General features: G+C 62.3%; 76 protein-coding genes and 1 tRNA gene. 56 read left to right on the top strand and 21 right to left on the bottom strand.

Features of this window, described 5'->3' with window-relative positions; genetic code table 11:
- The first annotated feature begins 167 nt into the window (after nucleotides 1-167).
- A tRNA-Asp gene (locus tag PG879_RS11820) sits at nucleotides 168-244 on the top strand.
- A 1,311-nt stretch (nucleotides 245-1,555) separates the two neighbouring features.
- On the opposite strand, the gene PG879_RS11815 is transcribed toward PG879_RS11820, so the two are convergent.
- The 5 genes from PG879_RS11815 to PG879_RS11795 all read right to left on the bottom strand — a co-directional run bounded on the left by PG879_RS11815 (nucleotide 1,556) and on the right by PG879_RS11795 (nucleotide 6,640).
- Nucleotides 1,556-2,542, bottom strand: a complete 987-nt coding sequence (locus PG879_RS11815; protein ID WP_029313511.1) for a helix-turn-helix transcriptional regulator — start codon at nucleotides 2,540-2,542, stop codon at nucleotides 1,556-1,558.
- A 286-nt stretch (nucleotides 2,543-2,828) separates the two neighbouring features.
- Nucleotides 2,829-3,215, bottom strand: a complete 387-nt coding sequence (locus PG879_RS11810) for a SirB2 family protein (RefSeq protein WP_039040394.1) — start codon at nucleotides 3,213-3,215, stop codon at nucleotides 2,829-2,831.
- On the bottom strand, nucleotides 3,212-5,068 hold the full coding sequence (locus PG879_RS11805) for a monovalent cation:proton antiporter-2 (CPA2) family protein (RefSeq protein WP_010672573.1): 1,857 nt from the start codon (nucleotides 5,066-5,068) through the stop codon (nucleotides 3,212-3,214). Before PG879_RS11805 ends, PG879_RS11810 begins: the two co-directional genes overlap by 4 nt.
- Before the next feature lie 70 nt (nucleotides 5,069-5,138).
- Nucleotides 5,139-5,738, bottom strand: a complete 600-nt coding sequence (locus PG879_RS11800; protein ID WP_010672574.1) for an NAD(P)H-dependent oxidoreductase — start codon at nucleotides 5,736-5,738, stop codon at nucleotides 5,139-5,141.
- A gap of 59 nt (nucleotides 5,739-5,797) precedes the next feature.
- Nucleotides 5,798-6,640 carry a LysR family transcriptional regulator gene (locus PG879_RS11795; RefSeq protein ID WP_041212185.1) on the bottom strand — a complete coding sequence of 281 codons (843 nt, stop codon included), beginning with the start codon at nucleotides 6,638-6,640 and terminating at the stop codon, nucleotides 5,798-5,800.
- Nucleotides 6,641-6,780: 140 nt separating this feature from the next.
- Between PG879_RS11795 and PG879_RS11790 the strand changes: the two genes are divergently transcribed.
- The 6 genes from PG879_RS11790 (at nucleotide 6,781) to PG879_RS11765 (ending at nucleotide 15,005) form a co-directional block, all read left to right on the top strand.
- Nucleotides 6,781-7,503: an SDR family oxidoreductase gene (locus PG879_RS11790; protein ID WP_042881944.1), complete on the top strand. Its 723-nt coding sequence runs from the start codon at nucleotides 6,781-6,783 to the stop codon at nucleotides 7,501-7,503.
- A 76-nt stretch (nucleotides 7,504-7,579) separates the two neighbouring features.
- Entirely contained in the window at nucleotides 7,580-7,903 is a 324-nt protein-coding gene (locus PG879_RS11785) for a hypothetical protein (RefSeq protein WP_041214286.1), read from the top strand.
- Between the two features lie 45 nt (nucleotides 7,904-7,948).
- Complete coding sequence (locus tag PG879_RS11780) at nucleotides 7,949-8,380, top strand: DUF411 domain-containing protein (RefSeq protein WP_010672577.1); 432 nt, start codon at nucleotides 7,949-7,951, stop codon at nucleotides 8,378-8,380.
- Between the two features lie 288 nt (nucleotides 8,381-8,668).
- Nucleotides 8,669-10,834: a S9 family peptidase gene (locus tag PG879_RS11775; RefSeq protein WP_270830230.1), complete on the top strand. Its 2,166-nt coding sequence runs from the start codon at nucleotides 8,669-8,671 to the stop codon at nucleotides 10,832-10,834.
- Between the two features lie 547 nt (nucleotides 10,835-11,381).
- Nucleotides 11,382-12,353 (top strand): TAXI family TRAP transporter solute-binding subunit, encoded by a 972-nt coding sequence (locus PG879_RS11770; protein ID WP_029313514.1) that lies wholly within the window; start codon nucleotides 11,382-11,384, stop codon nucleotides 12,351-12,353.
- 87 nt (nucleotides 12,354-12,440) lie between these two features.
- Nucleotides 12,441-15,005: a TRAP transporter permease gene (locus PG879_RS11765; RefSeq protein WP_270830229.1), complete on the top strand. Its 2,565-nt coding sequence runs from the start codon at nucleotides 12,441-12,443 to the stop codon at nucleotides 15,003-15,005.
- 88 nt (nucleotides 15,006-15,093) lie between these two features.
- On the opposite strand, the gene PG879_RS11760 is transcribed toward PG879_RS11765, so the two are convergent.
- Nucleotides 15,094-15,252, bottom strand: coding sequence for a hypothetical protein (locus PG879_RS11760; RefSeq protein WP_005332188.1), 159 nt, complete (start codon nucleotides 15,250-15,252; stop codon nucleotides 15,094-15,096).
- Between the two features lie 172 nt (nucleotides 15,253-15,424).
- Between PG879_RS11760 and PG879_RS11755 the strand changes: the two genes are divergently transcribed.
- Nucleotides 15,425-16,051, top strand: a complete 627-nt coding sequence (locus PG879_RS11755) for a lysoplasmalogenase (RefSeq protein WP_039040401.1) — start codon at nucleotides 15,425-15,427, stop codon at nucleotides 16,049-16,051.
- 60 nt (nucleotides 16,052-16,111) lie between these two features.
- Here the strand turns inward: PG879_RS11755 and PG879_RS11750 are convergent, their stop codons facing one another.
- Nucleotides 16,112-17,665, bottom strand: coding sequence for a DHA2 family efflux MFS transporter permease subunit (locus PG879_RS11750; protein WP_042881900.1), 1,554 nt, complete (start codon nucleotides 17,663-17,665; stop codon nucleotides 16,112-16,114).
- Nucleotides 17,665-18,717 carry an HlyD family secretion protein gene (locus PG879_RS11745; RefSeq protein WP_270830227.1) on the bottom strand — a complete coding sequence of 351 codons (1,053 nt, stop codon included), beginning with the start codon at nucleotides 18,715-18,717 and terminating at the stop codon, nucleotides 17,665-17,667. Before PG879_RS11745 ends, PG879_RS11750 begins: the two co-directional genes overlap by 1 nt.
- Nucleotides 18,718-18,814: 97 nt before the next feature.
- Between PG879_RS11745 and PG879_RS11740 the strand changes: the two genes are divergently transcribed.
- Both PG879_RS11740 and PG879_RS11735 read left to right on the top strand, forming a co-directional pair.
- Nucleotides 18,815-19,717, top strand: coding sequence for a LysR family transcriptional regulator (locus PG879_RS11740; protein ID WP_010672586.1), 903 nt, complete (start codon nucleotides 18,815-18,817; stop codon nucleotides 19,715-19,717).
- A gap of 161 nt (nucleotides 19,718-19,878) precedes the next feature.
- On the top strand, nucleotides 19,879-20,193 hold the full coding sequence (locus tag PG879_RS11735; protein WP_010672587.1) for a putative signal transducing protein: 315 nt from the start codon (nucleotides 19,879-19,881) through the stop codon (nucleotides 20,191-20,193).
- Nucleotides 20,194-20,208: 15 nt separating this feature from the next.
- On the opposite strand, the gene PG879_RS11730 is transcribed toward PG879_RS11735, so the two are convergent.
- Nucleotides 20,209-21,492, bottom strand: a complete 1,284-nt coding sequence (locus PG879_RS11730; protein ID WP_041214291.1) for a dicarboxylate/amino acid:cation symporter — start codon at nucleotides 21,490-21,492, stop codon at nucleotides 20,209-20,211.
- Between the two features lie 208 nt (nucleotides 21,493-21,700).
- Between PG879_RS11730 and PG879_RS11725 the strand changes: the two genes are divergently transcribed.
- Nucleotides 21,701-21,946: a YecH family metal-binding protein gene (locus tag PG879_RS11725; protein WP_039040405.1), complete on the top strand. Its 246-nt coding sequence runs from the start codon at nucleotides 21,701-21,703 to the stop codon at nucleotides 21,944-21,946.
- 101 nt (nucleotides 21,947-22,047) lie between these two features.
- Nucleotides 22,048-22,647: a YhgN family NAAT transporter gene (locus PG879_RS11720; RefSeq protein WP_010672590.1), complete on the top strand. Its 600-nt coding sequence runs from the start codon at nucleotides 22,048-22,050 to the stop codon at nucleotides 22,645-22,647.
- 60 nt (nucleotides 22,648-22,707) lie between these two features.
- Here the strand turns inward: PG879_RS11720 and PG879_RS11715 are convergent, their stop codons facing one another.
- Entirely contained in the window at nucleotides 22,708-23,685 is a 978-nt protein-coding gene (locus PG879_RS11715) for a LysR substrate-binding domain-containing protein (RefSeq protein ID WP_010672591.1), read from the bottom strand.
- A 292-nt stretch (nucleotides 23,686-23,977) separates the two neighbouring features.
- Between PG879_RS11715 and tatA the strand changes: the two genes are divergently transcribed.
- The 3 genes from tatA (at nucleotide 23,978) to PG879_RS11700 (ending at nucleotide 26,093) form a co-directional block, all read left to right on the top strand.
- Nucleotides 23,978-24,142: a twin-arginine translocase TatA/TatE family subunit gene (gene tatA / locus PG879_RS11710; protein ID WP_010672592.1), complete on the top strand. Its 165-nt coding sequence runs from the start codon at nucleotides 23,978-23,980 to the stop codon at nucleotides 24,140-24,142.
- A gap of 10 nt (nucleotides 24,143-24,152) precedes the next feature.
- Nucleotides 24,153-24,455, top strand: coding sequence for a YfcZ/YiiS family protein (locus PG879_RS11705; protein WP_010672593.1), 303 nt, complete (start codon nucleotides 24,153-24,155; stop codon nucleotides 24,453-24,455).
- 216 nt (nucleotides 24,456-24,671) lie between these two features.
- Nucleotides 24,672-26,093, top strand: a complete 1,422-nt coding sequence (locus PG879_RS11700) for a lytic transglycosylase F (protein ID WP_010672594.1) — start codon at nucleotides 24,672-24,674, stop codon at nucleotides 26,091-26,093.
- A gap of 5 nt (nucleotides 26,094-26,098) precedes the next feature.
- On the opposite strand, the gene PG879_RS11695 is transcribed toward PG879_RS11700, so the two are convergent.
- Nucleotides 26,099-26,260 (bottom strand): hypothetical protein, encoded by a 162-nt coding sequence (locus PG879_RS11695; protein ID WP_270830226.1) that lies wholly within the window; start codon nucleotides 26,258-26,260, stop codon nucleotides 26,099-26,101.
- 75 nt (nucleotides 26,261-26,335) lie between these two features.
- Between PG879_RS11695 and PG879_RS11690 the strand changes: the two genes are divergently transcribed.
- Nucleotides 26,336-27,589 (top strand): phospholipase D-like domain-containing protein, encoded by a 1,254-nt coding sequence (locus PG879_RS11690; protein ID WP_182935675.1) that lies wholly within the window; start codon nucleotides 26,336-26,338, stop codon nucleotides 27,587-27,589.
- A 469-nt stretch (nucleotides 27,590-28,058) separates the two neighbouring features.
- Here the strand turns inward: PG879_RS11690 and PG879_RS11685 are convergent, their stop codons facing one another.
- Nucleotides 28,059-29,177 (bottom strand): fatty acid desaturase, encoded by a 1,119-nt coding sequence (locus PG879_RS11685; protein ID WP_039040410.1) that lies wholly within the window; start codon nucleotides 29,175-29,177, stop codon nucleotides 28,059-28,061.
- Between the two features lie 149 nt (nucleotides 29,178-29,326).
- Between PG879_RS11685 and fabR the strand changes: the two genes are divergently transcribed.
- Nucleotides 29,327-29,947 carry an HTH-type transcriptional repressor FabR gene (gene fabR / locus PG879_RS11680; protein ID WP_010672598.1) on the top strand — a complete coding sequence of 207 codons (621 nt, stop codon included), beginning with the start codon at nucleotides 29,327-29,329 and terminating at the stop codon, nucleotides 29,945-29,947.
- A gap of 19 nt (nucleotides 29,948-29,966) precedes the next feature.
- A complete protein-coding gene (locus tag PG879_RS11675) occupies nucleotides 29,967-30,332 on the top strand; it encodes a YijD family membrane protein (RefSeq protein WP_010672599.1) in 366 nt (121 codons plus the stop codon).
- Nucleotides 30,333-30,365: 33 nt separating this feature from the next.
- Here PG879_RS11675 and PG879_RS11670 read toward each other — a convergent pair whose 3' ends face one another.
- Entirely contained in the window at nucleotides 30,366-30,680 is a 315-nt protein-coding gene (locus PG879_RS11670; RefSeq protein ID WP_010672600.1) for a DUF1145 domain-containing protein, read from the bottom strand.
- Nucleotides 30,664-31,293 (bottom strand): 16S rRNA (guanine(966)-N(2))-methyltransferase RsmD, encoded by a 630-nt coding sequence (gene rsmD, locus PG879_RS11665; protein ID WP_039040411.1) that lies wholly within the window; start codon nucleotides 31,291-31,293, stop codon nucleotides 30,664-30,666. The genes PG879_RS11670 and rsmD overlap by 17 nt, the downstream gene beginning before the upstream one ends.
- Before the next feature lie 110 nt (nucleotides 31,294-31,403).
- Between rsmD and ftsY the strand changes: the two genes are divergently transcribed.
- The 10 genes from ftsY to hutH all read left to right on the top strand — a co-directional run bounded on the left by ftsY (nucleotide 31,404) and on the right by hutH (nucleotide 43,477).
- A complete protein-coding gene (gene ftsY, locus PG879_RS11660; RefSeq protein ID WP_270830224.1) occupies nucleotides 31,404-33,218 on the top strand; it encodes a signal recognition particle-docking protein FtsY in 1,815 nt (604 codons plus the stop codon).
- Nucleotides 33,219-33,440: 222 nt separating this feature from the next.
- Nucleotides 33,441-34,109: a cell division ATP-binding protein FtsE gene (gene ftsE / locus PG879_RS11655; protein WP_010672603.1), complete on the top strand. Its 669-nt coding sequence runs from the start codon at nucleotides 33,441-33,443 to the stop codon at nucleotides 34,107-34,109.
- A complete protein-coding gene (ftsX, locus tag PG879_RS11650; RefSeq protein ID WP_029313524.1) occupies nucleotides 34,109-35,062 on the top strand; it encodes a permease-like cell division protein FtsX in 954 nt (317 codons plus the stop codon). Before ftsE ends, ftsX begins: the two co-directional genes overlap by 1 nt.
- 452 nt (nucleotides 35,063-35,514) lie before the next feature.
- Nucleotides 35,515-36,369, top strand: coding sequence for an RNA polymerase sigma factor RpoH (gene rpoH / locus PG879_RS11645; RefSeq protein ID WP_029313526.1), 855 nt, complete (start codon nucleotides 35,515-35,517; stop codon nucleotides 36,367-36,369).
- A gap of 127 nt (nucleotides 36,370-36,496) precedes the next feature.
- A complete protein-coding gene (gene can / locus PG879_RS11640; protein WP_010672606.1) occupies nucleotides 36,497-37,156 on the top strand; it encodes a carbonate dehydratase in 660 nt (219 codons plus the stop codon).
- Between the two features lie 10 nt (nucleotides 37,157-37,166).
- Nucleotides 37,167-37,871 (top strand): histidine utilization repressor, encoded by a 705-nt coding sequence (gene hutC, locus PG879_RS11635; protein ID WP_041212197.1) that lies wholly within the window; start codon nucleotides 37,167-37,169, stop codon nucleotides 37,869-37,871.
- A gap of 156 nt (nucleotides 37,872-38,027) precedes the next feature.
- Nucleotides 38,028-39,263: an imidazolonepropionase gene (gene hutI, locus PG879_RS11630; RefSeq protein ID WP_270830223.1), complete on the top strand. Its 1,236-nt coding sequence runs from the start codon at nucleotides 38,028-38,030 to the stop codon at nucleotides 39,261-39,263.
- Complete coding sequence (hutG, locus tag PG879_RS11625; RefSeq protein WP_270830222.1) at nucleotides 39,256-40,194, top strand: formimidoylglutamase; 939 nt, start codon at nucleotides 39,256-39,258, stop codon at nucleotides 40,192-40,194. The genes hutI and hutG overlap by 8 nt, the downstream gene beginning before the upstream one ends.
- A gap of 45 nt (nucleotides 40,195-40,239) precedes the next feature.
- Nucleotides 40,240-41,943 carry a urocanate hydratase gene (hutU, locus tag PG879_RS11620; protein ID WP_270830221.1) on the top strand — a complete coding sequence of 568 codons (1,704 nt, stop codon included), beginning with the start codon at nucleotides 40,240-40,242 and terminating at the stop codon, nucleotides 41,941-41,943.
- A gap of 1 nt (nucleotide 41,944) precedes the next feature.
- The gene (hutH, locus tag PG879_RS11615) at nucleotides 41,945-43,477 is read left to right on the top strand and encodes a histidine ammonia-lyase (protein ID WP_270830220.1); all 1,533 of its coding nucleotides are present in this window, start codon (nucleotides 41,945-41,947) and stop codon (nucleotides 43,475-43,477) included.
- A 193-nt stretch (nucleotides 43,478-43,670) separates the two neighbouring features.
- Here hutH and PG879_RS11610 read toward each other — a convergent pair whose 3' ends face one another.
- Nucleotides 43,671-44,768, bottom strand: a complete 1,098-nt coding sequence (locus PG879_RS11610; protein WP_010672612.1) for a calcium:proton antiporter — start codon at nucleotides 44,766-44,768, stop codon at nucleotides 43,671-43,673.
- A gap of 151 nt (nucleotides 44,769-44,919) precedes the next feature.
- Nucleotides 44,920-46,455 (bottom strand): EAL domain-containing protein, encoded by a 1,536-nt coding sequence (locus PG879_RS11605; RefSeq protein ID WP_103858939.1) that lies wholly within the window; start codon nucleotides 46,453-46,455, stop codon nucleotides 44,920-44,922.
- Between the two features lie 517 nt (nucleotides 46,456-46,972).
- Between PG879_RS11605 and PG879_RS11600 the strand changes: the two genes are divergently transcribed.
- Nucleotides 46,973-48,892 carry an EAL domain-containing protein gene (locus PG879_RS11600; protein ID WP_010672614.1) on the top strand — a complete coding sequence of 640 codons (1,920 nt, stop codon included), beginning with the start codon at nucleotides 46,973-46,975 and terminating at the stop codon, nucleotides 48,890-48,892.
- Here PG879_RS11600 and PG879_RS11595 read toward each other — a convergent pair.
- Nucleotides 48,889-49,803, bottom strand: coding sequence for a 1-aminocyclopropane-1-carboxylate deaminase/D-cysteine desulfhydrase (locus tag PG879_RS11595; protein ID WP_181023119.1), 915 nt, complete (start codon nucleotides 49,801-49,803; stop codon nucleotides 48,889-48,891). The two genes, PG879_RS11600 and PG879_RS11595, sit on opposite strands and share 4 nt — an antisense overlap.
- A gap of 120 nt (nucleotides 49,804-49,923) precedes the next feature.
- Here PG879_RS11595 and PG879_RS11590 point away from each other — a divergent pair, with 120 nt between their 5' ends.
- The 26 genes from PG879_RS11590 (at nucleotide 49,924) to tldD (ending at nucleotide 78,796) form a co-directional block, all read left to right on the top strand.
- Nucleotides 49,924-50,787, top strand: coding sequence for a hypothetical protein (locus PG879_RS11590; RefSeq protein ID WP_041214302.1), 864 nt, complete (start codon nucleotides 49,924-49,926; stop codon nucleotides 50,785-50,787).
- Nucleotides 50,787-51,380, top strand: coding sequence for a PilN domain-containing protein (locus PG879_RS11585; RefSeq protein WP_103858941.1), 594 nt, complete (start codon nucleotides 50,787-50,789; stop codon nucleotides 51,378-51,380). The genes PG879_RS11590 and PG879_RS11585 overlap by 1 nt, the downstream gene beginning before the upstream one ends.
- Nucleotides 51,380-52,027: an MSHA biogenesis protein MshJ gene (locus PG879_RS11580; protein WP_103858942.1), complete on the top strand. Its 648-nt coding sequence runs from the start codon at nucleotides 51,380-51,382 to the stop codon at nucleotides 52,025-52,027. The genes PG879_RS11585 and PG879_RS11580 overlap by 1 nt, the downstream gene beginning before the upstream one ends.
- A 28-nt stretch (nucleotides 52,028-52,055) precedes the next feature.
- Complete coding sequence (locus PG879_RS11575; protein WP_048209253.1) at nucleotides 52,056-52,385, top strand: SctD/MshK family protein; 330 nt, start codon at nucleotides 52,056-52,058, stop codon at nucleotides 52,383-52,385.
- A 70-nt stretch (nucleotides 52,386-52,455) separates the two neighbouring features.
- The gene (mshL, locus tag PG879_RS11570) at nucleotides 52,456-54,132 is read left to right on the top strand and encodes a pilus (MSHA type) biogenesis protein MshL (RefSeq protein ID WP_103858943.1); all 1,677 of its coding nucleotides are present in this window, start codon (nucleotides 52,456-52,458) and stop codon (nucleotides 54,130-54,132) included.
- Nucleotides 54,111-54,293, top strand: a complete 183-nt coding sequence (locus PG879_RS11565) for a hypothetical protein (RefSeq protein WP_270830218.1) — start codon at nucleotides 54,111-54,113, stop codon at nucleotides 54,291-54,293. Before mshL ends, PG879_RS11565 begins: the two co-directional genes overlap by 22 nt.
- Nucleotides 54,284-55,174, top strand: coding sequence for an ExeA family protein (locus PG879_RS11560; protein ID WP_103858944.1), 891 nt, complete (start codon nucleotides 54,284-54,286; stop codon nucleotides 55,172-55,174). Before PG879_RS11565 ends, PG879_RS11560 begins: the two co-directional genes overlap by 10 nt.
- Nucleotides 55,171-56,307 (top strand): tetratricopeptide repeat protein, encoded by a 1,137-nt coding sequence (locus PG879_RS11555; RefSeq protein ID WP_103858945.1) that lies wholly within the window; start codon nucleotides 55,171-55,173, stop codon nucleotides 56,305-56,307. Before PG879_RS11560 ends, PG879_RS11555 begins: the two co-directional genes overlap by 4 nt.
- A 74-nt stretch (nucleotides 56,308-56,381) precedes the next feature.
- Entirely contained in the window at nucleotides 56,382-58,094 is a 1,713-nt protein-coding gene (mshE, locus tag PG879_RS11550) for an MSHA fimbrial ATPase MshE (protein ID WP_043154387.1), read from the top strand.
- Nucleotides 58,095-58,141: 47 nt separating this feature from the next.
- A complete protein-coding gene (locus tag PG879_RS11545) occupies nucleotides 58,142-59,362 on the top strand; it encodes a type II secretion system F family protein (RefSeq protein WP_103858947.1) in 1,221 nt (406 codons plus the stop codon).
- A 254-nt stretch (nucleotides 59,363-59,616) separates the two neighbouring features.
- Nucleotides 59,617-60,075, top strand: a complete 459-nt coding sequence (locus tag PG879_RS11540; RefSeq protein WP_103858948.1) for a hypothetical protein — start codon at nucleotides 59,617-59,619, stop codon at nucleotides 60,073-60,075.
- A gap of 76 nt (nucleotides 60,076-60,151) precedes the next feature.
- Nucleotides 60,152-60,811: a type II secretion system protein gene (locus tag PG879_RS11535; RefSeq protein ID WP_041212210.1), complete on the top strand. Its 660-nt coding sequence runs from the start codon at nucleotides 60,152-60,154 to the stop codon at nucleotides 60,809-60,811.
- A 19-nt stretch (nucleotides 60,812-60,830) separates the two neighbouring features.
- Nucleotides 60,831-61,310, top strand: coding sequence for a prepilin-type N-terminal cleavage/methylation domain-containing protein (locus PG879_RS11530; protein WP_103858949.1), 480 nt, complete (start codon nucleotides 60,831-60,833; stop codon nucleotides 61,308-61,310).
- Nucleotides 61,311-61,370: 60 nt separating this feature from the next.
- A complete protein-coding gene (locus PG879_RS11525; protein WP_103858950.1) occupies nucleotides 61,371-61,850 on the top strand; it encodes a prepilin-type N-terminal cleavage/methylation domain-containing protein in 480 nt (159 codons plus the stop codon).
- Nucleotides 61,837-62,403, top strand: a complete 567-nt coding sequence (locus PG879_RS11520) for a prepilin-type N-terminal cleavage/methylation domain-containing protein (RefSeq protein WP_103858951.1) — start codon at nucleotides 61,837-61,839, stop codon at nucleotides 62,401-62,403. Before PG879_RS11525 ends, PG879_RS11520 begins: the two co-directional genes overlap by 14 nt.
- Nucleotides 62,403-63,332, top strand: coding sequence for a PilW family protein (locus PG879_RS11515; RefSeq protein WP_180907136.1), 930 nt, complete (start codon nucleotides 62,403-62,405; stop codon nucleotides 63,330-63,332). Before PG879_RS11520 ends, PG879_RS11515 begins: the two co-directional genes overlap by 1 nt.
- A gap of 37 nt (nucleotides 63,333-63,369) precedes the next feature.
- Nucleotides 63,370-63,795, top strand: coding sequence for an MSHA biogenesis protein MshP (locus tag PG879_RS11510; protein ID WP_373870504.1), 426 nt, complete (start codon nucleotides 63,370-63,372; stop codon nucleotides 63,793-63,795).
- The gene (locus PG879_RS11505) at nucleotides 63,795-67,466 is read left to right on the top strand and encodes a DUF6701 domain-containing protein (protein WP_270830217.1); all 3,672 of its coding nucleotides are present in this window, start codon (nucleotides 63,795-63,797) and stop codon (nucleotides 67,464-67,466) included. The genes PG879_RS11510 and PG879_RS11505 overlap by 1 nt, the downstream gene beginning before the upstream one ends.
- Nucleotides 67,467-67,670: 204 nt before the next feature.
- The gene (locus PG879_RS11500) at nucleotides 67,671-68,711 is read left to right on the top strand and encodes a rod shape-determining protein (protein ID WP_005308111.1); all 1,041 of its coding nucleotides are present in this window, start codon (nucleotides 67,671-67,673) and stop codon (nucleotides 68,709-68,711) included.
- Nucleotides 68,712-68,752: 41 nt separating this feature from the next.
- Nucleotides 68,753-69,661: a rod shape-determining protein MreC gene (mreC, locus tag PG879_RS11495; RefSeq protein WP_029313545.1), complete on the top strand. Its 909-nt coding sequence runs from the start codon at nucleotides 68,753-68,755 to the stop codon at nucleotides 69,659-69,661.
- Nucleotides 69,661-70,146, top strand: coding sequence for a rod shape-determining protein MreD (gene mreD, locus PG879_RS11490; protein ID WP_010672635.1), 486 nt, complete (start codon nucleotides 69,661-69,663; stop codon nucleotides 70,144-70,146). The genes mreC and mreD overlap by 1 nt, the downstream gene beginning before the upstream one ends.
- 52 nt (nucleotides 70,147-70,198) lie before the next feature.
- Nucleotides 70,199-70,786, top strand: coding sequence for a Maf family protein (locus PG879_RS11485; RefSeq protein ID WP_103858562.1), 588 nt, complete (start codon nucleotides 70,199-70,201; stop codon nucleotides 70,784-70,786).
- Between the two features lie 79 nt (nucleotides 70,787-70,865).
- Nucleotides 70,866-72,335, top strand: coding sequence for a ribonuclease G (gene rng, locus PG879_RS11480; protein WP_010672637.1), 1,470 nt, complete (start codon nucleotides 70,866-70,868; stop codon nucleotides 72,333-72,335).
- Complete coding sequence (locus tag PG879_RS11475; protein ID WP_270830216.1) at nucleotides 72,336-76,238, top strand: YhdP family protein; 3,903 nt, start codon at nucleotides 72,336-72,338, stop codon at nucleotides 76,236-76,238.
- A 245-nt stretch (nucleotides 76,239-76,483) separates the two neighbouring features.
- Nucleotides 76,484-77,290: a carbon-nitrogen hydrolase family protein gene (locus PG879_RS11470; protein ID WP_052815368.1), complete on the top strand. Its 807-nt coding sequence runs from the start codon at nucleotides 76,484-76,486 to the stop codon at nucleotides 77,288-77,290.
- 57 nt (nucleotides 77,291-77,347) lie between these two features.
- Nucleotides 77,348-78,796 carry a metalloprotease TldD gene (gene tldD / locus PG879_RS11465; RefSeq protein WP_052815347.1) on the top strand — a complete coding sequence of 483 codons (1,449 nt, stop codon included), beginning with the start codon at nucleotides 77,348-77,350 and terminating at the stop codon, nucleotides 78,794-78,796.
- A gap of 103 nt (nucleotides 78,797-78,899) precedes the next feature.
- Here tldD and PG879_RS11460 read toward each other — a convergent pair whose 3' ends face one another.
- The 3 genes from PG879_RS11460 to PG879_RS11450 all read right to left on the bottom strand — a co-directional run bounded on the left by PG879_RS11460 (nucleotide 78,900) and on the right by PG879_RS11450 (nucleotide 81,422).
- On the bottom strand, nucleotides 78,900-79,103 hold the full coding sequence (locus PG879_RS11460) for a hypothetical protein (protein ID WP_041212219.1): 204 nt from the start codon (nucleotides 79,101-79,103) through the stop codon (nucleotides 78,900-78,902).
- Nucleotides 79,104-79,262: 159 nt separating this feature from the next.
- Complete coding sequence (locus tag PG879_RS11455) at nucleotides 79,263-79,985, bottom strand: MarC family NAAT transporter (protein ID WP_052815346.1); 723 nt, start codon at nucleotides 79,983-79,985, stop codon at nucleotides 79,263-79,265.
- 120 nt (nucleotides 79,986-80,105) lie between these two features.
- Nucleotides 80,106-81,422, bottom strand: a complete 1,317-nt coding sequence (locus PG879_RS11450) for an MFS transporter (RefSeq protein ID WP_039040437.1) — start codon at nucleotides 81,420-81,422, stop codon at nucleotides 80,106-80,108.
- A 154-nt stretch (nucleotides 81,423-81,576) separates the two neighbouring features.
- Here PG879_RS11450 and PG879_RS11445 point away from each other — a divergent pair, with 154 nt between their 5' ends.
- Nucleotides 81,577-82,254: an ATP-binding protein gene (locus tag PG879_RS11445; RefSeq protein WP_052815345.1), complete on the top strand. Its 678-nt coding sequence runs from the start codon at nucleotides 81,577-81,579 to the stop codon at nucleotides 82,252-82,254.
- A 73-nt stretch (nucleotides 82,255-82,327) separates the two neighbouring features.
- On the opposite strand, the gene ypfJ is transcribed toward PG879_RS11445, so the two are convergent.
- Entirely contained in the window at nucleotides 82,328-83,182 is an 855-nt protein-coding gene (gene ypfJ, locus PG879_RS11440) for a KPN_02809 family neutral zinc metallopeptidase (RefSeq protein ID WP_109111810.1), read from the bottom strand.
- Between the last annotated feature and the right edge of the window lie 81 nt (nucleotides 83,183-83,263).

The following is an 83,263-nucleotide window of genomic DNA, read 5'->3' as shown; positions in this document are numbered from 1 at the left end:
CAGAAGTGAAACGCTGTAGCGCCGATGGTAGTGTGGCATTCGCCATGCGAGAGTAGGACACTGCCAGGCACCCAATTAAACGGTGATGTGAAGAATCACATGACTGGCTGCGAGGATGACACCTCATAAAGAAGCGGCAAATGATTTAGCGAAAGCTAACCGAATGCGGAGCGGTAGTTCAGTCGGTTAGAATACCGGCCTGTCACGCCGGGGGTCGCGGGTTCGAGTCCCGTCCGCTCCGCCACTAAATTGAAAGGCCTTCCCTATCGGGAAGGCCTTTTTGCTATCTGACATTTACCCAGTCTCTCATCCTCAGTAGCAGGCCGCTTGGTTGGGTTATCACCCCTCCTACGACAATCTCCGCCCTATAGAATGGCATTCATGCTTCATTCGTGGTCACACATATAGACAGTTCAGGGATGACTCAACAATCTGCCTGGCTGAGCAGAAGTCAGTGGCCATCGTTACCTGGAGTTAGTCGCCAGGAAATATCCTGGCTGGTTGGTTGCGGCTGATCTGCTGCGTTCTGAGGGCCTAGTGGATGTCGCTGAGCATAGACGAGGGAGGGCGCAGGAAAGGTAAGGTGCGCTACTGTGGCTGAGTCTGATGGGGTTATCCAGGATGCAGGTGATATCTGGTAAAAGCGTGATGTTGTAGGACCGCTCAGGCTGATTCCATTTTCTGTTGTGTCGTGGGCATGGGGTGCACAAAAGAAAAGGGGACAGCATCTGCTGTCCCCTCAAGTCATTTCGTCCATTCCCTGAACTGCCATGCTCCCTGCAATCCTTGACGCTATCCTTTCCTTTGGAAATTCCCCTTCCCAATCCGTTGGGGTGTCCTGTGGCCTTCCTAGCCTGGCAATCTGTCCTGATTGCTTCACCCTCTCCTTCCTGGAGGTGTCCATTACCACATCCCGTGGTGTTCCTGCGTCATCCTGACTGATAACCATCCTGGTTATCACGCTTCATCTTGAAGCTGTTCCTGACCGCGTCTTGCGGTGTCCTTTCATCCTTGATGAGCGACAATCCGTACCACTCAACCTCATCCCGAGGTATCCAACTACCGCATCCTGCGGTTGTCCTGTCGATCCTTGTGATAACCATCCTGGCTATCAACCCCATCCCGAGGTGTTCCTTGCCCACATCCTGCAGGCTATTCCTTGTTTATGCGCTGTTTCTGCATCCTGCCGAATCAGGCCGTCCTTGTGAGACCCATACTAAGGCAATTACGGGCTCGAACAAGGTGTGCATTCGGCTTGGGTTCCGTGACATGCGGTGCAGAAATGGGCTTGTGTGGAATATTATCTACGTTTATCAGTTGCTTAGATAGTTTCCATGGAAAGCATACCCAGTGCGGGATGGCTTCACGTACGGTTCAACACTGAGGGGTCTTACAGGGGGAATGGCAGATCTCTTACAAGCAGAAATCGGTAGGAAAACGATGGTACAGCCGCTTCAATCAGGGGTGTAAGAGTTCAAAATTAATTGAATACTTATGCTTTAAAAGTAGACAAAAGCCGAGATAAATCTCGGCTTTGTATTGTCTGCTGGTTTCTTTAGCTGACCCTTGTCCCAGGAGTCGGGTAGGCCTTGCGCAGTGATTCGGGTGCAAGTACCTCCAGGTTGCCGCTCATGTTGTTCAGCCAGGAGCGGAACTCGGGCGTATCTTGCACTTCGGTCTCCACCACCACGCTGCGCTTGTCGTAACGGGTCATACGCGGGTTATGTCCCGGGATTTGTCCATCGATCAGTGTCGGGCAGTTGGCATCGATGCGCCCGACGAAGCGGATCGGACCGCTGACGTCCTGATAACCCTGGTCGCGGATTAGCTTCTGGATATTGAAGTCCTTCGGCTGGGTCGCGCTGAAGTTGGTCAACTCCACGTTCTTGATGTGATCGAACGGAATGCCGTAGACCTTGGGATCCAGCTCGGACAGGGTACAGAGCAGGATGGGGCCATCGGGCTGGTTCAGGATGCCGAGGGGATTGATGCGGTCATAGCAGAGCCAGACAGTACGCTCCTTGATGACACGCTGGATCTCGGCGCTGAACTTGCGGCCACGCCAGAGGGCGTCGCGGATCAGGGTGCTGCGGCGGATCTCCGGATTGCCGGCGAAGGGGCGAGGTGACTGGTGCACGCTCTCCAGCCAGCGCTCGGCCAGTTCGCTCTGGCTGTCGCGGATCACCTGACCAGCCTTGTCGATCAGCGGGTTCAATTCGGTCAGCACGCTTGCCGGCAACAGTTGGCTCGCCTGGTCGCTCCAGGTTTTCAGGGCCACTGCCAGCGAGAGCGGCATGATGTTGGCAAAGTCATTGAGACCATGGCGCTCGAAGCACCAGCCATGAGGCTTGCTGCGCTCATCGGAGGTGAGGTCGAACAGTCCCATGCCGGACATCTCTTCCAGGTCCCGTTGCACGGTACGGAGACTGACGTGAATGCCTTCCTCTTCCAGTTTTACCTGGAGTTGGCTGGCGGTCAGCTTGTAAGGGCGGTGCGGGATGCAACGCGCCAAGGTCAGTTGTCGTAACAGCTTCTTACTCATGGTGCATGCCTTCACTGGTTTAGCGTTGAGTGTATCCTAGCCATGGCCTGCGACAGTCTATGTCGCAAGTTTTGCTGCGACAACTGTCGCCATTTTCATACATGAAGAACCAAGGTGTTGATAAATAAGATAAAATAACAAGTTAAAGGGGTTGTTTGAGCCCTTTTTTTATTGAAAACAAGCCTTGCGAGAATGCTCGCGACCTGGGTGACTGGAAGGAAATGGAAGCAATATGGAGGGGGAGGTGGGAAGGAGGTGAGGGACGGGCCCCCACCTCGACACGTCGTTACGCCAGCCAGGACCAGGCTGATTTGGTGATGGCTGCGCCCACCATGTAGCCGAATACTGCGAGAGCGGCCACTCCGGCCACCAGCTTCTGGCCGCGGGCAGGACGCTTGAGCGCCATGACGCCCAGGCCGATGTAGATCACCAGGGCAATCAGCTTGGCCATCAACCAGGGCTGCTGGCCAGGGCTCATCTGCAGGGTCACCGCCAGCAGCACACCAAACAGCAGCAGGAAGGTGTCGTTGATGTGGGGTAGCACCTTCAGCCATTTCTGTTGCAGCCGCCCGCTGCCCGCCAGCGCCAGGCTCCAGCGGTAGAGGAAGAGCAGCAGGCTGACCAGGGCCAGGGTCATGTGAAGGTGTTTGAGCATGGGGTAATAGGCAATCATGTTGCTTCCTTGTCGTTGTCGGGCAGACCGCTGTTCCATTGATGGGCGTGGGTACGCTCCTGTCCTTCCTGATCGTCTTGCAGCAGGTCGGAGAGGATGTCGCGGTATTGCAGGCTCTTGTTGATATAGGTGTGCTCGTCGTCCAGGTAGTTGACCTGTTCCCGCAGCAGCCGGTTGTCATACTGCTTGAACATCTGCCCCGCACGCCAGGCCTGATTGGCCCTGAATCCCAAGAGGGTGAGTGCTTCTACCCCAAGATCCACGGCCGACCCCAGGGTTTCGCGGTGCACGCTGTCTATCCCGTGGCGCAGGATCTCGTGGGCATGGGGTCTGTCCTGGGCACGGGCCAGTATTCTGAGGTGCGGGAAGTGCTTTTTCACCATCTCGATCACTTCGAGGGAGGTGGCCGGGTCATTGAGGGAGAGCACCAGCAGTTTGGCCTTGTGGGCGCCGGCCGCGTGCAGCAGGTCGAGTCGGCTGGCATCCCCATAAAACACCTGGTAGCCGTACTTTCTCAGCATCTCTATCTGGCTGGCATCCTGCTCCAGGATGGTGGTGCCAATACCATGGCCGTGGAGCAGACGCCCCACTATCTGACCGAAGCGACCGAAGCCGGCGATGATGACCGGGTGTTCCACCAGCTCGGGCTGTTCGTGTTCGGGGGTGTCGCTCTGGTTGCGGTAGTCGAACCAGGGCTGGATCACCCGATCGTTGAGGATAAGCAGCAGCGGTGTCAGCGCCATGGAGAGGGCGACGACCAGAGTCAGCAGTGAGATGGTGCTGCCCGGCAGTACCTTGTTCTGGGCGGCGAACGAGAACAGCACGAAGGCGAACTCCCCGCCCTGGGCCAGGGCCAGGGCGAAGGTCCAGCGCTGGTTCGGGGAGAGGCGAATGACAAAGCCGAGCCCCATCAGCACCAGCCACTTGAGCACCATCAGACCGATCACCAGTGCCGGGATCAACAGGGGATGGGCGGCAAAGAGGCTGAAGTCGATGCCGGCACCCACCGACATGAAGAAGAGGCCGAGCAGCAACCCCTTGAACGGCTCAATGTCCGCTTCCAGCTCGTGGCGGTACTCGCTGTCCGCCAGCACCACGCCGGCGAGGAAGGAGCCGAGGGCGGGGGAGAGGCCGACGGATTCCATCAGCACGGCGATGGCGATCACCAGCAGCAGGGCGGCAGCAACGAAGATCTCCCGCATGTGGGACTGGGCGATGGCGCGAAACACCGGCCGCATCAGGTAATGACCACCCAGCACGATGCCGGCGATGGCGGCCACCACCAGCAGGCCGTGCTGCCAGCCTGCCAGCTCTGAGCTGCCGCTGCTGGCGACCGGCGCGATGGCCAGCAGCGGCAGGATCGCCAGGATGGGGATGACGGCGATGTCCTGGAACAGCAACACCGCAAACGCGGAGCGGCCGCTCTCGCTCTGCATCAGTTTGCGCTCCTGCAGGCTCTGCAGCACGATGGCGGTGGAGGAGAGCGCAAGAATGAGACCGATGGCGAGCCCCTGCTGCCAGGGCAGACCCAAAAGATAACCCACCCCGGTCAGGGCGACACTGGTGAGCAGCACCTGCAGACCACCGGTGCCGAGGATGGGCCCTTTCAGTTGCCACAACAGGGCCGGGCGCAGCTCCAGACCGACCAGAAACAGCATCAGCACCACCCCGAACTCGGCGAAGTGCATCACGTCTTTCTGCTCGCCCACCAGACCAAGCAGGAAGGGACCTATGATGATCCCCGCCAGCAGGTAGCCAAGGACGGAGCCCAGCCCCCACCGCTTGGCTAGCGGGACGGCGATCACCGCCGCCGAGAGGTAGATCAGGGCATCAAACAGCAATCCATGTCCCATCAGCGGCTCCTCCTTAACATGATGAATGCCGGTGAGGGCTGGCCGGGCCTGCGCCCGGATCGAGTGTGTGTCATGGGAGTACCCCCAGCAGATCGCGCAGATAGGGGCTCTCGGCCAGCTGGGCCGGGGTCAGCTGCTCGTCACGCAGGGCGCACAGCAGTTGGCGATAGTCCTGGCCGCAGCGGCGCAGCGCCTCGGGATCCTCGAGTTTGTGGAAGGAGTGCAGCACGAAAGGGGGCAGCCAGCGCATGCCGCACAGCTGTGCGGTCTGCTGGAAGGGGAGCAGGAAGTCGAGCAGCGGGCGCTGGTTGTAGCCGGCGCGGCAGTAGGATTCGGGGCCGCCCCCCGTGGTGATGGCGCTGAGCCACTGCTTGCCGCTGAGGGCGTGGGCCTCGGGGCCGTAGGCATAGCCGTACTCCAGCACCAGGTCCATCCACTCTTTCATGATGGCCGGGCAGGAGTACCAGTAGAAGGGGTGCTGGAAGACGATGATGTCGTGCTCCGCCAGCAGGGCCTGTTCCCGTTTCACGTTGATGAACATATCCGGATAGCGCTGGCAGAGATCGTGCAGGGTGATCCCCTCCAGCCCCTCGATGGCGTGCAGCAGTTGCTTGTTGGCCCGGGAACTCTGCAGCGCCGGGTGTGAAAAGATGACCAGAATGCGTTTCATGGGATTCCTGAAGAGGGTCTGCTGCCGGCACATGCGACAGACTGTGAGCTGAAACGTTATCAAGAAGCTCCCTGGCCCGCCAGTTCCGGGATCAGTGCGCGCAGCGCCGGATTCAGGGTCTGGTGGGCGGGGTAGCAGAGGCCGATGCGGCGGAACATCCGGGGGCCGCTCACGGGCAGGGTGCACAGGCCCGCTTCGTCCTCCACCAGCCCGTCGGGCAGGAAGCTGATGCCCACTCCGGCCAGCACCAGCGCCATCACCAGCCCCTTGCTCTCGGCCTTGGCCACCAGATTGAGGGTGAGCCGGTCACAGGCCAGCAGGCCTATGGTTTGCTGATGGGCTTCGCAGGGGGGACACTCAATGAAATCATGGTGTTGCAACTCAGCCAGCTCGATACGCGCCCTGCCCGCAAGAGGGTGTCCCCTAGGAACGCACAGCACGTACTCCTCTTCCCAGAGCGGCAGGAAGATCTCGTCCTCCCGGCGCAGGGCATCCAGGGTCAGCCGGCAGTCGGCCGGGGTGCCGTAATCGGAGAGGGTGAGATCCAGCTCGGGCAGCACCCCCTGCACCCGCCGAAGCAATCCCGCCAACCGACGGCGGCTGAGGTCGGGCATGATGGCCATGTTGAGTCTCGCACGCGTCGCCTTCTGGCGAAACAGGGTCGGCAGGCGACGCGCCTCTTCCACCAGCTTGACGGCGTGGGGATAGAGATAGTGGGCCGGATCCTTCGCTTCCACCCCCTTCTTGCCCCGGATGAAGAGGCTGTCCCCCAGGCTCTCTTCGAGCTGGCGAAGGCCGGCGGAGAGGGAGGGTTGGCTCACGTGGCAGCGGGCTGCCGCTGCCGTGATGTTCTTCTCTTCATAGATGGCGATGAAGAAGCGCAGCAATCTCAGGTCCAGCATGGGGATACCATAGTTAATTCAGATGATAACCAGCGGAAAACTATATTTATCGCCGATGGATGTAGCGACTATAGTGACTGGGTCCCGTGCTGGCCAGCCCTTGTTTGACGCCCATTTCAACGCATCAGAAGGAAAACTCCATGTCCAAGTCCCTCGTGGTGATCACCGGCGCGTCCGCCGGGATCGGTGCCGCCATTGCCCGCGCCTTCTCCGCCGCCGGCCATCCGCTGCTGTTGCTGGCCCGCCGGGTCGAGCCCATGCAGGCGCTGAACCTGCCCGATACCCTCTGCATCGGGGTCGATGTCACCGACACCGCCGCCATGAAGGCCGCCGTGGCGCAGGCGGAGGCGCAATTCGGCCCGGTGGGATGTCTGGTCAACAATGCCGGCGTCATGCTGCTGGGACAGGCCGACGTGCAGGATCCCGCCGAGTGGCAGCAGATGCTCAATATCAACGTGATGGGGGTTCTGAATGGCGTGCATGCGGTACTGGCCGGCATGAAGGCCCGCCGCAGCGGCACCATCATCAACATCAGCTCCATCGCCGGTCGCAAGACCTTCCCGAACCATGCCGCTTACTGCGCCACCAAGTTCGCCGTCCACGCCCTGACCGAGAATATCCGGGAAGAGGTGGCCGATGTCGGCGTGCGGATGGTGACCATCGCTCCGGGCGCGGTGGAAACCGAGCTGCTCAGCCACACCACGGACGAGAGCATCAAGGCGGGCTATCACGACTGGAAGGATCAGATGGGAGGCGTCATTGCCCCCGAGGTGATCGCCGACGCCGTGCTCTACGCCTGGCACCAGCCGGCCAACGTCTGCGTGCGGGAGATCGTGCTGGCAGCCACCCGTCAGCAACCCTGATGCAAACGGGGGAGGGGTTGACCCTCCCCCTGGGCCAAGGGTTACCATAGGCCCTCTTTCGTCATTGAGTCGTCTCATGGTCCTGACCCGTCGCCAACTCGCTCGCGCCCGCCGCTGGCTCCCCCTGTGGAGTCTGGTGCTGGTGCTGATGTCGTTTGGCAGCCGTGCGGCCACCGATCTCTGTACCCTGACGCCCCATTGCAGCCAGAGCGAGCGTACCCTGGAAAAAGCCATGCCCTGCGGCAGCTTCACCTCGGCGCTCGCCATGACGGTGCTCACCAGCGACAGCCTGACGGTTGCCCGGCTTGAGCCCGACAGGCCGACATACCTCTCTCCCTCTCTGTTCATGCCGGAGGCGCCCCTGGAGCGTCTCGAGCGTCCGCCCCGTCACCACGGCTGAGTCGAGTTTCCCTTTCCGGGCATTTCTTCTTAACCGAGGTGAGATATGTACAAGTCCCTGTTACTGGCCGTGCTGGCCGGTACCGTCAGTTTTTCTGCTCTGGCAACCGGGCAGATGACCGTCTACAAGTCCCAGTATTGCGGTTGCTGCAAGACCTGGATCAAGCACATGGAAGAGAACGGCTTTGAGGTCAAGGTCGTGGAAACCGAGCAGCTTGACCCGATCAAGCAGCAGCATGGCATCACCCCGCAGCTGGCCTCCTGCCACACCGGGGTGGTGAATGGCTATGTGGTGGAGGGGCATGTGCCCGCTGCCGACGTGCAGAAGCTGCTCAAGGAAAAACCGGCGATCCGCGGTCTGACCATTCCGGGGATGCCCCAGAGTGCGCCGGGCATGGATATTCCGGGTCAGCCCTATCAGGTGCTGAGCATCAGTGACGAGGGCGCGACCAAAGTCTGGTCGAGCTACCCCGGCTGATGGATGCTGACCGTGAGCAGACACACTTTCATCATGTGAGGCACACCTGAGCGAACCCGTGTCGCCCACGGTCAGGGAGGAGGGCCGCCATCGCGAGATGGCGGCCCTTTTTCGTCGATTTGGGGGGGAATGTCCGGGGAGCCCTTGCAACCCCGGGCGACAAGGGGCAGATTGATCGCCAATTTTTATTTTCTCAGGGACGCTTTTCCCACTGCCTGCCGGTGTGCCGTCTGGATGCGTGCAGCACCAGCGGGAGGGGCGGCCCTGTGACAGCGCAAAGGATGCGACATGTTCACCTTTTCCCGGGGGTTGCTGCTGGCTTGCCTGCTTGCTGCGCCCTGTTCCCATGCCAACGAAGAGTCCGCCATGCCTACAAGCGATACTTCCACCCAGCCTGTCATTGTCCCCCCGGTGGCCGCCAAGCACCCCCATACCCTGAAAAAACACGGGGACACGCGCGTCGACAACTACTACTGGCTGCGTGACGACGAGCGGCAGAAGCCCGAGGTGCTGGACTATCTCAAGGCAGAGAATGCCTACACCGAGGCCATGCTCGCACCGATCAAGCCGCTACGCGAGCAGCTCTACAAGGAGATGGTGGCCCGTATTCCCCAGCAGGACGAGTCTGTCCCCTATGTGAAGAACGGCTACCGCTATCAGACCCGTTACGAGCCGGGCAAGGAGTACGCCATCTACTCCCGCAGCAAGGTGGAAGGGGACGGGGCGCCCACCCTGCTGCTGGATGGCAACCAGCGCGCCGAAGGCCACGAGTTCTATGCCCTGGGGGCGCTCGAGGTGAGCCGCAACAACCGTTGGTTGGCGGTGGCGGAAGATTATCTCTCCCGCCGTCAATACAGGATCCAGTTCCTCGATCTGGAGAGCGGCGCCTGGGCCGCCGACACCCTCGAGAACACCTCCGGCAACCTGGTGTGGGCCAACGACAGCAAGACGGTCTTCTACGTGCGCAAGCACCCCAAGACCCTGCTGCCCTACCAGGTCTATCGCCACGAGCTGGGCACGGACCCCGCGAAGGATATCCTGGTCTACGAGGAGAAGGACGACTCCTTCTATGTGAGCCTCTACGCCACCACCTCGGAAGATTTCATCGTCATCTCCCTCTCCAGCACCACCACCAGCGAGGCGCGCCTCATTGATGCCAATGTGCCGGGCCAGACGCCACGCCTGTTCCTGCCCCGTCAGGTGGATCACGAATACAGCCTGGATCACTACCGTGGTCGCTTCTATGTGCGCTCCAACAAGGACGGCAAGAACTTCGGCCTCTATGAGACCAAGGAGAGCCCGGTGGATCGCTGGAAGGCGGTGATCGCCCCCAATCCGGACGTGCTGCTGGAGAGCTATGCCCTGTTCAGGGACTGGCTGGTGCTGGAGGAGCGCAGCCAGGGGTTGACCCGGTTGCGTCAGGTCAACTGGCAGAGCGGCGAACAGAAGGAGATCGCCTTCGACGATCCCGCCTATGTCACCTGGCTTGCCTACAACCCGGAGCCGGACACCAGCGCCCTGCGCTATGGCTACTCCTCCATGACCACGCCGTCCTCCACCTACGAGCTGGACATGGACAGCGGCAAGCGGACTCTGCTCAAGCAGCAGCCGGTGGCGGGCTTCGTGCCTGCGCAATATGCCAGCGAGCGGCTCTGGATCACCGCCCGTGACGGCGTGGCTGTGCCGGTGTCGCTGGTCTATCGCAAGGACAAGTTCAAGAAGGCAGGGGGTGGTGCAGGCACCAATCCCCTGCTGGTCTACGGCTATGGCTCCTACGGCGCCAGCATGGACCCGGACTTCAGCAGCTCACGCCTGAGCCTGCTGGACCGGGGTTTCGTCTACGCCATCGCCCATATCCGGGGTGGCGAGGAGCTGGGCCGCACTTGGTATGAAGAGGGCAAGCTGCTCAAGAAGCAGAACACCTTCAACGACTTCATCGACGTGACCGAGGCGTTGGTGGCGCAAGGCTACGGCGCCAGGGATCAGGTCTATGCCATGGGAGGCAGCGCCGGCGGCCTGCTGATGGGGGCCGTCATCAACCAGGCGCCTCAGCTCTATCGCGGCGTGGTGGCCCAGGTGCCCTTCGTCGATGTGGTCACCACCATGCTGGACGAGTCCATTCCCCTCACCACAGGGGAGTATGACGAGTGGGGCAACCCGAACCAGAAGCGCTACTACGACTACATGAAGGCCTACAGCCCCTACGATCAGGTCAAGGCCCAGGCCTACCCGAATCTGCTGGTGACCACGGGGCTGCACGACTCCCAGGTGCAGTACTGGGAGCCAGCCAAGTGGGTGGCCAAGCTGCGTGAGTTGAAGACGGATGACAACCAGTTGCTGCTCAGTACCGACATGGAGGCCGGTCACGGCGGCAAGTCGGGCCGTTTCAAGGCCTATGAGGACATCGCCCTGGAGTTCGCCTTCATTCTGGAGCTGGCTGGCAGCAAGGCGTGATGGCCGAGCCCAAATGAAATCAGCTTGTTACCAAACCCCGTTCCGGCAGCCCCGGATCGGGGTTTTTGCATCTTGGCGACAAAAGCGTCATTAACGTCGTGTTTATGCTGTTCAGTATGCATTTCGCAATATAACGGACCAGGTTTCTAATCCTTGCCAGTCAAGGGTTGCGAAAGAATCTGGGCGTTCTTTTTATTGCTTCCCTTTGATAGTTCATGTAATTAATCTGCCCTTGAGAAATTAATGATCCGCTTCAAACTTCTCGCTATTTAAATCCGCCATTTTGCTGTTTTGTTTGATTTATGTTGGTGTTATGTGCTTAATCGGGGCGTTAATGCTTTTGAACTGACCCGTTTCTGGTCAGATCACCTCCGATCGGCATGACGCTGATTATCTCACCGCAGGATGATGGTGGCTTCTGGAAGGGCGCGTGCTGCTCGACCATTTCCTCGTACGAGGTCGTATAGGCGAACCCAGTCTTGATGCGGGTCTGTCTCATATTCTCCCGGGAAACGGGTGAAATAAATCAATGAAAAGGATGAAGAACATGAAAGGATTATCCTTGGCGTGCGCCTTGTCGGCGGCTCTGGTCGGTGTGTCGTTTGGTGGTCCGGTGCAAGCGCAGGAGCGCTTCGTGACCATAGGCACCGGCGGTCAGACCGGCGTCTACTACGTGGCGGGCCAGTCCATCTGCCGCTTCCTCAACCGCGGCGCCGCCGATCACCAGATCAAGTGCAACGCCCCGGCCAGTGGCGGTGGTGTTGCCAACGTCAACGGCATCCGCTCCGGCGAATTCAACTTCGGCATCATGCAGTCCGACCACCAGTACAAGGCGATGAAGGGCGTCGAGCCGTTCAAGGCCGAAGGTCCGATGGATGACATCCGCGCCGTCTTCTCCCTGCAGAGCGAAGTGTTCACCATCCTGGCCCGCAAGGACGCCAAGGTAGCCAGCTTCGACGACCTGAAGGGCAAGCGCGTCAACATCGGCAACCCGGGTTCCGGTCAGCGTGACACCTTTGAAGAGATCATGACCGTGAAGGGCTGGGACAAATCCGCCTTCAGCCTGGTCTCCGAACTGAAACCCGCCGAGCAGGCCTCTGCCCTGGGTGACAACAACATCGACGCCATGAGCTACTTCGTCGGCCACCCGAACGGCGCCATCCAGGAAGCCTCCACCACCACGGACACCGTGCTGGTACCGGTCACCGGCCCCGAGATCGACAAGCTGCTGGCCGAGAAGAGCTACTACAGCAAGGCCGAGATCCCGGGTGGTCTCTACAAGGGCAGCCCGAACCCGACCCCGTCCATCGGTGGCAAGGCGGTGCTCTCCACCAGCGCCAAGGCTGACCCGGAAGTGGTCTACCAGTTGGTCAAGTCCGTGTTCGACAACCTGGACCGCTTCAAGCGCCTGCACCCGGCCTTCGCGGATCTGAAGGAAGCCGACATGATCAAGGTGGGTCTCTCCGCTCCGCTGCATGAAGGCGCTGTGCGCTACTACAAGGAACGTGGCTGGATGTAATCCGGCTGCGTCTTCGGATGTGCCCCGGACTCGCTCCTCCTTCGGGGGAGCGAGTCTCATTTATTGCAGTACCTACAGAGTCACACTATGCAGCAAACACAACAACAAGAGGCGTTCTCGGCCGAGGAGCTGATCGCCCAGGACGTCGGCGCCAGGCTGCCCGTCGGCCCCATGAGCTGGATCATCGCGGGTCTTGCGCTGATCTGGTCCCTGTTCCAGCTCTGGATAGCCTCGCCGCTGCCCTTCTCTCTCGGCATCGGCGTCCTCAACGACACTGAAACACGCTCGATTCACCTGGCCTTCGCCATCCTGCTCGCCTACCTGGTGTTCCCGGCCATGCGCAGCTCACCGCGAGACAGGGTTCCCCTTGCCGACATCGCCCTCGGCCTCGTCGGTGCCGCCGTCGCCAGCTATCTGTTCGTGATGTACCAGGAGCTTGCCCAGCGTCCCGGCAACCTGACCACCATGGACTTCGCGGTGGCCTGCGTCGGCATTCCGCTCCTGCTGGAAGCGGCCCGCCGCGCCCTGGGCCCGGCCCTGGCGGTCATCGCCATCGTCTTCCTGGCCTACAGCCTGGCCGGTCCCTGGATGCCTTCCCTGCTGGCCCACCGCGGGGTGAGCCTGCATGCGCTGGCCAACCACCAGTGGATCACCACCGAAGGGGTGTTCGGCATCGCCCTTGGGGTCTCCACCAGCTTCGTCTTCCTGTTCGTGCTGTTTGGCGCCCTGCTCGAGCGTGCCGGTGCGGGCCACTACTTCATCCAGCTCGCCTTCAGCCTGCTGGGTCACCTGCGCGGCGGCCCGGCCAAGGCGGCCGTGGTCGCCTCGGCACTGACCGGCGTCATCTCCGGCTCCTCCATCGCCAACGTGGTGACCACGGGCACCTTCACCATCCCCATGATGAAACGGGTCGGTTTCTCCAAGGAGAAGGCCGGCGCGGTGGAAGTGGCCTCTTCGGTCAACGGCCAGATCATGCCGCCGGTCATGGGGGCTGCTGCCTTCCTGATGGTGGAGTACGTGGGCATCCCCTATGTGGAGATCATCAAGCACGCCTTCCTGCCGGCGGCCATCTCCTACATCGCCCTGCTCTACATCGTGCACCTCGAGGCGCTCAAGCTCGGGATGCAGCCCATCGGCAACCGTCAGCCGCGCCCCTGGCTGCGTCGCCTGACCGGCTTCGCCTTCGGTGCCGCCCTCATCAGCGGCCTCTCCATAGCGGTCTACTACGGTCTGGGCTGGCTCAAGCCGGTGCTGGGTGACTATGCCCTGCCGGGGATCAGCGTGCTGCTGGCCGTCGCCTACCTGGGACTGCTGAAGATCGCCGCGAGTAACGCACCGCTGCCGGCGGAAGACCCGGACAAGCCACTGGACGAGCTGCCCGAGACCCGCGCCGTGCTGCTCTCCGGCCTGCACTTCCTGCTGCCCGTGGTGGTGCTGGTGTGGTGTCTGATGGTGGAGCGCCTCTCCCCCGGGCTGTCGGCCTTCTGGGGGTCGGTGATGCTCATCATCATCCTGCTGACCCAGCGACCGCTGCTGAACTGGCTGCGCACCGACGGCAAGCATGACTACGGCTCCTTCACCGATGGCGTGGTGGACCTGCGCGAGGGGCTGATTGCCGGTGCCCGCAACATGATCGGCATCGGCATTGCCACCGCCACTGCCGGCATCATCGTCGGGGCCGTCTCCCAGACCGGCGTCGGCCTGGTACTGGCGGATCTGGTGGAGTTCCTCTCCATGGGCAACCTGCTGCTCATGCTGATCCTCACCGCCCTGCTGAGCCTCATCCTCGGCATGGGGCTGCCGACCACTGCCAACTACATCGTGGTATCGAGCCTGCTGGCGCCGGTGATCGTCACCCTGGGTCAGCAGAACGGCCTCATCGTGCCGCTCATCGCGGTTCACCTGTTCGTCTTCTACTTCGGCATCATGGCGGACGTGACCCCGCCGGTGGGGCTGGCCTCGTTCGCCGCGGCCGCCGTCTCCAAGGGCGACCCCATCAAGACAGGGATCACGGCGTTCTACTACAGCCTGCGTACCGCGGCGCTGCCGTTCCTGTTCATCTTCAACACCGATCTGCTGCTCATCAACGTGGACTTCGCCCACGGCGTACTGATCTTCTTCGTGGCCACCATCGCCATGCTGATCTTCGCTGCCGCCACCCAGGGCTTCTTCCTGGTGAAGAGCCGCTGGTACGAGAGCGTGCTGCTGCTGCTGGTGGCCTTCACCCTGTTCCGTCCTGGCTTCTGGATGGATCTGCTGCACGACCCGTATCGCGACACCGCCCCGGCCGAGCTGGTCCAGACCATGGGGCAGGTGGAGGCCGAGAGCACCCTGCGCCTGCGGATGGAAGGGGAAGATGCGGTGGGCAAGTTGCGCCGCTTCACTGTGTTGCTGCCGGTGCCGGATGGTGCGAGCGGTGAGGATCGTCTGACCAAGCTGGGGATCCAGACCTATGAGCAGGACGGCAAGATCCTGATCGACACCGTCACCTTCGGTAGCCAGGCGGCCGATCTGGGGCTGGAGATGGATCAGCAGATCCTGAGCGTCAAGGCGCCCACCGAGCGCTGGCCCAAGGAGCTGATGTGGCTGCCGGGCTTCCTGCTGTTCGGGGCCGTGGTCTGGCTGCAACGCCGCCAGGTCGCTCGACCCTGATCATCACCCAATAAAAAACGGCGCCTTCGGGCGCCGTTTTTTATGCTGGACTGTGATGCCGGCCGCTTCGGGCCATCAGTCCAGGGCATCAGTTGGACTGGGTCTGCTTCTGTTTTTGCAGTTGGTCGAGGGTCTGCTGCTCCTGCGGGCTGAGGCCAAGCTGCTCGCAGGCCTGTTCAAAGCTGATGCCAAGATGGCACATCATGATGTCGATAGCGGGCAGGTAGTTGGTCATAGCGTCTTCCATGGTGATCCTCCAGAGCTGTCTCTTATGCCCGAGGGCGGGGATGGGGGCAATTAGACTTTAGGTGTAGGGAGCCATCTGCTTCAGCCTCTGCCACTGGCCGGGGGAATTTGCTACTCTTGCGGGCACTAAAGAGGTTGCCGCCCCAGGGCGAGCAGCCGGTGAGGAGCAGGGCATGTTATTGAGTTTCTTGATCATCGCATCGGGCTGGTGGCACATCCGCGCGGCTTACGGCTCAGACTCCCGTCAGTTCTACATCAGCAAACCCCTGACCATGCTGTTCATCATCGCCCTGGCGTTTGGCTACCAGGGCGACGATCACAACGGCTCCCACGCCTGGATCCTGCTCGGTCTCTGCCTGTCGCTGGCGGGGGACGTGCTGCTGATGCTGCCACGGGATCGTTTCATCCAGGGGCTGGCGGCATTTTTTGTCGCTCACCTCTGCTACATCGTCGGTTTCGCCCAGGGGCCCCTGGTGCTCAAGCTGGTGGACGGCCTGCTGCTTCTGTTGGTGGCCGGCATGGTGTTCGGGCTCCTGTGGGGCCAGCTCGGCGAGATGAGGATCCCCGTCTTCTGCTACATGCTGGTGATCATCGCCATGGCCTGGGTGGCTGCCGGTGCCTGGCATGCCTCTCTCACTGCCGGCAGCGCCGCCGCCCTGGTGGGGGCGCTGATGTTCCTCTTCTCCGACAGCATGCTGGCGCTGGACAGATTCCGCCGCCCCTTCCCCCATGCCACGGCCTGGATCATGAGCAGCTACTTCGCGGCCCAATTCCTGATCGCCGCCTCCCTGGCGGGCTGACCAGCGGGCAGCCATGAAAAACGGGCCTTCTGGCCCGTTTTGCTATGTGATCCCCACCTTTCACGCCTCGACCGGTTCTGCGTCAGGGGCCCTCGGGGCCGGCTGCTTGAGCAGCAGCATCAGGGCGCTGGCGACGAGCAGGAAGATACCCATCACGTAGAACACCTGGTTGTAGGCCATGATGGCCGCCTCGCGGCTGATGGTGTTCGACAGCATGGCCCGGGCCTGCAACTGGGCCTGCTCCGGCCCGGCTCCCTGGGCCATCATGTTCTGGGCCAGCTGCATCAGATAGGCCTGCCCCTCGATGCTGGTGGCGGCCAGGGTGCTGCCGATCTGGCTGACATGAGTCCGGGTGTCGTTGTCGATCAGGGTGGCGATGATGGCGATGCCGAAGGCGCCCCCCAGGTTGCGCAGCACGTTGAGCAGGGTCGAGGAGGAGGGGATCTCGTCCGGCGTCAGGCTGGCGGTCGCCACCAGGGAGAGGGGCACCATGATGAAGGGCTGCCCCAGGGCCCGCACGATGAGGGACTGGATCAGCTGGGGCCCGGCGTAGTCGGCATTCATGTTCACGTTCATGAAGCAGCTGATGGCGAAGACCAGAAAGCCGAAGCTCACCAGATAGCGCGGATCTATCTTGTGGGTCAGCTTGGGCACCAGGGGGAGCACCAGCAACTGGGGTAACCCCATCCACATCAGCACCTCACCGATTTCCAGGGCGTTGTAGTTGTGGATCTGGGTCATGTAGAGGGGCAGCACATAGATGGAGCCCATCAACCCCATGCCGAGCACCAGGTAGGCGAAGCAGGCCAGGGCGAAGCGCGGGTTGTGCAGCAGCCGCAGGTTGACCAGGGGGTGGCGGCGCAGCAACTGGCTGATGACGAAGAACACCAGGGCCACCACCGAGATGACGGTGAGCCGCACGATGAAGCTCGAGCCGAACCAGTCTTCCCGGTTGCCCTCTTCCAGTACCACCTCCAGGAGGCCGAGACCCACCGCCATGGTGAGGATACCGATGAGATCCACCCGCTTGATCACCTCCCAGTCCACCGGCTTCCTGTCCAGCCCGTGGGCCAGCATGGCCATCACCAGCAGGCCGGGCGGCACGTTCAGATAGAAGATGTAGTGCCAGGACATCTGCTCCGTCAGCCAGCCCCCCAGGGTCGGGCCGATGGCGGGGGCGAAGGTGGCGCACAGGCCGAACAGCGCCATGCCGGTGGCTCGCTTGTGCAGCGGCAGCAGGCTGACGATGAGGGAGAAGGCCATGGGGATCAGGGCCCCGCCGGTAAAGCCCTGCAGCGCCCGAAAGACGATCATGCTGGTGAGGTTCCAGCTGAACGAGCAGAGCACGGAGGCGACGATGAAGGCGCCCGTGGTCCACAGCAGGTAGCGCCGCACGCTCAGTCCCCGGCTCAGCCAGCCGCTCAGCGGTATGGCGATCATCTCCGCCACCAGATAGGAGGTGGAGATCCAGGAGCTCTCGCTCAGGGTGGCCGAGAGTGCCCCCTGAATGTCTTTCAGGGAGGCGTTGGTGATCTGGATGTCGAGGATGGCCATGAAGGCGCCGATGAGGCCCCCCATGACCGCGATCCAGTTGCGGCGTGGTATGGCGTCCATCAGTGGGCGGCCACCACGGGATCAGGGGTGCGGGTGTCGACGATCACCTCGGTGGAGAGGCCGGGCAGCAGCTTGCCCGCCAGGGCGCCCGGATCCGGGATGCGGATCTTGACCGGTACCCGCTGCACGATTTTGGTGAAGTTGCCGGTGGCGTTCTCCGGCGGCAGCAGGGCGAACTTGGCGCCGGTGGCCGGAGAGAGGCTGTCGATGATCCCCTCGACCGGTTGATCCGGATAGGCATCCAGGGTCACCTCCACCTTCTGGCCCGGCTGCATGTGCTGCAACTGGGTCTCTTTGAAGTTGGCCTCGACCCACACCTGGCTCAGGGGCACCAGGCTGGCCACCTGCATACCGGACTGGACGTAGAGCCCTTCCCGCAGGCTGCGCTTGCCGATGATGCCGTCAGCCGGGGCTCGCAGCTCGGTGTAGCCGAGTTCCAGCCTGGCTTGTTCAAGCTGGGCCTCGCTCAAAGCCAGCCTGGCCTGGTTCTGCTTGGCTTCGGCATCCAGCACCAGCAGCCGCTCGCGGGCGGCCTGCAAGGCTGCCTTGGCCTCCAGTGCCTGGGCCTGGTTGACCTGCAAGCCGGCACGCACCTCGTCCAGGCTGTCCTGGGAGCTGTAGTGACGCTCATTGAGCTGGCTGACCCGGCGCACCTGCTGCTGGGCCCGGACCTGCTCGGCATTGGCCGAGCTGACTTTTGCCTCGGCCTGGCGGATGAGGCTCAACTGCTGGATACGGGTGGCGGCGAGGTTATCCGCCGTCGCCTGGTTGAGGTGCAGATCGGCCTCGGCCTCCGCCACCTTGGTCCTGTATTCGCGGTCGTCGAGCCGGGCGATGAGCTGGCCGGCCTTCACCGCCTGGTTGTCGGTCACCAGCACTTCGCTGATGTAGCCGGAGAGCTTGGAACCGATGCCGGTCACCTCGCTTTGCAGGTAGGCGTTGTCGGTGCTCTCGAAGTAGCGGCCATGCAGATACCAGTAACCGGCAAACAGCAGGCCGAGCAGGGCCAGCACCAGGGCGGCCAGCAGGGGGATCTTCTTGTGTTGACTCATGATATGGGTTTTCCTGAACTGTGGCGGGCAGGCTAACATCGTGCAACTGTTTCGATTAGTATCCATTCATGAGATATACAGTTTCACTGGTGAAACAATGGACCTGAATGCTGCCTTAATCCTCGTTCGTATTGTCGACAAGGGCTCCTTTACCGCCGCTGCCCAGGAGCTGGGCATGACCAAGGCGACGGTGAGCCGCCGCATCGCCGAGCTGGAGCAGCGTCTCGGCGCGCGGCTGCTCTATCGCTCCACCCGGCAGCTCACCCTGACGGAAGCCGGTGAACAATATTATCTACGCTGCAGCAAGGCAGTGGAGGAGCTGGCCCAGGCCGAGCTGATGCTCAGTGCCAGCCAGCAGGAGGTGACAGGGACCCTCAAGCTGGCGGTGCCCATCGAGACGGGACAGCTGGTGGTGGGCAGGCTGGTGGCGAACTTCCTGCAAGCCTATCCGGGCATGAAGGTGGAGCTGGAGCTGACCAACCGCATCGTGGATCCCATCAGCGAGGGGCTGGATGCCATCGTGCGGGTCGGCGACATGAGCGACTCCAACCTGGCGGCGCGGCGTCTCTGGAGCACCGAGCGGCTGCTGTGTGCCAGCCCGGACTATCTGGCGCGCCACCCGGTGATCCAGAGGCCCGCCGATCTGGTGCATCACGAGCGGATCGCGGTCAGCACGGGGTTCCTCGCCTCGCACTGGTGTTTCGAGCTGGATGATCGTGAAGTGCTGGTGGATCCCCCGTCCCGCTTCCAGGTCAACAACATCACCTGTGCCAGGGAGGCGGCGAAGGCGGGGCTGGGGCTGGCTTCCCTGCCCGCCATGCTGTGCCATGATGAGCTGGCGAACGGGACGCTGGTCTCCTTGCTGCCGGAGTGGCAGCAACCCAGGGTGCCCATCTACCTGCTGTTTCCCGAGCGGCGCCTGATGCCGCGCAAGCTGAGGGCATTCATCGATTTTCTGGTGGCCAACGGCCCGGCTTACGGTATCGACAAGCTGCTGTGAAGAGCCCGATGCGGCGATGATTGAACTGGCAAGGGTTTCGAGGACAACGTATGGCGCGGTGGATGAATCTGTATCGGGCATCTCGCTCCCGGAAGATGCTCGCCCTGGAATGATGGTAGTGCTGGTGATGACGGCACTGGCAAGGGTTTCGAGGACAACGTATGGATCAGTGGATTAACTTGTATCGCGCCTCTCACTCCCTGGAGGCGCATGCCCTGAAAGGGGCCTTGGAGGTAGAGGGAGTCAGGGTGCGCCTCAGCGGCGAAGGACTCTCCGGCGCGCTCGGGGAGCTGCCGGTGGATCTGCTGCAAGTGACCCTGATGGTGAACGAGCGGGATCGTCAGCGGGCGGGCCGGATCATCGAGCGCTACCAGCAGCGCCAGGGCAACGGCTGGCTGTGCGGCCAGTGCGGGGAGGAGAACGGTGCCAACTTCGATATCTGCTGGCGCTGCCATCACGATCCCCAGGATCATTGAACGCCCCTCGCGCCCTCAGCGCAGGGTGAAGTCGATGTCATCCCCCGCATGGGCATCGTGGTAGGTAGCGAGATCCAGCTCCTTCTCGCTGCGGGCGATGAGCACGGAGACCAGGATGTCGCCGGAGACGTTGACCGTGGTGCGCGCCATGTCGAGGATCCGGTCTATGCCGGCGATGAGCGCCACCCCTTCCAGCGGCAGTCCCACGGCAGTGAGGGTCAGGGTCAGCAGCATCAGCCCGGTACCGGGTGTGCCCGCCGTGCCTATGCTGGCCAGCGTGACGATGCTGATGATGGTCAGGTAGTCCACCAGATGCAGATCCACCCCGAAGGCCTGGGCCACGAACAGGGCGGTGACTCCCTGATAGAGGGCGGTGCCATCCATGTTGATGGTGGCGCCGATGGGCAGCACCTTGGCGGTGATGGCGGGGGAGACCCCGAGCCTGCGTTCGGCGCAGGCCAGGCTGATGGGCAGGGTGCTGCTGCTTGAACTGCTGGTGAAGGCCACCGCCTGGGCATCGACGATGCTCTTGAAGTAGTGCAACGGGTTGAGGCGCGCCATCAGGAGCAGCAGGCTGCTGTAGACGCCAAGCACGTGGAGCAGGCAGCCGAGGTAGACGGCGCCGATCACCTTGAGCAGCGGCAACAGCAGGCTGACGCCGTACTTGCCGGTCATCCAGGCCATCAGGGCGCAGACGCCATAGGGGGCCAGGGCCATCACCATCTGGGTCAGCTTGAACATTCCCTCTGCCAGGGAGGTAAAGAACAGGATGGCGGGGCGGCCGCGTCGTCCGGTGGCGTTGAGGGCGAGAGCGAGGGCCACGGCGAACACGATTACCTGCAATATCTTGCCATCGCCCATGGCCTGCACCGGGTTGCGCGGCACCAGGTGGCTCAGCACGCTGGCTAGGGTGGGTTGCTGCGCCATGGCGCCCCGTTCATAAGGACCCATATTGGCGCCCATGCCCGGCTCCAGCAGCCAGCCCATCATCAGGCCGATGCAGATGGCGACGGCGGTGGAGCAGAGATAGAAGCCGATAGCCTTGCCGGCGATGCGGTCGAGCCGCTTGCCCTTGAGCAGGGCGGTGAGGCCTGCCAGGACGGAACAGAAGATGAGGGGCACCATCAGCATCTGGATGGTGTTGACGAACAGGACGCCGATGGGCTTGAGCAGCAGGGCCTGCTCGCTGAAGCAGAGCCCCAGACCTATCCCGGTCAGCATGCCGAGCAGGGTCTTCAACCAGAGCGGGCGACGGGTCCAGATCCGCCAGGGTTTGAAGACCAATCCATGGAACAGCATGACGCCAATGTCCTTATTTTCTGTCTGCGGTGGCAAAAAGGGGCGACAGTGTAGCCATCCCCCCGTCAGGTTGCCACATTATCGACAAAGCGGCGCTCACGACCAGCCTGCTGGCGTTAAAAAAGGCGTTTTGTTGGCCTATATCAAGAACCCTCTCCGGGCTTCGGGCTTTAATTGTCATCTGACATGATTATTAAAGAGGTTCGAGATGTCCCAATCGATACACGGTCACGAAGTGATGGAGATGATGCTGGAGCAGGAGAGTCCGTTTACCCGGGCCAGCCTCAGGGCGGCGATCGCCTCGCGCTTCGGTGCCGAGGCCCGGTTCCACACCTGCAGCGCCAGCGAGATGGACGCTGACGCCCTGATCGACTTCCTGGCCAGGCGCGGCAAGTTCATCGACTCGGAGTCAGGGTTCCAGACCCGCGCTGACAAGATCTGCAACCACGGATGATCGCCAGTGGCGAGCGCGGTGGGGCGCTCGCCGAATCCCGCCACCTTTGTTATATTTCGCCCTCCTTCCCCTCTTGTTGAAAGGTTCTGCCCGGGCGCTCTATGGACACATTCTCCGCTGCCGTCATGCTGTTTCTGATCATGGATCCGCTGGGCAACCTGCCGGTCTTCCTCTCCATCCTGCGCCATGTCGACCCCAAGCGTCGACGCAAGGTAATGCTGCGGGAGCTGTTGTTTTCACTGGTGATCATGATGGGCTTCCTGTTCGCCGGTCAGCAGATCCTGAGCTTCCTCAACCTGCGTCAGGAGGCGGTCAGCATCGCGGGGGGCATCATCCTCTTCCTCATCGCCATCAAGATGATCTTCCCGAGCCCCGGTGGCGTGACCGGGCTGGCGGCGGGGGAGGAGCCCTTCCTGGTGCCCATGGCCATCCCCATGATTGCAGGCCCCTCCATCCTGGCTTCCCTGCTGCTTCTGGCCAACCAGGAGCCGACCCGGATGGTGGACTGGTCATTGGCCCTGCTGATGGCCTGGGGGGCCAGCGCCGTGATCCTGATGTTCTACGAGCTGTTCAACAAGCTGCTGGGTGAGCGAGGACTCACCGCGGTGGAGCGGCTGATGGGCATGCTGCTGGTGATGATCTCGGTGCAGATGCTGCTGGACGGGGTACACCACTATCTGGCGGTGACGGGTCAGAACTGACGGGGCGAATGCTGATGTCAACGTGAAACGGGGCTTCTTGAGCCCCGTTTTTTTTGCGCGTCAGGCGGCAGCGGCCGGGCCGTCCGCCGAGGTTTCCAGCTTGCCCATGATGAGAGCGAGCAGGGTCTCCCGCAGCCAGCGATGGCCCGGATCCTCCTCGTGGCGCTGATGCCAGATGAGCAGGTGAGAGATGCTGTCCAGGGCGATGGGCAGCGGCAGCGGCACCAGGGGATAGACCTGGGTCGCGTGGCGGGCATAGAGCCGGGAGAGGGTCACTATCATGTCCGAGTGCATGCCCATGCGCAGGGCCGCCTCGAAGGAGGGCACGGTCGCCTCGATCCGGCGATAGAGATCCTGCTCCGCCAGCTTGTGATCCAGCATCCAGCGATCCCGCCCCTCGCAGTAGGTCTGCACGTGGGGGTAGGCGAGGTAACGGGCGAGATCCCACTCGGGCTCCTGCAAGGCAGGGTGATCCCGCTGCACCAGGCAGGTGAGATCGTCGATGGTGAGCAACCGCTGGCAGATGGCGTTGGGCAGGGTGTCGAGGCGAAAATCCGAATTGATGCAGTTCTCCCGCACCGTGAAGGCGATATCCACCTGGCCCTGGCTCATCTCGGTCAGGCTGTGCTCGGTCCACTCCTCGTAGCGCAGGCGGATGCCAGGAGCCTGACGCTTCAGTTCGCTCAGGTAGAGGGGGGCAAACAGGGTGAAGGCGCTGTCCATGCTGGCAATGACGAACTCCCGCTCCGTGCTGGCGGGATCGAAGTCCGGCGGCTGGATCAGGTTGTCCAGGGAGAGCAGTATGGGTTGTAGCTGCTGCTGGAGATCCAGGGCGCGGGGAGTGGGATCCATCCCGTAGGCCGAGCGCACGAATAGGGGATCGTCAAAGGTCTCCCGCAACCGTCCGAGGGCCTTGCTGACGGCGGACTGGCTCAGGTGCAAACGGCGTGCAGCCCGGCTGCCGTTGCGCTCTTCCAGCAAGACTTGCAGGATTATCAACAAATTAAGGTCTATGCGTGCAAGCTGTTCCAGCAACATGATATGAATCCTCTTCAATTCCTAGATGAATATATACCATTTGTTTTCATATCTTGGCGATCCTATGCTCGACGGGTCTCTCGCCCTGGTGGCGGCTGGTACAGGATGTAGCGGTTGAGGGGACAAGTAGCACCGACTCATACGGCGGCCCATGGTCGCCGTATTTTTTTGCGCCTCGTCGCCGTTTTTGCGCGATTTTTTCACCAACTTGCACCTGCCTTGATTTTGCCCAACAATCGATACGCTTTCTTTTGATACAACCTCCAGGTATCTAACAGTCAGGAGTCTCCCTATGGGACTGGGTGGCATTCATATCTGGCATCTGCTGATCCTGCTCGTGGTCGTCGTCGTGGTGTTTGGCAGCAAACGCTTGGCTGGCGCCGGTGAGGATCTGGGCACTGCCATCAGGGATTTTCGCAACGCCTTGCGCGACGATGACAATATCCGGAATAAGTAGGAGTGAACGTATGTCTGTAGACGAGAAAGTGGAACTGAACGAGACCTGTGACAGTTGCGGCTGTTTCGCCGAAATTGGCACCATCATCGGTGAAGGTGACGACGTCATGGAGCTGGTGATCGAGGCCGCTGCAGAAGCCGACGCCCGCGAGAAATTTGCAGCTTACGAGGCGCTGGCCAAGCAGGTCACTGCCGAAGCCAAAAGCAGCAGCGAGCTGAGCCGGGGCCCGGATGGCGTGATCCTGAAGGCCCGCCTGCAATTCACCTGCACCGCCGAGAAGCTGATCTTCGAGATGCGCGCCCGCTCCCTCTGAGATCGTGATGACACGGCAGGCTTGCCTGCCGTCTTGCTCTGCCCCTCGCTTTTTCCCTCCCTTTGCGTTGTATAGTGAGTTATCCCACGGACGATCCGTTTTCCGTCCGGCATGCGCCGATCGGCAGAAGATCCCGCGACGCCCCATGACTTGGCGCAGGCGCCTTCTGCGACAGACCCGACGGTGCGCACCGGCCCACAGCGAGGTGGTTAAATCATGATGCGGCGATGGATCTGGGCCCTGCTGGCTCTCTGCTCTCTCCCTCTGCTGGCGGCGGATCTCAAGCCGCAGTTGCTGCCCCAGGCCGGTGATCTCGAACACATCCTGCAAAAAAAAGAGCTCAGGGCCCTGGTGGTCTATGAGCGGGGGTTTTTCTTTTTCGACAAGGGAGCCCAGTACGGCATCCTGGTCAATCAGCTTCAGGGATTCGAGCGCTGGTTGAACCAGACCTACCTGGCCAAGGAGAAGCTCAAGCTCAAGATCATTTATATCCCGGTGCGCCAGGACAAGCTGCTGGACTATCTGGCCGAGGGGCGCGGGGATCTGGTGGCCGCCAACCTGACGGTCACCCCCACCCGGCGCGAGCAGGTGACCTTCTCCCAGCCGCTGATCGCCCCCATCGAGGAGTGGGTGGTGAGCCAGCGGGAGCTCCCTGCCTTCAATCGCATCACCCAGCTGTCCGGCCGGCGGATCTGGGTGCGAGCCAGCTCCAGTTATTTCGAGAGCCTGCACCAGCTCAACTGGCTGTTTCGGGAGCTGGGGTTGCCCCCGGTCTACATCGAGACGGTTCCCGAATACCTGCAGGACGGGGACCTGCTGGAGATGGTGTCAGCCGGGATCATTCCGCTGACGGTCACCGACAGCTTCAAGGGGCGGATCTGGCTCGACATGATTGGCGGTCTCAAGGCCCACAGGCTGATACCGCTGCGGGACAAGGGGCGCAGCGCCTGGGCCCTGCGCAACAACAGCCCGGAGCTGCTCAAGGCGGTGAACGCCTACATCTCGGAGTCGAGCAAGCGGACCCTCTACAGTGACATGACATTGCGCCGCCTGCTGGCGCAAAGCGACCGCATGAGCAACATACTGGCGCCGGACCCGCTGGGGCGCCTGTCGACCATTCGCAAGGTACTGGAGGCCCAGGCGGACAAGTATCAGCTGGACTGGCTGATGCTGGCCGCGCTGGCTTACAAGGAGTCGGGGCTCAATCCCAATGTCGGCTCTCACCGGGGGGCCGTCGGCATCATGCAACTGCTGCCGAGTACCGGCAAGGAGGTGGGGATCCGCGGTGCCAGACTCACCAGTCTGGAGGGCAATGTGGAGGCGGCCTGTCGCTACATGCGACTCATCCTGGACACCTACTTCAACGATCCCGGGATGGACAGACTCAATCGCCATCTGTTCGCCCTGGCCGCCTACAATGCGGGTCCGAACCGGGTCCAGGCATTGCAGGCCAAGGCGGCCGACAAGGGGCTGGATCCGAACGTCTGGTTCGGCAACGTGGAGCAGCTGGTGGCCAACGACGTGGGCCAGGGGCCCATCAACTACGTTGGCACCATCTACAAATACTACGTGGCCTACCGTTTCAGCCTGCCCCAGCTGGAGGGCAAGTCAGAGGCCATCGAGGCGGTGCAGCCCTGAGCCTGTCAATGCTGGCCGGGGAGGAGAGCCTCGTGATGCTGTGCAAGGGGCTCCCAGCCCAGATCCCGGTGCTGCTGGTACCAGGGCATCAACAGCCTGGCCGGGGTGGGATCCGGTTGGCTGGCATGGGGTCTCTGACTGAGGGAGGGGTGGTCGCGCAGTTCCATCATCGGCTCCTTGACACTGGGCTATCGGGGCGGTTGTCTGGGTTATGCCACCACCAGATGACAGGGAGATGACCCTTGATCCCCGCCGAGTTTGCCTTGCTCGCCGATCCCGGCGCCGCCCTCAAGGCCCGATGCCAGTTGATCCGCCAGGCCCGCCACCGGATCCTCGCCCAGTATTACAGCTGGGAAGAGGACGGCAGCGGCAAGCTGCTGCTGGCGGAGCTGGTGCGGGCGGCCCGGCGCGGAGTGGTAGTGCAACTGCTCATCGACGATCTCTACGGCGGGGAGAACCGCTTTCTGGAGGCGGTGGCGGCGGAACCGGGCATCGAGGTGCGCCTGTTCAACCCCTTCTGGCTGCGGGGCTGGCGTCCCCTTACCTTGCTGCTGGAAGGGGTGCTGAGCTTTCGCCGCATCAACCACCGGATGCACAACAAGCTGCTGCTGGTGGATGGCAGCCAGGCGGTGATCGGCGGGCGCAACATCGGTGATCGTTACTTCGGGCTGGGGATGCCGCCTCACTTCATCGACCTGGATCTGGTCTGCCGCGGCCCCCTCTGTCAGCAGGCCGAGCAAGGGTTCGCGCTGTTCTGGCACAGTCGCTGGAGTCACCCGGTCCGTCGCCTGTTGAGACGCCCCTTGCTGCCAGCCGAAACCCGGGCCCTGAACGACTTCCTGCTGACCCTGACCGACCCCGCCATGGCGGCCGCCTATGATCTGCCGGCCACTCTGTTTGATGAGTGCCCCGTTCCCCTTTGCTGGCATCCCGGGCGAGGGCAGTGCTGGTTCGATCGCCCCGGCAAGGGGCTGGTCGCCCGGCCGACCACGGCGCCCCTGCTGGGACGCATGCTGGCGAGCAATCAGGGGGCCCTGAGGTTGGTGAGCCCTTACCTGATCCTGACTCGGGGGCTGCGTCGCCGGCTCAAGGGGCAGCGACGGCAGGGGGTCGACATCGAGATCCTGACCAACTCCCTGGCCAGCACGGACGTGCCCCTGGTCTATGGCGCCTATCGACGTCACCGTCCCTGGCTCGAGCGTCAGGGGATCACCCTGTTCGAGCTGACGACGGAGGCGTTCAGTCTGCATGCCAAGCTGATCCTGATGGGGAAGGAGGAGGCGCTGCTCGGCAGTTTCAACCTGGATCCCCGCTCCCTGATGCTCAACACCGAGCTGATGCTGCACCTCCATAGCCCGACGCTGTGCGACGAGTTGCAGCAACTCATCGATGGCTGGTTGCAGCAGGCCGTGCACCCGGTGGTGGCGTCCCCCTCTGCATGGCGGCGCCTGCTGGCGCAATTGAGCGATTGGTTACCTTTGCATCGTTGGTTGTGAGTGGGATCCGCCTTGTGCGAGATCTCGCAAAGCCTTGTGCGCCTTCGAGGATAACGTTTGCCATCCAAAGACGGGACTGGATTGTATAGTATTGTTTTTAATCGATTTATATTAAGAGTGCAGTAACAATCCAGGGGCCTCGACTGCATAGAGGTGCGTGTAGAACGGTTTTTTATTTTATTTAACTGCGTAGTATCTCGAGTGCAAGGACAAACACGGCGGCTGGTCTGCCGTGTGGGTGACGGCAACAGGGGAAATGGGCCAACCGGATTGCTCCGGCAGGCGAGGCGGATCGGGAGCGGAAACCCGTGATGCCAGACAGACCCCCGTGGTTGCGGGAGCCCAATATGGAACATGCTATTTGCGAGGGGGTGACATGCGAATGTTGCCCCATTTTTTTATGCCCGCCGTCCACTTGTTCAATAAAAAAGACCGCCTGCTGTCGGTCTTTTGCGTGATGTCTCGGCGATCAGGCGAGGCCCGCCAGCAGACGACTCCAGTTGCGCTTGGCAACGAGGAAACCGTCTCGCAACGTGCGGTACTCCAGTTGCAGCCTGAGCCTGTCGTAGCGTGCGAGGGCTGTGCGCTTGCGCTGCTCCAGCAGTGACTTGCGGCTGGCATAGTAGTGCTGGATCTGCAGGCTCAGCTTGTCGTACTCCTCCTGCAGCAGTGCCTGCCAGCGTTCCCTGTCATCCTGCTTGTGCACTCTGGCCTGGGCGCGCTTGAGCTGCATCTCCAGCCTGGCCTGTTCGATGCGTTCCTCCGGGCAGGATCTCAGGTCTTTGGCGAGCCCGCACCAGGCGGCTGTGCGGATCAGCCACTTGGTGGGATCGAACTGCCACCACTGAATACCGTTGCGGTAGTCGTTCTCGAACAGGTGATGGAAGTTGTGATAGCCCTCGCCAAAGGTGAAGAAGGCCAGGATGCCGTTGTCCCGGGCGCTGTTGCGATCCGTGAACGGCTGGCTGCCCCAGATGTGGGCCAGGGAGTTGATGAAGAAGGTGGTGTGATGGGTCATCACCATGCGCAGCACCCCGGCCAGCAGCATCATGCCGAGCAGATCCCCGTGCAGGAGGCCGAGCAGCAGCGGAATGCCGATGTTGGTGACCAGAGCCAGGGCCAGATAGTGCCTGTGCTGGAAGGCGACTACGGGGTTGTTTTGCAGGTCGCGCACATTGCTGTAGTCGTGGTAGGTATCGCGCTGGTATTCCCGCAGCATCCAGCCGATGTGGGAGTACCAGAAGCCGCGACCCGCACTGTAGGGATCCTTCTGGTTGTCATCCACGTGGCGGTGGTGGCGGCGATGATCCGAGGACCAGTGCAGCGCCGAGTTCTGCAGGGCGAGCGCGCCTCCGATGGCGAAGATCCATTGCAAGGCCGGGTGCGCCTTGTAGGCCTTGTGGGACCAGAGCCTGTGGTAGCCGGCGGTGATGGAGATGCCGCAATAGCAGAACAGCAGCAGGAAGCAGAGCCACTGCCAGAGGTCGTAGCCCTGGCTCAGTCCATACCAGGGGACCGCTATCAGTGCCGTCAGCCCGGAGAGGGCGAACAGCAGGGTGTTGGTCATGATGATCGGGGGGCGGTCCATTTCACTCGGCTCCTTTCAGCGAACAGCTGTTCACTATTCTCCATTGAGCCGGAATGCGGGTCAATGGTAAAAAAGTCGGAGACAAACCTGATCCCGGCCCCGCCTTCGGGTTATCATCTGGCCTCGCTAATCTCAAGGTGACTGTTTTCGTGGGTATTCGCGCGCAACAAAAAGAAAAAACCCGGCGTACGCTGATCGAGGCGGCGTTCAGTCAACTCTGCGCCAACCGCAGTTTCTCCAACCTCAGCCTGCGGGAAGTGGCCAGAGAGGCGGGCATAGCGCCGACCTCCTTCTATCGCCACTTTCGGGACATGGAAGAGCTGGGGCTGACGCTGGTGGACGAGGGAGGGCTGACCCTGCGCCAACTGATGCGCCAGGCGCGCCAGCGCATTGCCGGTGGTGGCAGCGTCATCAGCACCTCGGTGCAGACCTTCATGGAATTCGTCGAAAACAACCCGAACATCTTCCGGCTGCTGCTGCGCGAGCGCTCCGGCACCTCGGCTGCATTCCGTCAGGCGGTGGCCCGGGAGATCCAGCACTTCATCGCCGAGCTGACCGATTATCTGGAAGCCACCACGCAGGCGCCACGGGAAGAGGCCTATATCCAGGCCGAGGCCATGGTGACCATCGTCTTCAGCGCCGGTGCAGACGCCCTCGACATGACTCCGGAAGAGTGCAAGGCACTGTCGGAGCGCACCATCAGCCAGTTGCGGATGATCGCCATGGGCGCCGAGGTGCAGAACCGCAAGCGCCACGAATCTCTCACATAACGCAAGGATGGACAGCCTCATGCATGAACCGAACGCGATTCCGAAGAAGCCCCTGGTGCTGGCCCTGCTGATCGGTATCTGTGGCGATGCCTTCCTGTCGGCCTTGACGGAGTCGGTCGTCCCCTTCTCCTTCTACCCCCTCATCGCCCTGTTGCTGGCGGCCAGCCAGCTCTATCAGCACTATCGCCATGAGCCCATGGTGGGCAACACACCCAGCTGCATCCTGCTCTGCTTCTTTATCGGCGTGTTCGGCCATTCTGCCCTGGTCAAGGTGCAGTACCCCGAGCTTGGCAGCAACTTCTTCTCCCTCATTGCCATGCTGCTGCTGCTCGCCGCTCTCTCCATCAAGCTGGGAATCAGCCTCGGAAAAACGCAAAAGGAGTGACGAATCACTCCTTCTGGTCGGGCCGGGGGTGGCCTAGTCGGCCCTGGGGGGAGTCTCTCCCTTCTTCCTGGCGTCTATGATGGCCTGCAGCTTGGTGCGGATATCCATCATGCCGAACACCCCGAAGATCAGCACCTGGGTGAATTCGAGACGAGTGACCGCGAAGTAGGGTTTGCAGGCCGCCTTGATCATGCTGGCCTGTACCCAGTGCATCAATATCACGATGACGCCGCACACCGGCAGAAAGCCGTTCAGTTTGCCCGGCAGGGTGCCCAGCAGGGCGAGTGCCACACCGAACCAGAAGAACAGCAGCACCCCCATCGCCAACAGATTAAACACCCGCTTCATCGTTTACCTCCCGTACATAGAGTTGATAGCAGACCTGACCAGCCTGCTTGTCCTTGAGTAGTGTCCAGCTGGCGGGCAACGTCAGATCGGCCATCTCTTTTTCCCGCTCCAGATAGATGAGGGCATCGGATGCCAGCCAGCCGCGCTGCTCGAGCAGCTCGCACACCTGGGGCAGCAGCTCGCGACGAAACGGTGGGTCCAGAAAGACCAGGTCGAAGGGCGTGGCCGGGCCTTGCAGCCAGCTCACGGCATCGGCCTGGATCACCTGCCCCTGGCTGCTGCCCAGGGTCGTCAGGTTCTTCTTGAGCTGGTCGGCGGCGCCTCTGTCCATCTCGATCAGGGTGACCTGTTCGGCATAGCGGGACAAGGCTTCCAGCCCCAGCCCGCCGCTGCCGGCGAACAGATCCAGGCAGCGGGTACCGCGCACGTGGGGAGCCAGCCAGTTGAAGATGGTCTCCTTGACGCGATCCGTGGTGGGTCTGAGCCCTTCTACATCCCTGACGGGGAGTTTGCGCCCCTTCCATTGGCCGCTGATGATTCGTACCACGCCCGCTCGCCCCTGGGGGGCCGGGCTCTTGCTCGGGCTGTTACGGCTGGATTTCACTCTGGGCATCGCGTTTCGTCGTCAGAAAATAAAGTGATAGTATAAGGCGGTTCATTTTTATGCCGACCCGCCGAGGGACGGCTATCTTAGCAGTCAGCCTTTGATGTGAGTATTTTTAGATGGCAAAAGGTTTGTTTTCCTGGCTGGGTTTCGGCCGCAAGAAAGAAGAGGCTGAGGCCGTTCCATCGCAGGCGCCCGACGCTACCCTGGCGGTAGTCGAGTCGGAGGCCGCCGCTGTTCCCGCGCCTGTCGCCGATGTTGCCCCGGCTGATGCCCCCGCCGCCAAGCCCGAAGCGCCGCTGAGCGGCCCTGACGAAGGCCCCCTGGTTGTGGAAGAGCCGGAGGGCGAGCTTGAGCCCGTCATCGTCAATGAGGCCTTGATCGCCACCGAAGCTCAGGTCGCAGACGAAGCCATTGTTGCCGCCGAAGCTCGCGCTGCGGAAGAGGCTCGTGTTGCCGCCGAAGCTCGCGCTGCGGAAGAGGCTCGTGTTGCCGCCGAAGCCCGCGCCGCAGAAGAGGCCCGTATTGCCGCCGAGGCTCGCGCTGCAGAAGAGGCCCGTGTTGCCGCCGAAGCTCGCGCTGCGGAAGAGGCTCGTGTTGCCGCCGAAGCCCGAGCCGCAGAAGAGGTCCGTGTTGCCGCCGAAGCTCGCGCTGCGGAAGAGGCTCGTGTTGCCGCCGAGGCTCGCGCTGCAGAAGAAGCCCGTATTGCCGCCGAGGCTCGCGCTGCAGAAGAGGCTCGCATCGCTGCCGAAGCCCGCGCTGCGGAAGAGGCTCGCATCGCTGCCGAAGCCCGTGCCGCGGAAGAAGCCCGTATTGCCGCCGAGGCCCGTGCTGCGGAAGAGGCTCGTGTTGCCGCCGAAGCTCAGGCTGCCGAGGAAGCCCGTGTCGCCAAAGAGGCCCAACGAGCGGAAGATTTGCGTCTGGTCGCCGCGATGGAGGCTGAGGCCGCTGCCCTGGCCGCTCTGCCACTGGCCGCCAAGGTGGACGACGACACTCAGGAGAAGCCGCAGCGGGAGGGCTTCTTTGCCCGCCTCAAACGCAGCCTGGTGCGTACCAGGGAGAATATCGGCTCCGGTTTCTTCGGCCTGTTCAGCGGCAAGAAGATCGATGACGATCTGTTCGAAGAGCTGGAGACCCAGCTGCTGACCGCCGATCTTGGCGTCGACACCACCACCCGCATCATCGAGGGGCTGGTACAGCACGCGGACCGCAAGCAGCTCAAGGATGCCGAGGCGCTCTACGGTCTGCTCAAACAGGATATGGGCGAGATGCTGGCCAAGGTCGAGCAGCCCCTGGTGATCGACACCAGCAAGAAGCCTTACGTCATCCTGATGGTCGGTGTGAACGGCGTCGGCAAGACCACCACCATCGGCAAGCTGGCCAAACAGTTCCAGGCCGAGGGCAAGAGCGTGATGCTGGCCGCTGGCGATACCTTCCGTGCCGCTGCGGTCGAGCAGCTGCAGGTGTGGGGTCAGCGCAACAACATTCCGGTGATTGCCCAGCACACCGGTGCCGACTCCGCCTCCGTCATCTATGACGCCATCGAGGCTGCCCGCTCCCGCGGGGCTGACGTGCTGATCGCCGATACCGCCGGCCGCCTGCAGAACAAGAGCAACCTGATGGAGGAGCTCAAGAAGGTGGTGCGGGTGATGAAAAAGCTGGACGATGCGGCGCCCCACGAGATCATGCTGACTCTGGACGCAGGCACCGGCCAGAACGCATTGAGCCAGGCCAAGCTGTTCAGCGAGGCGGTGGGCCTGACCGGCATCACCCTCACCAAGCTGGACGGCACTGCCAAGGGGGGGGTCATCTTCGCGGTGGCCGACAAGTTCCAGATCCCGATCCGCTACATCGGGGTGGGCGAGGGGATCGACGATCTGCGCCCGTTCGTCGCCAACGACTTCATCGAGGCGCTCTTCAGCCGCGAAGAATAAATCCGGCCGACATGAGTCGGCCCGGCCGTGACAAGCACGTGTTCCATACCCCGACTCCGGTCGGGGTATGTCACTATGAGAGCGCAGGTATGGCTCATCCGGGCAAGGATGACATGCGGCATGGTTGCGACCGGTGTTGTCATCCAGGTGTTGTGTCGGTACGGGGGAGTGAGCGCCCCATGCTTTATCCCGGTCGGGGTTTGTCAATCTCAGGGAACCGTTATGATTCGTTTTGACAAGGTCAGCAAGGTCTACAGTGGCGGTCATCAAGCGCTGCAAAAGGTCAGTTTTCACCTGCGCAAGGGGGAGATGGCCTTCCTGACCGGCCATTCGGGGGCGGGCAAGAGTACCCTCCTCAAGCTCATCAGCGTGATGGAACGGCCGACCGACGGCCGCGTCTTCTTCCACGGCGATGACGTCAGCCACATCCAGCGCAGTCAGATCCCCTACGTGCGCCGCCAGATCGGCATGATCTTCCAGGATCACCGCCTGTTGATGGATCGTACCGTGTTCGACAACGTCGCCCTGCCCCTGGTGATCGATGGCTACAGCCATGGGGACATCAACAAGCGGGTGGCGGCGGCGCTCGACAAGGTCGGGCTGCTCGGCAAGGAGCGCTACCAGCCGCGCATGCTCTCCGGCGGTGAGCAGCAGCGGGTCGGCATCGCCCGCGCCATCGTCAACAAGCCGCCCCTGCTGCTGGCGGACGAGCCGACCGGCAACCTGGATCCCCAGCTTTCCATGGACATCATGCGCCTGTTCGAGGAGTTCAACCGCTTCGGCGTCTCCGTGCTGATTGCCACTCACGATCTGGGGCTGATCGCCCGGATGCGCTACCGCACCCTGACCCTCAAGGCGGGTCGCATGTATTCGTCCGGGGAGGATCGCTGATGGCTATTGTTCGTCATAAACAGCCGCCGTTGCGTCGTTTGATGATGTATGGGGTGGATCACGTGCGCCAGGCCTTTGCCAGCCTGGGTGAGCTGTGGCGCAACCCGCTCGCCTCCCTGATGACCCTGGCGGTGCTTGGCGTGAGTCTGGCGCTGCCTTCCTGTTTCCACGTATTGCTGAAGAATGCCGAAGTGGTAGAGGGGAGCTGGCAGACCAGCTCCCAGATCTCCCTCTATCTGCGCAAGGATCTGCCGGAGCAGAGCATCCTCGACATGAAGCAGCGGATCCTGCTCTATCCGGAAGTGGAGTCCGTCACTTATATGAACCGTGACGAGGCGCTCAGGGAATTTCGGGAGATCTCCGGTTTCGGTGATGCCCTGGATTATCTGGACAGCAACCCGCTGCCGCCGGTGCTGAGCGTGATCCCGGATCCGCGCTGGCAGAATCCCGAAGGGGCCGCCGAGCTGCTCGCCAAGCTGGAGAACGAGCCCGGTATCGAGCAGGGCAAGCTGGATCTGCAGTGGTTGACCCGGTTGCAGGGGATCATGAACCTGCTGCGCCACACCATTACAGGTATCGCGGTGTTGCTGCTCTCCGCTGTGTTGCTGATCGTGGGCAACACCCTGCGCCTGAATATCCTGAACCAGCGTTCCGAGATTGAAGTGCTCAAGCTGGTGGGAGCGACCGATGCCTTCATCCACCGTCCCTTCCTCTATACGGGCATCTGGTTCGGGGTCATTGGCGGCATGCTGGCCTGGTGGCTGACCGAGGTGATGGTGATCTGGAGCGAGGGGGTGGTGAAGGAGCTGGCGGGGCTCTACAACAGCAACTTCCGTCTGGTGGGGATGGGGGCGTTCGACGGCTTCAATCTCATACTGCTGGGCGCCCTGCTGGGGTTGATCGCCTCCTGGTTCTCGGTGCACAGGCACATTCGCGACATAGAACCGTCCTGATTAATTTGTCAGCATTTTAAAGCGCTGGATTTTGCGAACTGGATCAAGTAAAAGAGTGGCCCGTTTCTGGCACGGGCCACTTTCTCAGAGTAATCTGAATGGTGTCTGCGCCGAGGATCATATGTGGATCCTCTGAACCTTTTGATTTATCAATGGTCTATTGACTGCAGCAGAATGAATACGGGTATGGCCCCTATGCCTTGCTCGTCTGACTTGGCAAGCATGTGAAGGTTGCGAGCTCCGCAACAATGGACTTAGCATGCTACTTTTCAGGGGTCCTTTACTGTGACCCCTTTTTTTTGACTGTTCATTTATGATTCATGCCGTCAGCCTAAGATAGGCCGGGTTCATGCTGGGGTGATGTATGATGCAGCACGCAGAATGATACCTGGTCGGTAGACACGTCTTCTCAGGGTGTTAGACTGATTCGATTGAAAAGTAAGAGGTAGAACATGGGAACTTCATTGCAACGCACTATGGCTCTGATTCCGCAAGGTAGTCTGGAAGGCTATATCCAGGCCGTCAACTCGATCCCTGTGCTGAGCGCAGAGGAAGAGCGCGAACTGGCGATGCGTCTGCAGCAGGATGGCGATCTCGAAGCTGCACGCCAGCTCGTTATGTCGCACCTGCGTTTTGTCGTTCACGTGGCCAAGAGCTACTCCGGCTATGGCCTGCCTCAGGCCGATCTGGTGCAGGAAGGCAACATCGGCCTGATGAAAGCCGTCAAACGCTTCGACCCGAGCGTGGGCGTGCGTCTGGTCTCCTTCGCCGTGCACTGGATCAAGGCCGAAATCCACGAATATGTGTTGCGCAACTGGCGCATGGTCAAGGTGGCGACCACCAAGGCCCAGCGCAAGCTGTTCTTCAACCTGCGCAAGTCCAAGAAGCGTCTGGGCTGGCTGAACCACGAAGAGGTGCAGGCCGTGGCTGCCGACCTCGGAGTATCCGCTGCCGACGTCACCGAGATGGAAGCGCGCATGAGCAATTACGATCAGGCCTTCGATCTGGTCGGTGACGATGAAGACGAGGGTGGCTTCGCGCCGGTGCACTATCTGGAAGACAAATCTTCCGATCTCGCGGCGAACATCGAGAACGACAACTGGGACAGCCATGCCACCCGTCGCCTGAGTGCGGCCATGGCGACCCTGGACGAGCGCAGCCAGCACATCATCCGTGCCCGCTGGCTCGATGACGAGAGCAAGACCACCCTGCAGGAGCTGGCCGATACTTACGGCGTCTCGGCCGAGCGGGTGCGCCAGCTTGAGAAAAACGCGCTCAAGAAGCTGAAAGATGCCATGGATGCCTGACGGCCTCCTCCGGTAAGAAGCAGGGCCTGATGGCCCTGTTTTTGTTTTGCGGGGATCTGGTCGGCCTTGCCTTGGTTACCCTTGTGTATGGTATGTTGCCGCCACTGCCACAGTAGGGAGAGCAGAAGTGAAACTGTTGAACGACTTGTTTACCAACAACCGCGAGTGGGCGGAACGGATCAAGGCCGAGGATCCCAATTTCTTCGCTACCCTGTCCGCCCAGCAGGCCCCCGAGTACCTCTGGATCGGCTGTTCCGACAGCCGGGTTCCCGCCAACCAGCTGATGGGGCTCTTGCCGGGGGACGTCTTTGTCCACCGCAACGTCGCCAACCTGGTGGTGCACACCGACTTCAACTGCCTCTCGGTGCTGCAATACGCGGTGGAGGTGCTCAAGGTGAAGCACATCATCGTCTGCGGCCACTATGGCTGCGGTGGGGTCAAGGCTGCGATGCAGAACCAGGAGCTGGGTCTCATCGACAACTGGCTGCGCAACATCAAGGACGTCTACTTCAAATACGGCGAACAGCTCGAAGCCATCGAGGATGAGCACGAGCGCTTCGACTACCTGTGCGAGCTGAACGTGGCCGAGCAGGTCGCCAACGTCTGTCACACCACCATCATCCAGAATGCCTGGCGCAAGGGGCAGGAGCTGGCGGTGCACGGCTGGATCTACGGCATCAAGGATGGCCTGCTGCACGATCTCGATCTCTGCATCAGCGGCCCTGACCAGATCCCTGACGTCTATCGCGCCTGGCCGGACATGCGTCCACCCCACCGTCGTCGCTGAGGACCAGCCGGTGGCTCCTGCGCTCTACCTTCAGATAAAGCAGCACATCCTGGACGGGATCCGCGAACGCCACTATCAGGCGGGCGACCGGATCCCGACCGAGGCCGCCCTGTGCGAGCAGTTTGCCGTGAGTCGCATGACGGTGAACAAGGCGCTGCGTGAACTGGTGGCCGAAGGCTGGCTGGTGCGCACCGCCGGATCCGGCAGTTTCGTGGCCGACAGGCGCACCGAGTCGCCGCTCCTGGCGATTCGCAATATTGCAGACGAGATCGCCGAGCGGGGCAGCGAGTACAGCGCGCGGGTGATCCGGCTGCAACGTCAGGCCGCCGACGAGAAAGTGGCGGTGCGTCTGGGCCTGCGGGTCGGGGCGCCCACCTTTCACAGCCTTATCGTCCATCAGGCCGATGGGGAGCCGCTGCAACTGGAGGAGCGCTTCGTCGATGCCGAGCGACTGCCCGGCTATGGCGAGCAGGATTTCACCCAGCAGACGCCAAACAGCTATCTGATGGAGATCTGCCCCCTCTCCGAGATGGAGCACGTGGTAGAAGCCGTGTTGCCGAGTGCTGGTGAAGCCGGACTGCTGCAAGTGAGGGTCGACACCCCCTGCCTGCTGCTGCACCGGCGCACCTGGTCAGACGGCTGTCTGGTCTCCTATGCCAGATTGTTGTCGCCGGGTTCCCGCTACAAGCTGAGCTCCAAGACGCGCCTCGCATAATTGTATATACAGATTAAGCATTTAAAAGCCCACCTCTCGGTGGGCTTTTTTGTGCTTACACTCTAATAAAGCCGCTGTTATCAAGATGTGAACTTGATCCTTTCTTTCTTTTCAGAGATCGGCTATAAATTATTGTATATACATTTAGAGGTCGGTATGAACAAGGAACTGTTGAACTGCGAGCGGGTCTGGCTCAACGTGACACCCGCCACCCTGCGCCCCGATCTGGCGGACTACGGCCTGCTGGAGCCCCATGCCCTTGGCGTGCGGGATGGCAAGATCCACGCTCTGGTCCCCATGCAGGATCTCAAGGGCCCCTATGCCGCCTCCTGGCAGGACATGAAGGGGAAGCTGGTCACCCCCGGTCTTATCGATTGCCACACCCACCTCATCTTCGCCGGCAGCCGCGCCGAAGAGTTCGAACTTCGCCAGAAGGGAGTCCCCTATGCGGAGATTGCCCGCAAGGGGGGCGGCATCATCAGCACGGTGCGCGCCACCCGGGCAGCCAGCGAGGAGCGGCTCTATGAGCTGGCGTTGCCGCGGATCAAGTCCCTGATCCGGGAAGGGGTCACCACAGTCGAAATCAAGTCCGGCTACGGCCTCACCCTGGAAGACGAGCTCAAGATGTTGCGGGTGGCCCGTCGTCTGGGAGAGACGCAGCCCATCCGGGTCAAGACCACGCTGCTGGCGGCCCATGCGGTGCCGCCGGAGTATCGCGACGATCCCGACTCCTGGGTCGAGACCATCTGCCAGGAGATCATCCCGGCGGCGGCCGAGGCAGGTCTCGCGGATGCGGTGGATGTCTTCTGCGAACACATCGGCTTCTCCCTTGCCCAGACCGAGCAAGTCTATCTGGCGGCGGATCAGTACAACCTCGCGGTGAAAGGGCACATGGATCAGCTCTCCAACCTGGGGGGCAGCACGCTCGCCGCCCACTTCGGCGCCCTCTCGGTGGATCATCTGGAATATCTGGATCAGGATGGGATCCAGGCGTTGGCTCACCGTGGCGTGGTCGCCACCCTGCTGCCCACCGCTTTCTATTTCCTCAAGGAGACCAAGCTGCCCCCGATCGCCGCCTTGCGCAAGGCGGGGGTACCCATGGCTGTCTCCTCCGACATCAACCCGGGCACGGCTCCCATCGTCTCCCTGCGCATGGCCATGAACATGGCCTGCACCCTGTTTGGCCTGACCCCGGTGGAGGCCATGGCCGGGGTGACCCGCCACGCCGCCAGGGCGCTTGGCGAGCAGGAAGGGCTGGGGCAGCTCAAGGTCGGCATGCTGGCGGATTTCCTTGTCTGGAACTGCGGCCATCCGGCCGAGCTCAGCTACCTCATCGGTGTCGATCAGCTGGTGAGCCGTGTGGTCAACGGGGAGGAGACCCTTCATGGATAAGTTCAACGGGATCGACATGTCGGTCTGGCAGGGGCGTCAGGATCCCGAAGACGGCGAGCTGGCCCTGCGCTGGCACGATAGGGTGCAACCCTGGCAGGGGAATCGCGAACCCGGCGTGGTGCTGCTCGGCTTTGCCTGTGACGAAGGGGTGCGCCGCAACAAGGGGCGGGTCGGCGCGGCCGGTGCACCGCTGGCGGTGCGCAAGCTGCTGGCCAACACGGCCTGGCATCTGGGCGGCCCCGTCTATGACGGCGGGGATCTGGCCTGTGAGGACGGCGATCTTGACGCCGCCCACGGGCGCTTGGCCGAGCGGGTGGCGAGTGCACTGGATCAGGGACACTTCCCCCTGGTGCTGGGAGGCGGCCACGAGGTGGCGTTCGGTAGCTGGAGCGGCCTGAACCGTCATCTTGGCGGTGAAGGACGGGTCGGGATCATCAATTTCGACGCCCACTTCGATCTGCGCATGAAACAGGAGCAGGCGAGCTCGGGCACCCCCTTCTTCCAGATTGCCGAGCAGTGCGCCGCCCAGGGCACCCCCTTTCACTATGCCTGTCTCGGGGTGGCCGAAACCGCCAATACCGCGGCGCTCTTTGCCCGCGCCGAGGCGCTGGGAGTCTGGCACGTGCTGGACGAGGCGATGACGCCGACCGAGCTGCCAGCCTTGCTAGGCGGGCTGGATGCCTTCATCGCCCGTTGCGACCACCTCTATCTCACCATCGATCTCGACGTGCTGCCGGCGGCGGTGATGCCGGGAGTGAGCGCTCCCGCCGCTCGCGGCGTGGAGCTGGCGGTCATCGAACCGCTCATCGCCCATATCCGGGCCAGCGGCAAGCTCAGGCTCGCCGATCTGGCCGAGTACAACCCGAACCAGGATCAGGACAACCGCAGTGCCCGCGTGGCCGCGCGCCTGGTTCACCAGTTGACCAAGTAGTGGCGCACCGCGCCGCCTGACTGCATCGCTAAACAAGGAGTGTCTATGTCTGTACAACACCAGGATCCCCGCCACGATCCGAGCCGCGTGATCCGTGCTCCCCACGGCACCCAGCTGACCGCCAAGAGCTGGCTCACCGAAGCGCCACTGCGGATGCTGATGAACAATCTGGATCCGGATGTTGCCGAGCATCCCCAGTCCCTGGTGGTGTACGGCGGCATCGGCCGCGCCGCCCGCAACTGGGCCTGCTATGACAAGATCGTCGAGGTACTGACCCGGCTCGAGGACGATCAGACCCTGCTGGTGCAATCCGGCAAGCCGGTCGGGGTGTTCCAGACCCACAAGGATGCGCCGCGGGTGCTCATCGCCAACTCCAACCTGGTGCCCCACTGGGCCAACTGGGAGCACTTCAACGAGCTCGATAAAAAGGGTTTGATGATGTACGGCCAGATGACTGCTGGCTCCTGGATCTACATCGGCACCCAGGGCATCGTGCAGGGCACCTACGAGACCTTCTTCGCGGTGGCGAACCAGCACTTCAATGGCGAGCCCAAAGGCCGCTGGATCCTGACCGGGGGCCTGGGTGGCATGGGCGGTGCCCAGCCCCTTGCTGCCACCATGGCCGGTTTCTCCATGATCGCCGTGGAGTGCGACGAGACCCGTATCGATTTCCGTCTGCGTACCCGCTATGTCGACAAGAAGGCCCACAGCCTGGATGAGGCGCTGGCCATGATCGAGGAGGCCAAACGCAGCGGCACCGCCGTCTCCGTCGGCCTGCTCGGCAACGCCGCCGACGTCTTCGCCGAGCTGGTGGCTCGCGGCATCACGCCGGACGTGGTGACCGACCAGACCTCCGCCCATGACCCGGTACACGGCTACCTGCCCCAGGGCTGGAGTGTGGCCCAATGGCGCGATCTGCAAAAGAGCGCACCGGACGAGGTCAACGTGGCGGCTCGCCGCTCCATGGCCCGTCAGGTCGAAGCCATGCTGACCCTGCAATCCCGCGGCGCCGCCACGCTCGATTACGGCAACAACATCCGCCAGATGGCGCTGGAAGAGGGGGTCAAGAATGCCTTCGACTTCCCGGGCTTCGTGCCGGCCTACATCCGCCCGCTGTTCTGCGAGGGCATTGGCCCGTTCCGCTGGGTGGCGCTCTCCGGCGAGCCGGAAGACATCTACAAGACCGACCAGAAGGTAAAAGAGCTGATCCCGGACGATCCCCACCTGCACAACTGGCTCGACATGGCCCGCGAGCGCATCGCCTTCCAGGGCCTGCCGGCGCGGATCTGCTGGGTTGGCGTCAAGGATCGGGTGCGCCTGGGCCTGGCCTTCAATGAGATGGTGAAGAATGGCGAGCTGAAGGCTCCGGTCGTCATCGGCCGTGACCACCTTGACTCCGGCTCGGTGGCGAGCCCGAACCGCGAGACCGAATCCATGATGGATGGTTCCGACGCCGTTTCCGACTGGCCGCTGCTCAACGCCCTGCTCAACACCGCCGGCGGCGCGACCTGGGTTTCCCTGCACCACGGTGGCGGTGTGGGCATGGGCTTCTCCCAGCACTCCGGCGTGGTGATCGTCTGTGACGGCACCGACGATGCCGCCAAGCGGGTCGGCCGCGTGCTGCGCAACGACCCGGCCACCGGGGTGATGCGTCACGCCGACGCCGGCTACGAGATTGCCATCAACTGTGCCGTTGAGGCGAAACTGGATCTGCCGATGATAGACGCCACCGGCAAAGGGGTGAAATAAGATGTTCGAACTCAATCTGCAACCGGGCAAACTCTGCCTCGCCACCCTGCGTCGTGTCAGTCGCGAGTCGGTACACGTCAGCCTGGATCCGGCTGCTCTGGCGGGGATCCACGCCTCCGCCGCCGTGGTCACCAAGGTGATCGAGCAAAACCGGGTGGTCTACGGCATCAACACCGGCTTTGGCCTGCTGGCCAACACCCGCATTCCGGTGGAGCAGCTGGACGAGCTGCAGCGTTCCATCGTGCTCTCCCATGCGGCAGGGATTGGCGAGTACATGGAGGACGCCACCGTACGGTTGATGATGGTGCTCAAGGTCAACTCGCTCGCTCGTGGCTTCTCCGGCATCCGGCTGACGGTGCTCGAGGCCCTGATGACCCTTATCAACGCCGAGGTCTACCCCGTGGTGCCGAAGAAGGGCTCCGTCGGCGCTTCCGGCGATCTGGCGCCCCTGGCCCACATGAGCTGCCTGCTGATCGGTGAAGGCAAGGCCCGTCACAAGGGCGAGCTGATCGACGCCGCCACGGCCCTGAAGATTGCCGGGCTGGAGCCCATCGCCCTGGCGCCGAAAGAGGGGCTGGCCCTGCTCAACGGCACCCAGGCGAGCACCGCCTTCGCGCTGGAAGGGCTGTTCCATGCCGAGGATCTCTACGCTGGCGCCATCACCATAGGGGCCATGAGCGTTGAAGCGGCGCTGGGCAGCCGCCGGCCGTTCGATGCCCGCATCCACGAGGTGCGCGGTCAGCGCGGCCAGATCGATGCGGCCGCCTGCTACCGCCACTTGCTGGTGGACGGCAGCGAGATCGGCATGTCCCACCACAACTGCGAGAAGGTGCAGGATCCTTACTCCCTGCGCTGTCAGCCCCAGGTGATGGGTGCCTGCCTGACCCAGATCCGTCAGGCCGCCGAGGTGCTGGTGTGCGAGGCGAATGCGGTCTCCGACAATCCCCTGGTGTTTGCCGAGGATGAGGAGATCATCTCCGGCGGCAACTTCCACGCAGAACCCGTGGCCTTTGCCGCCGACAACCTGGCCCTGGCCATCGCCGAGATCGGGTCGCTGTCGGAGCGGCGCATGGCGCTGCTCATCGACTCGCGCATGTCCGGCCTGCCGGCCTTCCTGGTGAACAACGGCGGGGTGAACTCCGGCTTCATGATCGCCCAGGTCACCTCGGCGGCCCTGGCCTCCGAGAACAAGACCCTGGCCCACCCGGCCTCGGTGGACAGCCTGCCCACCTCGGCCAACCAGGAGGACCACGTCTCCATGGCCACCTTCGCCGGTCGCCGGCTGGCGGACATGGCCGAGAACACCCGTGGCATCCTGGCGGTGGAACTGCTGGCAGCGGCCCAGGGGCTCGACTTCCGCGCTCCCCTGCGCTCCACCGAGCTCATCGAGCTGGCCAAGGGCCGTCTGCGGGAAGAGGTCAGCTTCTATGACAAGGACAGGTACTTTGCACCGGACATCGAGGCGGCGGCCGCCCTGCTGGGCCGTGCCAGCTACAACGACCTGATCCCGGCCGGGACTCTGCCCAGCCTCTGAATTGGAGCCTGAGTAACCATAAATAAGACCGCCCATGGGGCGGTCTTTTCATTTCCGTCTCCCGCGCCTCGCGTCGGGGCCATCGGAAGCGCGCTGCGCAGAGTGGCAGCAGGCAGGTGGTGGCGGCCTTATCCGTGTTCAAACATCCGGAACAGACAAACCACGAACAGCACCGGGGTGAGTGCTGGCAGCCTTATCCGTGTTCAAACATCAGGAACAGGTAAACGACAAACAGCACAAGATGGGTGGCGCCGTGCAGGGCGTGGGTGCGGCCGCTGCTGAAGGTCACTTTACAGACCATGAGGGTGGTGATGAGCAGCACCATGTCGGCAGGGGAGAGGCCCAGGCGCACTTCCTGCCCCATCAGGGAGCCGATGAAGAGCACGGAGGGTACCGTGAGGGCGATGGTGGCCAGCACGGAGCCGAAGTAGAGATTCATGGCCCGCTGCAACTGGTTGTTGAAGGCCGCCTTGATGGCGCCGACCGCTTCGGGAGCCAGCACGATACAGGCGACGATGAAACCACCCAGCGCCATCGGGGCTTCCATCACGTGCACCCCGTAGTTGATGGGGATGGCCAGGGTCTTGGCCAGCAGGATCACTACCACCAGGTAGGCGAGCAGCAAGAGGGTGTGATAGACGTTGCTCTGCAGCGGGCCGTGGTGATCCTCGAGATCCTCGTGATCACTGTCGACGAAGAAGTGGCTGTGGCTGCGGGTCTGGATCAGCAGGAAGACACCATAGAGCAGGATGGAGATGATGATCAGCATCCATGACATGGCCTTGGAGAGGCTGCCCAGGGTGCCGCCCTGGGTGAAGTTCGGCAGGACCAGACAGAGCAGTGCCAGGGGAATGATGGCCACCAGATAGGATTTGACCCCGTCCAGATTGAAGTTCTGGGTGTGATAGCGCCAGCCGCCAAACAGCAGGGTGAAGCCCACCAGACCGTTGGTGACCAGCATCACCACCGCGAACATGGTGTCACGGGCCATGGTGGGATTGGGATCGCCGGTCAGCATGACGGAGGAGATCATCACCACTTCCAGGGAGATGACCGAGAGGGTCAGGATCAGGGTACCGAAGGGTTCCCCGAGCTTGATGGCGAGGGCGTCAGAGTGACGCACGACGGAGAAGATGGCCCAGGTCACGATGGCAAGCAGGGCCAGCGACACCGGCAGGTAGACCGCAAGGGGGGTTGTCTCTGCCAGCAGGTCGCTCCCCAGGGTTTTGAAGAAGAGCAGGGTCAGCAGACCGGCAGGCAGAGCAATCTCTTGTCGGATAAAAGACTTCATAGGCAGTGGTTCTCATCTCGGGGCGGCCTCGGCCGACGGGGTATGGAGCGACTTGGTGCACCCAAGGTGCACAGACCCATGATAAGGGGAGATGCTCCTCATGCGGAGCATCATTTTGTTGCAAAGGGTGAGAGACGGGGCAGATACCGCCTCAGTGCGGGTCGGAGGGGTTGGTTGTCTCGCCCTCTTGCCATGCCATCAGCCAGATCTTCAGTTTGCTCAGGGGCATGGGCTTGGCATAGACGTAGCCTTGGATCAGGTGGACTCCGTGGCGATGCAGGTATTCCACCTGCTCCTGGGTTTCGACCCCTTCGGCGATCATCTCCATGCCCGATTTGAGGCCGAAGGCGATGGTGGCATCCAGCACGCTGCGCTTGAGGTCGTCCGTGCCTATGGTATCCACGAACATCTTGTCGATCTTGATCTGGCGAATGCCGAGCCGTTGCAGGTAGGCAAAGCCGCCATAACCGGTGCCGAAGTCATCCAGCTTGAAGTGATAGCCCCTCTCCTGCAGAGCGGCGATCTCCGCCATGGCCCCCTGGATGTGCTTGATGGGATCCCGCTCGGTGAGTTCGAAGGTGAGGCGGGCCGGGGAGGGCCAGCCATGGCGCTGCAACTGGGTGCGCAGACGAGGTTGCTCGATATGGCCCGCCACCAGATTGACGCTGACCCACTGGTGCGGGGCCAGGACGGGGAGATCCGCCAGGATGCGCTCCAGCAGTTGATCCGTCATCGGCAGGATCAGCCCCTGCTCCTCCGCATAGGCGATGAAGGTGCCTGGCGACACCAAATCCCGTCCTCGCTGCCAGCGCAGCAATGCCTCGAATCCCACCACCCTTCGGTTTCTGCTGTCCACTATGGGCTGATAGAAGGGGATGAACTCCCGCCGAGCCAGCCCTCTTTGCAGCAACCCCTTGAGGGAGCGCCGGTAGTTTCTAAGGCTCCAGTAGAGGGCCGCCAGCAGCGCCCCCAGTGCCCCGGCCGACCAGAGGCCATCGCGGTGTATCTGTGAGCGGGCGTAGCGTTTCAGTGCCTCGCCAGCCCAGAGGGTCTGTTCCACCTGATGCTGGGGGTCGAAACTGAGCAGCCGCATCGGGTTTGCCTCTTCTCGAATGTGCTTGTTGCCACGGGGGAAAAAGAGCCCGGACTGGGTCGGGTGCTTGTGGTTGAACTCCAGGTAGAAACAGTCGTTGCAGGGGGTGCGCAGCAGCTCATGGCTCCAGCTGCTGTCGAGCACCCAATAGGCCAGATTGCCGTTGCGTCTCGCATAGACCAGGGTTTCGCGTTCGGTATCGAACATGGGGGCCGTGCTGGAAATATGAAAGTCGGGGGAGACCGGTATGCCGGCGTCGGCAAGCTGGGGCAGGGCGGGGCCCAGGGTGGAGCAGCCGCTCCCGTTGGCAAGCTGCAGGCCGGCCAGGCGAATATGGCGGTTGTAATACTGGGGTGAGCGCAGCAGCGCCATGTCTTTGGGGCCGCAATCGAAGGCAAAGTGGGCGAGTTGAGCGGGGACATCGTGATCCAGGAGCTGGTTGCGCTCCTGCTGGTAGTCGAGCAGAGCCCTTTCCTTTGTCTGCAACAGGTGGTGAGCCAGCTTGTCGCTCAACAGGGGGGTGAGCAACAGCATCAGCAGCGGGGGCAAACAGAAGAGGCCCAGAGGAATCCATAACGGAGATCGTGCAGACATGGTGGGCCCCCTTCTTCCCTGAAATGAAACAACCCGATTGAGACTCAAGCATCATAGCATTAGCTGCATCGATTTGAGCCAAGTTGGTCACACTTGGAACAAAAACGATAATTAATTGATAAATAAAGGATATGGCTACACACCTGAACAAGATTCAATCGCTGACCTGTCATAAATGACAATTGTCCAGCTTATCTGAAGTGGCTAAAGTAGCGGTGCGGTTTGACTCACCGTGTGTTCAATACTCCTGTATCTATTTTTGTCAGTAGCACAGAGTGTTAGTTTTGATATGAGTGTTTCTTTTGGTCCCCGTTGTGGGACCATTTTTCTGTCCGCTCCTCAGCCTGTGTCCCCTCGTTTGCTCCCTTGATGCCTCTCTCTTTTGCGACCTGCACTACGGCGCTGCATGACGCATCCGCCCGCTTATTTGCAGAAGCGGGATCTTCATCCATAGGCGGCGTTTGGTCTGGGCTGATACCATGATGCCCTATGGATGCTGTCGGCTACGGAAAGGCACATGAAACTGACAACTCAACTCGTCTCTTTTATTACGCTGTGCGTGATCTCGGCCATGGCCATGGTGATGCTCGGCGGGGTCTTCAGTTTCCGCCAGATGGGAATGGAGCTGCAGCAGAACCGGGTCGACTCCCTGGTAGAGATCATCGACAAGCAGCTCGGGGTGACCGATGACCAGCAAGCCCTTGCCCGCTGGCTGCCCTCCCTGTTGCGGGCCTCCCATGTGGTGGAGCTGGAGATCCGTCAGGACAAGCAGCGGGTCTACTGGTTTCGCGACGTGCAGCAGCAGACGGATGAGAGCCTGCTGATCGCCTACAGCGAGGCGATCCCCAATCAGGCCGGGATGCGGGCCGACTTCAAGCTGGACAGGCCGTTCAAGGAGTTCGAGTACTCCATGAAGGCGATGTTCGGCATCTCTCTGGGTATCTTCATCGTGGTGTTCGGGCTCTGGTACTCCATCCGCTGGCTCCGTCAGCAGTTGCGCGGTGCCGAGCTGCTGGCGGAGCGTGCCCAGCTGATCCTGGATGGCAAGCTGACCAAGCTGGCCCATGACCCTGCCGAGGAGTGGCCCGTTTCGGCCAGTCAGGCCCTCACCCATCTGCTGACCGAGCTGGCCGACGCCCGCAAGGAGCGCAGCCGCTTCGACAACTTCATCCGCAGCAACGCCTTCGTCGACAAGACGACGGGCATCGGCAACCGCCTCTTCTTCGACAACCGGCTGGAGAGCGCCATCATGGAAGCAAGTGTGATCAGCGGCGGCGTGCTGCTGATCGAGCTGGCCGGTCTGGAGGAGCTGGATCCCGAGCTGAGCGGGCGCCCGAGCCAGGAACTCCTGATGGAGGCTAGCGCCACCATCGCCGCCTTCGTGCGAAAGCACAGCGGAGCCCTGCAGGCGCGCTATGCCGGTCAGGTCTTTGCCGTGCTGCTGCCGAACATGTCAGAGAGCGAGATGGTGGACGGTGCCAGCCAGTTGCTCAAGAGTCTGCAGCGGCTGCACTGGCCCGAAGCGGTCAATGCCGACACCGCCGTCTATCTCGGTGCGGTCTGCTATCAAGCACAGGATTCCCTGCTCAAGGTGCAGGAAGAGGCGGAGCTGGCGCTCAAGAGCGCGCGCCTGCAAGGACACAGCGGCTGGTTCCTGTTCGAGAAATCCCTCAACGAGGAGGCGAGCAGCAAGGGAACGGTGCGCTGGCGCACCCTGATCAGCCGTCGCATCGAGGAGCAGGGCATCGACTTCTACGTCCAGCCTGTGCAGCAGGAGCGGGATCAGGTGGTGTTGCAGCAGGAGCTGCTCATCCGCCTTCACGACGAGCAGGGCCGGGAGCTGCAGGCGGGGGTCTTCATGCCCATGGCGGAGAAGGCCGGTCTGCTGCTGCCGCTGGACAGGCTGGTGGTGGCCCGAGCCTTGCGACTGCTGCGCCAGCGACCGGCATCGAGCTGCCCCATCAGCCTCTCTCTGTGCGCCCAGAACCTGCTCACCCGCGAGTTCCAGCGCGAGCTCTTCTTCGAGCTGTTCCAGTTGCCGCGCAGTACCAACGAGGGGTTGATCCTGCAGTTGTCGGAGTCCCAGGTGACCCGCCACTACGAGGCCCTCAAGCGGCCGCTTCGGGCGATGCGCATGCTGGGGTGCAGGCTGGCCATCGATCATGCGGGCCAGGACGTGGTGAGCACCCAGTACATCAAGGAGTTCGAGATCCACTTCCTCAAGCTGCACCCCAGCCTGGTGCGGGAGATCCACCTGCGCCAGGTCAACCAGATGGCGGTACGCAGTCTGGTGGGGGGCTGTGCCAATACCCAGGCCCGGGTCATCGCGGTGGGGGTAGAGAGTGGCGACGAGTGGAAGATGCTGCGACACCTGGGCGTGCATGCCGGTCAAGGTCCCTGGTTTGCCGACCCCGAGCCCCTCAACCTGCCTGACTAGCGTTCCGGCCGGGGTGACAGGCGGCCCTGCTCCTGCAGGCCCGCCAGCCCCTGCAAGCCACCTGTGTGGATGAAGATGATCTTGCTGCCGCGCGCAATGCGGCCTGCCGCCAGTTCGCGAAACAGCCCCCACATCGCCTTGCCACTGTAGATGGGTTCCAGCGGCAAGCCGGTTTCGGCACTGAATGCCTGCACCCATTGCCAGAGTGCCGGACTAAACCTGGCATAGCCGCCGTCGTGGTGATCCAGCGCAATGCGCCAGCCCGGAGTAGTGGCCGCCGCCGGATGCAACCGGCATACCTCGCCGGTGATGAAGTCGGCCCCCTTGAGCACCGCGATGGCCAGGATCTGCTCCTGTGCCCGCTTGCCCGCGATGAGCCCCGCCAGGGTGCCGCCGCTGGCGCAGGGCAGCACCCAGAGATCCGGCGAGAAGGGCACCTCGTCGACAAGCTCGGCCACTCCGGGGATGGCCAGCGGGCTGCTGCCTCCTTCCGGTACCAGCAGGGTGTCGTCATCCTCGAACCTGGCAAGCCATTCGGGATCCTGGCGCCGGCGATAGTCCTGCCGGTCGACAAAAACGAGATCCATGCCCCAGCCTTTCGCCGCTTTCAGGGTGGGATTGCTGACGGTATCCCCTTCACCGCGTATGATGCCCGTGGTGCGCAGTCCCAGTCTGAGTCCTGCTGCGGCCAGGGCGTGAATGTGATTGGAGTAGGCGCCGCCAAAGGAGAGGATGTGGCCCTTGCCCAGCATCTGTGCCTGTTGCAGATGGTATTTGAGCTTTCGCCACTTGTTGCCGGAGAGGGTCGGGTGGATCAGATCGTCCCGCTTGCACCAGAGCGTGACGTCATGGGCTGCCAGCAGAGGATGCCGGATCCGGTGCAGGGGGGAGGGGAGCTGAAGGGGAGCCATGGGATCGTCTCCCGTGGGTGCCAGCGTGGCCGTCGATGCGTCGTTTGTCATAAAGTTGGAGGCTAATAGCCTGTTTATGTTAAGGTTTAGTCCGTTTTACGCGGCCAGGTGAAGATCCAGATGAAGTCACTGTTCAGGCGTTCTCCCTCCAGCCATCAGGTCGGGATCCTGCTGGCCAGCGATCGCATTCTGCTGGCCTGCGTGGACCCCGTTCCCGTGTTTGCCAGCCAGCCTGTCAACGGCCCCCACGACTGGTCCAAGGCCCTGGCCGAGCTGTTTTCCCGGCACGGTCTGGCCAAGTCTAAGGTGCGGGTGGCCCTCGCGGCCAGCCTTTATCAGCAGATCCAGATCGACAAGCCTGCCGTCCCCGATGCCGAGATGGCGGGGGCCCTGCCCTGGGCCATCAAGGATTTCGTCAACGAGCCGGTGTTGCAGCTCGCCATGGATTATGTGGACCTGCCGACGCCCCCTGCCGGGCGTCCGCGCATCAACGTTGTCTGCATGCCCAAGAGCCGGGTGCAGCAGGTGGCGGATGCGGTCAACGGCGCGGCGACCCTGGAGGCCATCGTCAGTGACGAGCTGGCCATGACGGCCCTCTACGAGGCGGACCAGATGGTGCGCATGCTGCTCTGGCAACCCCGGGGGCAGGAGCTGCAACTGCTGGTCTTCCATCGGGGCGGACTCTGTTTCTCCCGCCAGTTGCGTGGATTTGCGAGCCTCACCGGCAGCCATGAGCCAGATGCCGACCAGCTCGACGCGCTGGCGCTGGAGATCCAGCGATCCATCGATTATCTGGCCGGCCATCTCAAGCTGCCCGAGCCCGGCCAGTTGCAACTGGCCATCGCCTCCTCCGCCATGGGGGTACTGGTGCGTCACCTGGAACAGACATTCGGTTTCCCGGTGTCGGCCATGGCAAACAAGGCGGTACTGGCAGGAGTCGAATACCTCAGTGCCTATGGCGCGGCCCTGGGCAGGAGCGACTGATGAAACACCATATCAACCTCTATGGCGCCGAATTCCGGCCAAGACGCCTGTGGGCCAGCCTGCCCCAGATGGCGTTGGTCTGGGGCGGCGTCCTGGTACTGCTGCTGGGGGCCACCCTCTTCTATGGCTGGCAACAGCAGGGCCTCGATCGTGAATTGGCTGGCGTGCGGGCACAGCTCGACGTGCAGCGCGGCGAGGCCAGGCGTCTCGATGCGGAGCTGGCGCGCCATCTGGCGAATGTAGACTTGCAGCGGCAACTGGCCGACAAGCGGGAAGAGCTGGGGGCGAAACAGGCGCTGATGCAGCAGCTTGGCCACCTCTCCCTGCAAAAATCCCAGGGCTATGCGGGGGTGATGGCGGACCTTGCCCGCCTGCGGGATCCCCGCCTCTCCCTGCAACGGCTCGAAATAAGCGACGGGCGCATCAACCTCGCGGGCGTGGCCGAACGCAGTCAGGACGTGCCTGCCTGGGTGAACCGCTTCAAGCAGACCCCCTCCCTGGCGGGCAAGCAGTTTGGCGAGCTCACCCTGAGTCGGGACAAGGAGGGCCAGCTTGCCTTCCAGCTCAGTGGCATAGCGCGGGAGACTCCCTGATGGACATGAAGGCACAATGGCAGGGATGGGCGCAGCAGATCGCAGCCCTCAGCCTGCGCGAGCGGATCCTCATTCTGTTGACCGGGGTCGTGCTGCTCGGGGCCATGGGCATCTATGGCTGGCTGGATGACGCCGACACCCGGCTGGGCCAGGATCGGCAGGCCCTGGCTGCGGCGCAGCGGGATCTGGAGATCCTGATTCTGGAAAACCAGGGCAAGCAGGCCAGGCTGGGGCGGGATCCCGATGCCCAGGTACGCGAGCAGCTCGCTGGTGTCGAGACCACTCTGCGCCAGATGGATGCCGAGCTGCTGGCTCAGACGGTGGATCTGATCCCCGCCCACGAAATGCCCGCGGTGCTGGAAGCCCTGTTGTCCCGCTCCGCCAACCTGCATATGCTGGCGCTCACCTCCCTCAAGCCCGAGCCGCTGATGGCCGGGGAGCAGAAGGTGAACCTGTTCAGGCACGGCATCCAGCTTCAGCTGGAGGGCGGCTATTTCGATGTCTACCAGTACCTGAAAGCGCTCGAAGCCCTGCCTCGGCACTTCTACTGGAAGGGCTTTGACTACCGGGTGGTCGAGCATCCCAAGGCGGCGGTAGCGATGGAGATCTACACCCTCAGCACCAGCAAGGAGTTCATCCGTGGTTAAGCGGCATGTCGGCGGGACGGGATCCCGCATTTTTGCCTTCCCATCCTGGCGCTGGCTGGCCCTGTGGGGGAGCCTGCTCGCGCTGCAGGCCCAGGCCGAGGTGCTGCAGGATCCCACCATGCCCCTGGCGGGATCCGGCTCGGCGGCGAGTGTCGCCAAGGAGGCCGGTCTGCCCAGGTTGCAGAGCGTCATCCTGGGGAGCGGGCCCGCCCTGGCGGTGCTCGACGGTCAAAGCTACCGGGTCGGCCAGCAGGTCAACGGATTCCGGCTGGTGGGGATCAGCGCCGACAGCGTAGTGCTGGAAAAAGCGGGCAAACGCCAGACACTGACCCTGTTTGGCAGCAAGATCCGGATGTGAAGTGGGTGTCGCACGGGATGGTGCGGGCCAGGTTTGTCGAGTTTCATAGCGAGTCAGGTGCACGAATAACATGAAAAAACCCCCTTTTTGTCTGCTTCCCCTCGCGCTGGCGGTGGCGGGTTGCACTACCTATCGTCACCCCGAGCCGGTACAGGCCAAAGATGCACTCAAGCAGGCGATGAGCGAGCAGAGCCCGACCGCCCCCCTGACTTCCCTGCCGCCCTCGGTGCAGAGCGAGCTGTTGCAGCTCAATCGTCCCCAGCAGCCGATGACCATTCCCGAGAAGCGGATGCGCATCGCGGCCCATGACGTGGACGCGGTGGAGTTCTTCGGCTCCCTGTTCAAGGGCTCCCGCTACAGCGTGGCGGTCCATCCCGGTGTGGCGGGCGTCATTTCGGTAGAACTCAAGGACGTGACCCTGCAGGAGGCGCTGGCGACCGTCGGCGACATGTACGGCTTCGACGTACAGCGCAAGGGCAACGTGTTCCACGTCTATCCCGCCGGTCTGCGTACCGAGACCATTCCGGTCAACTACCTGATGATGGCCCGGCGCGGTCTCTCCCGTACCTCGGTGAGCACAGGCGGGGTGACGGCCAACGACAACAACAATGGCAATAACAACAACTTCGACAACGGCCTGAACAACAGCGGCAACAACAACAGCCAGGGCAACACCGCCAGCGGTGACAACAACACCAACAGCAACGGCACCCGCATCGAGACGGACAGCAACAACGACTACTGGACCGATCTGCGGGATTCCCTGCAGACCCTGATCGGCACAGGGGAAGGGCGGGCCGTCATCACCAGTCCCCAGGCGGGCCTGGTCACGGTGCGTGCCTATCCCAAAGAGCTCAAGGCGGTGCGCGAGTTCCTGGACCAGTCCGGCGAACACCTCAAGCGCCAGGTGGTGCTGGAAGCGCGGATCCTGGAAGTGTCCCTCAACGAGGGTTACGAGCAGGGGGTGGACTGGAGCGGCCTCTCCGCAAGCTGGGACGGCGGCAAGGGCATCACGGGGGGCGGCTCCCTCATGGACAGCCCCATCGCTTCGACCCCCAACCAGATCTTCCGGGCTCTGGGGGGCGGCGCCGGTTTCACCATCTCTGATGGCAACTTCAACGTCGCGGTCAGCCTGCTCAAGACCCAGGGGGACGTGAACACCCTCTCCAGCCCGCGCGTGACGGCCACTAACAACCAGAAAGCGGTGATCAAGGTGGGGACGGACGAATACTTCGTCACCAACGCCTCGACCACCACCACCACCTCGGGGACTTCGGCCCCCATCGTCACCCCGAACGTGGAGCTGACCCCCTTCTTCTCGGGGATAGCCCTGGACGTGACGCCCCAGATCGACGAGCAGGGCAAGGTATTGCTGCATATCCACCCCTCCGTCATCGACACCGAGGAGCAGAGTAAGACCATCAGCGTCGGCACCGCCGATCCCCTGGTGTTGCCGCTGGCCAAGAGCTCTATCCGCGAGTCCGATACCGTGGTGCAGGCCAACAATGGGGACATCATCGTCATCGGTGGTCTGATGAAGACCGACAGGCAGGAGATCGTCAGCAAGGTGCCCCTGCTGGGTGACATCCCCTGGGTCGGCGAGGCCTTCACCAACCGCCGGGAGAGCAACCGCAAGGTGGAGCTGGTGATCCTGCTCAAGCCCACCGTGGTGGAAAAAGACACCTGGCAGAAAGAGCTGCAACGCTCCTCCGAGCTGCTCGACAAATGGTATCCCCCCAAGGGCTGATCCGGGATGACGCGCCTGTTGAGCACTCCTTCTCCCATGTGGTGGCGCTTCCCGGCTGCTGCCAGTCTGCCCTGCCCGACGGCGGTGGCGCCATGTCGCTGATCCGGGGCTGTCTGCGGCTGCGCGCCCTGGACTCTGGCCGGGAGGGAGCATGTATCTGAGCCACTTCGGACTGCGGGAGGCTCCCTTCGGCCTGACCCCGAACACCGGTTTCTATTACGGCCTGCCCCCCCACGAGGAGGCCATGCAGGTGCTCAACTGGGCGCTTTCCCAGGGGGAGGGGTTCATCAAGGTGACCGGCGAAGTCGGCACCGGCAAGACCCTGCTCTGTCGCAAGCTGCTGAGCGAGCTCGGCTCCGAGGCCTGCCCGGTGCGTCTGGCCTGGCTGCCCAACCCCCATCTCACTCCGGGGGAGCTGCGCACGGCCCTGGCCCTGGAACTGGGGTTGACGCTGGCGGGGGAGAGCGAGCTGGATCTCACGGATCGCATTCACCGCCATCTGATCTCCCTGCATCGGCAGGGGAGCCGGGTGGTGGTGCTGATCGACGAGGCGCAAGCCCTGCCGGACGAGACCCTGGAGGCGATCCGGCTGTTTGGCAACCTGGAAACCGAATCCAGCAAGCTGCTGCAAATCGTGCTGTTCGGCCAGCCCGAGCTGGATGCCAGGCTCGGGCAGCCCCGTCTTCGCCAGTTGCGCCAGCGCATCGGTTTTTCCTACCGCCTGCGGCCGCTGCGGCTCGACGAGACCCGGGCCTATCTGGAGTACCGACTGCAGGTGTCCGGCTATCGCGGGGCCGCCCTGTTCGATGGCCGCGCCCTGCGCAGGCTGTGGCGCGCATCCCGCGGCATTCCCCGCCTCATCAACATACTGGCGCAGAAGTGCCTGATGCTGGCCTATGGTCGCGGTGTGCGGCGGATCGACAGCGCCCTGGTCCGGCTCGCCATCCGGGATACCGATGATGTCCGCCGTGGCCGTCTCACCCTCTGGTGGCCCCTGTTGTTGTTGTTGGGCACCGCCCTGGCGTATGGAGTCTGGTCATGAGCGTGATCAATCAGATGCTGAAAGATCTGGATAGGCGTCAGCAAGAGGCCGAGGGAGCCGCCGTCTATGTGGCGCCGGTGCGCCAGCAAGGCTGGTGGATGCTGGTGCTGACCCTGCTGTGTACCCTGGCCCTGGGGATCCTCGGCTGGCGCACCTGGATCTTCTGGCAGCAGAGCCTGCGAGCCTCCCTGCCAGCGGCGCAGGTCGAGGCCCCCCGCACCGCCCCTGCGGTGGCGCCATCCGCGCCCCTGGCGGTGGTGGCCACCACGCAGGCGGTCTCCTCTGCTGCGCCAGTGGCAAAGGTGCCCGCCGCCAGTGCCGAGTCGACCGCCGCGAGAGTGGCCCCCTCCGCAGCCGAGCAGGCTCCGGCCGATGAGGCCGTGCTCGCCGATGAGGGCAATCCGGAGGAAGCGCTGGGGGACGAGACGATCCCGAGCGACGAGGAGCTGCAGCCGGACCTCTATGCCGAGCTGGCCGCGGAGCAGAGCGCCGAAGAGGCGCCTGCACCCGCCGCGCCGCGCAAACCCGGGATCCTGAAGATCGAGACGGTGGAACTCTCCGACGCCGAGCTGGCCACCCTGGCCGAGCGCAAGGCGACCACGGCCATGGCCAAGGGACGGATGCAGGAGGCGCAGGATGGCTACTACGAGGTGCTGGCCCACGATCCCCACAACCAGGGGGCGCGGGAACAGCTGGCGGGCCTGCTCTATGGCGCCGGACGGCTGACCGAGGCCGCCCAGGTGCTGGAAGAGGGGCTGAGGCTGGATCCCGCGCAGGCGGACCTGCGTCTGCTGCTGGCCCGTGTGGCCATCAGCGTAGGGGATCGGCAGAAGGCGCTGGATTGGCTCACCGGCTATCAGCCCGATATTGCCAGCAATCTGGATTATTACGCCACCTGGGCCGGCCTTGCCCAGGAGCTGGGGCAGCCTGTCCAGGCGTCCGAGATGTACGTCAGGCTGTTGCGCCAGCAGCCAGATCAGGGGCGCTGGTGGCTGGGACTGGGGGTGGCGGAGGATGGTCAGGGACACCGTCAGCGGGCACTGGATGCCTATCGCAATGCCCAGTTGCACGGCAATCTGGGGGAGGCCTCCACCCAATGGCTTGAACAACGAATTGGCCAACTGACCCATTGATTAAAGCGGCAGTTCGATGAGCCCATGCCATCGGACCAGGCAGCGGGCGTGAAGCAACAGAGATCGGAGCAACAATGGCACAACCCAGACTGAAAATGCGCCTAGGCGACCTGCTGGTACAGGAACAGATCATCTCGGATGATCAGCTGCAGCTCGCCCTGCAGCAGCAGCGCCAGACCGGCCGCAAGCTGGGGACCACCCTCATCGATCTCGGCTTCATCAGCGAGGTGCAACTGCTGACCTTCCTCGCCCGTCAGCTGGATGTGCCCTTCTTCGATCTCAACAACCTCACCATCGACGTCTCGGCCGTGGCGCTGTTGCCCGAGGTGCAGGCGCGCCGCTACCGGGCGCTGGCCGTCAACCTGAGCGACGACAAGGTCACCGTGGTGATGTCGGATCCGGCGGATCTGAGCGCCCTCGACGCCATCGCTGCCCTGCTCAGCCCGCGGGAGTTGGTGCTGGCCGTGGCCCGTGAAGGCCAGCTGCTGGAGTATTTCGACCGCCTCTATCGCCGCACCCGGGAGATAGAGAACTTCGCGGTGCAACTGCACGAAGAGCACCAGGAGACCGGCTTCGAGCTGGGGGCCGGCAGCCTCAATGCCGCAACCGACGAGGGGGAGGCGACGGTGGCCAAGCTGCTGCGCTCCCTGTTCGAGGACGCGGTACAGGTGGGTGCCTCCGACATCCATATCGAACCGGACGAGAAGGTGCTGCGCATTCGCCAGCGTATCGACGGCGTGCTGCATGAGAACATCCTCAACGAGGTGCGCATCGCCCAGGCGCTGGTGCTGCGCCTCAAGCTGGTGGCCGGGCTCGACATCTCCGAGAAGCGTCTGCCCCAGGATGGCCGTTTCAACATGAAGGTGCGCGGCCGCGACGTGGATGTGCGGATGTCCACCATGCCGGTGCAGTACGGCGAGTCCGTGGTGATGCGGCTGCTGGATCAATCCTCCGGCATCTTGTCGCTCGCCGAGACCGGGATGCCCCCCGCCATCCTGACCCGCTTCCGCCGTCAGCTCAAACGCCCTCACGGCATGATCCTGGTGACGGGCCCGACCGGCAGCGGCAAGACCACGACGCTCTACGGTGCCCTCTCCGAGCTCAACCAGGCCAGCCACAAAATCATCACGGTGGAAGACCCGGTGGAGTACCGCCTGCCCCGCATCAGCCAGGTGCAGGTCAATCCCAAGATAGGGCTCACGTTCTCCCAGGTGCTGCGCTCCACCCTGCGCCAGGATCCGGACATCCTGCTGGTGGGGGAGATGCGGGACAACGAGACGGTGGAGATCGGCCTGCGCGGCGCCATCACGGGTCACCTGGTGCTGACCACCTTGCATACCAACGACGCCGTGACCAGCGCTCTGCGTCTCATCGACATGGGGGCGCCCGGCTATCTGGTGGCGAGCGCCCTGCGGGCCGTGGTGGCCCAGCGCCTGGTGCGGCGGGTGTGTGAACACTGCGCCTGCGAGACAGCGCCGGACGAGGGGCAGGCCACCTGGCTCTCCGTGCTCTCCGGTGAAGCGCCGGGGCAGCATCGCTATCGCAAGGGGCGGGGTTGCCAGAGCTGCAACTTCACCGGCTATGCGGGCCGGATCGGGGTGTACGAGCTGCTGGAGCTGGATCAATCCATGATGGATGCCCTGCGCCGCAACGATGCCGAGGGGTTTGCCCGGGCGGCACGGGCGCACGAGCACTACCGCCCCCTGGCCCTGACGGCGCTCGACTATGCCCGCGAGGGGATCACCTCGGTGGACGAGGTGCTCCGGCTGGCCGAGGACCTGGGGTAACGCATGAGGCATCTGGATCGTACTGAATCACTCTGCCGGGGTCGCCCATGAACCGTTTTGCCTACAAGGGGCGTGACAGCCAGGGCCAGGCCGTCAGCGGCGTGGTGGAAGCGGTCAGCGAGCTGGCCGCCGCCGAGCAGCTGATGCGCCGCGGGGTGATGCCCACCGAGCTGAAGGCCGGCAAGGTCAGGTCTGCCAGCATCGACTGGTCGCTGCTGCTGGAAGGGAGCGTCAAGCTGGAGGAGCTGGTGGTCTTCAGCCGCCAGATGTATGCCCTGACCCGGGCAGGCATCCCTATCCTGCGCGCCATCGCGGGGCTGGAGGAGAGCGCCCACAGCAAGCCCCTCAAGCGGGCGCTTCACGCCCTGGGGGAGGATCTGGCCAACGGCCGGCCGCTGTCGAGTGCGATGCAGTCGCACCCGAAGGTGTTCAGCAGCCTCTTCGTGGCCATCATCCACGTGGGGGAGAACACGGGTCAGCTGGAGGAGGCCTTCCTGCAGCTCGCCAACTATTTCGATCTGGAGCTGGAGACCCGCAAGCGGATCAAGACCGCCATGCGCTACCCCACCTTCGTGCTGATTGCCATCGCCGTCGCCATGGTGATCCTCAACATCATGGTGATCCCCGTCTTTGCCGGGATGTTTGCCAAGTTCGGGGTGGAGCTGCCGCTGGCGACCCGTATCCTGCTGGCCACCTCCCACTTCTTCGTTCACTACTGGTGGTTGCTGCTCGCCATTCTGGTGGGCGCCGTCGTCGGCTGGCGACGCTGGGTCGCCACCACCAAAGGCAGGTTGGCCTGGCACAGATGGCAGCTGCGGCTGCCCATCGTCGGCTCCATCATAGAGCGCTCCCTGCTTGCCCGTTTTGCCCGCAGCTTCTCCATGATGCTCAAGGCCGGCGTGCCGCTCAACACGGCGCTGACCCTGGTGGCCGATGCGGTGGACAACGCCTGGATGGCGGGGCAGATCCGCGACATGCGGGGCGGCATCGAGCGGGGGGAGAGCCTGCTGCGCACCGCCGGGGCCAGCGGCCTCTTCACCCCTCTGGTGATGCAGATGATCGCGGTGGGGGAGGAGACCGGCCAGGTGGACGAGCTGCTGCACGAAGCGGCCGAGTATTACGAGCGTGAGGTGGATTATGACCTCAAGAGCCTCACCGCCCGCATCGAACCCATCCTCATCGGCATAGTGGCGGTCATGGTACTGGTGCTGGCGCTGGGTATCTTCACTCCCATGTGGGACATGATGAGAGCTGTTCGCGGCCAGTGACAGGGTTCAGCATCTTCACTCCTCTGATGGTGAGACACGATGAGAGCTGTTCGCGGCCAGTGACAGGGTTCAGCATCTTCACTCCTCTGATGGTGGGACACGATGAGAGCTGTTCGCGGCCAGTAACATGGTTCAGCATCTTTACTCCTCTGGTGGTGGGACATGATGAGAGCTGTTCGCGGTCAGTAGGCAGTATCTTCACGGTCATCCGGATGCCGCCCGTGCCGGGCACAGAGAACAGGGTATGAAAGAGCATGAGCAGAGAGTCCGAGCGGGATGAGCACTGGCTGGGGGGATATCGGCGGGTCGTCGTCTTTATCCTGCTGGCGGTCATCGTCACGACCCTGGTCATGAGCTATCGCAATCACAGGGAAGAGGCGTTGGCCATCAGCGCCAGCCTGCTCGGTGAGCAGTTCGCACAGCGGGCCCAGCGCCTGCACGGACGCTGGCTCGACGAGCGGCGTCCGTCGGTGCTCCATGCCGAGGGCACAGCCTGGCAGTTCGATGAGCGGGGCTGGCCTCTGGCGGTGCTGCCGCGCCAGTCGCCATCGGCCGATTGCCGTCAGCTCTGGCTCGCCCTGCTGGGGCACGATGAGGGGCTTTCATCCTGGCAGGCCCTTGCCAGCGAAGGAGGCGACGGGTGTGAATTTGGCCAGGAAGGACACTGGCTGCACTACAGCTTCACCGATGGCCAGGTGGTGGCCCGCCCCTGATTGGGTGCTTCAAGTATTTCATTGACATGATTTTTTTCTATCCGCATGAAATAATGCGGACCATTACGGAGGCAGCATGGCAGCAAAGAGAGTGAGACCCGTTAGGGCGCTTGGCCGGATGGCCGGTTTTTCCCTGATTGAGCTGGTGATCGTCATCGTGATCCTGGGGATCTTGGCCGTCACTGCCTTGCCCCGTTTTCTCGATGTGACCGACGAGGCGAAGAAAGCGAGCGTGGAAGGGGTGTCCGGCGGTTTCGCCACCGGGGTGTCCCTGGTGCGGGCCCAGTGGGAGGCCGAAGGGCGTGCCAGGCAGGATGGGCTCAACACAGTGCTCTATGACGGCTCGCGTTTCTATCTGACCACGCCGACCGACAGTCAGGTCAGCAATGGCGAGCTCTCTCCCGGGTATCCCATGGACACGGCAGCAAGTGGCACGCCCGATGTGGATCCGGCCAGCCTGACGGCGGCCCGCTGCCTCAATATTTGGGAGGGGTTGTTGCAGAATCCTCCCAAGGCTACTGCCCGCTTTGACGAGGTGCGCGGTAGCGGCAATGACCTGAAGTTCTATGCCACGGTGAGCAACAATGGACTGGATTCGGTCTGCCGTTACTATCTGGTCAACAGCCTGAGCAAGGGAAGTGATGGACGTTATCAGGACCCGCAAGGGAGCACGGATGCGTTCATGAGTTTCAGTTATCGCCCGGCCTCCGGCCAGGTGACCACCCATATCAATTGATAAACCGAGGAAAGACGTAATGAAAAAGCAAGCGGGTTTTACCCTGATCGAACTGGTCATCGTGATCATCATTCTGGGCATTCTGGCGGTCACCGCCGCACCCAAGTTCCTGAATCTGCAGGAGAATGCCAAGAAGTCTGCCGCTCAAGGTGTGCAGGCGGCTGTTAGCAGTTCTGCACAGCTGGTTTATAGCAAATCAGCATTGGAAGGCGAAGAGCGCGTTAGTAGTGCTGCGGTGACTGGTTCTGATGGTACATCGATTGATACTGCCTATGGTTATCCAAAGGCGAGTGATGCTGGGATCAGAAATGCAGTAACGATCGATGGCTCCTGGAAGGGGAGTGAGGCTACAACAGGTAGCTCGTATCAGTTCAAAGCTGATAGCGACCTGAAAAAAGATGCAAAGTGTGTTCTTTATACTCAGGCTACAAGTACCGCAACTGCAACTACCATCGTTGGCAAGTTGAGTGCTGATAATGGTACGTGTGTGCAGCCCTAAGACTTTGAATGATGAGCGAGGCTTCGGCCTCGCTTTCTCTTTTCCCTGATGAGAAGTCCCATGCCTGCAACCAAGGGCTTTACCCTGATTGAACTGGTGATCGTGATCCTGTTACTCGGGATTCTGGCCGCCTTTGCCGTGCCCAAATGGCTGGGCAAAGGCGGCTTTGAAACCCATACCCTGCGTGACGAGCTGGTGGCCCGGCTGCGGCTGGTGCAGACCATGAACATGCAGGAAGGGGACGCGCGCTGCACCCAACTGGTGGTAGAGCCGAGCCGCTTCGGTCATCTGACCCTGCTTGGCAGCTGTACCCCCAAGCCCATCTCCGGCTGGAGTGCGGACGAGCAGGCCCGGGGGCGAGTGGTCAAGGCCTCCGGCAGTATCTCCCTGCCTCAGGGCAGCTTTTCTTTCGACAAGCGCAGCGGTCGCCCCGTATCCCCGTCAGCCTGCATCAGTGGTTGTAACCTGATGGTGAGCGATGGTGGGGAGAGCGCCCGGCTGCGCATCGAGCCGGAAGGCTATATCCATGCGATCCCCTAAGGCGCGCCGCGGCTTCACCCTGGTCGAGTTCGTGGTCGGCATCGTGCTGCTGGCCGTCGCCCTGACCGGCATCCTGGGGCTTCTTATCAATCAGGCTCCCCAGGCGGTAGACCCTGTGCAGCAGGTACGCGCTGCCCAGCTGGCCCAGCGCCTCTCCGGCGAGATCTTGCAAAAGTCGTTTGATGAACATTCGGATCATAACGGTGGTCGTTATCGTTGTGGCGAGCAGGTGGCTGGGGTGACCATCTCTTCCTGCTCCACCAGTTATGGCCCTGATGGCGAGCCCGCATCCTATGCCTATAACGATGTGGATGATTTCGATACCGCAGGTAACTGGGTGGATGCCAACACCCTGACTCAGACTGCGACGGGAGTCAGCAGCGAGGAGTATCGCAACTATCAGGTGAAAATTGCGGTGAGCGGAGCCGATTTCAGCGACGGCACCTTCAAGAGTTGTGCCGCACCCTGCTCTGTGGGCAAGCGTATTGATCTGCAGATCAAGCTACCGGATCAGAGCGTGCTCGACTTCTCCTTCTATCGGGGGAACTACTGATGGATCGCTCTGCTGTTGGGGGTTGCCTCTCTACCAGAATATCCGCGCCCCTAGCCAACTCCGGCGCCAGATTAAGCCTGGCGGCCAATCGAACCGACCGCAAACCTCGGGGTAACCGTGGCTTTACTCTGGTCGAGCTGGTGATGGTCATCCTGCTGCTCGGGATTATGGCGACCTTTACCAGCCAGTTTATCGGAATCGGCACCCAGATTTATGGCGATGCCAGTAGCCGTGAACAGTTGATGAGTGATGCCCGTTTCGCCATGGAGCGACTTAACCGCGAACTGCGTGATGCGGTGCCGGGCTCGGAGCGGATCGAGACGACTGGCGGGACATGGGACGACACCGGTGCCTGTTTGCGGTTCTGGCCCATCAGCACCTCGAGCCGCTATCTGGCACTTAACCGCGCCATGTCGGGGAGCACGGCCACCCTTGAGCTGGTGATGGCGACCCCGGCTTCTGCTGCCAATCCGCTGGATGTGGATGCCGCCGCCGTCAAAAAAGATGATCAGCTGATCGTCTTTCCCGTGCCGGACAAAAAAGTCGGTTCGCTCACGGCAGGCTGCGATTATGGCCGCTGCGTAGCCAAGGTCACGGATGTGCTGACGCCCGTATCCGGAGCGCAAACCATCCGCTATACCAGCACCGAGAGTCTGACGGGCCTCTCTCCAGGCAGCCGTGTCTACTTTGCCAACCAGCAGGTTCGCTACTGTGTGGAAGGAAACACGCTGACCCGTGCCACTGCCCCCATTGGTGCATCCTTACCTGCACAGGGCGTGTTGATGGCGGATTCCCTTCGTATTGGCACCTTCTATCGGGAAACCTCGGCGTTTAACGCCGAAGGGGAGTTTGGTATGCGCTTTGTGTTCGAACGCAAGGGGGAGTCGGTCACCTTCAACCACAAGATAGAGGTGTTCAATGTACCCTGATCCACAGGCTTTCGGACGGATGCGAGGCAGCGCCTTGATGATCGCCCTGTTTGTGATTGTGGTGATGGCACTGCTGGCGGCTGCCATGGGCCGTTTTCTGGTCGATAGCGGCGAGAAAAATACTGTGGAGGTGCGCAGCGTGCGTGCCCTGCTGGCCGCCCAGAGCGGGTTGGAAGTAGCACTCTATCGATTGTTCCCCAAGCGCACGCTTGCCCAACCGACTCCCCCAGCGGTCTGCCTGGCAAGCAGCCCACTGAGCTTTGCCAGCAATCCAGGGCTGAGCAACTGTCTGGCTGTGGTTCGTTGCGCCACGGTGCCGGTGACTTATAACGGGTCTGTGACCAATGGCTATCGTCTCGAGAGTGTCGGAACCTGTGGCAGCTCCGACCTTAACAGTGCCAACCCTGATTTTGCCGTGAGCCGAACCCTGATGGTCGAAGCTTATGATGGAGGAACTCCCTGATGCGCAATTTATTTCTGATCATTTGCTTATACATCATGGTTTCACCAGTTTGGGCTGCAATTGATTGCAACAGCATTTTCCCCGGACCAATTCAAAGCTATTCGAATACCGGTGAGCTTTATATGCAAAACAATGCAAAGGTCGAAAATTATAACAGTCTTGATGTGTGCTTTAAATCGGTAAAAGGATATGAGTGGGAAATGAATCCTCAGGCCTGTGGTGCTGGTAAATGTGAAATAACAAAAAAACCAAGTTTATCAAGAACACAGCCGACTTTGCTTGTAAGCTCTGATGCAAAAAATTATAAGATAGCTCCTGAAACTGTGCCTGATGTAGTACTTGGAAATACTGTCGGTTATGGAAAGTCGGCAGGGGCAGGTCGGTGGGATCTAGGTAGTGTCACTCTTAATAAAGGTTCCATGAGTGTTTCAGATACATATTCAACCTATGTTATTAAAGGTATGACTTTATATGAGAACTCAACGGTAACATTAAAAGCTGGAAAGTCATACATTATAGACGGTGACCTCTATATAAATTCTGGCTCGGTTTTTATCGCGGGTGTAGAGGCAACTACGTTATACATTAATGGTCGTTTGACTATTGAAAACGCATCAATGTTGTCTGGGTTAACCTCTCTTGATGTATATGTAAAAGAAAATATTATATTGAAAGGAGATGCCCAAGCACAAGGAAGCTATTATGTTGCAGGAGGTGCGGTGTTGCAGGAGCAAGTTGTATTAACTGGGCGTCTTAGTGCAAAAAATGTTACAATGCAAAGTAGTAGTAAAGTTATATATGATGATGGTCAGCCAAAACTGCAATGCTTCAATGATAATTTTGATTCATCATCACTCAAACCAGAATGGGTGGTAAAAACCAGTAAAGGGTCATTTTCCCCCTCAATTAAAGAGGGGCGTTTGCGTTTAACTGAAAATAAGAATGACCAAGCTACCTCATTGACTTACCTTAAGTTATTTCCTGCTGCTAATAACTTGGTGACGGTAGAGTTCGATCATTCCGCTTATGGTGGCACTGGTGCAGATGGTATTGCCATGGTGTTGTCAGACGCCAAGATAACCCCTCAACCGGGGGCATTTGGTGGACCGCTGGGGTATGGCCATAAAGGCAGTGCTGCACCCGGATTCGCAGGTGGCTGGTTGGGTGTCGGCATTGACGAATTTGGTAACTTTTCTGCAGAAGGCGGTAGTAATAATCAACCTCGCCGAAATAATTCAATTGCTATTCGAGGTTCTGGCTCTGCTACAACTGGATATCGCTATCTTTATGGTTCACCGACCTTGAACCCGTCGATCCACAATGGCAATAATTACCCTAATCCCCCCCATCGCTACCGTTTGACTGTAGATTCCCGTTTGGGAAATAAAACCATGGTGTCAATTGATCGAAATACTGGTGCTGGTTATGCAGCAGTGCCTGGGATACCTACATTTGATGCTACCGCTAATGATTTAGGTCAGTCACCTATACCAGAAAACTTTTACCTTTCGTTCACCGGCTCAACAGGTGGCTCAAACAATATACATGATATTGATAACGTAAAAATATGTGCATTGAAAGTGAATCCGGTCGGGGTTCAAGTACATCATTTCGAATTCGCTCATTCAGGGCAGGCAATCACCTGCCAGCCTGAAGAGATCACAATTAAAGCTTGTGCCAATGAGGATTGTTCACAACTAATGTCGGGTACTGTTACGGCAGCGCTCACTCCTAACCCCTTTACGAATGGTGGTTGGTCGTCAGGTAGTGGTTTAAATAACGTGAATAATGGTGTTGTCACTATAACTGGCGGCACCACTAAGGTGATGCTAAGTAATTATTCGGCCAGTTCCATCACTATGGGCGTGTCCAGCTCGACTCCGCCACTGCGGCCGCAGAGTGATACCTTATGTCGGTCCGGTTCATTGGGGCCTGCTAAACAATATTGCACGCTCCCGTTTGCCGATGCTGCACTGCGTTTCAATGTCCCCACCTTCTATGCCGGTACCTCGGGAGTCACCTCGATCCGCGCCATCAAATCAAACGATGTGGGGGCGACCAAGGTATGCGTGCCCTTACTGACAGGTGATCAGACTCTCCAATTTACCTCGAGCAAGGTCGTCTCTGAGAGCAGCACTGCCGTGCCGACGGTCAATAGCACCACGCTCGCGCCATCAGGAAACGTTAAGGTTGCGTTTAACAGTGATGGGGTGGGTCAACTGACCGTACAGTACCCGGATGCGGGGGTGTTGCGACTGGATGCTACTTTCCAGAAGAATGATGTCACCGGCACCCTTAAGCTGACCGGTAGTGATACGGTTGCTGTGATTCCTAAAGCGATCGCACTCCAGGCACAAGGACAAAGTGGCTGCTCGGGCAGTAACGACAACACATATGCAGCATGCCCTGTCTATCGCAAAGCGGGCGAGTCCTTTACTCTGCAAGCGCGTGCCCTCAATGAGCAGGATCAGCTAACCCCTGGCTTTGCGACCAGCAATAAGGCGATCTCTTGGGCGCTGTTAGCGCCGGCAGCTGGCGGCACCGGAACATTTTCGCCGACAGCGATCACGTTGGCGAGCGGGGTAGCAAACGTGACGGCGAATTGGTCTGAGGTCGGGGTGATCCGGTTAGGCGTCAGCAACTTTGTGCCTTATCCCGCTTATCAGGATGAATTACCCCAACTTGAGACTGTGTTGCGATGGAGCGTACCCATCGGTCGTTTTGTCCCTTGGGATTACAGTTTGAGTAATGGCTTTATCACGCCTGCCTGCAATGCCTTTACATACATGAGCCAGCCCTTTGCCAGCGGTTTTGTCCTCACTGCACGCAATCTGCAGAAAGGGACGACAGAGAACTATAAGGGGGCGTTCGCTAAAGGGGTTGCTGAGATGGTGGCGGCTAATGCTCTGGATGGGGTTGCTCGTGACAAGCGTATTACACTATCTCCCTCGCTCAGCTGGGCAAGTGGCGTCGCCAGTATAAATCAGCAGTCGCCTTTGGGGCTGAATACCCGCTTTGATCGTGCTGCGAGTCCAGAAGCACCGTTTGCCACGTTGAGCTTTGGTATCAAAGTCGATGATCAGGATGGCGGTACTACGCTGTTGGCGAATCCGAATATGAATGCGGGTGTAGCAGGGGATTGTTCCAAATCGGGGCAAGGGTGTAATGCGGTGCTGCTGGGTACTCAAAAGCTGTTGTACGGCCGCCTGCAGGCTGGTACGGCGGCTGGCCTGGCCTCGGCGCCGCTGGCCATTCCACTGCAGATGCAATATTACGAAGCGGGCAACTGGCTGAAAAACAAGGAAGATCAATGTACCCAGCTCTCTTTGGCCAATCAGGGGTTCACTTTCCTCAATCCAAGTCAAACCTTTGATGCGGCGACTCGCGAGCTGAATCTGGGGGCGGGTCGCAAGATCAAGCTGGGGTTGGGTAGTTCGGCACCGGGTGGGGATGCTGCACTGGCGAAAGACGGGGAGATCCTGTTCCACTTTGCCAAGCCGGACATCTCGGTGCGCATTCCCTACAAGGTCGATTTGGCAAAACAGCCGTCGCAGCCCCTCTGGTTGTCTGACCCAACGAGTGGCAATGACGGCAACCTGCAAGGTGAGGCCATTTTCGGCTCCAGCCGGGGTAATGACAGAGTTATTTATCGGCGCGAAGTATTGCATTGAATGATGTGAAAGGGGGGCTGGCTCAACAGCATCCCCCTAAATCCTTGTTTATTAGTGTTTGCAAGCGTGTCCGAGTGAGTGATGACTCGCATTTTTGTCGCGCCTGATTGATTGGCGACAGTTTGAGCGCTTGCCCATTGGGGTGGGCATTGGTAAAGTTAGCCGGTTTTCTGCACCTCCAAATTCTTAGGATTTCCCGTAGCCATGTTCAAAAAGCTCAGAGGCGTCTTTTCCAACGATCTGTCGATCGACTTGGGAACTGCCAACACCCTGATCTATGTAAAAGATCAAGGGATCGTCCTTAACGAACCCTCAGTTGTCGCCATTCGCCAAGAGCGCGGGAACGCCAAATCGGTCGCTGCTGTCGGTCATGCCGCCAAGCAGATGCTGGGTCGTACCCCGGGTAACATCTCCGCCATTCGCCCGATGAAAGACGGCGTGATCGCCGATTTCTACGTGACCGAGAAGATGCTGCAGCACTTCATCAAACAGGTTCACGACAACAACTATTTCCGCCCCAGCCCGCGCGTGCTGGTGTGCGTGCCCTGCGGCTCCACCCAGGTGGAACGTCGCGCCATCAAGGAATCCGCGCTGGGCGCCGGCGCCCGCGAGGTTTACCTGATCGATGAACCCATGGCTGCCGCCATCGGTGCCGGCCTGCCGGTCTCCGAAGCGACCGGTTCCATGGTGGTGGACATCGGTGGCGGTACCACCGAAGTGGCCATCATCTCCCTGAACGGCGTGGTCTACTCCCAGTCCGTCCGTATCGGTGGCGACAAGTTCGACGAAGCCATCATCAGCTACGTGCGTCGCAACTACGGCAGCCTGATCGGGGAAGCCACCGCCGAGCGCATCAAGCACGAGATCGGCTCCGCCTATCCGGGCGAAGAGGTGCGCGAGATCGAAGTGCGCGGTCGCAACCTGGCCGAGGGTGTGCCCCGCAGCTTCACCCTGAACTCCAACGAGATCCTGGAAGCGCTGCAAGAGCCGCTCTCCGGCATCGTCTCCGCCGTCATGGTGGCCCTGGAGCAATCCCCGCCCGAGCTGGCGTCCGACATTTCCGAGCGCGGCATGGTGCTGACCGGTGGTGGTGCCCTGCTCAAGGACATCGACCGTCTGCTGATGGAAGAGACCGGCATCCCGGTCGTCGTGGCTGAAGATCCCCTCACCTGTGTCGCCCGTGGCGGTGGCAAGGCGCTGGAGCTGATCGATATGCACGGTGGCGATCTGTTCCACTACGAATAAGACCCAAAGCCGGCCGAGCGCCGGCTCTTTTTTGACGACTCATGAAACCCATCTTCGGTAGAGGCCCTTCGCTTCAGTTACGGTTGTTTCTCGCCGTCATCATCTCCGTCGCTGCCATCGTCGCGGATTCCCGCTTCGGTGTGTTCAGCCATGTCCGCGTTTATCTGAGCTCCCTGGTGAGCCCGCTGCAATACATCGCCAACGCCCCCGGCACCCTGCTCGACACCATGTCGACCCAGGTGCAGACCCGCGCCGATCTCATCGAGCAGACCAAGCAGCAGGAGCAGCAACTGTTCACCCTGCGCTCTCGCCTGCTCAAGATGGATCAGCTGGAGCACGAGAACCAGCGTCTGCGCGAGCTGCTGGGGTCGCCGGTACACAAGGAGTCCCGCAAGATGGTGGCCGAGCTGCTGTCGGTGGATTCCGACCCCTTCAGCCATCAGGTGCTGATCAACAAGGGGGCGCTGGATGGCGTCTACAACGGCCAGCCGGTGATCAACGATCAGGGGGTGGTCGGTCAGGTGCTCCACGTGGGCTCCACCACCAGTCGCGTCCTGCTCATCACCGACTCCAGCCACGGCATCCCGGTGCGGGTGCTGCGCAACGACTTGCGCGCCATCGCCTCCGGCAGCGGCGAGCTGGACAAGCTGGAGCTGCGCAACCTGCCCCGCAACACCGACGTCCAGGTCGGCGATCTGCTGGTCACCTCGGGCCTGGGCGGCCGCTTCCCGGAAGGTTATCCGGTGGCGACCGTGACCCGCTCCGACTACGTGGAGGGCAAGCCCTTCGCCCAGATCGAGGCCAAGCCGCTGGTGGCGCTGGACCGTCTGCGCTACCTGCTGCTGCTGTGGACCGACAAGAAACCGGAAGTACACGACAAGGATGCTCTTGAGCCTGCGGCGAGCGCCTCGGCGGCCACGGCAACCTCGGCGGCGGGGGCGACGCGCTGATGCTGCAACCCGCCAGCGGCAGGATCTGGATCTGGTGTTCGATCCTGCTGGCCCTGTGCCTCTCCATCCTGCCGCTTCCCTTTCAATTCGAACCCTTCCGTCCGGACTGGCTCGCCATGGTGCTCATCTACTGGGCGCTGGCGCTGCCGCACCGGACCAACGTCGGCACCGCCTGGGTGGCGGGCCTGCTGCTGGACGTGCTGCTCGGCAGCACCCTCGGCGTGCGGGCCATGGCCATGGCCATCACCACCTACCTGGCGGCATTCCAGTTCCAGAAGATCCGCAACTTCTCCCTCTGGCAGCAGGCGCTGATCATCGGTCTGCTCTCCCTGGTGGGGAAGATCACCGTGTTCTGGGCGGAGCATCTGTTCAGCCGGGCCAGCCTCAACTTCGCCTACTTTTGGTCGACGTTGACGACGATGTTAATATGGCCCTGGATTTTTATGGTCTTGCGCAAGGTGCGGCGTCGCTTCAATATCAAGTGAATGTGAATAAAAACAACGCATTGTAACTGCGCATCGTCTCATTGAGTGAAGTATGAACAAGCACAACGAACTGCAACTCTATCTCGCCTCGGGCTCCCCCCGCCGGCACGAGCTTCTGACCCGCCTGGGCTACCGTTTCGAGGTCCTCAAGCTGGATGTGCCGGAGCTGCGCAACGACGGTGAGAAGCCCCAGGATTACGTCTGCCGGCTCGCCCGCGACAAGGCCATGGCCGGCGTGGCCGCGGCGCCCACGGCGCTGCCCGTGCTGGGGGCGGACACCATAGTGGTGCTGGGGGAGCGGGTGCTGGAGAAGCCCTCCGACCTGCTGGACGCCAAGGACATGCTGGAGGCGCTCTCCGGACGGGTGCACCAGGTGATGACGGCGGTGGCCCTGGCCACCCCGGATCGCTGCGACGTGCGCCTGGTCACCACCAACGTGGCGTTTCGCAAGCTGGACGAGTCCGAGATCGAGGCCTACTGGCGCACCGGCGAGCCGTGCGACAAGGCCGGCGCCTACGCCATCCAGGGCATTGCCGGCAAGTTCGTCAGTCGCCTCGAGGGGAGCTACAGTGCCGTGGTCGGCCTGCCCCTGCTGGAGACGGACCTGTTGATCAAGCAGCACCTCGAGCAGACCCGGTAATCCTCCCGTCAGCGGTGCGCTGCTGAGTTACCCGTTGTTCGTCGTGCCAGAATTCAAAACTAGAAAGGCAAGGTAACTTATGTCGGTAGAACTGCTGGTGAACGTCACCCCCTCCGAGACCCGGGTCGCCCTGGTCGAGAACGGCCTGCTGCAGGAAGTGCACGTGGAGCGCCAGGCCAAGCGCGGCATAGTGGGCAACATCTACAAGGGCAAGATCAGCCGGGTGCTGCCCGGCATGCAGGCCGCCTTCGTCGACATCGGCATGGACAAGGCCGCCTTCCTGCACGCCTCCGACATCGTCCCCCATACCGAGTGCGTGGCGATCAAGGAGAAGGAACAGTTCCAGGCCGGCAACATCGCCGAGCTGGTGCGCCAGGGGCAGGACATCATGGTGCAGGTGGTGAAAGATCCGCTGGGCACCAAGGGGGCCCGCCTCACCACCGACATCACCCTGCCTTCCCGCTACCTGGTCTTCATGCCGGGGAGTGCGCATGTGGGGGTTTCCCAGCGCATCGAGTCCGAGGCGGAGCGCGAGCGCCTCAAGCGCACCGTGGCCGGCTATGTGGACGAGCTCGGTGGCTACATCATCCGCACCGCCGCCGAGGGGGTGGGGGAGCAGGAGCTGGAGCAGGACGCCGCCTTCTTGAAGCGCCTGTGGCGCAAGATCCTCGAGCGCAAGCAGAAGTACCCCCCCTGCAAGATCCTCTATGAGGATCCCAGCCTGGCGTTCAGGGTGGTGCGTGACTTCGTCGGTGCCGAGCTCGACAAGATCCGGGTCGACTCGCGCCAGAGCTTCGATCAGCTCAAGCGCTTCACCGAGGAGTACGTGCCCGAGCTGGCCAACAAGCTGGAGTACTACACCGGCGAGTCGCCGATCTTCGATCTCTACGACGTGGAGAACGAGATCCAGCGGGCCCTGGAGCGCAAGGTGGAGCTCAAATCCGGCGGCTACCTCATCATCGACCAGACCGAAGCCATGACCACGGTGGACATCAACACCGGAGCCTTCGTCGGCCATCGCAATCTGGAAGAGACCATCTTCAACACCAACGTCGAGGCCACCGCCGCCATCGCCCGTCACCTGCGCCTGCGCAACCTCGGCGGCATCATCATCATCGACTTCATCGACATGCAGTCCGAGGATCACCGTCGCCGGGTGCTGCACAGCCTGGAGCTGGCGCTGGCCAAGGACAGGGCCAAGACCAACGTCAACGGTTTCTCCCAGCTCGGGCTGGTGGAGATGACCCGCAAGCGCACCCGGGAGAGCCTGGAGCACGTGCTCTGCGCCGAGTGCCCCGAGTGCAAGGGGCGCGGCCGGGTCAAGACGGTGGAGTCGGTCTGCTTCGAGATCCTGCGGGAGATCATCCGGGTCAACCGCGCCTACGACGCGGATCAGTTCACCGTCTATGCGGCTCCTTCGGTGGCCGATTACCTGCGGGGGGAGGAGTCCCACAGTCTGGCGGAGCTGGAAGTCTTCATCGGCAAGCAGGTCAGGGTGGTCTCCGAGCCGCTCTGTGGGCAGGAACAGTTCGATGTGGTGATGATGTAATTGGTCTATCGCTGGCTGAGTCGGGGCTGGTTGGCCCTCGGAGTCTTCTTCGTGCTGCTGGCCGTTCTGGTCAGCGTGGTACGACTGGGCGGCCCTTTGCTCAACCAGCACCGGGCGGCCGTGATAGGGACCCTGCTCGGAGAGAGTCAGCTCGAGGTGAGCGTGGATCACGTCGGGCTGGAGTGGACTCCCCGCGGCCCGGCCATCGGGCTGGAAGGACTGGCCATCGCCCCCGATTCGGGGCGTTTCTCCCTGCGCCTTGGCAAGGTGTGGGCCCACCTCGACTTCTGGCGCTCCCTCAACGAACTCAGACCGGTGTTTGGCCAGCTGATCCTGAGCGACGGCAACATCGCGCTGGACATGACCCAGCCCGCCACCCCCGTCAGCGGGAAGAGCGCGAACCAGCAGGAGGCCCTGCTGCGCTTCCTGCTGACCCAGCTCTCCACCTTCGACATTCACGACACTCGCCTGAGCCTCACCACGGCACTGGGGGAGGTGCGCGCCCTCGACATCGCCCAGTTGCGCTGGCAGAACCGCGGCAAGCGTCATCAGGGGGTCGGCAAGGCCTATCTCATCAACGGGGTGGGGGAGAGCACCCTGGACCTCATCATCGATGTGGATGCTCCCGAGGTGCGGCTCGACCGCCTCAAGGGCCAGCTCTATCTGGGGGCCAGCGAGCTGGACATCAGCCCCATGCTGGCCCGGATCCACGCCGGCGCGCCACCGGTGAGCGGCCAGCTCGACTTCCAGCTCTGGAGCGAGTTCGAGAAGGGCAGGCTCGGCAACTCCCTGCTGGCCTTTGGCAACAACCACCTGATCTGGAAAGACGAGATCAAGGGGGAGCCGCACCGCCTCGACCTGCAGGGGGGCAAGATCCAGCTGCGTCGGGACGGCGAGGCGTGGCAGCTCGCCAGCCACGACGTCATCTTCAAGCTCGATGGCGCCACCTGGCTACACAGCCGCCTGCAGCTCGAGCGCATCGGCTCGCGCATCCAGGGCTATGTGCCCGCCATCGATCTCGACCAGATTGCCAACTTGAGCCAGCTGGTCTCCGGCCTCTATCCCGAGCTGACCGAGACCCTCAAGCGCACCCGGCCAAGGGGCCAGTTGCAGGAGCTGGTCCTGCAGGCCGACGGGGACTGGCAGGGGCTCTCTTTGCAGGGGCAACTGCGCGGCTTCGAGACCCGGGCCTGGCACGATGTACCCGGTCTGCAAAAGCTGGACGGCGACTTCTGGCTGACCCCGAACGGGGGACGCGCCCGCCTGACCCTGGGCAAAGGCAAGGTGGATCCGGCCCGCCACTTCAAGGAACCCATCCCGGTGGACAGCCTGAGTGCGGCCCTCGACTGGTGGCGGGCGCCCCAAGGCTGGGTGCTCTATGGCCAGGACATTGCCCTGGACAACCCGGATCTGCGCCTCGCCAGCCGGTTTCGCCTCGAGCTGTTCGAGCACCCCTTCCTCGCCCTGACCGGGCGCATCGACGTCAAGAACGCGGCCCATGCGGATCGCTACTACCCCCTGGCGGTGATGGATGAGGGGCTGGTGAGCTACCTGAGCGGCGCCATCAAGGGGGGCAAGGCCAAGGGTGCAGACTTGCTCTGGTACGGCGAATTCCGTGACTTCCCCTACGACAACGGCAAGGGCGTCTTCCAGGTGGCGGTGCCGCTGCAACAGGCCACCTACGAGTTTTTCCCGGGCTGGCAGCCGCTGACCGACCTGCAGATCGATCTGCTGTTCCAGAACGCCAGCCTCGACATGAACAGCCGCGCCACCCAGCTCGGCAAGGCCAGCTCCGACTCGGTGCACGCCTGGATCCCGGACCTCTATCCGGGGGCTCACCTCTACGTGGATGCCAAGGTTGAGGGCGAGGGCAAGGCCATCAGCGACTATTTGCAGGACTCGCCGCTGGGGGGATCCGTCGGTCAGGCGCTGCGGGAGGTGGAGATCCGCGGCCCCATGAAGGGCACGGTGAAGCTCGACATACCGCTGGATGGCGAGGGGGAGGTCAAGGCCAGCGGGGAAGCCAGCTTCAAGGACAACAAGGTGAGGATCGCCTCCCTGGATCTGCCCCTCGACGGGGTCGCAGGGACGCTCGAGTATGACAACGAGCAGACGCGCATTCACAACCTCAAGGCCAGCCTGTGGAACCAGCCGCTGACCCTGGATTATCAGGGGCGGCAACTGCCCCACGGCTATCAGGCCGACCTCAAGTTCCAGGGGCAGTGGGACAGCCGCCGCCAGCGCCGGGACATACCGGCCCTCGAGATGCTCCAGGGGCGCAGCAACTGGTCGGGTACCCTGGGGCTGACCCTGCCCGAGAACAAGGCGTTCAGTTTCCAGCTGGCGCTGGACTCCAACCTGCAGGGCATGGGGCTGGATCTGCCTGTGCCCCTGACCAAGGCAGCGGGTGCCCGGCTGCCCCTCAAGGTGACGGCCCGTGGGCGGGATGGCAGCGCCGACATCCGCGCCGTGCTGGGGGCGGACATCGACATGCAGAGCCGCCTGGTGTACGGCGACGGCGTGCCCTACCTCAGCCGGGTGCGGGTCAACATCGGCCAGCCCGGGGCGCGGGTGATGCAGGACAAGCCCATGCTGCTCGCCATCAACCAGCAGCAGGCGGACGTGGCCGGCTGGCTGGCCCGTCTCAAGCAGTGGCTGCCGGCCAAGGCGCAGGCGACGCAGGGCAATGCGGTGGTGGGCCCCGCGTTCTTGCCCCAGGAGTGGTGGGTGGATGGCCAGCTGGCCCGTGCCGACATCGGCAGCGCCAGCCTCAAGGCGGTGCACTTCACCCTGGGGCCGGTGAACCAGGCCACCGAGGTGATGATCGACAGCCCCGACGTGATGGGGGTGGTGCGGGTGCCGGTGGCCGACGGACGTCCCATCGATGCCAAGTTTGCCCGTATCTACTGGTCCGGCAAGGGGACCGATCTCAGCCCGGATCCCGATGAGCGCCAGGACAGGGCCATCATGGACGCCATTCCCTGGCTCACCTTCAGTTGCGTGGATTGCCGCTTCGGCGAGCTGCCCCTGGGTGAGGTGCAGGGGGAACTGCTGCCCGGGGCCAACCGGCTGGATCTCAAGGGGCTGGAGATGCGCCTGGCGGGCAGCACCCTGCGCGGCAGCGCCGAGTGGCTGGCCCGTGGCAGCCAGATGCAGACCCGTGCCAGGGTGAACCTCGAGACCCGCAACAGCGAGCTGCTGCTCAAGCGGCTCGGCTACACCTCGCCCATCGGGGATGCCCCGGGCAAGCTGGCGCTGGATCTGAACTGGCGTGACGTGCCCTACCGCCTGAGCCTGCCGACTCTGGCGGGCAGCGCCGACTACCAACTGGAGGGAGGGACCCTGCGGGAGGTCAACGACAAGGGGGCCCGGCTGCTCTCCCTGCTGAGCCTCGACTCCCTGATGCGCAAGCTGCGCCTCGATTTTCGCGACGTCTTCGACAAGGGCTTCTATTTCGAGTCCATGTCCGCCTCCGCCAAGGTCCATCAGGGGGTGGTGGAGAACAACGACTTCTACATGAAGGGGGCCGCGGGCAACCTGCGGGGCAAGGGTATCGCGGATCTGGTGCGCTGGCGGCTCGACTTTGATCTGAGCTTCTCCCCGAACCTGGGGGGCACCCTGCCCGTGGTAGCGGCCTTCTCCCTGACTCCCATCACCGGGCTCTATGTGCTGGCCCTCTCCAAGCTGCTGGAGCCCGTGGTGGACGTGGTGACCCGCATCGATTTTCGGGTCTCCGGCCCGCTGGACGCCCCCAGGCTGGTGGAGGCGGGGCGGGATCGCGCCCGCATCAAGCTCAACCAGCACCAGAAGGATGCGGTGGATGCGGTGGCGCCCGGCCTGCCCGCCAAGGAGGTCACCCCCTTCCTGCTCGATCCCAAGCATCAGGGCTCGGGTCAGCGCTGAGGGCATACACCGGGCTGGGGGACTTTCCCCCGGCCGCCAAACCCCTCATAGTGCGGATATTGCCCCGCGAGCCGAGAAGGCCTTCTGTCACCGGTCACCGGCTCGCCCAACAGATGAGTGCGGATATTGCCCTGCGAGCCGAGAAGGCCTTGTGTCACCGGCTCGCCCAACAGAAGAGTGCGGATATTGCCCTGCGAGCCGAGGAGGCCTTCTGCCACCGGCTCGCCCAACAGAAGGAGCGCGTCATGTGGCTAGCCGCCATGCAGTTGATTTCGGGTCGTACCTGGCAGGATAACCGGGAGCGGATCGCCGCCGAGCTGGCGAGTCTGCCCGGGGAGCGCCCCTTGCTGGTGCTGCTGCCGGAAAACTTCGCCCTCTTTGGCGAGCGGCAGGGGTATCTGGACGGGGCAGAGCCATTGGGAAATGGCCCAATCCAGCAGCAACTCTCTGATTGGGCCAAATCCCACGGCATCTGGCTGGTGGCCGGGGCCATGCCCACCGCCATCGCCGGTGCCGACCACATCCACACCAGCACCCTGGTGTTCAATCCCGACGGCGAGCTCAAGGGGCATTACCACAAGATCCACCTGTTCGACGTGGACGTGGCGGACAATCACGGCCGCTACCGGGAGTCGGAGACCTTCAGCCCGGGTGATCAGCCTGTGCTGGTGGACTCCCCCTTTGGTCCCCTCGGCCTTTCTATCTGTTATGATCTGCGCTTTCCCGAGCTGTACCGCCAGTTGGCCCGGGCCGGTGCCCGGGTGCTGCTGGTGCCTGCCGCCTTTACCGCCGTCACCGGCGAGGCGCACTGGGAGCCCCTGCTGCGGGCCCGTGCCATCGAGAACCAGTGCTACGTGGTGGCCGCCAACCAGGGGGGCACCCACGAGACAGGGCGTCAGACCTGGGGCCACAGCATGGTGATCGACCCCTGGGGCCGGGTGCTGGCCTGTCGGGCGTCGGGGCAGGGCACTGTGCTGGCGCCGCTGGATGGGGCCCTGGTCGATGAATTGAAACGCACCATGCCGGTGCTGCAACACGCCCGCCTGTTGTGAGCCCGCGGCCGTGGATTTAACCGTTACGACATCTCGCATGAGAGTGGAGAGAAAGATTTGAGTCTATTGAGCCAGGTTAGTGCCTCCCTGTTGGCCCCGAACGATCTCGACGAAGGGCGGCTGCAACAGCTGCTCGGCAGCCTGATGAGCCATCAGGTGGAGTTCGGCGACCTCTATTTCCAGCGCAGCTGGCACGAGTCCTGGATGCTGGAGGACGGCATCGTCAAGGATGGCAGCTACAACATCGATCAGGGGGTGGGGGTGCGCGCCGTCAGCGGCGAGAAGACCGGTTTCGCCTACTCGGACGAGCTGAGCCTGCTGGCGCTGCAACAGTCGGTGACTGCCGCTCGCGGCATCGCCGCCGCCGGTGCTCACGGCAAGGTAAAAGCATGGGCTCGCACCGAAGCAAACCTGCTCTACCCGGCGCTGGATCCCCTGCAGACCCTCGACAAGCAGCAGAAAATTGCCCTGCTGGAGCAGATGGACAAGTTCGCCAGAAGCCTGGATCCCGCCATCAATCAGGTGATGGCCTCCATCAGCGGGGTCTATGAAGAGATCCTGGTGGCCGCCACCGATGGCACCCTGGCCGCCGACGTGCGTCCGCTGGTGCGCCTCTCGGTGACCGTCATCGCCGAGAAGGGGGATCGCCGTGAGCGCGGCAGCGCGGGGGGCGGTGGCCGCTTCGGTTACGACCATTTCCTTGAGCTGGACGGGCTCGAGAGCCGGGCGTTTGGCTATGTGCGCGAAGCGGTGCGCCAGGCACTGGTCAACCTGGAGGCCATCGACGCCCCGGCCGGCACCATGCCGGTGGTGCTCGGTGCCGGCTGGCCCGGTGTGCTGCTGCACGAGGCGGTGGGTCACGGTCTGGAAGGGGACTTCAACCGCAAGGGCTCCTCCGCCTTTGCCGGGCGCATCGGCGAGCAGGTGGCTTCCAAACACTGCACCATCGTCGATGACGGCACCCTGCCGGGTCGGCGCGGCTCCGTCTCCATCGACGACGAGGGGACGCCGGGGGGCTACAACGTGCTGATCGAGAACGGCATCCTCAAGGGTTACCTGCAGGACAAGCAGAACGCCCGTCTGATGGGGGTGTCGCTCACCGGCAACGGCCGCCGCGAATCCTACGCCGCCCTGCCGATGCCGCGCATGACCAACACCTACATGCTGGCGGGTCAGTACGATCCAGCGGAGATCATCGCCTCGGTGAAGAAGGGCATTTATGCCCCCAACTTCGGTGGCGGCCAGGTGGACATCACCTCCGGCAAGTTCGTCTTCTCCGCCTCCGAGGCCTACCTCATCGAGGATGGCAGGATCACCGCGCCCATCAAGGGGGCGACCCTGATCGGCAACGGCCCCGAGGCGATGAGCCAGGTTTCCATGGTGGGCCGTGATCTCGCGCTGGATCGCGGGGTCGGGGTCTGCGGCAAGGAGGGGCAGAGCGTGCCGGTCGGCGTTGGCCAGCCCACCCTCAAGCTGGATCAGCTCACCGTGGGCGGTACCCAGTAAGGTCATACACCTTTGTAAACCCCGGCCCGGCGCCGGGGTTTTTATTGGAAGGCGCAAGCAATAAAAAGCCCCGGCAGGCGCCGGGGCTGGGAAAGGGGTCGGGTCAGTTGACCGAAATGGCGCGGGCGTCGATGAAGAAGCGGGCGTGGCCGTGGTCATCCACCCTTATCTGGGCGAGCAGGCGATCCTTTCGCTTGAACTCCCATCCTGTCTTGATCCGGGTCAGCGCGGGGCTGGCGGCACCGACCACGTTCAGATACTCATGAAACAGGCTGTAGCTTCCAATCTCGGTCAGCATCTTTTCCATTTGCATATCTCCTCAAGTGATGGGGTCAGCACATGCCACGCTAGCGGCAACCTTCTGAACCCTGCCTGTACAAAAACCAGACTACCCCATCAAGATGAAGGCAATATGATCAGGCGCAAGATCAGGAGGGATTTGCACGAAAAATGACACCGTTTTCAATCAGGGCTCGCGCGGCACGGCGAGATGATCGAGGGCGGTAGATCCGGCATGGGTCGGCAAGGCGGCAGCGGGTTGTTCCATCACCTGGCCATGGAAGACGGGATCCTGCGCCACCTCCTTGACGCCGTTGATGCAGAACTGCATACCCATGCACACCAGCAGGAAACCCATGATGCGGGTCATGGCGTCGATGCCGGTGGCTCCCAGGATCTTGCACACGGGATCTGCCAGCTTGAGCACACCCCAGCTGATCAGGCTCATCAGGGCGAAGGCGGTGACCATGGCGGCATAGATGACGACGCGATCGGCCTCGGCCGGCAGCTCGGCGATCTGGGCCGCGCCGCTGATCACCAGCGCCATGGTGCCGGGTCCGCACATGCTGGGCATGGTCAGGGGCACGAAGGCGATATTCTGGTTGGCCTCGACCCCGGCAGACTGGTTTGGCGAGGGGAACAGCATGCGAAAGCCGATGAAGGCGATGATGAGGCCACCGGCCAGGCGCAGGCCGGGAATGGAGATCCCGAACAGATCCAGGATGGAGGATCCGATGAAGAAGCTGACGCACAGGGTGGCGAACAGATAGAGGGCGGCCATGTTGATCTGGCGGCGAATGTGCTCGCGGGACATGCCCTTGCTCAATCCCAGCAGCAGGGTGGCCGTGGTGGGCGGGTTGACCATGGGCAGCAGGGCCAGCAAGGCGAGAAAGACGACCTGGAAGAACATAGTGGACCTCGGGCAGATGGACGGATTGGGGTGAGCTGGCAGGTCCGCAGCGGACCGCCACCCGGTCGATGATATCCGCAAAGAACAAGCCCCGACAGTGCGGGGCTTGCTTGGGAAGGATCAGGCGGCCTGCGGGGTGGCCTGGCGTTGGCCGCGCTGGCGCAGCCAGAGCCAGATGCCGAGCACGAAACCGAGGGCGGCCAGGCTGACCACATAGTGGGAGGGGGCCAGCACGTCCTCCTTCATCCAGAGGGTGACCAGCATGGGGGTGAGACCGCCGAAGATGGCGTAGGCCACGTTGTAGGAGAACGACAGCCCGGAGAAGCGCACCACCGGCGGGAAGGCATTGACCATGACGTAGGGCACGGCGCCGACGATCCCCACCGCAAAGCCCGCCAGCATGTAGAGGGGCACCAGCTGATCCGTGCCGGCTGCCAGGCTGTGGTAGAAGGTATAAGTGGCGCCGGCCAGCAGCAGGGAGCCCAGGATGAAGGTAGGACCGCTGCCGATGGCATCGATCAGGCGACCATAGACGATGCAGCCCAGGGTGAGGGCGACGATGGCCAGGGAGTTGGCGGTCAGGGCATCGGCCGGGCTGATGCCGTGGACCTTCTGCAGATAGGTCGGGGTCATCAGGATCACCACTACTATGCCGGCGGAGAGCAGCCAGGTCAGCAGCATGGAGACGACGACGCTGCCCTTGTGTTCACGCAGCACCGTCTTGAGGGGCAGCTCCTCGGCCAGGGACTTGTTGGCCTGCATCTCGGCGAAGACCGGAGTCTCGTGCAGCCAGCGGCGCAGGTACATGGCGACGATGCCGAACACGCCGCCGAGCACGAAGGCCAGACGCCAGCCCCAGTCGCTCACATCGCCCGGGCTCATGCCACGGTTGATGGCGGTCGCCACCAGGGAGCCGAGCAGGATGCCGGCCGTCAACCCCGCGGTGAGGGTGCCGCAGGCGACACCGACCCGGCGGGCGGGCACATGTTCGGCCACGAAGACCCAGGCACCGGGGACTTCCCCGCCGATGGCGGCCCCTTGCAGGATCCGCAGCAGCAGCAACAGCAGGGGGGCGGCGATGCCGAGCACGGCGTAGGTGGGCAGCAGGCCGATCAGCAAGGTCGGCAAGGCCATCAGGATGATGCTGAGGGTGAACATCCGCTTGCGGCCGATGAGATCGCCAAAGTGGGCCATGATTATGCCCCCCAGGGGGCGGGCCAGGTAGCCGGCGGCGAAGATGCCGAAGGTCTGGAACTGGCGCAGCCACTCGGGAATGTCGGCCGGGAAGAAGAGCTCGCCGATGACCACGGCGAAGAAGACGAAGATGATGAAGTCGTAGAATTCGAGGGCGCCGCCCAGCGCCGCCAGGCTCAGGGTCTTGTAATCCTGTCGATTGAGGGGGCGACCGTGGTCGTGCGATGTGCTGACTTTACTCATATCCTTATGTTTCCCATCGTTTTTTTAGTTATTCTCCCCGGTGTGCTGCGGGGATACGCTCACCCACGAGGGTATGCTTTTGTGTCCCGCAATGTAAATCGCACAATTCGCAACACTGTCTTGCAGCACGGTGCGGCAAGAAGCTGGAGAGATCATGACGAAGAAAAAGGTACTGCTCTCCTGGAGCAGCGGAAAAGACAGCGCCTGGGCCTTGCATCGCCTGCGCCAGGATCCGGCCATCGAGGTGGTGGGGCTGTTCACCACACTCAACCAGGCGTTCGAGCGGGTGGCCATGCACGGGGTGCGCAAGCAGTTGCTGTTGGCACAGGCTGAGTGCGTGGGCTTGCCGCTGACCACCATCGACCTGCCCTGGCCCTGCAGCAACGAGGAGTATGGGCGCATCATGACGGGCTTCATCGCCGATGTGCAGGTCAAGGACATTTACCACATGGCGTTCGGGGATCTCTTTCTTGAGGATGTGCGCGCCTATCGGGAGCGGCAACTGGCGGGGACCGGCATCACGCCGCTCTTCCCGCTCTGGGGCAGCGACACGACCGAGCTGGCGCAGGCGATGATCGACGCCGGGCTCAAGGCCAGGGTCTGCACCCTGGATCCGGGCAAGCTGGACGCCGGGTTAGGTGGTCATGAATTCGGTCCGGCCTTCCTGGCTGCCCTGCCCGCCGGGGTGGATCCCTGCGGCGAGAACGGGGAATTTCACACCCTGGCCTGGGACGGCCCCATGTTCCTGCATCCCCTGCCCATCCGGGTGGGGGAAACGGTGCTGCGGGACGGCTTCGTCTTCACCGATCTGCTGGCGGAGGATCCCGAATGAGGGAAGACCCCCTCGGGTGAGAAAGGAAAGGGGCCGGCTCCGTGAGGAATCGGCCCCTTTGCGTTTGCCCCCTTCAGCGGGCGGCGAAGGTGTCGCAACTGGCGGGCTTGCCGCTGTCAAAACCGCGTTTGAACCAGGTGAGGCGCTGGGCCGAGGTGCCGTGGGTGAAGCTGTCAGGAACGACCCGGCCCTGACCCTGCTGCTGCAACCTGTCGTCGCCGATGGCCTGGGCGGCGTTGAGCGCCTCTTCCAGATCGCCGCGCTCCAGCACCTGCTCTTTTTCCATGTAGTGGCCCCAGACCCCGGCGAAGCAGTCCGCCTGGAGTTCGAGCTTGACCGACAACCGGTTCTGGGCGACCTGGCTCAGCCCCTGTTGCTGCTGGCGCACCTTGGTGGAGATACCGAGCAGGTTCTGCACGTGGTGGCCCACCTCATGGGCGATCACATAGCCCTGGGCGAAGTCGCCGTCGGCCCCCAGCTTGTCGCGCATGTCCTGATAGAAGGAGAGATCGATGTAGACGGTACTGTCGGCCGGACAGTAGAAGGGCCCCATCACCGACTGCCCCTGGCCGCAGCCGGTGCGGGTCGCACCGCGATAGAGCACCAGTCTGGGGGCCTGATAGTGGTTGCCGCTTTGCTGGAACATCTCGCCCCAGGCGTCCTCCGTGGAGGCGAGCATCACCGAGGTGAAGCGGGCGAGGGGATCGTTGGCAGCCTGGGACGAGTTCTGACGCTGGGGCTGGCTCTGCGGGGCCGGATCCTGCAGCAGGGGGCCGAGGTCCACGCCGTAGTACCCCGCCACCATGACCACCACCAGCAGGATCAGGCGCCCCTTGCCACCGATGGGCAGGCCGCCGCCCCCGTTGCCGCCGCCTTGCTGGCGTCGGTCTTCCACATTGTTGCTCTCACGGCGATCTTGCCAGCGCATATCCCCATCTTAAATGCGAAAGGGGACTCCCTCCGACGTAGGTGGGAGGGGAATTTCGCCGGGGCGTCAGCCCCGCTGGTT

The organism is Aeromonas sp. QDB63 (assembly GCF_027707425.1).
Taxonomy (GTDB): domain Bacteria; phylum Pseudomonadota; class Gammaproteobacteria; order Enterobacterales; family Aeromonadaceae; genus Aeromonas; species Aeromonas caviae.
The sequence above is the reverse complement of the archived record's forward strand: the minus strand, read 5'-3'. Positions and strand labels throughout refer to the sequence as shown.

Excerpts from the sequence above, each read along its gene's own strand:
- PG879_RS11815 (WP_029313511.1), bottom strand. The coding sequence starts at position 2,542 with ATGAGTAAGAAGCTGTTACGACAACTGACCTTGGCGCGTTGCATCCCG.
- PG879_RS11810 (WP_039040394.1), bottom strand. The coding sequence starts at position 3,215 with ATGATTGCCTATTACCCCATGCTCAAACACCTTCACATGACCCTGGCC.
- PG879_RS11805 (WP_010672573.1), bottom strand. The coding sequence starts at position 5,068 with ATGGGACATGGATTGCTGTTTGATGCCCTGATCTACCTCTCGGCGGCG.
- PG879_RS11800 (WP_010672574.1), bottom strand. The coding sequence starts at position 5,738 with ATGAAACGCATTCTGGTCATCTTTTCACACCCGGCGCTGCAGAGTTCC.
- PG879_RS11795 (WP_041212185.1), bottom strand. The coding sequence starts at position 6,640 with ATGCTGGACCTGAGATTGCTGCGCTTCTTCATCGCCATCTATGAAGAG.
- PG879_RS11790 (WP_042881944.1), top strand. The coding sequence starts at position 6,781 with ATGTCCAAGTCCCTCGTGGTGATCACCGGCGCGTCCGCCGGGATCGGT.
- PG879_RS11785 (WP_041214286.1), top strand. The coding sequence starts at position 7,580 with ATGGTCCTGACCCGTCGCCAACTCGCTCGCGCCCGCCGCTGGCTCCCC.
- PG879_RS11780 (WP_010672577.1), top strand. The coding sequence starts at position 7,949 with ATGTACAAGTCCCTGTTACTGGCCGTGCTGGCCGGTACCGTCAGTTTT.
- PG879_RS11775 (WP_270830230.1), top strand. The coding sequence starts at position 8,669 with ATGTTCACCTTTTCCCGGGGGTTGCTGCTGGCTTGCCTGCTTGCTGCG.
- PG879_RS11770 (WP_029313514.1), top strand. The coding sequence starts at position 11,382 with ATGAAAGGATTATCCTTGGCGTGCGCCTTGTCGGCGGCTCTGGTCGGT.
- PG879_RS11765 (WP_270830229.1), top strand. The coding sequence starts at position 12,441 with ATGCAGCAAACACAACAACAAGAGGCGTTCTCGGCCGAGGAGCTGATC.
- PG879_RS11760 (WP_005332188.1), bottom strand. The coding sequence starts at position 15,252 with ATGGAAGACGCTATGACCAACTACCTGCCCGCTATCGACATCATGATG.
- PG879_RS11755 (WP_039040401.1), top strand. The coding sequence starts at position 15,425 with ATGTTATTGAGTTTCTTGATCATCGCATCGGGCTGGTGGCACATCCGC.
- PG879_RS11750 (WP_042881900.1), bottom strand. The coding sequence starts at position 17,665 with ATGGACGCCATACCACGCCGCAACTGGATCGCGGTCATGGGGGGCCTC.
- PG879_RS11745 (WP_270830227.1), bottom strand. The coding sequence starts at position 18,717 with ATGAGTCAACACAAGAAGATCCCCCTGCTGGCCGCCCTGGTGCTGGCC.
- PG879_RS11740 (WP_010672586.1), top strand. The coding sequence starts at position 18,815 with ATGGACCTGAATGCTGCCTTAATCCTCGTTCGTATTGTCGACAAGGGC.
- PG879_RS11735 (WP_010672587.1), top strand. The coding sequence starts at position 19,879 with ATGGATCAGTGGATTAACTTGTATCGCGCCTCTCACTCCCTGGAGGCG.
- PG879_RS11730 (WP_041214291.1), bottom strand. The coding sequence starts at position 21,492 with ATGCTGTTCCATGGATTGGTCTTCAAACCCTGGCGGATCTGGACCCGT.
- PG879_RS11725 (WP_039040405.1), top strand. The coding sequence starts at position 21,701 with ATGTCCCAATCGATACACGGTCACGAAGTGATGGAGATGATGCTGGAG.
- PG879_RS11720 (WP_010672590.1), top strand. The coding sequence starts at position 22,048 with ATGGACACATTCTCCGCTGCCGTCATGCTGTTTCTGATCATGGATCCG.
- PG879_RS11715 (WP_010672591.1), bottom strand. The coding sequence starts at position 23,685 with ATGTTGCTGGAACAGCTTGCACGCATAGACCTTAATTTGTTGATAATC.
- tatA (WP_010672592.1), top strand. The coding sequence starts at position 23,978 with ATGGGACTGGGTGGCATTCATATCTGGCATCTGCTGATCCTGCTCGTG.
- PG879_RS11705 (WP_010672593.1), top strand. The coding sequence starts at position 24,153 with ATGTCTGTAGACGAGAAAGTGGAACTGAACGAGACCTGTGACAGTTGC.
- PG879_RS11700 (WP_010672594.1), top strand. The coding sequence starts at position 24,672 with ATGATGCGGCGATGGATCTGGGCCCTGCTGGCTCTCTGCTCTCTCCCT.
- PG879_RS11695 (WP_270830226.1), bottom strand. The coding sequence starts at position 26,260 with ATGGAACTGCGCGACCACCCCTCCCTCAGTCAGAGACCCCATGCCAGC.
- PG879_RS11685 (WP_039040410.1), bottom strand. The coding sequence starts at position 29,177 with ATGGACCGCCCCCCGATCATCATGACCAACACCCTGCTGTTCGCCCTC.
- PG879_RS11675 (WP_010672599.1), top strand. The coding sequence starts at position 29,967 with ATGCATGAACCGAACGCGATTCCGAAGAAGCCCCTGGTGCTGGCCCTG.
- PG879_RS11670 (WP_010672600.1), bottom strand. The coding sequence starts at position 30,680 with ATGAAGCGGGTGTTTAATCTGTTGGCGATGGGGGTGCTGCTGTTCTTC.
- rsmD (WP_039040411.1), bottom strand. The coding sequence starts at position 31,293 with ATGCCCAGAGTGAAATCCAGCCGTAACAGCCCGAGCAAGAGCCCGGCC.
- ftsY (WP_270830224.1), top strand. The coding sequence starts at position 31,404 with ATGGCAAAAGGTTTGTTTTCCTGGCTGGGTTTCGGCCGCAAGAAAGAA.
- ftsE (WP_010672603.1), top strand. The coding sequence starts at position 33,441 with ATGATTCGTTTTGACAAGGTCAGCAAGGTCTACAGTGGCGGTCATCAA.
- ftsX (WP_029313524.1), top strand. The coding sequence starts at position 34,109 with ATGGCTATTGTTCGTCATAAACAGCCGCCGTTGCGTCGTTTGATGATG.
- rpoH (WP_029313526.1), top strand. The coding sequence starts at position 35,515 with ATGGGAACTTCATTGCAACGCACTATGGCTCTGATTCCGCAAGGTAGT.
- hutI (WP_270830223.1), top strand. The coding sequence starts at position 38,028 with ATGAACAAGGAACTGTTGAACTGCGAGCGGGTCTGGCTCAACGTGACA.
- hutG (WP_270830222.1), top strand. The coding sequence starts at position 39,256 with ATGGATAAGTTCAACGGGATCGACATGTCGGTCTGGCAGGGGCGTCAG.
- hutU (WP_270830221.1), top strand. The coding sequence starts at position 40,240 with ATGTCTGTACAACACCAGGATCCCCGCCACGATCCGAGCCGCGTGATC.
- hutH (WP_270830220.1), top strand. The coding sequence starts at position 41,945 with ATGTTCGAACTCAATCTGCAACCGGGCAAACTCTGCCTCGCCACCCTG.
- PG879_RS11610 (WP_010672612.1), bottom strand. The coding sequence starts at position 44,768 with ATGAAGTCTTTTATCCGACAAGAGATTGCTCTGCCTGCCGGTCTGCTG.
- PG879_RS11605 (WP_103858939.1), bottom strand. The coding sequence starts at position 46,455 with ATGTCTGCACGATCTCCGTTATGGATTCCTCTGGGCCTCTTCTGTTTG.
- PG879_RS11600 (WP_010672614.1), top strand. The coding sequence starts at position 46,973 with ATGAAACTGACAACTCAACTCGTCTCTTTTATTACGCTGTGCGTGATC.
- PG879_RS11595 (WP_181023119.1), bottom strand. The coding sequence starts at position 49,803 with ATGGCTCCCCTTCAGCTCCCCTCCCCCCTGCACCGGATCCGGCATCCT.
- PG879_RS11590 (WP_041214302.1), top strand. The coding sequence starts at position 49,924 with ATGAAGTCACTGTTCAGGCGTTCTCCCTCCAGCCATCAGGTCGGGATC.
- PG879_RS11585 (WP_103858941.1), top strand. The coding sequence starts at position 50,787 with ATGAAACACCATATCAACCTCTATGGCGCCGAATTCCGGCCAAGACGC.
- PG879_RS11580 (WP_103858942.1), top strand. The coding sequence starts at position 51,380 with ATGGACATGAAGGCACAATGGCAGGGATGGGCGCAGCAGATCGCAGCC.
- mshL (WP_103858943.1), top strand. The coding sequence starts at position 52,456 with ATGAAAAAACCCCCTTTTTGTCTGCTTCCCCTCGCGCTGGCGGTGGCG.
- PG879_RS11565 (WP_270830218.1), top strand. The coding sequence starts at position 54,111 with ATGGTATCCCCCCAAGGGCTGATCCGGGATGACGCGCCTGTTGAGCAC.
- PG879_RS11560 (WP_103858944.1), top strand. The coding sequence starts at position 54,284 with ATGTATCTGAGCCACTTCGGACTGCGGGAGGCTCCCTTCGGCCTGACC.
- PG879_RS11555 (WP_103858945.1), top strand. The coding sequence starts at position 55,171 with ATGAGCGTGATCAATCAGATGCTGAAAGATCTGGATAGGCGTCAGCAA.
- mshE (WP_043154387.1), top strand. The coding sequence starts at position 56,382 with ATGGCACAACCCAGACTGAAAATGCGCCTAGGCGACCTGCTGGTACAG.
- PG879_RS11545 (WP_103858947.1), top strand. The coding sequence starts at position 58,142 with ATGAACCGTTTTGCCTACAAGGGGCGTGACAGCCAGGGCCAGGCCGTC.
- PG879_RS11540 (WP_103858948.1), top strand. The coding sequence starts at position 59,617 with ATGAGCAGAGAGTCCGAGCGGGATGAGCACTGGCTGGGGGGATATCGG.
- PG879_RS11535 (WP_041212210.1), top strand. The coding sequence starts at position 60,152 with ATGGCAGCAAAGAGAGTGAGACCCGTTAGGGCGCTTGGCCGGATGGCC.
- PG879_RS11530 (WP_103858949.1), top strand. The coding sequence starts at position 60,831 with ATGAAAAAGCAAGCGGGTTTTACCCTGATCGAACTGGTCATCGTGATC.
- PG879_RS11525 (WP_103858950.1), top strand. The coding sequence starts at position 61,371 with ATGCCTGCAACCAAGGGCTTTACCCTGATTGAACTGGTGATCGTGATC.
- PG879_RS11520 (WP_103858951.1), top strand. The coding sequence starts at position 61,837 with ATGCGATCCCCTAAGGCGCGCCGCGGCTTCACCCTGGTCGAGTTCGTG.
- PG879_RS11515 (WP_180907136.1), top strand. The coding sequence starts at position 62,403 with ATGGATCGCTCTGCTGTTGGGGGTTGCCTCTCTACCAGAATATCCGCG.
- PG879_RS11510 (WP_373870504.1), top strand. The coding sequence starts at position 63,370 with ATGATCGCCCTGTTTGTGATTGTGGTGATGGCACTGCTGGCGGCTGCC.
- PG879_RS11505 (WP_270830217.1), top strand. The coding sequence starts at position 63,795 with ATGCGCAATTTATTTCTGATCATTTGCTTATACATCATGGTTTCACCA.
- PG879_RS11500 (WP_005308111.1), top strand. The coding sequence starts at position 67,671 with ATGTTCAAAAAGCTCAGAGGCGTCTTTTCCAACGATCTGTCGATCGAC.
- mreC (WP_029313545.1), top strand. The coding sequence starts at position 68,753 with ATGAAACCCATCTTCGGTAGAGGCCCTTCGCTTCAGTTACGGTTGTTT.
- mreD (WP_010672635.1), top strand. The coding sequence starts at position 69,661 with ATGCTGCAACCCGCCAGCGGCAGGATCTGGATCTGGTGTTCGATCCTG.
- PG879_RS11485 (WP_103858562.1), top strand. The coding sequence starts at position 70,199 with ATGAACAAGCACAACGAACTGCAACTCTATCTCGCCTCGGGCTCCCCC.
- rng (WP_010672637.1), top strand. The coding sequence starts at position 70,866 with ATGTCGGTAGAACTGCTGGTGAACGTCACCCCCTCCGAGACCCGGGTC.
- PG879_RS11470 (WP_052815368.1), top strand. The coding sequence starts at position 76,484 with ATGTGGCTAGCCGCCATGCAGTTGATTTCGGGTCGTACCTGGCAGGAT.
- PG879_RS11460 (WP_041212219.1), bottom strand. The coding sequence starts at position 79,103 with ATGGAAAAGATGCTGACCGAGATTGGAAGCTACAGCCTGTTTCATGAG.
- PG879_RS11455 (WP_052815346.1), bottom strand. The coding sequence starts at position 79,985 with ATGTTCTTCCAGGTCGTCTTTCTCGCCTTGCTGGCCCTGCTGCCCATG.
- PG879_RS11450 (WP_039040437.1), bottom strand. The coding sequence starts at position 81,422 with ATGAGTAAAGTCAGCACATCGCACGACCACGGTCGCCCCCTCAATCGA.
- PG879_RS11445 (WP_052815345.1), top strand. The coding sequence starts at position 81,577 with ATGACGAAGAAAAAGGTACTGCTCTCCTGGAGCAGCGGAAAAGACAGC.
- ypfJ (WP_109111810.1), bottom strand. The coding sequence starts at position 83,182 with ATGCGCTGGCAAGATCGCCGTGAGAGCAACAATGTGGAAGACCGACGC.